Origin of the sequence: Streptomyces sp. NBC_01197, assembly GCF_036010505.1 — a bacterium.
Classification (GTDB): Bacteria; Actinomycetota; Actinomycetes; order Streptomycetales; family Streptomycetaceae; genus Streptomyces.
In genome coordinates this window covers 6456197-6569418 of the sequence record NZ_CP108569.1, presented here as the reverse complement: position 1 = coordinate 6569418, position 113222 = coordinate 6456197, and the positions used below count along the sequence as shown (strand labels likewise).

Genomic DNA, 113222 nt, shown 5'->3' with positions numbered 1-113222 from the left:
GAGCCCTTCTCCACGACGTACCGGGAGAGGCCGGCCGGGAGCGAGATCTTCACGATCTCCCAGTGGTCGGACGGTTTGCGTTCCACGACGGTGCCGGTGCCGTCCACATGGCCCTGTACGAGGTGTCCGCCGAGGCGGCCCCCGAGCGCCATGGGGCGTTCGAGGTTGACCCGGGTGCCGGTGGCGAGCGCGCCGAGGCTGGAGCGGTTGAGTGTCTCGGCCATGACATCGGCGGTGAACTCGCCACCGCCGGAGTCGACCACGGTGAGACAGACGCCGTTGACGGCGATGGAGTCGCCGTGCTTGGCGTCCTCGGTCACGACCGGTCCGCGCAGGCGGAAGCGGGAGGCGTCGCCGAGGTTCTCGACGGCGGTGACCTCGCCCAGTTCTTCGACGATTCCGGTGAACACGGCGCTCAGCGCTCCTTCGGGGTGGCGGTGATCCGCAGATCGGGGCCGATGCGGACGGTCTCGGTGACGTCGAGTCGCAACGCGTCGGTGATGGTGGTGATTCCGGCGTCGGCGAGGGCCGCGGGGCCCGCGCCGAGGAGGACGGGGGCGAGATAGCCGACGACCCGGTCGACGGCGCCGGCGGCGACGAAGGAGCCGGCCAGTGTCGGTCCCCCTTCGAGGAGTACGGAGCGGACACCGCGCGCGTACAGCTCGGCGAGCAGGGTGTCGACGGCGATACCCGCCCCGTCGTACGGCAGTTGCGCCACCTCGGCGCCGCCTGTTCCGGGGAGCGGGGGCGCGGCGACGCCCTGGCCGACGACGACCAGCGTCGGCGCCGCTCCGTCCAGGACCCGGGCGGTGGGGGTGAGGGAGCGGGCATGGGTGTCCAGGACCACCCGCAGCGGCTGGGTGGCGCCCTCGATACCGCGGACGGCGAGGTGCGGGTCGTCGGTGCGCAGGGTTCCCGAGCCGACGAGGACCGCGTCGGACTCGGCGCGCAGCCGGTGGACGTCGGCGCGGGACTCGGCCGATGTGATCCAGCGGCTCGTCCGGTCGGCGGCCGCGATACGGCCGTCGAGCGTCGCCGCGTACTTCCAGGTCACATGGGGGCGGCCGAGGCGCACCGCGGTGAGCCAGGCGGCGTTGCCCGCTTCGGCCTCGCCGGCGAGCAGACCCCCCGTCACCGTGACGCCGGCCGCGCGCAGAGTGTCGGCGCCGCCGGTGGCCTGCGGGTTGGGGTCGCCGACCGCGTACACCACGCGGGCGACACCGGCGTCGATGAGCGCCCGGGCGCAGGGGCCGGTGCGGCCGGTGTGGTTGCAGGGTTCGAGCGTGACGTACGCGGTGCCGCCGCGCGCCCGGCCGCCTGCCGCCGCGAGTGCGTTGACCTCGGCGTGCGGGCCGCCGGCCCGCTGGTGGAAGCCTTCGCCCGCCGGCTCGCCCGCCGCGTCGAGGATGACGCACCCGACGACGGGGTTGGGGCTGGTGGATCCGAGTCCGCGTGCTGCGAGCGCGATGGCTCGGCGCATGGCGTCGGCCGCCTGCGGCGACGGAACGGCTGCGGTGGCCACCGGGTCCTCCTGCCTCTTCGGGCACGGACTCCGGGGCCTGTCGATGACGACAGAGAGCGGGACCACACAGGAACGCCGGGGCCGGGGGACGGTTGTGTCGGGACGACAAACCACCGGTTACGGCGTACCAATACGGCCCGCCGCGCACTGCCTCCCATCCGGACTTTCACCGTCGGTCCAGGAATCACACCTGGTCAACCGCCCACTGGATGCGGACGGGTCGCGGACTATAACCGCCGGTTCGGAATTACACCGACCCCGGAGTGCGCTGCTGCTGGTACAGGGCAAGTCTGCCACGTCCGGCCGTCGGCCATGCGGGCCACCTCATGTGGCCTGGCTCACAGAAGCTGCGACCAGCCGGTCACCGTCCGTGCCGGGCGGCACAGTTCAGCCGCCGAACAGATCGTCCTGCGCCGCGTCCCGCGCGGTCAGCAGTGCGCCGTGCAGCACTGCCGCGCCGCCGAGCGTCCCCGCGCGCACTTCGGTACGCAGTGGGGACAGGGCGGCCAGATGCCGTTCCACCCGGGCCGCGAGGTCCGCGCCTCCAGCGTGGCCGATCTCGCCGCCCAGCACCACACAGCCAGGGTCGACCACGGCGACGACGGCTGCGGCGCCGAGGGCGATATATCCGGCCAGCGCCTCCAGAAAGTCCTCGCCGCGCCGGCCCGCCGACGGGGCGGCCCGTACGGCGGCGGCGGCCGCGGGTTCCCGTGGCTCCGGCACCGCCGTGACGGCGTGCCGCTCGGCGAGCGCGCAGACCGCGGCGCTGCCGGCCAGTCCGTGGAACCCGTCGCCGCAGTCGGTGGCCGACGGGAGCCCCTTGCCGGGCACCGGGAGGAAGCCGATCTCCCCCGCGCCGCCCGACGCGCCCCGGCGCAGCTTCCCTTCGAGGACGAGGGCGGCGCCGACACCGTGGCCGAGCCAGAGCATGACGAAGGTGCCGAGCCCGCGGGCCGCGCCGCTCCGCTGCTCGGCGAGGGCGGCGAGATTGGTCTCGTTCTCGACCAGGACCGTGGCGGGCAGCCGCTCCTGGAGCGCGCCGACCAGGCTGCGGTGCCAAGCGGGCAGGCCGCGTGCGCTGCGGAGTTCGCCGGTGGCCGGGTCGATGAGGCCCGGAGCGCCGATGCCGACGCTGTGCAGTCGGGCGGCGCCTGCCTGCCGCACGGTTCGCTCCAGCAGGGCGGCCGCCTCCTCCACTGCGTCAGCGGGGCCGGGTCCCGCGCCGTCGCCGACGGGCAGCGCGGCCTCGGCGAGCACTGCGCCGAGCAGGTCGGTGACGACCACGGCGACGCTTCCGGTCCGTACGTCGAGAGCCGCGAGGTGCGCCCGGTCGGCCACGATTCCGTACAGCCGGGCGTTCGGACCGCGCCGCTCCGCGCCCGTCTCGCCGACGACGCAGATCAGCCCGGCCGCCTGCAGCCGCTCCACGAGGTCGGCGACGCTCGGCCGGGAGAGCCCGGTGAGCGTCTTGAGCTGCCCGGCCGTCAGGGGGCCCTCTTCCTGGAGCAGACCGAGGGCGATGCGGTCGTTGACGGCCCGTGCGGTGATCGAGGAGGCGGGCATGGCCGGGATCCTTCCAGATCTATTTATCAGGCAGGTTGCCTGATAGTTTACGTCCCGGTCCGCACGCAGCGGTGCGCGGGGGCCGCATCAGGGGTACGGGACAGCGACACGACGCTCGGGGAGGGCGCATGACCGGCGAGGCGGGCTTCAGCCTGCGCAGAGTAAAGCGGGGGCGGTACGCCCTGGCCGCCGTGTTCTGCGTGCATGGCGCGGTGACCGGCAGCTTCGCGACCCGCGTCCCCTGGATCCAGGAGCACGCCGGGTTGAGCGCGGGCCAGCTCGGCCTCGCGCTGGCCTTTCCCGCGATCGGATCGTCGCTGCTGATGCCGGTCTCGGGTGCGGTCACCCACCGGTTCGGGGCCCGCAACGCGCTGCGCGGACTGCTCGTGCTGTGGACGCTGGCACTGGCGCTGCCCGCGTTCGCTCCGAACCTGGTCACGCTCTGCGCCGTGCTCTTCTTCTACGGCGCCGCCGCGGGCATGGCGGACGTGGCGATGAACGCGCTGGGGGTCGAGACGGAGAACCGGCTCGGCCGGTCCATCATGTCCGGGCTGCACGGCATGTGGAGCGCAGGCGCCCTGATCGGGTCGGCAGCGGGCACACTCGCCGCCCATCTGGGCAGCGATGCCCGGCTCCACCACTGCGTCGCCGCCGCGGCCCTCACCGTACTGGGGCTCGCCGCCTGCCAGGGGGTACTCGACCTGCGGAGCACGGCGCACGACACCGCGCCGCCGCGCTTCGCGCTGCCGCCCAGGACCGCGCTGGTCATCGGTGCTGTCGGCTTCTGTGCGGTCTTCGCGGAGGGCGCGAGCCTCGACTGGTCGGCGGTCTTCCTGCGGGACACGTTGGGCACATCGGCGGGCGTCGCCGCCGGATCCACCACCGCCTTCTCGCTCACCATGGCGGTGGCCAGACTCGCCGGGGACCGGGTGGTCGACCGCTTCGGCGCGGTACGTACGGTGCGCTCGGGCGGGGTCCTGGCCACGCTGGGCGGGCTGCTGGTGGTACTGGCTCCCAGTCCCTGGGCTGCGATGGGCGGTTTCGCGCTGATCGGGCTCGGAGTCGCGGTGGTCGTCCCGCTGGCCTTCGCGGCGGCCGGGCGGAGCGGCCCCAGGCCCAGCCAGGCCATCGCAGGCGTCGCCACCGTCACGTACACCTCGGGGCTCATCGCGCCGTCGGCGATCGGCGGGATCGCCGACGCGACCTCACTGGTGGGCTCCTTCATCCTGGTGACGGTGCTGGCGTTCGGCCTGGTGCTGGCCGCGGGTGTGCTGCGCTCGGCGAACCGGGTGGTGGCGGCGGGGGCGGCCGGGGCGGAACAGGGGGCCCGCGACCCCGGCGCCGCGGGCCCGGCCTGATCCGGACGAACGGCCCGTACCGAATCCGCCCATGAGGTCAGCCGTGCAATCAACTCATCGGTCTGCCCGGTGGGTTCAGCCCGCGATCGAGTCCAGCTGTTCGGCGGCGGGCCGCAGTGCCCACAGGTCGCCGCCGGGCGGGGTCTGGAGCTGCGGGAGCGCGGCCCTCGCCCTGGTGTCACCGGCGTCGGCCGCCGCGTGCACGATGTCGCTCGCCGCGTACCGCTGGAAGTCCAGCTCGGGGTACGGCCAGCCGGACGCCCCGGTGGCCGCGGGGAGCAGCAGATCGACCGCCTTGAACAGGGTCTGCCCCTGCGGCCCCCGGTAGTGCCAGAGGTCCGCTCCGACGTGCTGCCCGATGGCCGCGAGCCGTGTGTAGGCCACCAGGTCGAAGGTCGAGTAGTGCCAGCTGCGGGTCCGCGCGAGTTCCTGCGGCTGGGTTCCGTCGGCCGCGATCTGGGCGTCGATCCGCTTGTGCCGGGCGTCCAGGACGGTCCTGCGGGCCAGCGCCCGGTCGCCGGTGGCCAGGGCGAGCCCGGCGACCTGCATGTCCATGAAGGTGCCGTGGTTGTTCTCGGCCGCCGACTCCTCCTTGCCGAAGTCCGAGCCGGTGAGCCAGCCGAGGAAGTCCTTGTTCCAGCTGCTCATCCCGGTCCGGTCGCCGGCGGTCCAGCCCGGGGCGCCGGTGTCGAGGACCGCGATGGCGTCGAGGACGCTGGTGTACTGCTGGGAGAAGTCGATGATGCCGATGGCACGGCCGTCGTACTTGCAGGGGATGAACTGCCCGTGGTCGAGGTCCGGGTTCATCCGGGTCGCCGGGTCGACGAACCAGGTGCGCAGGATCTCGGCGGCGTGCTCGGCGTACGCCTTACGGCCGGTGTAGTACCAGGCGAGGCTGAGGCTGGTGACGGAGTTGAAGACCTTGCCGAGGTCGGGCCGGTCGGTGCCGGTGTCGACCTCGGGGTTGCGCTCGCCGTCGCGCTGGACGTACGGGCAGCCCCACGGGTTGTCGGCGGTCTTGGGCTGGGACGGCCACCAGTACGGGGCCTGGCTCAGATAGTCGTGCGGGTCGCCGCCGGGTGCGGGCTTCGTCTTGTCGGTCACCGTCCACGGCCCCTGACCGAGCCAGCTGTCCGCTGTCGCGGTCAGCTCCCTGACCGGTTTCCGGAGCGCCGGGTCGCCGTGGTCGAGGCGGATCCGGGCCTGCTGGAGCCGCCGGCCGTCCATCACTGCGGTCCTGGGGACCTTCGGTGCCGGGCTGGAATGAGAGGCCGCGGCCGATGAGGCGGCCGGGACGAGCACGGCCGCCAGCGTGACCGCGGCGGTGATCAGGGCGCCCAGGCGCCTTCGGGGCCTTCGGCCGGCGGTGACACCCGCGTCGGACAGTTCCATCAAAACTCCCCTCACACGTCACGTATATGAACAGCGTTCATGAACGAAACCGTCGTGAGCGTAGAGGCGCCCGTCCCGTGTGGCAATGCCCGGGACAGACAAGGCTCCGGGCCGACATGGCCCGGGGCCGACAAGGCGGACCGGAGCCGCTTTCCCGGCGGTAAAGGGAGGTCCGGGGTCCGGATTAACATTGCTCTGGCCATTTCTGCCGCGAAGTGCACGATCAGCTGCCAGGCGAGACAGAGAATCAGCAGAGAACTGAACGAATTGGAGCGATTCATGGGCGGCCTGGGCGTGCGCTGGACCTTGCACGGGGACGGGAAGACCCCCGCTCCAGGGGCGGTCGTACGGCCCGACGAACGGCTGACCTGGCCGCGCACCGCCGGACTCGGCGCACAGCACGTCGTGGCGATGTTCGGTGCGTCGTTCGTGGCGCCCGTCCTGATGGGGCTCGACCCGAACCTCGCGATCATGATGTCCGGTGTCGCGACCATGATCTTCCTGCTCGCCACCCGCGGCCGGGTCCCCAGCTATCTGGGCTGTTCGCTCTCTTTCGTGGGCGTCGCGGCGACCATCCGCGCCACCGGAGGCAGCAGCGCCACCGTCACCGGCGCGGTGTTCGTCGTCGGTGCGGTCCTCTTCGCGGCGGGTCTCGCCGTCCAGCGGTTCGGCGCGCGGATCATCCATGCCGCGATGCCGCCGGTGGTCACCGGTGCGGTCGTCATGCTGATCGGCTTCAACCTGGCGCCGGTGACCGCGTCCACGTACTGGCCGCAGGACCAGTGGACCGCGCTCCTGGTGATGCTCTTCACCGGCCTCGCCGTCGTCTGCCTGCGCGGCTTCTGGTCCCGGATCGCGATCTTCCTGGGGCTGGTCTTCGGATACGGCCTCTCCTGGCTGTCCGACCAGGTCTTCGGGAGGATCCACTCGGTCGACTCGGCCGGAAAGGTCACCGACCACTGGCGTCTCGACCTCTCCGGTGTTGGCCACGCGGACTGGGTCGGGCTGCCGTCCTTCCACGCCCCGAGTTTCCAGTGGTCGGCGATCCTCGTCGCGCTGCCCGTCATCATCGCGCTGATCGCCGAGAACGCCGGGCACGTCAAGGCCGTCGGAGAGATGACCGGCTCGAACCTGGACGGCAAGCTGGGCACCGCCATCGCCGCCGACGGTGTCGCCTCCATGCTCTCCACCGGTCTGGGCGGTCCCCCCAACACCACGTACTCCGAGAACATCGGCGTGATGGCCGCGACCCGTGTGTACTCCACCGCCGCGTACTGGGCGGCCGCCTGCTTCGCGCTGCTCTTCGGCCTGTGCCCCAAGTTCGGCGCCGTGGTGGCCGCTATCCCCGGCGGTGTGCTCGGGGGGATCACCGTGATCCTCTACGGGATGATCGGACTGCTCGGCGCGCAGATCTGGATCAACGGCAAGGTGGATCTGCGCAATCCGCTGAATCTCGTGCCGGCGGCCGCGGGCATCATCATCGGTGTCGGCGGCGTCTCACTGAAGATCACGAACAACTTCCAGCTCAGCGGGATCGCGCTCGGCACCATCGTGGTCATCACCGGTTACCACGCGCTGCGGGCCATGGCACCGCCGCACCTCAAGTCGCAGACGCCGCTGCTTGACTCGGGCACCTCCTCGTACGAGCGGACGGAGGGCGGCACGGGGCCGGAGCACGGCAACGACGCCTAGAGCTTTCCGGCTTCGCCCGTTCTGAGGAAGTACGGGCGTGATGCCGCCGTCCGGAGGCCCGCTGCTGCCAGGCTGCCCCCATGACACAGACGGAACAGCGCGCGGCCCGGCCCGTCCCGGCCCGGCGGTCGGTCGACGGTGTGACGGCCAGGATGCGGGCCCTGCGCTCGTCGTGGCCGGCCACGGACGGGGTGGCGGTCTTCAACAACATCTATCTGACCGTCACCGAAGAGGTCGGACAGCGCATCGGGGGACAGCAGTTCCCCGATCCGCGCCGCGCCACGACGCTCGACGTGGTGTTCGCGGAGCGCTATCTGGCCGCGGTCGACGCGGTGGGTGGCGGGCACAGGCCGCCCGCCTGCTGGCGGCCGCTCTTCCAGTACCGCCACCACCCCGGCGTACGGCCGCTGCAGTTCGCGCTCGCGGGCATCAACGCGCACATCGGCCACGATCTGGCGCTCGCCGTCATCGAGGCCTGCCGTCTCCTCGGCTGCGAACCCGGCGCGCTGGAAGGGGACTTCAACCGGGTCGGCGAGATCCTCGAACGGCTGGAGGAGCGGATCCGCGAGGAGCTGATGCCGGGACCGGACCTCCTGGAGATCATCGACCCGCTCACCCATCTGATCGGCTCGTGGAGCCTGGAGCGCGCCCGCGACGCCGCATGGTCGGCCGCCCTGATTCTGTGGAGCCTGCGGGAACTACCAGTGCTCGCCGAGGAGTTCAGAAAGGGGACGGACGCGAGTGCCGGCCTGGTCGGCCGGTATCTGCTCACTCCCCTGCGCTGACCTGACCGGCAGCGCCGGCTCTCCCGACGAAGGAGCACACCCATGGCGATTCCGCTCGGTCTCGGCCTTCCTCAGATGAAGCAGTACGCCATCGGACGTGATGTCCCGGCGGTGGCTCGCGCGGCCGAGGAGACCGGTTTCGAATCGCTGTGGGTCTTCGAGCGGATCCTCTTCCCGGAGCCCGCGACCCAGGGTCTTTACGGCATCCCGGGGCTGCCCTGGCCCGAGCAGTACCGCTCGGTGGCCGATCCCCTGGTGACCCTGACACTGGCCGCCGCGGCGACCGGCCGGGCGCGGCTGGGCACCAGTGTGCTGGTGGCGCCGCTGCATGTGCCCTTCCAGCTGGCCCGCTCCCTCGCCTCGCTCGACGCGGCGAGCGGCGGCCGGGTCGTGGCCGGGATCGGGACGGGCTGGTCGACCGACGAGTACGCGGCGGCGGCCGTGGCCCCGTTCGCGAAGCGAGGCGCGTTCCTGGACGAACTGCTCGATGTGTTCGAAGCGGTGTGGGGCCCCGATCCGGTGGCGTACGAAGGGGAGTTCACCACCATCGCGCCCGCCGTGGTCGGCCCCAAACCGGCCCGCCCGATCCCGGTCCGGCTGCCGGCCGGCGGCCCGCGCGCGATCCGGCGTCTTGTCGACCGGGCGGACGGCTGGATGCCGGTCGCCCTCGGGCCCGGCGCCCTGGCCGATGAGTGGCGGAAGATCCAGGACCTGGCGGGCGAACGGGGCCGCGAGCGGCCGCTGACCGCGACGGTCCGGGTCAACGCGACGCACAGCGTGAAGCCGTACGAGGGCGGGGACCGCAAGCCGTTCCGGGGCAGCACCGCGCAGATCGTCGAGGACCTGGCGGCCCACGCGGAGACCGGGGTGGCCACCGAGTTCCTGCTCGACCTCCAGAGCACGATGCGTGACGCGCATGAACTGACCGACGTGGCCGCCGAGGTGTACGCGGCGGCCCGCGCGGCCGGCATCTGACCGGGCCGACCTGGCGGACGGGGCGCGGCCTCCCCCGGAACCCCCGGGGAGGGGCTCAGGGGGAGGCCGGCGGGGAGAGCAGGGGCGCTCTCCCCGAGGGCTCAGTCCTCGGGCAGTTCGACCGGCGCGATCTCGTCGTACAGGTCGCCGGGCCCTGGGTTGGCCGCGTCGGTCGTACCGCCGAAGTGATGCATGACGCCCCAGACCGCGTTGAGCGCGGTCTGCACGGCGCCCTCGGCCCAGCCGGCCGTCCAGGAGATGTCGTCGCCCGCGAGGAACAGCCCGCGCCGGTCCTCGGGCAGCCGGTCCTGCATGAAGTGGGTGAACAGCCGCCGCTGGTAGCGGTAGTGGCCGGGCAGGTTGGCCTTGAACGCGCCCATGAAGTAGGGCTCGTCCTCCCAGGAGACGGTGACCGGGTTGCCGATGATGTGCCGGCGGATGTCCACCTTCGGGTAGATCTCCCCGAGCGACTTCAGCATGACCTCCATCCGCTCGTGCGCGGAGAGCGGCAGCCACTTGAGGCTGTCGTCGCACCAGGTGTACGAGAGGCAGATCGTGGCGGGCCGGTCCGGCCCGTCGTCCAGCAGGTAGGTGCCACGCGTCATCCGGTCGGTGAGCGTCATCGACATGGTGTCGCGGCCGGTCGGGTTCCCGTTGTCGTCCAGGGCCTCGTCGAGCCAGAAGGGCCGGTCCACCGGGACGAACAGCTTGGACGACTCCATGTAGTGGGTGCGCTCCATCGCCGTCCAGTGGTCGATGGGGAAGAGCGCGTCGTCGCAGTCGATCTTGGAGAGCAGCATCCAGGACTGTGCAGTGAAGACCGCGGCCGGGTAGGTGCGTATGTCGCCGGACGCGTCGGTGACGGTGATGCGGTTACCCGCCGTGCGGTGCAGCCGGGTCACCGCCGGGCGGGGCTCCCCGCCGTGCAGCGACGCGAGCGAGGTGCCGGACGGCCAGTGGACGGTCTTCTGCGGTTCGCGGTCCCAGAGCCGCAGCGGCAGCTGCTGCGAGCCCCCGACGATCCCGCGGTGGTGGTCGTCCGCCTCGGTGTAGACGACCCGGAGGATCTCCAGGATGGAGTTGGGGAAGTCGGTGTCCCAGCCGCCCGTCCCGAAGCCGACCTGGCCGAAGATCTCGCGGTGCCGGAACGAGGAGAACGCCTCGGACCCGCAGAGGAAACCGTAGAACGTCTGGTCGTCCAGCTGTTCGACGAGCCGCGCCCAGATCTCCCGGATCCGCGGTACGTCGCGCTCGCGCAGGGCCCGGTTCATGTCGGAGAAGTCCGCGCCCTCCTCCAGGCAGGCGTTCCAGGCGTGCATCACATCGCGGTAGACCTGCGGAAGGTCGTCCACGGATGTGGCGTAGTGCGACTCGCCCTTGAGGTCGACCACCGTCGAAGGGGTGCCGGGGGCCAGCGGGTTGGGGAAGGTCTTCGTCTCGAGGCCCACCAGGTCGATGTAGTGCTGGAGCGCCGTGGAGGACGGAGGGAAGCGCATGGCCCCCAGTTCCGCGGTGAGCGAGGGGTCGCAGCCGTCGAAGCCCACGGTGCGCAGCCGTCCGCCGATCTGGTCGGCCTCGTACACCACCGGCTTGAGGCCCATCTTCATCAGCTCATACGCGGTGATGATCCCCGAGAGCCCGCCACCGATGACGGCGACCTCGGTGCCGTGCGCCGTGGCGGGTATCTGGCCGAGGCCCGCCGGGTGCGCGAGGAAGTCGTCGTAGGCGTAGGGGAAATCCGGTCCGAACATGGTGATCGGCGGCTGGCCGTCGGCGTGCTGAACGGCGGTGTTGGGCACCGTGGACGTCATGGGGTACGGGCTCCTTGCACGGAAAAGAGTGGCGGAAGCGGCTGAAGTGGCCGAAGTTCTGAAGTGCTGGTGCAGGGGGCGGCCCGGGCGGGCTCAGACCAGCGAGCGGTAGAGGTCCGGGCGGCGGTCGCGGAGATACGGGTTGTTCTCGCGCGAGGCGCGCAGCAGCGCGGGGTCCGCGTCGCCGGTGATCAGCTCCGTGCCGCGTCCGGCACGGGCGCGGACGGTCCCGTCAGGGCCTGCCAGACAGCTGAGGCCGACGAACTCGAAGTCGCCCTCGGGGCCGGTGCGGTTGACGTACGCGATGTACAGCTGGTTCTCGAAGGCGCGGACCGGCACCAGGGACTCGGCGACGAACTGGAAGGGGTGCATCTGGGCGGTGGGGACCAGGAGCAGATCGGTACCGGCGAGTGCGTGCGCCCGGACGTTCTCCGGGAACTCCACGTCGTAGCAGATCATGATGCCGATCCGGAGTCCGGCCAGCTCCGCCTGGACGACGGGGGTGTCTCCCGGCGTGAACCACTTCTGCTCGAAGCAGCCGAAGAGGTGGGTCTTGCGGTAGTTGGCCAGCGAGTGACCATCGGCGCCGATGAGCTGGGCCGCGTTGTGGATCCGCTCTCCATTGCGTTCGGGGTAGCCGTAGAGCACCGCGATCCCGTGGCGTACCGCGGTGTCCGAGACGGCCCGCGCGCTCGCACCGTCGGCGGGCTCGGCCAGCCGGGGCACGTCGTCACCGATCGCGTATCCGGTGAGGAAGAGTTCGGGGCAGACCAGCAGTCCGGCGCCGGAGGCCGCGGCGCGGTCCGCTGCCTCGTCCAGCGCGGTGAGGTTCCCCGCGACGTCGCCGGGGCGGCCGGAACTCTGGAGCAGGGCGGTGCGCAGCGGCGGCATGGCAGACCTCGGACGGTAAAGGAAGGGGATTGTGGGGACAGACCGACGGTACGTTCAGCAGCTCCGAACGGACAAGGCGCGTCCATTGCGCATCGCCGCACGATTCGTTGCGTCTCGGTGCCCGCTGATGGCGATCCGTTGCGTGCCCCGCGAGACGGGCCTCCGGCGGAGCCGGGACGGCGCACGGCGGCGTCCCGGCCGTCCGTCACCGGGGACAGCCAGCGGGGCACCAGGTCAGGGCTCCGCGGCGCACTCGATTCCGCTGCGGGCGAACCCGGAGCCCGGAGGTGATGGACTGGCAAAGACGGGGTAAGCGAGCGGGAGGACTGAGGAGCCGCCCGTGGTTGTCATGGATTCGCCGTTGGCAGACAGTGCCACGGCCCGCGATGCCGCCAGCCGATTTCTGTCCCAGAACTGCCCCTGGGCCGATGTCGACGCTGTGCTGCTCGTGATCAGCGAACTCGTCGCCAACGCGGCACGTCACACCGCGGGCTGGTGGCACCTGAGGCTGAGCGCCGAGCCCGGCGTGCTGACGGTGGAGATGGACGACGACAGCCCGGAGCACCCCGTCGCCCGTGAGCCCGACTTCACGGGAGGCGGCGGGTTCGGGTGGCACATGGTGCTGCGGCTGGCCGGGCGGGTCGAGATCAGCCCGCGCCCATCCGGCAAGACGGTCCGGGCGATCTGGTCGCATCCGGCGGCCGGGCCCGCGGCTGTCTGAGACAACCCGCGGGTGGCGGGACGGCATGGGGCTCCCTCTCCCCCGGCTCCTGGTGGTCACTCCGGGCCGGGCAGCTCCGTCCGCAGCTGTGCGGTGATCCGCGGAGGGGGACACCGGGCCACGAGGAATACGAGAGGACGCGGCGGAGCGCGGAAACGCCGGAGCCGGCCCCCGGGCGTACGGGGGGCGGCTCCGGTGTCGGTACGGTCAGCCCCAGCTGGCGTGCAGCGGCTTGCCCTCGGCGTATCCGGCGGCGCTCTGCACCCCGACGATCGCCTTCTCGGCGAACTCGTCCAGGGTGTTGGCACCGGCGTAGGTGCAGGAGGAGCGGACGCCCGCGATGATCGAGTCGATCAGGTCCTCGACGCCCGGGCGGGCCGGGTCGAGAAACATCCGCGAGGTGGAGATGCCCTCCTCGAACAGGCCCTTGCGGGCGCGGTCGTAGGCCGACTCCTCGCTCGTACGGTTGCGGACGGCGCGGGCCGACGCCATCCCGAACGACTCCTTGTACCAGCGGCCGTCGGCAGCCTGCTGGATGTCACCCGGGGACTCGTACGTCCCGGCGAACCAGGAGCCGATCATGACGTTCGACGCACCGGCGGCCAGCGCCATCGCCACATCACGCGGGTGCCTGACCCCGCCGTCGGCCCAGACGTGCTTGCCGAACTTCCGCGCCTCCGTGGCGCATTCGAGTACGGCGGAGAACTGCGGGCGGCCCACGCCGGTCATCATCCGGGTGGTGCACATGGCGCCGGGGCCCACACCGACCTTGATGATGTCGGCGCCGGCCTCGATGAGATCGCGTACGCCCTCGGCGGCCACGATGTTGCCCGCGACGATCGGCACCCGCGGGTCGAGTGCCCGGACCGCCCTGACCGCGGCGATCATCGACTCCTGGTGGCCGTGCGCGGTGTCCACGACGATCGTGTCGGCACCGGCGTCGAGCAGCTGCTTGGCCTTGCCCGCGACATCGCCGTTGATGCCGACGGCGGCGGCGATGCGCAGCCTGCCGTGTGCGTCGACGGCCGGGCTGTAGAGGGTGGCGCGCAGCGCGCCCCGACGGGTCAGGATGCCGACCAGCCTGCCGTCCGTGTCGACGGCGGGGGCGTAGCGGCGGTTGGCGCCGTCGAGCCGGTTGAACGCCTCACGCGGGTCGATGTCCGCGTCGAGGAGCACCAGGTCCTTGGACGACATGACTTCGGACAGCTGGGTGAAGCGGTCGACGCCCGCCAGGTCCTCGTCGGTCACGACACCGACCGGCCGGCTGTCCTCGTCCACCACGACACCCGCGTTGTGGGCGCGCTTGGGCAGCAGGGACAGCGCGTCGGCGACGGTCTGCGTCGGGGCGAGCACGATGGGCGTGTCCAGCACGAGGTGGCGCGTCTTCACCCAGGAGATGACCTCGGTGACGACCTCGATCGGAATGTCCTGCGGGATGACGACCAGGCCGCCGCGCCGGGCGACGGTCTCGGCCATCCGGCGGCCGGCGATGGCCGTCATGTTCGCGACGACGAGCGGGATGGTGGTGCCGGTGCCGTCGGGGGCGGACAGATCGACGCCCTGACGGGATCCGACAGCGGAATGGCTCGGCACCATGAACACATCGTCGTACGTCAGGTCGTACGGCGGCTTCAGATCATTGAGGAAACGCATACTAACTCTCTCACCTGCGGTTATACAGAATGGGCGGGCGGGAAGTCAGCGCCGTCCGGCACAGGATCAGGCTGCGGCTCCTAGGCCATCATCGCCGATGGGACCCTGGCTGGCGAATGCGCGCCCCCTCTTCTGTGGCTTCCACCAGGGACAGGGCGGGGCGGCTCGTATGTTCGGCCGAACCGGCCGGGGGGTGCGCCACCGCGGGGCTCGGAGGGGTCCGTCCGGTCAGCCCCGGTCCTCAAGCACCTCTCGCGCGGCACGCGCGCCGGAGGCGAGGGCGCCCTGCACGGACCCCGTGGCGCGGTGGTCCCCGCACACATGGCGCCCGGGGGACACCCGCGTCGTGCGGCTCAGCGGCCACGGCGCGGTCATGGCGGGGAGAGCGCCCTCCACCGTGTACGGGGCGAGGAGTTCCCAGGACGAGGTGTCGGTGCGGTACACCTCGTCGAGCACGGCGCGCAGCCTCTCCTCCTCCCCCGGTCCGCCGGGGCCGAGGACCGATGTGGCGACCAGGGAGCGGTCGGCCGGGGCGTAGGTGGGCGCGACCTCGCTCGGTACGCAGGTGTTGAGGAAGCGCCGCGCGCTGTCGACCAGCAGGGTCGGCTCGTGCAGCGGCGGCTGCGGGGCCGCGTGGTAGTAGGTCGTGACGGTACGGGTGTCCGGTACGACGAGGCCGGGCAGCAGCCGGGCCGCCGCGCCGGGCCCGGTCGCGACCACCACACAGGGAGCGTGCAGCTCGGTGCCGTCAGGCAGCTCGACTCCCTCGTCCGTGAGCGCCCGCACGGGGGTGCCGGGGCTCAGTACCCCCGGCGGCAGCGCGCCCGCGAGCTGAGCCGGCACGGCGCCGATCCCGGCCGCGGGCAGGCACTGAGTGCCCCGGAGCATGCTGCGCCAGAGCAGATGGAAGAAGCGCGACGAGGTTTCGAGGCTGTCCTCCAGGAAGACACCCGACAGGAAGGGCCGGAAGAACGCGTCGATGAGTCGCTCGGAGATCCCCGCGTCGGCGAGCGCCGTGCGGGTCGTACGGTCCGCCGAGCGCTTCACCGCGCTGACCGGGCCGAACAGATCGCGCGCGGAGAGCAGCCCGAGCGCCAGGAGGTCGCGGCGGCCCGCGACCGGCCGCAGCGACAGCAGGTCCACCGCCACGCCCGGCCGCCGGGTCGGGTCGCTGAACCGAAGCCGCCCCGACGGCGTGTGCACCAGGGCTCCTGGCGTGAAGGGGCGCAGTCGCAGTCCCCGGAGCCACATGCGCTGTTTGACCTGGGGGTACGAGGTGTTGAAGACCTGGAAGCCCCGGTCGAGGAGGAATCCCTCGTGCCGGTCCGTGCGCATTCTGCCGCCGGGCGTGTCCGATGCCTCCAGCAGGCTCACGGACAGACCCTCCCGGCACAGATCAGCGGCGCAGGCGAGGCCGGCAAGTCCGGCGCCGATCACGATGACATCGCGGCGCCGGCCCGGGTGGTCCGTCATGGGGTGGCAACCCTTCACTCGTCCGGACTTCAGTACACGTCCTCGGGGCGTATTTCTCTCCCCGGTGGCGGTGGGACGTCGGCCGGGGGCGCCCGGCGATGACAGCCTGCGGGCCGCCGGGGCCGGGCCCCGGGAGAAGCAGGAACAGTGGGAGGAGCCGAACCAGTAGAGGATGGAAGCAGCGCAGAAGCCATGAAAGCGACAGGATGCGGAGGCTTCCATGAGCGACGGTGAAGCGGCACCCGCCCCGGGCTCACCCGCACTGCACTGCCTGGTCACCGGGGCGACCGGCTACATCGGTGGCCGACTGGTGCCCGAACTGCTCGACGCCGGCCACCGCGTCCGCTGTCTGGCCAGGAACCCGGACAGACTGCGGGACCACCCCTGGGCCGGACGGGCGGAAGCCGTACGGGGCGATGTCACCGATGCCGCGTCGGTGGCCGCGTCCATGCGGGGCATCGACGTGGCGTACTACCTGGTGCACGCGCTGAACACCGGCTCCGGCTTCGAGGAGACGGACCGCAGCGCGGCCAGGATCTTCGGCGAGCAGGCCCGGGCCGCCGGGGTCCGGCGCATCGTCTATCTGGGCGGCCTCACCCCCGACGGCGTACCGGAGCAGGATCTCTCACCGCATCTGCGCTCGCGGGCCGAGGTCGGCCGGATCCTCATCAGGTCGGGGGTGCCGACCACCGTGCTGCGCGCCGCCGTCATCATCGGCTCCGGGTCCGCGTCCTTCGAGATGCTGCGGTATCTCACCGAGCGGCTGCCGGTCATGGTCACGCCGAGCTGGGTCAGCACCCGGATCCAGCCGATCGCCGTCCGCGACGTGCTGCGGTATCTGGTCGGCAGCGCCCTCATGCCGGGCGATGTGCACCGTTCCTTCGACATCGGGGGCCCCGACATCATGACGTACCGCGACATGATGTGCCGGTTCGCCTCGGTCGCCGGTCTCCCGAACCGGCTCATCCTGCCGGTGCCGATGCTGTCGCCCCGCCTGTCCAGCCACTGGATCGGCCTGGTCACCCCGGTGCCGCGCTCGCTCGCCCGGCCGCTCGCCGAGTCGCTGCGCTACGAAGTCGTGTGCCGCGAACACGACATCGCGCGGTATGTGCCGGACCGTCCCGGAGTGCCGTTCAGCTTCGACCAGGCGCTCCGGCTGGCGCTCCAGCGGGTCCAGGACGCCCAGGTCACCACCCGCTGGTCGTCCGCCTCGCTGCCCGGCGCCCCGAGCGATCCGCTGCCCACCGACCCCGGCTGGGCGGGCGGCAGCCTCTACACGGACCGGCGCCAACTCACCATGGACGCACCCCCGGAAGCGCTCTGGCGGATCGTCGAGGGCGTCGGTGGCGACAACGGCTGGTACTCCTTCCCGCTCGCCTGGGCCGTCCGCGGCTGGCTGGACCGGCTGGCCGGCGGGGTAGGTCTGCGCCGCGGACGAAGGGACGCCCAGCGGCTCAGGGTCGGCGACTCGCTCGACTTCTGGCGGGTCGAGGCGATCGAGCCGGGCCGGCTGCTGCGGCTGCGGGCCGAGATGCGGCTGCCCGGGCTCGCCTGGCTGGAGATGTCCGTGGACCAGGACGGCCGGGGGCGCACCCGCTACCGGCAGCGCGCCCTCTTCCACCCCCGGGGACTGCTCGGACACGCGTACTGGTGGAGTGTCGCGCCCTTCCATGCCGTCGTCTTCGGAGGAATGGCCCGCAATATCGCCGGGGCGGCCGACCGCGCGAGCTGGCCGGCCCCCGATGAACCCCGGACGAGCCCGGGCCGGCCGGGACGGATTCCCCCCGACGAGGAGTGACACATGAGCGTGTCGGTCGCCCTGTTCACCGCCAACCTCCGGCTGCATGACAATCCGCCGCTGCGCGCGGCCCTCGCGTCGGCGGACGAGGTGGTGCCGCTGTTCGTCCGCGACCGGGTCATCGAGTCGGCGGGCTTCGCCACGCCCAACCGGCAGGCGTTCCTGGCCGACTGCCTGGCCGGCCTCGACGCGGGGCTGCGGAAGCGCGGCGGCCGGCTCGTCGTACGGTCGGGCGACGTCACCACTGAGGTCTGCCGGGCGGCCGCGGAGACGGGCGCCGCCGAAGTGCATATGGCGGCCGGGGTCAGCGCCTACGAGCAGCACAGGGAGGACCGGCTGCGCGCGGCGCTGGAGGCGGACGGCAGGCGGCTGCACGTCCACGACGCGGTGATCACGGCGGTGCCGCCGGGTGCGGTCACCCCCGCCTCCTCGGACCACTTCGCGGTGTTCACCCCGTACTTCAAACGCTGGTCGGAGGAGCGGCTGCGCACCGTCCAGGGCGCGCCGCGCACGGTACGGGTGCCCGGGGCCGCCCTGTCCGACCGGCTGCCGTCGCGCACGGACGTGTCCGGGGTCTCGGAAGGACTCGCCGTCGGCGGCGAGCGCGAGGGCCGCGCCCGCTGGTCGGCCTGGCAGCGGAACGGGCTCGCCGGGTACGAGGACCACCATGACGACCTGGCGGGCGATCTGACGTCCCGGCTCTCGCCGCATCTGCACTTCGGCACCCTCTCCCCCGTCGAGCTGGTGCACGGCGCCTCGCGGAGGGGCGGTGCGGGCGCCGACGCCTTCGTACGGCAGCTGTGCTGGCGGGACTTCCACCACCAGGTGCTGGCCGCGCGCCCGGCGGCCGCTCGCGCCGACTACCGCTCGCAGCACGACCATTGGCGTACCGAGCGGTCCGCCGCGCGGGAGATCACCGCCTGGAAGGAGGGGCGCACCGGATATCCGGTGGTCGACGCCGCCATGCGGCAGCTGCGGCACGAGGGCTGGATGCACAACCGGGGGCGGCTGCTCACCGCGAGTTTCCTCGCCAAGACGCTGTACGTGGACTGGCGGGTCGGCGCCCGGTACTTCCTGGAGCTGCTGGTGGACGGCGATGTCGCCAACAACCAGCTCAACTGGCAGTGGGTGGCGGGCACCGGCACGGACAGCAGGCCGAACCGGGTGTTCAACCCGGTGACCCAGGGCAAGCGGTACGACCCGCAGGGGGATTACGTCCGCCGCTGGGTCCCCGAGCTGGCCGGTCTCGCGGGGCCGGCCGTGCACGCACCGTGGAAGCTCCGGGGGCCCGAACGCGCCGCGTACGACTATCCCGGGCCCCTGCTCGCACTCTCCGACGGCCTGGCCCGCTTCAAGCGGGCCCGCGGCCGGGCCTGACGGGAGTTCACCGCGGTTCACCGGCTTCGGCGGCCACCGCCCCCGTTCCGGGCGTACGGGGTCAGGCCCCGTCGGGGTCCGCGCGGTCCAGCGCCGGGCGCGGTCCGGGTCCGCTCTCCGTCAGCAGGAAGTCGGCGGCCGCCGTGTCGGTGACCAGACTGGTGACGAGGCCCGACTTGAGGACGGCCCCGATCGCCGCCGCCTTGCGCTGGCCGCCCGCGATGGCCACGACCTCGGGGATCCGGCGCAGCCGGTCGGCCTCGACGGTGATGCACCGCTCGCCCAGGTCACGCCCGACCCGCCGCCCCTCGGCGTCGAAGAGGTGCGCGGACATCTCGGCGGCGGCCCCGAGCGAGGCGTAGTGCGCCCGCTCGGCGTCGCTGAGCATGTCGTGGACCGTTGAGATCCCCGGCTCCCAGGAGCCGATGGACACCGCGGCCACGGTCACCTTGTCGAAGTACTCGAAGGCGCGCGCGATGCCGGTCTGGTTGCGCAGCGCGGCGGCCGTGGCCGGGTCCGGCAGCAGCATCGGGGCGTAGATGGGGTGCGCCTCCCCCCCGGAGACCTGGGCGGCGCGCCGTACAGCCTCGACGGAGCCGCGCTCGGCGGTCCCCGCGTCGTACACACCGGTCAGCTGGACCACCGTGCACGGCGGGAGTGAATTGAGCGCCGCCGCCATGTGGATGGTGGAGCGCCCCCAGGCGAGGCCCAGCACATCGCCCTCGGTGACCAGCTCGCCGAGCAGATCGGCGGCGACCTCACCCAGGTTCTCCGGGTCGGGGGCGTCGTCGGCCGCGTCCGCCGGGGACTCGACGACGACCGCGTGGCGCAGCCCGTACCGGGCGCGAAGCGCGTCGGAGCGTTCCGCGTCCAGCTCCGCGGGAACCCGGATCTCGATCCGTACGAGGTCGCGCTCCAGCGCCGTCTCCAGGACCCGGGCGACCTTGAACCGGCTGACGCCGAACTCCTCGGCGATCTGGATCTTGGACTTTCCCTCCAGGTAGAAGCGACGGGCCATGGCCGCCGCCTGCACCAGCTCCGCGGGTCCCATCCGCAGGGCTGATCTGCCCGCCGACATTGCAGACACCGCGATCTCCTCACTACTGCTGTTCGCTCCCGGACCCGCCATCCTGTCAGACGCGGCCCAACTTGATCAGCCCCGAAAGGCCGCGTTCATCTCCTGGCCGCTCAGTGACCGCAGGCCCATCCCGCCGCCGCCGTCGTCTCCTGCGCCTGGTGGCGGAGCATCCGGACCGCCGCCGCCGGGTCGTCGGCGCCGTACACCGCGGAGCCCGCGACGAAGACGTCCGCGCCGGCCTCCGCGCACCGCTCGATGGTGGACGCGGAGACCCCGCCGTCGACCTGGAGCCAGAGTTCGAGTCCGTGCTTGGAGATCAGCTCACGGGTGCGGCGGATCTTCGGCAGCATGATGTCCAGGAATGACTGGCCGCCGAAGCCCGGCTCCACCGTCATGATCAGCAGCATGTCGAGCTCCGGGAGCAGGTCCTCGTAGGGCTCGATGGGCGTTGCGGGCTTCAGCGCCATGGAGGCACGTGCGCCCTTGGCCCTGATCTCGCGCGCGAGCCGTACGGGGGCGGCGGCGGCCTCCACGTGGAAGGTGACGGAGCCCGCGCCCGCCTCGACGTACTGCGGCGCCCAGCGGTCCGCGTCCTCGATCATGAGGTGGCAGTCCAGCGGCGTCTCCGTGGCCCGGCTGAGCGCTTCCACCACGGGGACCCCGAGGGTCAGATTGGGGACGAAGTGGTTGTCCATCACGTCGACGTGGAGCCAGTCGGCGCCTTCGACGGCCTTCGCCTCCTCCGCGAGTCGGGAGAAGTCGGCGGACAGGATGCTGGGGTTGATCTGCACGGCCATGCCCCAAGCCTGCCATGCCCCGGCGCAGTTGCCCGCCACGGCGGGGACCGGAGCGGGCCAGGGATCCGTACACACCTCGCAAACCTCGCATTCACCGGTGCCCACGGCGGTCCGGAGCTCCGCCCGGGCCGCCGCGGGCACCCTCAGGCGGTGCGCCGCAGCAGTGCGAGGTACATCGCGTCGGTGCCGTGCAGGTGCGGCCACAGCTGTACGTCGGGGCCGTCGCCCACCGCCGCGACCCCCGGCATCAGCGGCCTGACGTCGATCCACTCGGCCTCGACGGGCTGTCCGCCGCGGCCCTTCAGGACGTCCTCGACCACGATCCGCGTCTCGGCGAGGTGCGGTGAGCAGGTCGCGTATCCGACGACACCGCCGACCCGTACCGCGCTCAGCGCCTCGCGCAGCAGCCCGCGCTGCAGCGGAGCGAATCCCTCCAGGTCCTCGGGGCGCCGCCGCCACCGGGCCTCGGGCCTGCGCCGCAGCGCGCCGAGTCCGGTGCAGGGCACGTCCATCAGGACCCGGTCGAAGGAGCCGGGCAGCCAGGGCGGCCTGGTGCCGTCGGCGGCGATCACCTGGTACGGGCCCGGGTTGCCCGCGAGCGTCCGTTCGACGAGCCGGGCCCGGTGCGGCTGCTTCTCGGCGGCGAGCAGCGTGGCCCCGCGCCGCGCGGCGAGCGCGGCCAGCAGGGCGGCCTTGCCGCCGGGGCCCGCGCAGCCGTCGAGCCAGCGCTCGTCGCGGCCCTCCAGCGGTGCGTTCGCCAGGGCGGCGGCGACGAGCTGGCTGCCTTCGTCCTGGACCCCCGCGCGCCCGTCGCGCACCGCTTCGATCGCCCCGGGCTCGCCGCCCTCGGCGAGCCGGACGGCGTACGGCGACCAGCGGCCGGGCAGCGCGGAGTCCTCGCCGACGGTCTCGATCAGCTCGTCGGTGGTGGAACGGCCCGGCCGGGCGACCAGGGTCACCTCGGGGCGTTCGTTGTCCGCTTCGAGAAGGTCCTCGATCCCGGCGCGGCCGCCGCCCAGCGAGTCCCACAGCGCGGAGACGATCCAGCGGGGGTGCGAGTGCACCACGGCGAGATGGGCCTCGGCGTCCTCGTCGTAGGCCGGGGCGACCCGCTCGAGCCAGCCGTCGAGGTCGTCGGCCGCGACCTTGCGCAGCACGGCGTTGACGAACTTGGCCCGCCCGTCGCCGAGAACGACCCGGGCCAGTTCCACGCTCGCCGAGACCGCGGCGTGGGTGGGGATACGGGTACCGAGCAGCTGGTGCGCGCCGAGTGCCAGCACATCGAGCACCGGCGGATCGACCTGCCGCAGCGGGCGGTCGATACAGGCCGAGATGACCGCGTCGTACGTGCCCTGCCTGCGCAGCGTCCCGTACACCAGCTCGGTGGCGAGCGCCGCGTCCCGCGCGTCGAAGTCAGGCTTCTCGCGGGCCTTCTTCAGCAGGGGCGGCAGCACGAGGTTGGCGTACGCGTCCCGGTCGTCGACCGCCCGCAGCACTTCGAAGGCGAGGAGCCGCACCGGGTCCTTCTGCGGGCGGCGGTAGGGCTTCGAGTGCTGTTTCGGCTGCTGCCGTCCCGGTTGCTGCGCGGGACGGCGGCGGGGCTGATCGGTCACGTGAAAGGTGCTCCGCTGAAGGTGAGGGGGACGAACCCTCTCAGCGTACGTCCGGCGCGGCGTGCCGTTCACCCGGGCGCTCCCTCGTACGGGACAGGCAACGCCCCGCGGGTCACCTCACGCCGTACGCGTGCTACTCGCCGAGCAGTTCGCCGGCGACGATCCGCACACCGCGCGCCCAGTCGGCCGCGCGCATCGGCTTCTTGCCCTGGGGCTGGACCCAGAGCAGCTCCACGGCGTGCGAGCCGGTGCCCGCGTGCACGCTGTTCTTGGCGACGGCCAGTTCGCCGGGGGCCAGGTCCGTGCGATCGGTGACCGGCGCGAGGGAGACCAGTTTGAGCCGCTCGTCCCGGAAGACGGTCCAGGCACCCGGCGCGGGCGTGCAGCCGCGCACCAGGCGGTCAACCCTCATCGCGGGGGCGGACCAGTCCACCCTTGCGTTCTCGACGGTGATCTTCGGTGCGAGCGAGACCCCTTCGGCCGGCTGCGGCACCGCGTGCAGAGTGCCGTCCTCGATCCCGTCCATGGTCGCCACCATCAGACCCGATCCCGCGAAGGCCAGCCGGGTGAGCAGGTCGCCGCTGGTGTCGGTGGGGCGCACCTCCTCGGTGAGCACCCCGTAGACCGGACCCGAGTCGAGCCCCTCCTCGATCAGGAAGGTCGACGCACCGGTCACCTCGTCGCCCGCGATGATCGAGTGCTGCACGGGCGCAGCACCGCGCCAGGCCGGCAGCAGCGAGAAATGCAGGTTGACCCAGCCACGCACCGGCACGTCGAGGGCGGTCTTGGGCAACAGCGCCCCGTACGCCACGACCGGGCAGCAGTCGGGGCCGATCTCCCGCAGCCGTGCCAGGAAGTCCTCGTCCCGCGGCCTGGCCGGCTTCAGTACCTCGATGCCGGCCTCCTCGGCGCGCTGCGCGACCGGGCTCGCCACCAGCCTGCGGCCGCGCCCGGCGGGAGCGTCTGGGCGGGTCACCACCGCGGCCACCTCGTGCCGGCCGGATGCGATCAGGGCGTCCAGGGCGGGGACGGCGACCTCGGGGGTGCCTGCGAAGACGAGTTTCACTGGATGCCTCTCGGACCGACTGCGCACGACTACGACACGACTACGAGCAGCGCACCAGTCTACGGGCCCGTTCCGAGGGGGCGTACGCACCGCCGTGCGCCCCTCGCATATGCCCATACGCCCCCGCAGCGTGACCAGAACAGCAGATGGAGCGTTGGTCAAGAGAGATTGACCGAAGTGAAGTGGGCCGTATGCGCGGCCCGATCCTTTTCAACGCCGGTTCGAGAGGCTTGTTCATGGCCGACCACGCAACCCACGACGCCCAAGCGCGGGCCAGCCTGCACCTGTTGGTCAGAGACATCGAGCGGGTCCGCCGACAAGTGGACGCACTGCGCACCCTCACCGCTCAGCTGGGCAATGTCTACCGTCCGCGCCGCTCAGGCCCTTCCACGGGCTTCGTCGTCTACGGCAGGGCTCCCGCCCCCACCGTCCGCCTGGCCCAGGAACTCCGGGACAGCGTCGAGACCCTGGTGACAGCCGCGGTGGACTTCGACCGATCGCTGGGCTTCTCGTGGGACGCGGTGGGCTCTGCGCTCGGCGTCACCAAGCAGGCGGTGCACCGCAGATACGGCACCCGGCGGGCTTCGGCGGCCGCGGCTGTCGCCGCCGCGGCGAACGACGAGCCGGAGAGCTCCGCCACCGAGGAGGACAGCCGGCCGGCCACCCCGCCGCACGCTCTGCCGGGGTCACCGGCCCTGCCGTCGGTGCCCGCCGCACGCTCGATGCCTCCCCAGCCGACGGCGGGCGGCCACTCGCTGCGCGATGAGGCCCGCCCTAGTGCCTTCCCGGGGCCGCGCAACGGCTGACCCCGGGCGCCGCGTACCGGAAAGCTCGCCGCTGCCCGCCCCACATCAACTGCCCCTCGCGCCGGACCGCGCCGGGGGCAGTCGCGCGTCCGGAGCACGGAGTGCCTTTCCAGCAGGGCGCAGCCCAACCGGCAAGCCCCGGCGGGCCGTTCGGCGTCAGCCGATGTCCGGCGGGTCGACCCTGATCCGAACCGGATCGCCGCCCCGCGTCAGTCGCGCCGCCTGCGCCGTCCGCAGCGCCGATGCAAGTGCCGCTCCACTCCCCGGCGGCACCCGGACCAGCGCACGCTCCCAGCTCTCGCCCGGTGGCGGATCGCCGGGTCTGCGGGGCCTGTTGGGGTCGGTGGGAACGACAGGCACGGGTCCCAGTACCTCGGCGTCCTGCGGCAGCCTGACCGCTTCGAGGAACTCCTCCAGCGTCTGCGCCCGCCCTGACACCGCGGCCATCCGCGAGACCGGCGGGAAGCCCAGCTCGGCCCGGTCGGCCAGCTCACGCACCGCGTGCCCGGCCGGGTCCCAGCGGACCAGCGCCTGGACGGGGCGCAGGGTCGGCTCGGCGACGACCACCACCGTGCCGCCCTCGCTCTGGCCCCGTACCAGTGCGGCCGCGTCGATCCAGCGGCGCAGCGCCTCCTCGCCCGCGCGCAGGTCGGGCCGGGCGAGCATCGCCCAGCCGTCGAGCAGCAGCGCCGCCGCGTAACCGCCTTCGGCGACCGGTTCGGCGCCCGGCGTGCTCACCACGAGAGCGGGCCGCCCGTCCACGGTGTCCAGCACCTGATCGCGTCCCGACGTCCGTACGGGCACGGCCGGGAACGCCCGGCCCAGCTCCTCGGCTGTCCGCCGCGCGCCGACGACCTGCGCGCGCAGTCTCGTATGGCCGCACTCCAGGCAGTGCCAGCCGGTCGCGTCGCGTCCGCACCAGCCGCAGGTCAGCGCGCGTTCGTCGGGTGCTTCCAGGGGACCCGAGCAGTGCGCGCACCGCGCGGGCGTACGGCAGCGCTCGCAGGAGAGCCTCGGCACATAGCCTCTGCGCGGCACCTGGACCAGTACCGGGCCGCTCTTGAGGCCGTCCCGCACGGCCTGCCAGGCGAGGCTGGGCAGCCTGGCCGCCCTGGCCCCTTCGTCCCGCGCCAGATCGAGGTCGCCCACGGTCCGTACGAGAGGAGCGGCGGCCCGCACCTGCTCACGGTCCGCGACGAGCGGGGCGGCCCAGCCGGTCTCGACGAGCTGGGCGGCCTCCACCGTGCAGCTCGTACTGCCCAGCAGGAAGGCGCACTTGTCGTGTGCGGCGCGGAGCAGCAGGACCTCGCGGGCATGCGGCAGCGGTGCGTGCGGTTCGCTGTGGCTGTCGTCCCCGTCCTCCCAGATGACGGCCAGGCCGAGATCCTGGACGGGCGCGAACATCGCGGCCCGGGTGCCGACCACGGCCCGCACGGCGCCGCGCCGCACCGCGAGCCACTGCCGGTACCGCTTCTCGGGCCCGGCGTCAGCGGTGAGCAGCGCGTGGTGTCCCGGGCCGAGAACCGCGGTGAGCGCGCCGTCCACCCGGGCCGCCGCGCGCCCGTCGGGCACCACGACGAGCGCGCCCCGCCCCGAGGACAGCGCGGCGGCGACGGCGAGCGCCAGCTCCCGCGGCCAGTGCGGGCCCGGCAGCGCGGTCCACACGGCCCGCGGCGCCCCGCCCGATGCCAGTGCCCGCAGAAAGCCCGGTCCCTGTCCGTACCGGGCCCAGGTGCCGGGCTCCGGTGCGGGGGGCGGTTCCAGCGGCTCGGGGGACGGCTTTCCCTCGGCCCGCGCGTTCCGCGGCGGCACGGCCAGTTGCAGTACGTCGGCGAGGCTGCCCGCGTACCGGTCGGCGACCGCCCGCGCGAGCCCGAGCAGTCCGGGGCTGAGGACGGGCTCGGGCGACACCACCCCGGCCAGTGCCGCGAGCGGTCCCGAGTAGTCCGTGTCGGCCCGGCGCTCGACCACGAATCCGTCGATCAGCCCGCCGCCCTCACGGCGGCCCTCCCGGACATTGCGGCTGCCGGCGCCGAAGCGGACCCGCACCCGCACGCCCGGCTGTGCCGCCTCGTCGAGCTCTTCCGGTACGGCGTAGTCGAAGAACTGGTCGAGGTGGAGCACGCCCTTGTTCACCACGACCCGCGCCACGGGCAGCTCCTTGGCGAGAGCGGCCCCGCGCCAGGTGCGCGGCTTGGCCCTGGGCACCTTCGTGCGCCGTACGGTCTCCCGGATGAGGGCAAGCTGCTCGGGGCCCCCGTCGGCCGGGGTGCCGGGCTGCTCGTCGTCGCTGCTCACAGCCAAATTCCTACCAGACCCCACTGACATCGGGTCTGCCGGTCGACGGCTGCGAAGCGGGCACCCGAGGGCCACCGCGATGATCGGGCGGGGCGGCCCGGGTCAGTGTCCGGGCGCTGTGTCCAGCGCCAGCGCGGCGTACGTCGCCAGCCAGTGGTCGGAATTGAATTCGCCGGACGAGACGGCCGGGAGCCCCACCGCCAGATGGGCCGCGACCGACTCCTCCACGGCCTCGCGCGCCGGTCCCGCGGGCAGCGCGGCCGCGACGGCGCGCAGCCCCGCCGCCCGGCTCAGGGTGAGGCCGAGCAGATGCCCGATCTGCGGATCGGCGTAGTCCGAGACCACCGGCGGGGTGAGCAGGGAGCACGGGTCGCCGCTGGTGAGCGCCGGTACGAAACCGGCGAGCCAGCCGGGGAAGTCCGCGGCCGGCAGGACCCGCAGCATCGCGTGCGCCTCGGTCAGCGCGGGCGAGAGGAAGTCCTGACCGGAGGGTTCCCAGTGCAGCGGCGCGTCGTGGTCCCCGGCGAACCAGTCGGTCAGCCGGCCGGCCGCCGCGTCCAGCACCGGACGGGCAAGACCGGCCCTCTCGCCCGCGTCCAGGACGAGCCCGAGTCCGAAGGCGCTGTTGTTGTGCACTCCGTGCCGGACCGGGTACGTCGCCTTGGCCAGCCAGGACCGGAGCAGGTCGCCGACGGCGTCCACGGCGGGGGCGAGCGCATCGGCCCACCGGTCGCCCGCCGCGCCGCCCAGCGCCCGGCATTCGGCGGCGAGCGCCACCAGCCAGGCCCAGCCGTAGGGGCGCTCGAACGACGGGCGGCGGCGCAGGTAGGCGGCCTCGACGGCAATGTTGGCGGGGGTCAGATGAGTGTCCAGGACCTCGGTGATCCGGATCGCGAGGTTCGCGGGCAGCGCGTCAGCGCCGCTCCGGTCCCCGCCGGGCGCGGCCGGGCCGAAGCGGCGCAGCAGCCGGACGAGCAGCCAGTGCATGTGCACGGTGGAGTGCCAGTCGTAGGACCCGTAGAACGCGGGGTGCAGTTCGCGCGGCGCGACGATCTCCTCGGGGCCGGCGTACAGATGGGCCGGGGCGTTCGGGTACTCGCGCACCACGTTGTGGAGCGCCAGCTCCGCGAACGGACGCGCGTACTCACGTGGCAGCACGGAGGCGGCCGGGACCGGCGGGGTGGGGGGCATGACGGTACTCCGTAGGTTGTCGGGTGGCCCGGGAGGGCTCGGGCGGGGTAGCAGAACGCCGGGCGGTCATAACGCGGCGCGGTCTTCAGAGGGCACGGTCTTCAGAAGGCGCGGTCTTCAGAAGGCAGCACGGTCAGAAGGCGAACAGCGCGAGAACCGCGATGTTGCAGACCAGCAGCGCCGCTGCCGTGGGCAGTTGGGCCTTGATGGGGCCGTACTGGTCGTCCAGTTCCAGCAGCGCGGCCGGGACCAGGTTGAAGTTGGCGGCCATGGGCGTGACGAGGGTGCCGCAGAACCCGCACAGCATTCCGATGGCGAGGATTGCCGGGATACTGCCGTGCATCTGCTGGATCAGGACGGGCCAGCCGACCGCGGCCGTCATGACGGGGAAGGCCGCGAAGGCGTTGCCCATGACGATCGTGAACAGGACCATGCCGCAGCAGTAGACGAGCACCGCGACGAAACGCTGGCCGTCCGGGAGGATCGCCTCGGTGATCCGGCCGACCTGGTCGCCGACGCCCGCCGTCTGGAAGATGGACCCGAGCACCGCGAGCAGCTGCGGCAGCACCAGGGCCCACCCCATGGATTCGAGCATGTTGCGCCCGGCGTGCAGCGGGACCGTGATGCGGCGTTCACGCAGGACGACCATGCCGACCACCAGCGCGGCGATCGCGCCGATGCCGAGGCCCAGGATCGTCTCGTAACCCGGCTGCAGGACCGGTTCGCCGCCGATCTTCACCTTCTTCAGCAGCGTCGCGCAGAGCATCGCGACGACCGGGATGGTGAGGGCCGGCAGAAACAGCTTGTTGCCGAACCGGGCGGCCGACGCGGCCCGCTCCTCGCGGGGCGGGGTGTGCGGTGTGCCCTTGCCGGTCAGGCCGAAGCCGCCGAGAACGATCAGCACCAGGACGGCGGCGCCGAGCGGCTCCGCGGGAAGCGATTTGTCGACCACACCGGTCGAGTAGAAGAAGGAGGCGCCCAGCAGGCCCCAGAAGGACGCCGAGCCGAGGCGCTTCGGGTTGGTGCGGTCGCCGGCCATCTGCGCCGCCATCACCAGGAAGACCGCGCCGACCAGCCAGAAGAAGTATTCGGACTTGATCACTTGAGGTCCTCGGGGCGGCGGGCGGTATGGGCGGCGAGTTCGTTCTCGGCGGCGACGACGGCCAGTTCGCGTTCCAGCACGCGGTCCAGATGCAGCAGCCGCGCGCCATGGATGAGGAAGGCGCAGATCGCGGACGGGATCGCCCAGAGGGCGAGGCTGAGCGGTTCGAGGTGCTGGTTGTACGTCGAGTTGACGAAGCCGGTGATCAGCAGGATCGAGCCGATGGCTATGAAGCAGTCCTCGCCGAAGAACATACCGATGGTGTCGGCGCCCGAGGCGTGCGAGCGGATCTTCTCGCGGAGCCGCTTCGGCAGCGGTCCGCCCGCCCTGGTCTCGGCGGCGGCCTCGGCCATCGGGGCGATCAGCGGGCGCACGCTCTGCGCCGGACCGCCGATGCTGGTCAGTCCGACGGAGGCGGTCAGCTGGCGGATGAGCAGATACAGCGCGAGGAAGCGGCCGGTGGTCAGCGCGCCGAGTCGCCCGATGAGGTTGCGGGCCTGCTCCTGGAGGCCGTAGCGCTCCAGGAGGCCGATGACCGGGAGGGTGATGACGAAGACGGTCACGGAACGGGAGGAGGCAAAACTGTTGCCGAACGCGGCCAGCACTTCCTGCGGCGACATCTTGCCGAGCAGTCCGGTCACGATGCCGGCGGCGCCCACCACGAGGAGGGGATTGCGGCGCGTGGCGAATCCGAGGATCACCACAAGCACGCCGAGGAGAACGATCACGCGTCGGCCTTCTTCCGCGCATGGACCTGATGGCCCTGATCAGACGGGGATGCTGCGCGAGACCCTAGGCGATTGTTCAACAAACACACAAGAGGTGTTCGTCACCGAGCGCGGAGCGGACGGAGGGGCGAGCACGGGCAGCCCATGCACCCCGCGCCGCAGGCCCCGGCTCATCCGCCGGCGGCATCGCCCGGGCCGCGGCCACCGCGTCACCCGGGCCGGTCGGACTCATCGCCCGGGCCGGCCGGAGCCGCACTCACCCTCACTACGCCGCTCCCGGACGGCCGCTCCCGGACCACCGATCCCGGTCCGCTGCTCCCGGTCCGCAGCTCACGGCCCGCCGCTCACTCCGTGGCGAGGCGCATCGCGTAGGCCTCGGCGAGCTGGCGGCGGGAGTCCTCCAGATAGAAGCTCAGCATCCGTTCGGCGCCCGCCGCGTCGCCTGCGGCCAGCCGGTCGACGAGCTGCCTGTTCCGGGTGAGATAGGGCTCGTGGAAGCGCCGCGGGTCCGCCATCACATGGAAGGCGAGACGCAGTTCGGCGAGCACATTGCGCATCAGCTCGTTCACCCGGGGGCTCCCGGCGAGCGCCGCGAGCGCCTGGTGGAACCGGATGTTGGCGGTGGAGCAGGCCGCCCACTCGTCCACGGCCGCGGCCCGCTCCCCTGCGGCCACCGCGGCCTCCACGTCGTCCAGCCGGTATGGCGGCTCCCCCAGCGCCCGCAGCGCGGCGCACTCGACCAGCAGCCTGACCTGGTAGATGTCGACGAGGTCCTCGACCGCCAGGACACGGACGAAGACGCCCCGGTTCAGCCGGTGCTCCAGCAGCCGCTCGTGGGTGAGCAGCCGGAACGCCTCCCGCAGCGTGTTGCGGGACACCGCGAGCGCGGCACTGAGGCTCTCCTCGGACAGGCGGCTGCCGGGCGGGAAGTACCCCTCGGTGATCCGCTCCCGCAGGATCGCGGCCACCCGCTCCGCGGTGCCCGCCCCGGTGCCGGCCGGTGCGGGACTGCCCGCCGTCAGCCCCGAGAGGTCCGGAGAAGTCCGGCCCGCTGTCCCCGCCATGGTTCGGCCCCTGTCCATCAGTCGTTCGCCGCTCCGCTCCGCGCCGGGCAGCGCCGCCAAGTCAACCGCAGTCGCATGCCGGCGCCCAAGCCGGCCTCGGCCCGAGGCCGGGCCCGGCACCGGCCCCGCCCAAAGGACGAGCACCCTTGTCAGATTGTTCAACAATTAGTTAGCGTACGTGCGTGATGGATCTCAACGCGGACCTCGGCGAAGGCTTCGGCCGCTGGCAGCTCACCGATGACGAGGCCCTGCTCTCCTGTGTGACGAGCGCCAACGTCGCCTGTGGATTCCACGCGGGCGACGCCGCCGTGATGCGCCGGGTGTGCGATACGGCCGCCGCACGCGGGGTTCGTATCGGCGCCCACGTCTCGTACCGGGATCTAGCCGGTTTCGGCCGCCGCTCCATGGATGTGCCGGCCGGCGAACTGGCCGCCGAGGTCGCCTATCAGATCGGCGCGCTGCGGGTCTTCGCGGAGGCCGCAGGGCCGGGTGTCTCGTACGTCAAACCGCACGGCGCCCTCTACAACCGCGCCGTCCATGATGAGGAGCAGGCCGCGGCGGTCGTCGAAGGTATCCGCCTCGCGGGCGGCGGCCTCGCGGTCCTCGGCCTGCCGGGCTCACGGCTGCTCAGCTCCGCCCGGGCCGCGGGCCTGCCCGCCGTCGAGGAGGCGTTCGCAGACCGCGCGTACACCCCGCGGGGCACCCTCGTGCCACGCCGCGAACCCGGCGCGGTGGTCGAGGACGCCGGGACGGTCGTGCGCCGGTCCGTCGGGATGGCTGTCGACGGTACGGTCACCGCCGTCGACGGCACCCAGGTGCCGGTCGGCGCTCGCTCCCTGTGCGTGCACGGCGACACCCCCGGCGCGGCCGGTGTCGCCCGCCGGATCCGGGCGGCGCTCGAAGAAGCCGGTGTACCGGTCCTGGCGTTCGCGTGAAGGGAACGACGGGCACCGAAGTGGCAACGACCGAGTCACCCGCCCGAACCGCCACCGAGGCAGCCGGGACCGCAGCGACCACGATCAGGACGACCGGCACCGACAGCATCCAGGTGCTGCCCGCGGGGCGACACGGTCTGCTCGTGGAGCTCCCCACCGGGTCTGCCGCCGAGGCGTTCCACGCCGAACTGCTGCGCCGTCGCGCCCTCGGCGGCCTCCCCGCCGTACGCGAGATCGTTCCGGGCGCCCGGACCGTCCTGCTCGACGGCATCGCCGACGGTTCGCCCGGCGCCCCCGAGCGCCTGGCCCGGGCTCTCGTCTCCTGGCGGATACCGCCGCTGCCGCGCGACGCCGGCCCGGCCGTCGAGGTCCCCGTCGTGTACGACGGCCCCGACCTCGCCGATGTGGCCGCCGTGTGGGGCGTCGAACCCGGCGACGTGGCCGGGATCCACAGCGGCATCGAATTCCGGGTCGCCTTCTCGGGCTTCGCTCCCGGTTTCGGCTACCTGACCGGTCTCCCCGGACACTTGCGGGTGCCCCGCCGGGCCACTCCGCGCACCCGGGTCCCCGCCGGATCGCTGGCGCTGGCCGGTCCGTACACCGGCGTGTACCCGCGTGCGTCGCCGGGCGGCTGGCAGCTCATCGGCCGGACACCCGACCCGGACTGCCTCTGGAACCAGGACCGCGACCCCGCCGCACTGCTGACACCGGGCACCCGGGTCCGTTTCGTGGCGCCCCCGGACCGCCACCGCGCTGCCGGAACACGTACGGAGGAGACGGCCCGGTGACGAGGATGACAGCGATGCCGGGGACGCCTGCGATAGCGATACCAGTGACGCAGGCCGTTCTCCAGGTGGTCCGTGCGGGCGCGCTGACGACGGTGCAGGACAGCGGTCGCACCGGGTATGCCCATCTCGGCGTCCCGCGAGCGGGCGCCCTGGACGCCCCGGCCCGGCAGCTGGCCAACCGGCTGACCGGCAATCCGGCGGACGCCGCCGTACTGGAGACCACTCTCACCGGCTGCGCGGTCCGCCCGACCCGGGCGGTGACCGCGGTCGTCGGGGGCGCGCCCTGCCGGGTGACGGTGGGCGGGCGGCCGGCACCATGGGGCGCCCCGTTCGTGGTGCCCGCAGGTGCCGTGCTCGACGCGCATCCGGCGCAGCACGGGGTCCGCAGCTATCTGGCCTTCGCCGGCGGCCTGTGCCCCGAGCCCGTACTGGGCAGCCGCTCGGCCGACCTGCTCTCGGGTCTCGGCCCGGCCCCCCTGCGCGACGGCGACGCCCTCCCGCTCGGCACACCGCGGGACCACGGCACGGCCCCTGGCGCGGACACCGCCCCATGGCCCGGCATCCCCACTTCCCTGGTGCTGCCGGTGCGGCCCGGACCCCGCCACGACTGGTTCACACCGGCCGCCCTGCGCACTCTGGCGACGGCCCGATACCGGGTGTCGCCGCACAGCAACCGCATCGGCCTGCGCACCGACGGCCCCGCCCTGGAACGGTCCCGGCTCGGCGAACTTCCCAGCGAGGGCGTCGTCCTGGGCGCGGTCCAGGTTCCGCCGGACGGCCGCCCGGTGGTCTTCCTCAACGACCACCCGACGACCGGCGGCTACCCGGTGATCGGCGTCGTCCCGGAACCGTCCCTGTCCGCAGCCGCCCAGGCAGCACCCGGAACGGAACTCCGCTTCACCCTGATCCGCTGAGCCGGGTCCGCACTCCGCGCGTTCGCTCCGGTGGCTGAAATCGCCTTCTCGACATGGCTGGCCGTTTCCGGTTCCCTCCGGCGCCAGGCAACGGCCTGAGGACGGGGCACGGTGAGCGAATCGACGTCCACCCGCATCGGGAGCAGCGGTTCGGTCCACTCGGTGTCCGGTCCCCAGACCAACAACTACTACGCGGGCCCACCGCCGAAGGAGGCCCAGGGGAAGGTCACCGCGCAAGGTCGCCGAGGACGAACCGAGGTGGCTGCGCGGGACACCGCCGGAGTCGCTCCCCTTCTGATCCGGTTCTGATCCTCCTCGTCCGGCCGGTTCCGGGAAACAACACGCCACTGCCCGGCCCCTCCGATCGGAGAAGCCGGGCAGTGGTGTGCCAGGAACGAGCGGGCCCTACAGCCCCGCGGCCTTGCGCAGTGCGTCCACGCGGTCGGTGCGCTCCCAGGTGAAGTCCGGCAGCTCGCGGCCGAAGTGGCCGTACGCGGCGGTCTCGGCGTAGATCGGACGCAGCAGGTCCAGATCGCGGATGATCGCGGCCGGGCGCAGGTCGAAGACCTCCGAGATGGCGTGCTCGATCTTCTCGACGTCGGTGGCCGCGGTCCCGAAGGTCTCGACGAACAGGCCCACCGGCTCGGCCTTGCCGATCGCGTACGCGACCTGGACCTCACAGCGGGTGGCGAGGCCCGCGGCCACCACGTTCTTGGCGACCCAGCGCATCGCGTACGCCGCCGAGCGGTCCACCTTCGACGGGTCCTTGCCCGAGAAGGCGCCGCCGCCGTGCCGGGCCATGCCGCCGTACGTGTCGATGATGATCTTGCGGCCGGTCAGACCGGCGTCACCCATCGGCCCGCCGATCTCGAAGCGGCCGGTCGGGTTGACCAGCAGCCGGTAGCCCTCGGTGTCCAGCTTGATGCCGTCGTCGATCAGCTGGTTCAGCACGTGCTCGACGACGAACTCGCGGATGTCGGGGGCGAGCAGCGAGTCCAGGTCGATGTCGCTCGCGTGCTGCGAGGAGACCACGACCGTGTCGAGGCGGAGTGCCTTGTCGCCGTCGTACTCGATGGTGACCTGGGTCTTGCCGTCGGGACGCAGGTACGGGATGGTCCCGTTCTTGCGGACCTCGGAGAGACGGCGCGAGAGCCGGTGGGCCAGATGGATGGGCAGCGGCATCAGCTCGGGCGTCTCGTCGCACGCGTAGCCGAACATCAGGCCCTGGTCACCGGCACCCTGCTTGTCGAGGTCGTCGTCCTCGGTGCCGGCGGCGGCCACCCGCTTCTCGTACGCGGTGTCGACACCCTGCGCGATGTCGGGGGACTGCGCCCCGATGGACACCGACACACCACAGGAGGCACCGTCGAAGCCCTTCTTCGACGAGTCGTAACCGATCTCCAGGATCTTCTCGCGCACGAGCTGCGCGATCGGCGCGTACGCCTTCGTGGTGACCTCACCGGCCACATGCACCTGGCCCGTGGTGATCAGCGTCTCCACGGCCACACGGGAAGCGGGGTCCTCACGCAGAAGCGCATCGAGGATCGTGTCGCTGATCTGGTCAGCGATCTTGTCAGGGTGGCCCTCGGTGACAGATTCCGAGGTGAACAGACGACGGGACACAACGCTCCCTGGGGTTGCAGCGGCTGCTGGCTGATCATGGGTGGAGTGGGCCGGGGGCTGCGCCCGGCTCATTCCGTGACCAGTTTATCGGTCGCCTCCGGCCAACGGGGCACGCGTCTCGCTCCGTGGGAGCCGTGTGACCTGAGGCACTCCTCCGGCGGTACGGCCTTACGACCGCCGAAATGGGGTGGAAAGCGGCTACCACCGGCTTCCTCCGACCCGGTGGATGACACCAGATTTTCATCCGAAGCTCGATACCACCAGATCCCAGACGGTATCGGCAAGAGCTTCCTTGGAGCCGTACGGCACGGCGGTCTCGCCGCCTCCGGCCGCGAGGACGACCGCCTCGTTCCCCTCGGAGCCGAAGGTCTTGTGCTCCCCGACCTCGTTGACGACGAGCAGATCACAGCCCTTGCGCCGCAGCTTGTGCCGTCCGTTGGAGAGCACGTCGTCCGTCTCCGCCGCGAATCCGACCACGACCTGTCCGGGCGTGGCGCGCTCCGCGGAGATCTCGGCGAGGATGTCCGGATTGCGGACCAGCGCGATCGGAGCGGGCTCCTGGCCGTCGCGCTTCTTGATCTTGCCCTGGGCATAGGCCGCGGGCCGGAAGTCGGCCACCGCCGCCGCCATGACCACCGCGTCGGCGTCGGCCGCGGCCTTCAGGACCGCCTCTCGCAGCTGCACCGCCGTGCTCACGTGCACCACATCGGCCCCCCCTGGTGCGGGCAGCGCGGTGTTGGCCTCGATCAGCGTCACCCTGGCACCGCGTGCGACAGCCGTACGGGCCAGGGCGTACCCCTGTTTGCCCGATGAGCGGTTCCCCAGATAGCGGACCGGGTCGAGCGGTTCACGGGTGCCACCGGCGCTGACGACGACATGGCGGCCCGCGAGGTCCGGCTCCGCGCTCCCGCGGGTGAGCACCCGGCGGCAGGTCTCGAAGATCTCGCCGGGTTCAGGCAGCCTGCCCTTGCCGGTGTCCACGCCGGTGAGGCGCCCGACAGCCGGCTCGATCACGACGGCTCCGCGGCGGCGCAGCGTCGCCACGTTCTCCTGGGTGGCCGGGTGCTCCCACATCTCGGTGTGCATCGCCGGGGCGAAGACCACCGGACACCGGGCGGTGAGGAGTGTGTTGGTGAGCAGGTCGTCGGCCAGCCCGTGGGCGGCCTTCGCGAGCAGGTCGGCGGTGGCGGGGGCGACCAGCACCAGATCCGCGCCCTGCCCGATGCGCACGTGCGGGACCTCGTGGACGTCGGACCAGACCTCGGTGGCCACCGGGTGGCCGGAGAGCGCCGACCATGTCGCGGCACCGACGAAGTGGAGGGCGGAACCGGTCGGCACGACCCGTACGTCGTGGCCGGACTCGGTCAGCCTGCGCAGTACCTCGCACACCTTGTACGCGGCGATGCCTCCGCTGACCCCCAGAACGACCTTCGGCTTCTCCGCCACGTCCACGTCTCCCCGGCTTCGCTCCGCATTCGGATTCGTACACCCCCATGCTGCATCACCGGCGGGGCGGCGCTCCGGGGGACCCCGGGAAACACTCCGGGCCCGGCAGCTGTGCTGCCGGGCCCGGAGTGAAAGAAATCACTGTCTGCGTTACTGCGCGGGGCCTTCGATGGCCTCGGAGGTCAGCAGACCCGCGTTGATCTCGCGGAGCGCGATCGAGAGGGGCTTCTCGTGGACGTGAGTGTCCACCAGCGGACCGACGTACTCCAGCAGGCCTTCGCCGAGCTGCGAGTAGTACGCGTTGATCTGGCGCGCGCGTTTGGCGGCGTAGATCACAAGGCTGTACTTGGAGTCGGTTGCCTCAAGGAGCTCATCAATCGGCGGGTTGATGATGCCCTCGGGCGTGGTGATGGAAGAGGACACTCTCTGCCTTCCGATGGAGTGAAAATCAAAGAACCTTGACCAAGGCTAGCAGCTCGCGGGCCACGTCCTCGACGGAGGTATTGACAAGAGTCGTATCGAACTCCGGCTCCGCGGCAAGTTCGATCTTCGCGGCCGTCAGCCTGCGTTCGATGACATCGGGCGGTTCGGTCCCGCGCCCGGTGAGCCGGCGGACCAGCTCGTCCCAGCTGGGCGGTGCCAGGAAGACCAGCTGGGCCTCGGGCATCGAGGCCCGTACGAGCCTGGCGCCCTGGAGATCGATCTCCAGGAGCACCGGCTCCCCCGCTTCCAGGCGGTCCAGGACGGCCCGGCGCGGGGTGCCGTACCGATTGCCCGCGAATTCGGCCCACTCGAGCAGCTCACCGTTGGCGACGAGCTTGTCGAACTCCTCGTCGTCCACGAAGAAGTAGTGGACGCCGTGGCGCTCACCGGGGCGCGGCTTGCGGGTCGTCGCCGACACCGAGAGCCAGACCTCGGGGTGAACCTTGCGCATATGGGCGACGACCGTGCTCTTGCCGACCCCGGAGGGGCCAGAGAGCACGGTCAACCGCGGATTGGGGTCCGGGGGTACGGGGGTCGTCCCCCGGGGTGTTGCAGCCATGCGGCGATTATTCCAGCTTCCCGGGGGTGCCCGGAACGTCAGGCAGCGCCGCCACCGAACTCGCGCTCCAAAGAGGCGATCTGATTGGAGCCGAGACCGCGCACTCGGCGGCTCTCGGAGATGCCGAGCCGCTCCATGATCTGCTTGGCGCGGACCTTGCCCACACCGGGCAGGGACTCAAGGAGAGCGGAGACCTTCATCTTCCCGATGACGCCGTTCTCCTGGCCCTGCTTGATGACCTCGTGCAGGGAGGCGCCGGAGTGCTTGAGTCGATTCTTGACCTCGGCCCGCTCCCGGCGAGCCGCGGCGGCCTTTTCGAGCGCGGCTGCGCGCTGTTCAGGGGTAAGGGGCGGAAGAGCCACGCCTACGTCACCTCGGATGTCGAACTGTCGGATACGGACCGGTGAGGAACCTGATCGCCCCACACCTGCGGAGCGACGAGCAAGAGAATTGCACGTCGGCTCTCGACGGAGACTAGCGGCCACGGCCGCTCCAGTCAGCGAGAACAGACGAAAAGTCCTGGTCAGCCTTTGCCTGACGGGATATTTAGGGCATAACACCCCGGTTTTCGGCCCGCCGACGCAGAACTGGCTGATTCTCGCCGCACCGCCCCGGGTTTCCGGCCCGGGATTTCCACCCCGGCCCGGGCGCGGACCTCGCTGACCGGCCGGACGCGCGCTATCCGGCGACCGCCGTACGCACTTCACCGGCGAAGCGGGCGGCCGAATCGCGCAGGGCCGCGATATCGGGCCCGTGGCGCAGGACTCCCCGGCTGACGCTCGGCACCACATTGCCGACCGCCGAACCGAACACCCGGGGCAGATCCGCGGGCGTCGCGCCCTGGGCGCCGATACCGGGGGCGAGCAGCGGGCCGTTGATGTCCAGGCGTACCCCCGGGTCGCCGAGCGTCGCGCCGACGACCGCACCGACCGAGCCGAGCGGGTCGGCGCCCTCGTTCTCGGCCGCCATGTGGTCGAGCATCACCCTGGCGAGCGGCCGGCCGTCGGGGGTCGTGGACCGCTGGACCTCGGCGCCCTCCGGGTTGGAGGTCAGCGCGAGGACGAAGACCCCCGCACCGCTGAGCACCGCCGCGTCCAGAGCCGGCCGCAGCGAGCCGAAGCCGAGGTACGGCGAGAGGGTCACCGCGTCCGAGAAGAGCGGCGAGTCCTGGTCCAGATAGGTCGCGGCATAGGCGCCCATGGTCGAGCCGATGTCGCCGCGCTTGGCGTCCATGAGCACCAGGGCCCCGGCCGAACGAGCCTCGGCGACGGCCGTCTCCAGGACGGCGATGCCACGCGAGCCGAACCGCTCGAAGAACGCGGACTGCGGTTTGAGCACCGCGACCCGGTCGGCCAGCGCCTCCACGACCGTACGCGTGAAGCGCTCCAGACCCGCGATATCGTCGCCGAGGCCCCAGGCGGTCAGCAGGGAGGCATGCGGGTCGATGCCGACGCAGAGCGGCCCGCGGGTGTCCATCGCCCGGCGCAGCCTGGTGCCGAACGGTTCGAGTGGCTGCTGAGGCGTCATCGGGTGACCTTCCGGGTGTCGGCGCCGACGGCTTCGGCGAGAGTGGCGTACGGGCTGCTGCGCAGCCGGGCCGCGAGCCCCTTGTGCACCGCGCGGGCCCAGAACGGGCCCTCGTAGATGAAGGCGCTGTACCCCTGGACCAGCGTGGCCCCTGCCAGGATCCGCTGCCAGGCGTCCTCGGCGGTCTCGATGCCGCCGACCCCGATCAGGGTGAGTTCGCCGCCCACGCGCGCGTGCAGACGGCGCAGGACCTCCAGGGAGCGTTCCTTGAGCGGTGCGCCCGAGAGGCCGCCGGTCTCGCCCGTGAGCGCGGGGGCGGACCGCAGGCCGAGGCCTTCGCGGGCGATGGTGGTGTTGGTGGCGATGATGCCGTCCAGGCCCAGTTCGACCGCCAGGTCGGCGACGGCGTCCACGTCCTCGTCGGCCAGGTCGGGGGCGATCTTCACCAGCAGCGGGACCCGCCGGTCCGTGACGGTGCGGTCGGCCGCCTCGCGCACGGCGGTCAGCAGCGGGCGCAGCGCTTCGGTGGCCTGGAGGTTGCGCAGGCCCGGGGTGTTCGGCGACGACACGTTGACGACCAGGTAGTCGGCGTGGCGGGCCAGCCGTTCGGTCGACGTGACGTAGTCGCCGGTGGCTTCCTCCTCGGGGACGACCTTCGTCTTGCCGATGTTGACGCCGACGGTGGTCCTGAAGACCGGGTTGCGGGCCGCCAGACGGGCCGCGACGGCCGCGGAGCCCTCGTTGTTGAAGCCCATGCGGTTGATGAGCGCGCGGTCCGCCACCAGGCGGAAGAGCCGCTTCCTGGGGTTGCCGGGCTGGGGCTGCGCGGTGACCGTGCCGATCTCGACGTGGTCGAAGCCGAGCATCGTCATGCCGTCGATGGCGACCGCGTTCTTGTCGAAGCCGGCGGCGAGGCCGAAGGGTCCGTGCATCCGCAGGCCGAAGGCCTCCGTACGCAGCTCCCGGTGGCGGGGGGCGAGCGCGGCGGCCGCGAACGTGCGCAGCACCGGGATCCGCGCCGCGGTGCGGATCCAGCGGAAGGCCAGATGGTGGGCGGCCTCGGGGTCCATCCGCTTGAAGACCAGGTCGAAGAAGAGTTTGTACATCCGGCTTTCCTCATGACGAGCCCCCGGGCGGGAACTCATGGACGGGGGCTCATGAAGAGGGGGACACCGTTTCCGGTGTCCCCCTCGTGGGCTGCTAGACCTCGCGTGCGGCGGTCAGATGGCGTGCGTGTTCCTGGAGGGAACGGACGCCGACGTCGCCGCCGTTGAGCGCATCGATGCCCTGGACAGCCGCGGCCAGCGCCTGGACCGTGGTGAGGCAGGGCACCGAGCGGGCCACGGCCGCGGTGCGGATCTCGTAGCCGTCGAGCCGGCCGCCGGTGCCGTACGGGGTGTTGACGATGAGGTCGACCTCGCCGTCGTGGATGAGCTGGACGATGGTCCGCTCACCGGCCGGGCCCTCGCCCTCGCTGAGCTTGCGGACCACGGTCGCGTTGATGCCGTTGCGGCGCAGCACCTCGGCGGTGCCCGAGGTGGCGAGCAGCTCGAAGCCGTGCGCGACCAGCTCACGGGCCGGGAAGATCATCGAGCGCTTGTCCCGGTTGGCGACCGAGATGAACGCGCGGCCCTTGGTGGGCAGCGGCCCGTACGCCCCGGCCTGCGACTTCGCGTACGCGGTGCCGAAGACCGAGTCGATGCCCATGACCTCGCCGGTGGAGCGCATCTCCGGGCCGAGGACGGTGTCGACGCCGCGTCCGTGCATGTCGCGGAAGCGCGACCACGGCATCACGGCCTCCTTGACGGAGATCGGCGCGTCCTGCGGCAGGGTGCCGCCGTCGCCGGCCGCCGGGAGCATGCCCTCGGCGCGCAGCTCGGCGACGGTCGCGCCGAGCGAGATGCGGGCCGCGGCCTTGGCCAGCGGGACCGCGGTGGCCTTCGAGGTGAAGGGCACCGTACGGGAGGCGCGCGGGTTGGCCTCCAGGACGTAGAGGATGTCGCCGGCCAGCGCGAACTGGATGTTGATCAGTCCGCGGACGCCGACGCCCTTGGCGATGGCCTCGGTGGAGATGCGCAGCCGCTTGATGTCGAAGCCGCCGAGGGTGATCGGGGGCAGCGCGCAGGCGGAGTCGCCGGAGTGGATCCCGGCCTCCTCGATGTGCTCCATGACGCCGCCGAGGTAGAGCTCGGTGCCGTCGTAGAGCGCGTCGACGTCGATCTCGATCGCGTCGTCGAGGAAGCGGTCGACCAGCACCGGGCGGGTGGGGCTGATCTCGGTGGACTCCTCGATGTACGAGGAGAGGCGGGTCTCGTCGTACACGATCTCCATGCCGCGGCCGCCGAGCACGTACGAGGGGCGGACCAGGACCGGGTAGCCGATCTCGTCGGCGATGGCCTTGGCCTCGTCGAAGGTGGTGGCGGTGCCGTGCTTGGGGGCGGGCAGTCCGGCCTCGGCGAGGACGCGGCCGAACGCGCCGCGGTCCTCGGCGGCGTGGATCGCCTCGGGGGGTGTGCCGACGACCGGCACGCCGTTGTCCTTGAGCGCCTGCGCCAGGCCCAGCGGGGTCTGGCCGCCGAGCTGGACGATGACACCGGCGACGGGCCCGGCCAGCGTCTCCGCGTGCACGATCTCCAGTACGTCCTCCAGGGTGAGCGGCTCGAAGTAGAGCCGGTCGGAGGTGTCGTAGTCGGTGGAGACCGTCTCCGGGTTGCAGTTGACCATCACCGTCTCGTAGCCCGCGTCGCTGAGCGCGAAGGAGGCGTGGACGCAGGAGTAGTCGAACTCGATGCCCTGCCCGATGCGGTTGGGACCTGAGCCGAGGATGATCACGGCGGGCTTCTCGCGCGGTGCGACCTCGCTCTCCTCGTCGTACGAGGAGTAGAAGTACGGGGTCTTCGCGGCGAACTCGGCGGCGCACGTGTCGACCGTCTTGTAGACCGGGCGTACCCCCAGCGCGTGCCGCACCTCGCGGACGACGTCCTCGCGCAGGTCACGGATCCCGGCGATCTGGGCGTCCGAGAACCCGTGGCGCTTGGCGTCGGCGAGCAGCTGGGGGTCCAGCTTCTCGGCGGCGGCGAGCTCGTTGGCGTGCTCCAGGATCAGGAAGAGCTGGTCGACGAACCACGGGTCGATCTTCGTCGCCTCGAAGACCTCGTCCGGGGTGGCGCCGGCCCGCATGGCCTGCATGACCGTGTTGATCCGGCCGTCGGTGGGGACCTTGGCCGTCTCCAGGAGCTCGGCCTTGTCGCCGGGGTCGCCCACGAAGGTGAACTGCGAGCCCTTCTTCTCCAACGAGCGCAGCGCCTTGTTGAGCGCCTCGGAGAAGTTGCGGCCGATCGCCATGGCCTCGCCCACCGACTTCATAGTGGTGGTGAGGGTGGCGTCGGCTGCCGGGAACTTCTCGAAGGCGAACCGCGGCACCTTCACGACGACGTAGTCGAGCGTCGGCTCGAAGGACGCCGGCGTCTTCTCCGTGATGTCGTTGGGGATCTCATCCAGCGTGTAGCCGACGGCGAGCCGGGCCGCGATCTTCGCGATCGGGAAGCCGGTCGCCTTGGATGCCAGCGCGGACGAACGCGAGACCCTAGGGTTCATCTCGATGACGATGATCCGGCCGTCTTCGGGGTTGACGGCGAACTGGATGTTGCAGCCACCGGTGTCGACACCTACCTCGCGGATGATCGCGATACCGATGTCCCGCAGCCGCTGGTACTCGCGGTCGGTGAGCGTCATCGCCGGGGCGACGGTGATCGAGTCGCCGGTGTGCACGCCCATCGGGTCGAAGTTCTCGATGGAGCAGACGACCACGACGTTGTCGTGCTTGTCGCGCATCAGCTCCAGCTCGTACTCCTTCCAGCCGAGGATGGACTCCTCCAGGAGCACCTCGGTGGTCGGCGAGAGCGTCAGGCCCTGTCCGGCGATCCGGCGCAGCTCCTCCTCGTTGTGCGCGAAGCCGGAACCGGCGCCGCCCATGGTGAAGGAGGGGCGGACGACGACCGGGTAGCCGCCGAGCTCGTCGACGCCGTTGATGACGTCGTCCATCGAGTGGCAGATGACCGAGCGGGCCGACTCACCGTGCCCGATCTTCGCCCGCACGGCCTCGACGACGCCCTTGAAGAGGTCGCGGTCCTCCCCCTTGTTGATCGCCTCGACGTTGGCGCCGATCAGCTCGACGCCGTACTTCTCCAGGACACCTTGCTCGTGCATGGAGATCGCGGTGTTGAGCGCGGTCTGCCCGCCGAGGGTCGGCAGCAGGGCGTCGGGGCGCTCCTTGGCGATGATCTTCTCGACGAACTCCGGGGTGATCGGCTCGACATAGGTGGCGTCGGCGATCTCCGGGTCGGTCATGATCGTGGCCGGGTTGGAGTTGACCAGGATGACCCGCAGGCCCTCGGACTTGAGCACCCGGCAGGCCTGGGTGCCGGAGTAGTCGAACTCGGCGGCCTGACCGATGACGATCGGCCCGGACCCGATGACCAGGACGGACTGGATATCGGTGCGCTTAGGCACGCTGGCCCTCCATCTGGGCTGTGTTCATCAGAGACGTGAAGCGGTCGAAGAGGTACGCGGCGTCGTGCGGGCCTGCGGCTGCTTCGGGGTGGTACTGGACGCTGAAGGCCGGCTGGTCGAGCAGCTGGAGTCCTTCGACCACGTTGTCGTTGAGGCAGACGTGGGAGACCTCGGCGCGGCCGTAGGGCGTGTCGGAGACCTGGTCGAGGGGCGCGTCGACGGCGAAGCCGTGGTTGTGCGCGGTGACCTCGACCTTGCCGGTCGTACGGTCCTGCACCGGCTGGTTGATGCCGCGGTGGCCGTACTTGAGCTTGTATGTGCCGAAGCCCAGCGAGCGTCCGAGCAGCTGGTTGCCGAAGCAGATGCCGAAGAGCGGGGTCTTCCGCTCCAGGACGGCCTTGATGACGGTCAGGTCCGCGGTGGCGGGGTCGCCGGGGCCGTTGGAGAGGAACACTCCGTCGGGGTCGATCGCGTACACGTCGTCGGCGGTGGCGGTGGCGGGCAGGACGTGCACCTCGATGCCGCGCTCGGCCAACCGGTGCGGGGTCATGCCCTTGATGCCGAGGTCGATGGCGGCGACGGTGAACTTCTTCTCGCCGACGGCCGGGACCACGTACGTCTCGGTGGTGGCGACCTCGGCGGAGAGGTCGGCGCCGTTCATCTCGGGCGCCTGCCGGACCTTGGCGAGGAGCATGCCCTCGTCCGAGAGGGCGTTGCCGGAGAAGATGCCGACACGCATGGCGCCGCGCTCGCGCAGATGCCGGGTGAGGGCCCGGGTGTCGATGCCGCTGATGCCGACGATGCCCTGCTTCACCAGCTCGTCGTCGAGGGAGCGGCGTGAGCGCCAGTTCGACGGGATACGGGCGGGGTCGCGTACGACGTAACCGGCGACCCAGATCTTCGCGGACTCGTCGTCCTCGTCGTTGACGCCGGTGTTGCCCACGTGCGGGGCGGTCATCACGACGACCTGGCGGTGGTACGAGGGGTCGGTGAGGGTTTCCTGGTAACCGGTCATCCCGGTGTTGAAGACCGCTTCACCGAAGGTCTCCCCGGTGGCCCCGTAGGAGCGGCCGCGGAAGATCCGGCCGTCCTCCAGGACGAGTACGGCGGGGGACGCCGCTGTCCTCTCCGAGGCGTTCCCCGGGCTGGAGATCGTCATCGTGCGGTGCCTTCCGTCGTGATCGGGTGGTGCGTGGTACTCGTGGTGCTGTCAGCGGTAGCGGTGGCGCCCGCCGGGTGGCTCACGGCGTTGACGGCCTCGACCCAGGCGGCCTGTTCCGCTGCCCGGTCCGAGCGGAAACCGGAGTCGATCAGCTTGTCGCCGTGCTCCCAGGTGATGATCAGCATGCCGCCCTCGGTGAGGACCTTGCCCGCGATGCCCTTGTCGAGCCGGGCCTCGCGGAGCCGCGCGGCCGGGATGAAGAAGTCGCTCGCCCCGGGGCGTACGACCTCCACGCCCTCGTCCGTGAGCGTCACCTCGGCCTTGCTGCGGGTGCCCAGGCCGTGCGCGACGATCCGGTCGAGCCACTGCCCGGCCGTGGTCGAGCCGTGGTACCGGCCGCTCATCTCCAGTCTGGCCGTACCCGGTACGTCCGGCGCGCTGGGCAGCTCAGGGAGGTCGCTCTGGAGCGTCCCCCGCCATTTCCAGCCCTCGCGCATCAGCCAGTAGACGAGCGCGACGAGGAGCAGCAGGCCGACGATCCAGCCGATGCGGCCCGACCAGTCGGTGACGTCAGCCGACTTCTGCTCCGCCGCCAGCTGAAGATGTGCGAGGTGAAGATTGATGAGAGGTGTCACGCCAGCTTCCCGTCCACGACCGTTGCCCTGCCCCGCAGGAAGGTGTGGGTGACGCGTCCCGGCAGCTCACGGCCCTCGTACGGGGTGTTGCGGCTGCGGGAGGCGAAGCCCGCGGGGTCCACCTCACCACGGTAAGCCGCGTCGACCAGCGTGAGGTTCGCGGGCTCACCGGCGGCGATCGGCCGGCCGTGGCCCGTCAGGCGGCCGATGGCGGCGGGCCGGAAGGACATCCGGTCGGCGACGGTCTCCCAGTCGACGAGACCGGTGTCGACCATCGTCTGCTGGACGACGGAGAGGGCGGTCTCCAGGCCCACCATCCCCATGGCGGCCGCGGCCCACTCGCAGTCCTTGTCCTCGTGCGGGTGCGGGGCGTGGTCGGTGGCGACGCAGTCGATCGTGCCGTCGGCGAGCGCCTCGCGCAGAGCCATCACATCGGACTCGGTGCGCAGCGGCGGGTTGACCTTGTAGACGGGGTTGTACGTACGGACCAGCTCGTCGGTGAGGAGGAGGTGGTGCGGGGTCACCTCGGCGGTGACGTTCCAGCCCTTGGACTTGGCCCAGCGGACGATCTCCACGGAACCGGCTGTCGACAGGTGGCAGATGTGCACCCGGGAGCCGACGTGGGCGGCGAGCAGCACATCGCGGGCGATGATCGACTCCTCGGCGACGGCGGGCCAGCCGCCGAGCCCCAGTTCGGAGGAGACGACGCCCTCGTTCATCTGGGCACCCTCGGTGAGCCGGGGCTCCTGGGCGTGCTGGGCCACGACACCGTCGAAGGCCTTCACGTACTCCAGGGCGCGGCGCATGATCACGGCGTCGTCCACGCACTTGCCGTCGTCGGAGAAGACGCGGACCGCTGCGGCCGATTCGTGCATCGCGCCGAGTTCGGCGAGCTGCTTGCCGGCCAGTCCGACGGTGACGGCGCCGATGGGCTGCACGTCGCAGTAGCCGGACTCCTTGCCCAGGCGCCAGACCTGCTCCACCACGCCGGCGGTGTCCGCGACGGGGAAGGTGTTCGCCATGGCGTGGACGGCGGTGAATCCGCCGGCGGCGGCGGCCTTGGTACCGGTGAGCACGGTCTCGGAGTCCTCACGGCCCGGCTCGCGCAGATGGGTGTGCAGGTCGACCAGGCCGGGCAGCAGGATCCGGCCGTCCGCCTCGATGACATCGACGCCGTCGGCGGAGAGGCCGGAGCCCACCGCTGCGACGGTCTCGCCGTCGATCAGGACGTCCTGCGGCCGGCCGCCGAGCACCTTCGCACCACGGATCAGGGTCTTGCTCATGATTACTTGCTCTCCTCGGTACGGGAAGTCGTGGCGGGCTCTGAGCCGCCCAGCAGCAGGTAGAGGACGGCCATCCGGATCGAGACGCCGTTGGCGACCTGCTCGACGGCGGTGCAGCGGTCCGAGTCGGCGACGTCGGCGGTGATCTCCATCCCGCGGTTCATCGGTCCGGGGTGCATCACGATGGAGTCGCCGGGCATCCGCGCCATCCGGTCGCCGTCCAGGCCGTAGCGGCGCGAGTACTCGCGTTCGGTGGGGAAGAAGGCCGCGTTCATCCGCTCGCGCTGTACGCGCAGCATCATGACGGCGTCGGAGTCGGGGAGCACCCGGTCGAGGTCGTACGAGACCTCACAGGGCCAGTGCTCGACGCCGATGGGTACCAGGGTGGGCGGCGCGACCAGCGTCACCCGGGCGCCGAGGGTGTGCAGCAGATGGACGTTGGACCGGGCGACCCTGCTGTGCAGCACGTCACCGACGATGGTGATGCGGCGGCCTTCGAGGTCGCGCCCTGTGCCGGTGTCGGCCCCGACCAGCCTGCGGCGCATGGTGAACGCGTCGAGGAGCGCCTGGGTGGGGTGCTCGTGGGTGCCGTCGCCCGCGTTGACGACCGCGCCGTCGATCCAGCCCGATGTGGCGAGCCGGTACGGGGCCCCGGATGAGCCGTGCCGGATGACGACTGCGTCGGCGCCCATCGCCTCCAGGGTCAGCGCGGTGTCCTTGAGTGACTCGCCCTTGGAGACCGACGAGCCCTTCGCGGAGAAGTTGATGACGTCGGCGGAGAGGCGCTTGGCGGCGGCCTCGAAGGAGATACGGGTCCGGGTCGAGTCCTCGAAGAAGAGGTTGACGACGGTCCGGCCGCGCAGGGTCGGAAGCTTCTTGACCGGCCGGTCGGCGACCCGGGCCATCTCCTCGGCGGTGTCGAGGATCAGGACGGCGTCGTCGCGGGTGAGATCGGCGGCCGAGATGAGGTGGCGCTTCATCTGGGTGTTCTCCATGTTTTCGCGGGGAGGGCGCGCAGGATTCGGGGATGTGACGGGCGGGCGGGCACAGCTCCGCGGCCCGGGTCGCGGGCCGTACGGGACGAGGAGCTAACGGCCGCCGGCCGGGGCGGTCCGCTCGGTACCGAGCAGGACCGTGTCGCGGCCGTCCTCCTCGGCGAGCTGGACCTTGACCGTCTCCCGCAGCGACGTGGGGAGGTTCTTGCCGACGTAGTCCGCGCGGATGGGGAGTTCACGGTGGCCGCGGTCGACGAGGACGGCGAGCTGCACGGCGCGCGGGCGGCCGATGTCGCCCAGGGCGTCCAGCGCGGCGCGGATCGTACGGCCGGAGAAGAGCACGTCGTCGACGAGGACCACCAGGCGTCCGTCGACGCCGTCCGCGGGGATGTCCGTACGGGCCAGCGCGCGGGCGGGCCGCATCCGCAGGTCGTCGCGGTACATGGTGATGTCCAGGGAGCCGACCGGGACCGTGCGGCCGGTGATCTCTTCGAGCTTGGCCGCGAGCCTGCGGGCCAGGAACACACCGCGGGTCGGGATGCCGAGGAGCACGACGTCTTCGGCGCCCTTGGCGCGTTCGACAATCTCGTGAGCGATACGGGTCAGTACCCGTGCGATGTCCGGGGCCTCCAGGACGGGGCGCGCGCCGGAACCACCGCTGTCGGGGGAGCCAGTGCCTGAGCCGGAACGGGTTGAGCCGACACTGGCTGAACCTGCACTGGCTGAACTTGCACTGCTGGTGTCCATATGAAAACGGACCTCCTTCTCCGCCTCACGGGACGGACCTTAAAGGACGTCGAAATTACAACAGCCACCGTACCAGGGGCGCACCGGGCGTTCCAGCCCAGGTCCGGGCCGGTCCGGACCATTCGGCTTGACGCATCCAAGTAACGCTGCGTAACCTCACAGTGAGTTACCAGCCGCGCGGCGTAGCCGCAGTGCATCTCAGCGTCCGGGGAGCCATATGTCCAGCGAATACGCAAAACAGCTCGGGGCCAAGCTCCGTGCCATCCGCACCCAGCAGGGCCTTTCCCTCCACGGTGTCGAGGAGAAGTCCCAGGGCCGGTGGAAGGCCGTAGTGGTCGGTTCGTACGAGCGTGGTGACCGCGCCGTGACCGTCCAGCGCCTCGCCGAGCTGGCGGACTTCTACGGGGTTCCGGTGCAGGAGCTGCTGCCGGGCACCACACCGGGCGGAGCGGCCGAGCCGCCGCCGAAGCTCGTCCTGGACCTGGAGCGCCTCGCCCACGTCCCGCCGGAGAAGGCCGGGCCGCTCCAGCGTTACGCGGCCACGATCCAGAGCCAGCGCGGCGACTACAACGGCAAGGTGCTGTCGATCCGCCAGGACGACCTGCGCACACTCGCCGTCATCTACGACCAGTCCCCCTCGGTCCTCACCGAGCAGCTGATCAGCTGGGGTGTGCTGGACGCGGACGCCCGTCGCGCGGTCGCGCACGACGAGGGCTGAGCCTCTCGCGGATCGTTCAACAGAAGAAACGTCTCGTCCGAAGGGCGGCCCCGCATATGCCGGTGGCCGCCCTTCGGGTTTCCGGCTCCCGGGGCGGCCGGCCCGGATGCCGGTGGCCGCCCTTCGGGTTTCCGGCTCCCGGGGCGGCCGGCCCGCCGTCAGCCCCGCAGCCGGTCCCCGCCGTCAGCCGCCCGTGGGCCGGTAGAGCCGGCCGACGAGTTCGGGCAGCAGCCGTTCGGCGAGCTTCGGCGGCAGCGCCTGGAGCACCGCGAGGACGGGCGCCATCCGCCCGGGCAGCTCCCCCCGCTCCCCCACCCCGGCGAAGTCGACCGCGAGCGCCGCCTCATCGGGGGTGAGGGTCTCCGGGTCGAGTGCCGAGGCAGCGGCGAGCACCGCAGGATCGGCAGCGGCGGGCCCGGTGACCGCGGCCGCGGCGACCGCCTCGGTCAGCGCGCCGAGCAGCTTCCGTACGGTCTCCTCCCCCGCCATCGCCGCCGTCACGGTGAGATGCAGACTGGCCGGTGAGCCCGCGAAGGCGGGCTGCGGCTGTACGTACCAGCCCAGGCCGCGCATCTCGTCCGCCACCACGAACGGGTCGATGCCCGGCCCGTCGGCGGCGACCGCGAGCAGCGAGGAGTCCGGGCTGCCCAGGACCCGGAGCCCGTCGATGCCGCCGATGCCCGCGATGAGCCCCGTCACCGCCTGGTGGACGCGCAGCGAAAGCGCCGTGTACCCGTCGGTACCGATCCGCTCCAGCACCGCCCACGCGGCAGCCAGCGGCCCGGCGGGTTTGGTGCCCTGCAGGGTGGCGTTGACCACCGGGTAGCCGGGCCACGAAGCGTGCGCGAACCAGCCGTGCCTGCGGAGTTCGGCGTCCCTGAACAGCAGGACCGACGCGCCCTTGGCCGTATATCCGTACTTGTGCAGGTCGACCGAGAGCGAAGTGACACCGGGCACGGAGAGGTCGAACTGCGGCAGCGCCGGCGCATCGGCGGAGAGCCGCAGATGCCCCAGGTACCAGCCGCCGATGCAGGCGTCGACGTGGCAGAGCACGCCGTGCCGGGCCGCCTCGGCGGCGGCTTCCGCGACCGGGTCGATCACCCCATGGGCGTACGAGGGTGCGGAGACCACCACGAGTGCGGTGCGGCCGGTGAGAGCGGCCGCGAGATCGGTGGCGCGCACCCGGTAGGTCAGCGGGTCCACCGGGACCACCACGGTCCTGAGCCCGAAGAGCGCGGCGGCCTTGTGGAAGGCAGCGTGCGCGGTCTCGGGCAGCACCAGTTCGGGCTCGGTGACACCACGGGTGCGCAGCGCGTGTTCGCGCGCGGTGAGGACGGCGAGCAGGCAGCTCTCCGTACCGCCGCTGGTGAAGGTGCCGGCGGTCTTCGGACCGCCGCCGAGCAGCCGGGCGGTGCGCGCCACGATGTCGTTCTCCAGGGAGACCACACTGGGGAAGGCCGTCATGTCGAGGCCGTTGACGCCCGCGAACGCGGCGGCCGCCGCGTTGGCCAGCTCCTCGATGCCCGGCAGGCCCGAGTCGTAGACGTACGCCATGGTGCGTCCGCCCCTGACGGGCAGATCGGCCGCGCGCAGGGCGCCGAGCCGGTCGAGGACGCGCCGGTCGGCGGGCGTGTACGCCCCGGCCCCCGCGGGGCCTGGATCTCTGGACTGTTCACCGGGATCAGCCATGCGCGCAACCTAGGGCACGGCCCGCGGAACGCACCAGGCCCGGAGCAGAAGATTGTTCATCTTCCGCTCCGGGCCTGGATGAGCAGGTTCCGTGACGGGGCCTCAGTCGCGGCGCAGGCTCGGCTTGAGGTCCTTGAACCGGCCGAGCAGACCGTTGATGAAGGCCGGCGACTCGTCGGTGGAGAACTCCTTGGCGAGCTGCACCGCCTCGTCCATCACGACGGCGTCCGGCGTCCCGTCGACCCACACCAGCTCATGGGCGCTGAGCCTGATGATGTTGCGGTCGACGACCGGCATCCGGTCGAGGGTCCAGCCCACCGCGTAGGTGGCGATGAGTTCGTCGATACGGTCCGCGTGCTCCGCGTACCCCTCGACGAGCTCCATCGTGTACTCACTGACCGGTGGCTGCCGGTCGTCGGTCCGGGCGTGACGGATCCAGTCCGCGAGGACCGTCTGCACGGACGCCCCGCGCTGGTCGGCCTCGAAGAGGATCTGGAAGGCGCGCTTGCGCGCCGTGTTCCGGGCAGCCACGGTTAGCTGTTCACCCGGCCGAGATAATCACCGGATCGGGTGTCGACCTTGATCTTCTCGCCGGTCGTGATGAAGAGCGGGACACCGATCTCGTAACCGGTCTCCAGGGTGGCGGGCTTGGTGCCACCGGTGGAACGGTCGCCCTGGACACCCGGGTCGGTGTGCTGGATCGTCAGCTCGACCGCGGCCGGGAGCTCGACGTAGAGCACCTCGCCCTCGTACTGGGCAACGGAGGCGGTGAAGCCCTCGATGAGGAAGTTGGCCGCGTCACCGACCGACTTGCGGTCGACCATCAGCTGGTCGTAGGTGTCCATGTCCATGAACACGAAGTACTCGCCGTCCATGTACGAGAACTGCATGTCGCGCCGGTCAATGGTGGCCGTCTCGACCTTCACACCGGCGTTGAACGTCTTGTCGACGACCTTGCCGGAAAGCACGTTCTTGAGCTTGGTGCGCACAAAAGCCGGGCCCTTGCCGGGCTTGACGTGCTGGAACTCGACGACGGACCAGAGCTGGCCCCCGTCGAGCTTGAGCACCAGGCCGTTCTTGAGGTCGTTCGTGGAAGCCACGGTTGAGGTTCTCCTGGACTGCAGCGTGTGTGGGACCGCGGGTGCACGCCACTAGAGGGCGAGCAGCTCCTTGGTCGTAATGGTGAGTAGCTCGGGTCCGCCGTCCGCCTCAGGGCGTACGACGAGCGTGTCATCGATCCGGACTCCGCCCCGGCCAGGGAGGTGGACCCCCGGTTCGACGGTGACCGGCACGCAAGCGTCCAGTTTACCCATGGCCGCAGGTGCCAGCTGCGGGTCCTCGTCGATTTCGAGCCCGACACCGTGTCCGGTCGACGGGCCGAGGGTCCCGCCGTGGCCCGCGGCCTCCAGCACATGGCGTGCGGCGAGGTCCACGTCCCGGCACGCCGCACCGGGCACGAGGGCCTCCCGACCTGCCCGTTGTGCCGCGAAGACCAGGTCGTACAGCTCGATCTGCCAGTCCGCGGGCGCCGTCCCGATGACGAATGTCCGGCCGATCTCACATCGGTATCCGCGGTACACCGCCCCGAGCCGGACGGAGAGCAGATCGCCCTCCTCGACCCGGCGGTCGGACGGGCGGTGGCCGCTCAGTCCGGCATTGGGCCCGGTGGCCACCGAGGTCGGCAGGGACGGTCCTGCGGCTCCGTGGTCGACCAGGCGGCGCTCCAGCTCCAGGGCGAGATGACGCTCGGTGCGCCCGACGAGGATCGATTCGAGCAGCTCGCCCAGGGCCTGGTCGGTGATCTCCCCGGCGGTGCGCAGACAGCGGATCTCGTCCTCGTCCTTGATGATCCGCTGCTGCTCGACGGCGCGGGCCAGGTCGGCGAGGCGCAGCCGCGGCGCCACCGAGTGCAGGGCCCGGTGCCGGGCGACGGTCAGATGGTGCTCCTCCACCGCCAGTGTCACGGCGCCCACCGAGCTGAGCCGGCCGGCGGCGGCCACCGCCGGGTCGCCGCCCGGCGCCGGCAGCACCGTGAGCCGCAGATGCTCGTCGGGGCGGCCGTCCTCCTGGTCAGCGGGGGGCCCGTCGGGGCAGAGGAGCTCATCGCCTTCCGGGCCGAGCAGCAGAACCGCGCCCGCCGGGGCCGCACCGGCGAGATACCGGACGTTGGCCGGCCGGGAGACCAGGGCTGCGCCGCTGCCCGCTGCCAGGCACCGGTCACGCAGCCTTGCCCGGCGGACCGCAAACACCTCTGCCATGGTCCTGAGCCTAGGAGCGGCAGCGGCATCCGGCTGGTTCAGCGCGTCCGACCGGGGAGCTTCACCAGTTCGGAGGGGAGGCGATGGAGCGGGCGAGTACGTCGTCGAGCACCTGGGCGGTGGTGGCCACGTCGTAGCCCGAGTTGTCGATGATCGGCAGCCCCGAGCCGTACCAGCCGGCCATCCGGCCGTGGATCCGGGCGACTTCCTCGTCGCTGAGGCGGCGGTTGCCGCTGCGGGCCGCGTTGCGCTCCAGGACGACCTCCAGGCCCGGCAGCAGCACGACGGGCAGCAGCCCGGGGCCGACGTGGCGCTTCCAGCCGCCGAGACCGACGACCGGCCGGTCGGGAAAGACCGCGTCGTCCAGGATGCAGGAGATGCCGTTGGCCAGGAAGTTGCGCGCGGCGAAGCCGCAGGTGCGGCGGGCCAGCCGGTACTGGGCCTCGGAGTGGTCGTTCCAGCCGGTCTGCGGGTCGGCGAAACCGGAACAGACCCACTCGCGTACGTCGTCGAGGCTGATGTGCGACGTGGGCATCCGGCGGCTCCGCGCCCAGTGCCGGGCGACGGTGGTCTTGCCCGCGCCCGCCGGTCCTATGAGGAGGACGGCGAGCGTCGTGTTGCCGGTGTCGGCCGGGGCGCTGGCGACGGGCGGCGCCGGCAGCGGGACCGGGCCACCGGGTGGCAGCTGGATGTGGCCGGTCGTCTCCATGGACGGCGGCGCGGGCGGCAGGTGGGGCGGCGGCGCGGGCGGGGCCGCCGGCTGGTCGGGTGCCACCCAGCCCGGGGCCCGACCGGGGTGCTGGGCGCTCTGGCCCCAGCCCGCGGCGCCCGGAGGGGGCGGCGGCAGCGGAGCTCCCACAGGGTGCTGCATCCGGTGCCACTCCGTCTCGCTCAGCCGACTGTCTGCCGTACCGAACGGTACCCTCCCCGGCCGGCCCGGTGTGAACGGCCGGGGAGGGCCACCGGGCGGTGTCAGCCGGTGAGTTCCCCGGCCAGCGCCCGCAGGGCGAGGCGGTAGGAGCCGATCCCGAAGCCCGCGACGGTGCCGCTGGCGACCGCGGCGATCACGGAGTTGTGACGGAACTCCTCACGGGCGTACGGATTCGAGATGTGCACCTCGATGAGCGGGGCGGTGCGCTGGGCCGCCGCGTCCCGCATCGCGTACGAGTAGTGCGTGAACGCACCGGGGTTGATCACGACGGGGAGCGCGCCGTCGGCTGCCTCGTGCAGCCAGCGGATCATCTCGCCCTCGTCGTTGGTCTCCCGCACCTCGACGTCGAGACCGAGCTCCTTGCCCAGCAGGGTGCAGGCCTCGACGAGCCCCGCGTACGACGTCGCGCCGTAGACGTCGGGCTCGCGGGAGCCCAGGCGGCCCAGGTTGGGGCCGTTGAGCACGAGGACGCGGGCGCTCACGCGGAGACCTCCCCGAACGCGGCGAGCAGGACGGCCGGGTCCGGGCCCTCCAGGACCGTCGGCTTGGCGAGTCCGTCGAGGACGATGAAGCGCAGGACGTTGCCCCGGGACTTTTTGTCGACCTTCATCGTCTCCAGGAGCTTGGGCCACTGGTCGCCCCGGTAGGTCAGCGGCAGCCCCACGGAGGCGAGTACGGCGCTGTGCCGGTCGGCGGTCGCGTCGTCCAGGCGGCCCGCGAGACGGCCGAGTTCGGCGGCGAACACCATGCCGACCGAGACCGCGGCGCCGTGCCGCCACTTGTAGCGCTCGTTCTTCTCGATGGCGTGGGCGAGCGTGTGGCCGTAGTTGAGGATCTCCCGCAGGCCCGACTCCCTGAGGTCGTTCGACACGACCTCGGCCTTGACCCGGATGGACCGCTCGATCAGCTCGGCGGTGTGCGGTCCGGCCGGCGTACGGGCACCCTCCGGATCGGACTCCACGAGGTCGAGGATGGCCGGGTCGGCGATGAAGCCGGCCTTGATGATCTCGGCCATCCCGGACACGTAGTCGTTGACCGGGAGCGAGTCCAGCGCCGCGAGGTCGCAGAGCACCCCGGCGGGCGGGTGGAAGGCGCCCACCAGATTCTTGCCCTCGGCGGTGTTGATGCCGGTCTTGCCGCCGACGGCCGCGTCCACCATGCCGAGCACGGTGGTGGGAACGGCGATCCAGCGCACCCCGCGCAGCCAGCTCGCGGCGACGAATCCGGCCACGTCGGTGGTCGCGCCGCCGCCGACGCCGACGATGACATCGGTACGGGTGAACCCGCTCTGGCCCAGCGCCTTCCAGCAGTAGGCGGCGACCTCGACGGTCTTGGCCTCCTCCGCGTTGGGCAGCTGGACCGCGATGGCCTCGTACCCCTGGTCGGCGAGGTCCTGGCGGACCGCCTCGCCGGTCTCGGCCAGCGCCTCGGGGTGCAGTACGGCGACCCGCCTGGCTTGCTCGCCGATCAGCGCGGGCAGCTCGGCAAGGAGCTGACGGCCGACCAGCACCTCGTACGGATCGTGGCCGTCCGTGCCGCCGACCTGGATACGGATGGGGGCGTCCTGCGTCATACGGTCTTCTCCTGGCCGGGGGGCGGGGTGGTGTCCCCTGCGGGGAGCCGGAGCTCCAGGGCGTCGAGGACCGCCTCGGCGACCTCTTCGGGGATCCGGCCGTCGGTGGGGACGACGGCACGGGCGACTTCGGTGTACAGGGGCCGCCGCGCGTCCATCAGCTCACGCCACTGGCGGCGCGGGTTGACGGCGAGCAGCGGGCGCGCGGTGTTGAGCCCGACCCGCTTGACCGCCTCGTCGACGTCCATCGAGAGGTAGACGACCGGGCGGCCGGCCAGGAGTTCACGGGTGGCCGGGTCGAGGATCGCGCCGCCGCCGAGCGACAGTACACCGGTGTGCCCGGTCACCGCCTCGCGCACCGCGGCGCGTTCAAGGGCGCGGAAGTGGTCCTCGCCGTCGTCGACGAAGATGTCCGCGATGGTGCGGCCCTCGGCCGCCACGATGTCGGCGTCGGTGTCCCGGTAGCCCGCGCCGAGCCGCTCGGCGAGCAGTTCGCCGACGGTGGACTTGCCGACGCCCATCGGGCCGACGAGGACGACCAGCGGCCCGCTCATCGGATCTGGAGGTTGTCGAGGAAGGAGCGGACATTCCGGCGGGTCTCGCCGACGCTGTCGCCGCCGAACTTCTCCGCGACCGCGTCCGCCAGGACCAGCGCGACCATGGCCTCGGCGACGATCCCGGCGGCAGGCACCGCGCAGACGTCCGAGCGCTGGTGGTGCGCGGCGGCGACCTCGCCGGTGGCCACGTCGATGGTGGCGAGTGCGCGGGGGACGGTCGCGATCGGCTTCATCGCGGCCCGGACGCGCAGCAGTTCACCGGTGGACATACCGCCCTCGGTGCCACCGGAGCGGCCCGATGTGCGGCGTACGCCCTCCGCGGTCGGCACGATCTCGTCGTGGGCCTTGGAGCCCGGCACCCGGGCCAGGTCGAAGCCGTCGCCGACCTCGACGCCCTTGATGGCCTGGATGCCCATCAGGGCGGCGGCGAGCCTGGCGTCGAGCCTGCGGTCCCAGTGCACATGCGAACCGAGGCCGACCGGTACGCCGTAGGCGAGCACCTCGACCACACCGCCGAGGGTGTCGCCGTCCTTGTGGGCCTGGTCGATCTCGGCGACCATCGCCTCCGACGCGTCCGCGTCCAGGCAGCGCACCGGGTCCTCGTCCAGCCGCGCCTCGTCGGCGGGGACCGGGACGACGCCGTACGGCGCCTTCGCCCCGGCCAGCTCCACGACGTGCGAGACGAGCTCGATGCCGGTCGTCTCCTTCAGGTAGGAGCGGGCCACCGTGCCGAGCGCGACGCGGGCCGCCGTCTCACGGGCGCTGGCGCGCTCCAGGATCGGCCGGGCCTCGTCCAGCGCGTACTTCTGCATACCCGCGAGGTCCGCGTGACCGGGACGGGGGCGGGTCAGCGGGGCGTTGCGGGCCAGCTGGGCCAGCTCGTCGGGGTCGACCGGGTCGGCCGACATGACCTTCTCCCACTTGGGCCACTCGGTGTTGCCGACCATGACGGCCACCGGGCCGCCCATGGTCAGCCCGTGCCGGACCCCGCCGAGGAAGGTGACCTCGTCCTTCTCGAACTTCATCCGGGCGCCGCGGCCGTATCCGAGCCGCCGCCGGGCGAGCGCGTCCGCCACCATGTCCGTGGTGACCGGAACGCCGGCGGGAAGCCCCTCCAGCGTCGCCACCAGTGCGGGTCCGTGCGACTCCCCCGCGGTCAGCCAACGCAACCTGCTCAACGGTGCTCCTCATGCTCGCGCCTCGATCTGCGACGGCGCGACCGGGTGCGCGGCCCTGGCCCGCCTGACCCGATCCTCCCACGGCCGGGCCCGCCGCCCGTCATGGGTCCAGCTGGCGGACGTCCCCGGAGAGCCGGCCCCGGGGCGGGCCGTGCAGGCCGGTCAGCGGCAGGGCGGGGCGGTGCTGCTGCGTACCACCAGACGCGTCGCCAGATCCACCCGGGTGGTGGCGGGCCGCTCGCCCCGGCCGAGGTCGATCACCAGCCGGGCCGCCGTCTCGGCCATCTCAAGCAGCGGCTGACGCACGGTGGTGAGCGGTGGCCCCACCCATCGGGTGATCGGCAGATCGTCGAAGCCGACGACGCTGAGGTCGTCCGGGATGCGCAGCCCCCTCTCGCGGGCGGCTTCGAAGACGCCGAGCGCCTGAAGGTCGTTCCCGGTGAAGACGGCGGTAGGCGGGTCCGGGAGGCGCAGCAGGTCCAGACCGGCGGTGTAGCCGGCCTCGTGGTGGAAGTCGCCCTCCCTCACGAGCGCGGGGTCCACCGGGAGGCCCGCGGTCTCCAGTGCGGCGCGGTATCCGTCCAGTCGCGCCCGGCTGCACATCATGCTGGCCGGGCCGCCGATGACACCGATCCGCCGATGGCCCAGTTCCACCAGGTGCCGGGTGGCCGCGAGTCCCCCCTGCCAGTTGGTGGTGCCGACCGACGGGACGTCGTCGCCCGGGTCACCGGCCGGGTCGACGACGACGAAGGGGATGTCGCGGCTGGTCAGCTGGGCGCGCTGGGCGGCGTTGAGATCCGAGAGGACCAGGATCACCCCGACGGGCCTGCGGGCCAGCACTCCGTCCAGCCAGGTCTGACCCGGGGTCAGCCGGCCCGCGCTCTCGGAGAGGACCAGGCTGAGCCCGTCCTCCCTGGCGACGTTCTCCACTCCCCTGATGACCTCCATCGCCCAGGCACTCTCGAGCTCGTGGAAGACCAGGTCGATGAGCCGGGACTGCTGCGAGACCCCCCGCCTGCGCCGGTAGCCGTGCTGGAGCAGCAGTTCCTCGACCCGGGTGCGGGTCCCGGCGGCCACGTCGGCGCGCCCGTTCAGGACTTTCGAAACTGTCGGAGCCGAGACCCCGGCGGCGCGGGCGATATCCGACAGTGTGGCGGCACCTTCCGGCTGATCTCCGGCAGGCGCCTTCCGCTGTGAGGACGGGACGTTCGCAGGGCTCATGCATGGATCGTAGCCCTCGATCCAGCCCGCACCGGTCCCGGTGCACCGATCGGGAAACCTTCTGCGCAGCCTCTTGACGAGCCCGAAACCCACTCGTACGGTTCCGCCAACATTCGCTGAACATTCCGAAACATTCGACAGAGGTGCGGTCATGGGGTCGGGCATTCTCAGCAGCGGTACACGTACTGCCAGATGGGCCGCGGCAGGGGCCGCGATGGTGATGGCCGGGATCCTGGCCGGCTGCGGTTCGGGCAACGGCGGGGGCGGTTCCATCACCGCCTACGTCTATGGCGACGACGAGGTGAAGGTGCAGCAGGCGGCCGTTGCGAAGTTCAACAAGACGTCCGACGTCAAGGTGAAGCTGGTTTCGGTCCCCGGCACCGACTACGTCAACAAGCTCCGCAGCGCGATGGGCTCTCCCAGTGCTCCGGACGTCTTCTTCAACTGGGGCGGCGGCTCCATCAAGCCGTATGTCGACGCCGGCCAGCTGGTCGACCTCACCTCGACCGTGAAGAGCGACGCCACGCTGAAGAACGGCTTCCTTCCGCCGATCATGACCGCTGGCGGTCTCGGCGGAAAGGTCTACGGGGTGCCGATGCGCGGTATGCAGCCCGTGATTCTCTTCTACAACAAGAAGCTCTTCGCCGAGAACAGCCTCCAGGCACCCAGGACCTGGGAGGACCTGCAGAAGGACGTCACCACCTTCAAGTCCAGGGGCATCACCCCCTTCGCGCTGGGCGGCTCCGACAAATGGCCCGAGCTGATGTGGATGGAGTACCTGCTGGACCGGATCGGCGGCCCCGGGGTCTTCAAGAAGATCCAGGCCGGTGACTCGGCCGGCTGGAGCGACCCCGCGGTGCTCAAGGCGGCCAGTACGGTCCGGCAGCTCGTCGACAGTGGCGCCTTCGGCTCCAACTTCAACTCGGTCGACTACGGCAACGGCGGCGCCCCCACCCTCCTCAACAAGGGCAAGGCTGCCATGCACCTGATGGGCTCGTGGGAGTACTCGACCCAGCTCGGCAAGGCCCCGGAGTTCGCCAGGAAGGACCTGGCCTGGACCACCTTCCCGACCGTGGCCGGCGGCGTGGGTGACGTGAACGACGTGGTGGGCAATCCCACCAACTACTGGTCGGTCAACGCCAGGACGAAGCACAAGGACGCGGCGATCAAGTTCCTCAAGGCCATGGCGGCGGAGTCGTACGCCAAGTCCCTGATCGCCGACGGGGAGGTCCCCACCACGTCCAACGCCGCATCCCTGTTCAGCTCGTCGCCCAACCCGAAGTTCTCCAAGTACCAGTACGACATGGTGCAGAAGGCCCCGAGTTTCACTCTCTCGTGGGATCAGGCACTTGAGCCCCAGATCGCCACCCCGCTGCTCACCGAAGTCAGCAAGCTCTTCGCCGGGAAGTCCACCCCTGAGCAGTTCGTCTCCGCGATGAAGGCCGTCAAGTAACGATGTCCACCACTCCGCTCGCCACGAAGCCCGCTCAGGACGCGAAAGCGGCCCGGCCCGTCAAGCGCGGAGGCGGCCGGGCGGCCGGCAGCAATGTCGGCCGCCCGCACGTCGGCTGGGCGCTCCCCGGTCTGCTCTTCTTCGCCGTCTTCGCGATCGCCCCGCTGGCGCTCGCCGTTTATCTGTCCTTCTGCAAGTGGAACGGCCTGAACTCGCCCACGTCGGCCGGACTGGCCAACTGGACGCGGCTCTTCAAGGACCACGACTTCGGCCAGGCGGCCTGGCTGAGTCTGCTGCTCACCACGATCAGCTGGGCCTTCCAGACCCCGGTCGCCCTGCTGCTGGGGGTCTGGGCGGCCGGACGCCGGCGCGGCCGCGCCTTGCTCTCGGCGATCTTCTTCATCCCGCTGCTGCTGTCCACCACCGCCATCGCGATGCTCTTCCATGCCCTGCTGGACCCCAACTTCGGCGTGATCAAGGAAATCGGGCCCTGGATCGGAGTCGACCCGAATGTGATGGGCACCTCCACCGGTGCCCTGCTGGTGGTGGCGTTCGTCGGCGGCTGGCAGTTCATGCCGTTCCACACCCTGATCTACCAGGGGGGCGCGCGGCAGATTCCCGAAGTCCTCTACCAGGCGGCGTCCCTCGACGGCGCGGGGATGCTCCGGCAGTTCTTCCACGTCACGCTGCCCCAGCTGCGGCACACAGTGACCACCTCGTCGGTGCTGATGATCGTGGGTTCGCTGACCTACTTCGACACCGTGCTGATCATGACCAAGGGCGGTCCGGGCACCGACACCACGATCCTGCCCTACCTGATGTACCGCACCGGCTTCCAGACGTACGACCTCGGCTACGCCGCCGCCATCGCCACCGCCCTGGTCGTGGTGGCCACCAGTCTTTCGCTGGTCCTGGTCCGCTTCAGCGGCTTCGGAACCATGCGCTCAACCCGGGAAGGTATGTAACGCGATGTCGTCCGACACCCGCGCCGCGGCGCCCGCTGCGGCTCCCCTGCCTCCGGGTCCGGCCGCCGGCACGCCACGACGGGGCCGGCCCCTGCGCAGAGCGAACCCACTGGCCGGTCTCGGTTCGCTGGTCTGGCTCGTCGTCGTGCTGGTCCCGCTCTACACGCTGGTCTCCGCGTCACTGATGCATCAGGACGTGGCCCTCGACGGCGACCCGCTGGCCTTCCCCTCCCGTCCCACACTGGACAACTACGTCACGGTGCTGCACAGCGGCTTCCTCACACTGCTCGGCAACACCGCGATCGTCGCCGTTTCCACGGTGGCCATCGTGCTGGTGCTCTCCGTTCCGGTGGCCTATGTCGCGGTACGCACCCGGAATCGCTGGTCGTCGCTGGCGTTCAGGAGCTTCCTGCTCGGGGTGGCGATCCCGGCTCAGGCAGTGATCGTTCCGCTGTACCTGCTGATCGGGAAGATGGGCCTCTACGACACCCTGCCCGCGATCATCCTGCCCACCGCCGCCTTCGCGATGCCGGTATCGGTGCTGGTGCTCAGCGGCACGATGCGGGATGTCTCCGAAGAGCTGTACGAGGCGATGTCCCTCGACGGCGCGTCCCCACTGCGGATGCTGCTCCAGCTGGCAGTGCCGCTCTCCAGGGCCGGCATCAGCACGGTGGCGATCTACTCCGCGCTGCAGGCCTGGAACGGCTTCCTCTTCCCGCTGATCCTCACCCAGTCCGAGGGCAACAGGGTACTGACGCTGGGCCTGTTCAACTTCATGTCCCAGTTCGGCGTGAACATCCCCGCTGTGCTGGCGGCGATCGTCCTCTCCGTGGTGCCGATCTTCGCGGTCTATCTGGTGGCCCGGCGCGCCCTGGTGAACGGCCTGATGGGGGTGGGCGGCAAATAGGGCCGAGCACAGCACCACCGCATCACCGCCACTTCGGAGAGGAACCCTGCACGATGGCATCCCACCCCGTTCCGCAAGCCCCGCGCGCCGCTGCGACCCCCGCAGCCACCAGCATCGGCGGAAGCCCTGCCGTCGGAAGCCGCGCCGTTGCGGCTCCGGCAGCCGATGGCCCGGCTGCCGGAGCACCCTGGCGCGACCCGTCCCGCCCGTCCGATGAGCGGGTAGCCGATCTCATCGCCCGGATGAGCCTGGAGGAGAAGACCGCACAGCTCTACGGTGTCTGGGTGGGCGCCGACTCCGAAGGCGGCGGGGTCGCACCCCATCAGAACGAAATGGTGGGCCCGGTCGACTGGGAGAACCTGATCACCCGGGGGCTCGGACAGCTCACCCGGCCCTTCGGCACCGCCCCGGTGGACGCCGGTGTCGGTGCGGTCTCGCTGGCCCGCGCCCAGCAACGTATCGCGGGGGCGGGGCGGTTCGGAATACCCGCACTGGCCCACGAGGAGTGCCTGGCCGGCTTCACCGCCTTCGGCGCGACCGCCTACCCGGTGCCGCTTGCCTGGGGCGCCGCCTGGGATCCGGAGCTGGTCACCGAGATGGCCCACCGGATCGGCGGCGACATGCGGTCCGTCGGTGTCCACCAGGGTCTGGCGCCTGTTCTGGACGTGGTCCGTGATCTGCGCTGGGGCCGGGTCGAAGAGACCATCGGCGAGGACCCCTATCTGGTCGCCACCGTCGCCTCCGCCTACGTCAGGGGACTGGAGTCCGCCGGCATCGTCGCCACCCTCAAGCACTTCGCCGGGTACTCCGCATCGGCGGGCGCCCGTAACCTCGCCCCGGTGCGGGCCGGCGCCCGCGAACTGGCCGACGTGATCCTGCCGCCCTTCGAGATGGCCGTGCGGGAAGGCGGCGCCCGCTCGGTGATGAGCTCCTACTCCGAGATCGACGGTGTGCCCGCCGCAGCCGACCCCGCCCTGCTCACAGGCCTGCTCCGGGACACCTGGGGTTTCAACGGCACCGTCGTCGCCGACTACTTCGGCATCGGCTTCCTGGAAACGCTGCACAAGGTCGCCGCCGACAGCGCCGATGCCGGCCGGGTGGCCCTGGCAGCCGGTGTCGACGTGGAACTGCCCACGGTCCGTTCCTACGGCGACGCCCTGATCGCCGCCGTCCGCTCGGGCGCGGCGGCGGAGGAATTCGTCGACCGGGCGCTGACCCGGGTGCTGCTGCAGAAGTGCGAGCTCGGCCTGCTCGACCCCGACTGGTCGCCGCTGCCCGCCGCCCTCCCCCATGGCGACGCCCCCGAGCAGGCGCGCGGCACCATCGACCTCGACCCCGCCGAGAACAGAGCCCTGGCCCGGCTGCTGGCCGAGCGGTCCTGCGTCCTGCTCTCCAACCCCTCGGGCGCGCTGCCGTTGCGCGCCGACGCCCGGATCGCCGTGGTCGGCCCCCGCGCGGACGACCCTTTCGCGATGCTCGGCTGCTACTCCTTCCCCAGCCATGTCGGCGTCTCCCACCCGGACGTGCCGCTGGGCATCGCCATTCCGACCCTGCTGGAGTCGCTCGGCACGGAACTCCCGGGCGCCCGGCTGTCCTTCGCCCCCGGCTGCGACGTGGACGGCGACGACACCTCCGGCATCCTGGCCGCGGTGGAGCTGGCCCGGGACGCGGAGATATGCGTGGCGGTACTCGGTGACCGTGCCGGGCTCTTCGGACGCGGCACCTCCGGCGAAGGCTGCGACGCCGCAGACCTCCGCCTGCCGGGCGTCCAGGGCGAACTGCTCGACGCGTTGCTGGCCACCGGAACCCCGGTGGTGCTGGTGCTGCTGACGGGCCGTCCGTACGCGCTGGGCCGCTGGGACGGCGGGCCGGCCGCCGTCGTCCAGGCCTTCTTCCCCGGCGAGGAGGGCGGGCCGGCACTGTCCGGAGTGCTCTCGGGACGGGTCAATCCATCGGGCCGGCTGCCCGTGGGGGTGCCGTACGGGCCGGGTGGCCAGCCATGGACGTATCTGCAGCCGCCCCTGGGGCTGGCGGGCGGGGTCAGCAGCCTCGACCCGACGCCGCTGTACGCCTTCGGCCACGGCCTCTCGTACACCACTTTCGCCTGGGGCCCGCCCGGGCCGATACCGGCCGAGCTGCCCACCGACGGCTCCGCGGACATCGAACTCGCCGTTCGCAACACCGGAGTGCGCGACGGAACCGAGGTGGTGCAGCTCTATCTGCACGACCCGGTCGCCCAGACCACCCGTCCCGACGTACGGCTCATCGGCTACGCCAGAGTGCCGCTGGCCGCGGGGGAGGCACGGCGCGTACGGTTCCGCTTCGACGCCGACCTGACGTCCTTCACCGGCGCGGACGGTCGACGGGTCGTCGAGCCGGGCGATCTGGAGCTGCGTTTCGCGACCTCCAGCGCGGCCACCGACATCCGGCAGACCGTGCCACTGCGTCTCACCGGCCCCGAGCGCACCGTCGACCACCGGCGCCGGCTGGTCTGCGACACCTCGGTCGCGCCCCCGGCGGACGGCGTCTGACCCTCCCGCCCGATTCCGGGGCTCCAGGCATCAGAGAAACTTGCGGGGATGATCTCGAAATTTATGATCCGATCGTCCGCAGGCCAGTCCGGGCCTGTCTCCGCTCGCCGACGACGCCACCCCATCGGGCCGCTGCCGCCAGGTGCCCAAGTTGTTGATCAACGACCACAACAGGCGCGGGTGTGTCAACGCGAGGAGCACCACCCGGCCGGGTGCGCATGTGCTGAAATCCTGGATGGTGGACCCGAGCGTGGTCCTGCAGAACTGGTGGTGGACACCGGCGGTCCCAGCCCCAGCTATCCGGGGCTGGGTCCGCCGGAAAGCCTCAGACTGCACTGAGCCGGCAGGCAGCCGAGGAGAGACGATGCGACTGGAGTCCGACGGTGGAGCCGCCATCACGGTGCGGGGCGGTCCCGAGGGGGTGCGGCTCACCGCAGCGCCGACGGCCACGGACGGGGAACGGGTCCTGAGGTGCACCCCCGCCCGGGCACGCGAGCTCGCGGCCGCCCTGGTGCGCGCCGCCGACGAGGCGGAGCGGGCCGAGCCGGCCGAGCCGGTCACCGTCGAAGCGAGAGAACTGCGCCGGGGCGATGTGAGGGCCGGTGACCGGTCGATGACGGTGGAGCGCGTCAGGCCGGCGGGCACCACCACTCAGGTGACCTGGCGGTCGGACACCGGCCGTACCTGGACCCAGGACTACACCGCCGGCACGGCCATCGGGCTCAGGCGCCGCGGCTGATCGGGGGCAGCCGCTCTCAGCGTGCTCCGAGCGCCCGTTCCCCTGCTTCCCGCATTGCGGACAGGGGGGCGGGCGCCCGCCCTGTCATCTGTTCCACCTGCAGCACCGCCTGGTGCACGAGCAGATCGAGGCCCCCGACGACGGCCCCGCCGTGTGCCGCCCAGGCTGTGGCGACCGGGGTCGGCCACGGGTCGTAGAGGACGTCGAACAGCGTGCCCGGCGCATCGGGAACCGCCGCGGCGAGCGCATCGGGAACCGCCGCGGCGAGCGCGTCGGTGGTGCCGGCCGGGGTGGTCGCGATGACCAGCGGCGCGTCGAACGCCCGGGCGGCCTCCGCCCAGTCGGCCGTGCGCACGTCGACGCCGAGCCGCTCGCCCCAGCCGCGCATCTCCTGGGCGCGGATGGCGCTGCGTACGTAGGCGGTGACCGGGCCCGTACAGACGAGGGAGAGGGCCGCGAGCGCGGACGAGGCGGTGGCGCCCGCGCCGAGTACAGCGGCGGATTCGACCTTCTCGACCCCCCGCTCACGCATCGCGGCGATCATCCCCGGGATGTCGGTGTTGTCGCCCACCCGGCGCCCGTCGGCGGTGAACACCACCGTGTTGACCGCTTCGACGGATGCTGCCGTCACGGTCACCTCGTCGAGCAGCGGGATGACCGCCCGCTTGAGCGGCATGGTCAGCGAGAGCCCCGCCCAGGACGCGTCCAGCCCGTCGACGAACGCCGGGAGGGCCGCCTCGTCCACCTCGAAACGGTCGTACGACCAGTGGCCGAGGCCGAGTTCCCGGTACGCGGCGCGGTGCAGCACCGGGGAGAGCGAGTGCGCGATCGGCGAGCCCAGAACGGCCGCCCTGCGGGCCTCAGCCATTGCCCTGTTTGGCATCGAACTGCGTCTTCAACTTCATGAACTCCGCATACGTCTTGGCGAATTCGGTTTGGTGCCCGTCGATCGAAACAAAGAAGTAGTAGCCGTCCTTCGTCGGATTCAGGGCCGCCGCCATGGCGTCCTTGCCCGGATTCCCAATGGGCCCGGGGGGAAGCCCTCTCTGCTTATAGGTGTTGTACGGGTCCGTGTTCTTGTTGATCTCGGCCGAGCCAATATTGATCTTGCTCTGGCCCTTGAGATAGTTGTACGTGGAGTCGAACTGCAGCCGCTGATTGGTGTTCTGGAGATTGCTGGGCTTCAGCCGGTTGTAAATGACCTCGGCCATCCGCCGGAAGTCGTCATTCGTCTTCCCCTCGGCCTGGAGCATGCTCGCCACGGTGACGACCTGGAACGGATCCTTGAGCTGCAGCCGCTTCGCCGCGGCTGCGAGTCCCTCGTCGCCGTACGCCTTGTCCGCCTGGCCGACCATCTTCTTGAGGAGGTCCTCCGGCTTCATCCCCTTGGCGATCGGGTAGCTCGCCGGCGCGAGGAAGCCCTCCAGCGGATCCTTGAGGTTCTTGTGCCCCTTGGCCCAGCTCGGCAGACCCAGCTTGCCGGACTCCGACCTGGCGATGCCGGCGGTGGTCCCGGCCTTCAGTTCGAGCCGTTTGTCGATGGCCGCGTACACGGTGGCGTTCCGCCAGCCCGGCGGGATGATGAGCTGGCTCAGGCTGTTCGGGTCCACCATCGCGGTGACCGCGTTCGCCGCGGACATCTGCTGGTTGAGGCTGTACACACCGGCCTGGAGCGCCCGGCCCTTCGGGTTCTTCCCGGCCGCGGTGACGAACGCCTGGACGCTCTTGACGACGCCCTTCTCCTTCAGCAGCCGGCCGATCCCCCCGACGCCCGTGCCCGGCGGTACCTCGACCTGGACCGGCGAACTGCCGACGCCGGTGTAGTCCGGCGGCGGTGCGTAGCGGGACTGGTAGTAGCTGTAACCCACATAGCCCACGCCGCCGAGGCCGCCGATCAGGACCAGTGAGACCACGAAGCAGGCGCAGCCGTTGCGGCGCTTGGGCTTTCCGGTCCTGCCCCGGCGGTCCCGGGTGCCGTCGCGTGTCTCGGCTGGGTCGTCGTCGTAGTCGTCGTCATCGCCGCCGCCGACCGGACCGTCGGCGCCGGTGAAGAAAGGATGCGTCTCGGTCCCGGCCTCCGCGGGGGGCTCCTGCCGCCATTCGTCCCGGTGTCCGGGCGGCCGCGGCGGCGGATAGGCGTCGGGCGTCCGGTAGAAGTCGGGGTTCTCCCCGTTGTGGTGCACCGGCTGTCCGCCGTACGGCATGTGCGGGTCCGCCCCGTACGCCACACCGCCCTGCGCTGCGCCCTCCCAGCCGCCGTCCTGCTGCGGCTGGGCCTGCTGCGGGTACGCGTCCTGCTGGTACGGGGTCTGCCCGTACTGTTGCTGGTACTGCGTCTGCTGATCGGGGCTCTGCTGGTGCGGTGCCTGCTGGTGCGGTGCCTGCTGGTACTGCTGCGCGTCCGAACTCTGCGCGTACTGCTGCTGGTTCGGGTCCCGCGGGTACTGCTGCTGGTCCGTGCCGTACTGCACCTGGCCCTGGTCCTGGCCGTACGGGGCACTGTCGTACTGGCCCTGGCCCGCGCCGTGCTGCTGCGGGTCCTGCGGATACTGCCCCTGCTGCTGCGGGTACTGCTGCTGGTACGGGTCCTGCGGCTGGCTGTACACCGGGTTGCCGTACTGGTCGTACTGCTGCGCCTGGGTGTACTGCTGCGCCTGGCCGTCGTACGGCGTCTGACCGGAGGCGTCCTGCTGACCTCCCCACCCCTGGTCCCCGTACAACGGGTCCTCGGGATGCCACGGTTCGGAGCCTGCGCCCCGGCCATACTCAGTCATCGGTCCCCTAGAGCCGCGAGGCCTCCGGACGGTCCGCCTCTTGTGCCGTGCGGCAGCTGTTCGAAAACCGCCGCATGGCGCGGAACGTTACCGTAACCCGGTCAGACAACCACTTCGACGCCCTCACCTGGAGCAACGCCTGACGCCCGTTCGGACTCCAGCGCATTCTGCAGGATGACAACAGCCGCAGCCTGGTCGATGACAGAACGACCCTTTCTGGACTTTACGCCTGAGGCCCGCAAACTCTGACTCGCCGTTACTGTGGTCATCCTCTCGTCGATCAATCGCACCGGAATGGGTGCAATACCACGAGCGAGTTCCTGGGCGAATCCACGGACCTTGGCGGCCGCCGGGCCCTCTCCCCCATTCAGGGAACGGGGAAGGCCGACCACGACCTCAATCGGTTCGTACTCGGCGATCAATTGCCTCAACCGCCGGTGGGCGGCCGGGACATCACGTCCCGGCACGGTCTCCACCGGTGTGGCGAGGACGCCGTCGGGGTCGCACGAGGCGACCCCGATCCGGGCGTCCCCGACATCGATCGCAAGCCGGCGGCCGCGTCGCATCAGGCCGTCTCTCCGACCATGCGCTCGACGGCGGCCACGGCATCGCCGATGGCGTCCGGGTTCTGTCCGCCGCCCTGGGCGACGTCCGGCTTGCCGCCGCCGCCACCACCGAGGGTCTTGGCAGCCGTACGGACCAGCTCACCGGCCTTGAGACCGCGGCCCCTTGCGGCCTCGTTGGTGGCGATGACCGTCAGCGGGCGGCCGTTGGCCGTGGTGAAGAGGGCCACCACGGCGGGGCGGTCGCCCTGGATGCGGCCCCGTACGTCGAGAACGAGCCTGCGCAGGTCGTCGGCGCCCGTGCCGTCGGGAACCTGACCGGTCACCACGGCGACACCGTGTACGTCCTTGGCTCCTGCGGCGAGACCGGCGGCGGCCTGGAGGACCTTCTCCGCGCGGAACTTCTCGATCTCCTTCTCGGCGTCCTTGAGCTTCGAGAGCATCCCGGAGATCTTCTCGGGCAGCTCGTCGGAGCGGCCCTTGACCAGCTCCTGGAGCTGGGCGACGACCGTGTGCTCCCTGGCCAGGAAGTTGTACGCGTCGACTCCGACCAGGGCCTCGATCCGGCGCACGCCGGAGCCGATCGAGGACTCGCCGAGCAGCTTCACCAGTCCCAGCTGGGCGGTGTTGCGGACATGCGTCCCGCCGCACAGCTCCTTGGAGAAGTCCCCGATGGTGACGACACGGACGCGCTCGCCGTACTTCTCGCCGAACTCGGCGATGGCGCCCTGCTTCCTGGCCTCGCCGATGGACATGACCTCGGCGTGGACGTCGAGTTCATGGGCGAGGACGTCGTTGATCTTCTGCTCGACGTCGGTGAGGACCGTGCCGGGAACGGCGTTGGGCGAACCGAAGTCGAAGCGGAAGCGGCCGGGCGAGTTCTCCGAGCCGGCCTGGGCGGCCGTCGGGCCGAGGGCGTCGCGCAGCGCCTGGTGGGTGAGGTGGGTGGCGCTGTGGGCTCGGGCGATGGCCCGGCGGCGGCGCTGGTCGATGGCGGCGTAGGCGGCGGCGCCGACCGTCACCTCGCCCACCTGGACCGAGCCCTTGTGCACGGAGACCCCGGGGACCGGCTGCTGGACGTCGCGGACCTCCACCACAGCGCCCGAGTCGAGCCTGATCCGGCCGGTGTCGGCGAGCTGGCCGCCACCCTCGGCGTAGAACGGGGTCCGGTCGAGGACGATCTCGACCTCGTCGCCCTCGGTGGCGGCGGGCGAGGGCACCCCGTCGACGAGCAGTCCGACGATGGTCGACTCGCCTTCGGTTGAGGTGTATCCGGTGAACTCGGTGGCGCCCGAGCCGTCGGCGACGGCGCGGTAGGCGGAGAGGTCCGCGTGGCCGGTCTTCTTGGACCTGGCGTCGGCCTTGGCCCGCTCGCGCTGTTCCTTCATCAGCCGCCGGAAGCCGGCCTCGTCCACAGAGACGCCCTGTTCGGCGGCCATCTCCAGGGTGAGGTCGATCGGGAAGCCCCAGGTGTCGTGGAGCAGGAACGCCTTGTCACCGGCGAGGACCCGGCCGCCGGCGGCCTTGGTCTCGCTGACGGCGCTGTCGAGGATGTTGGTGCCGGCCTTCAGCGTCTTGACGAAGGCGGCCTCCTCGGCGAGGGCGACGGTCTCGATGCGCTTGCGGTCGGTGATGAGCTCCGGGTACTGGCGGCCCATCGTGTTGATCACGACGTCGGCCAGTTCGGCGACGACCGGCCCGGTGGCGCCCAGCAGCCGCATGTTGCGGATGGCCCGGCGCATGATGCGGCGCAGGACGTAGCCGCGGCCCTCGTTGCCGGGGGTCACACCGTCGCCAATGAGCATTACGGACGTACGCATGTGGTCGGTGACGACCCGCAGCGAGACGTCCGAGCTCTCGGCCTGGCCGTACCCGACGCCGGTCAGCTCGGTGGCCTTGTCGATGACGACCTGCGAGGTGTCGATCTCGTACAGGTTCGGCACTTCCTGGAGGATCATCGCCAGGCGTTCGAGGCCCAGGCCGGTGTCGATGTTCCTGGACGGCAGGTCGCCGAGGATCGGGAAGTCCTCCTTCCCGTCTCCGGCGCCGCGCTCGTACTGCATGAAGACCAGGTTCCAGATCTCCACGTAGCGCTCGTCGTTGACGGCGGGGCCGCCCTCGACGCCGAACTCCGGGCCGCGGTCGTAGTTGATCTCGGAGCACGGTCCGCAGGGGCCGGGGACGCCCATGGACCAGAAGTTGTCCTTCTTGCCCAGCCGCTGGATGCGCTCGGCCGGGACGCCGATCTTCTCGCGCCAGATCTGCTCGGCCTCGTCGTCGTCCAGGTAGACCGTGATCCAGAGCCGCTCGGGTTCAAGCCCGTAACCGCCGTCCGCCACGGAGCTGGTGAGCAGCTCCCAGGCGTACTGGATGGCGCCTTCCTTGAAGTAGTCGCCGAAGGAGAAGTTGCCGCACATCTGGAAGAACGTGCCGTGCCGGGTGGTCTTGCCGACCTCTTCGATGTCCGGTGTACGCACGCACTTCTGCACGCTGGTGGCGCGCGGGGCGGGCGGCTTGGCCTCGCCGAGGAAGTACGGCTTGAACGGGACCATGCCCGCGGGCACAAGCAGCAGAGTCGGGTCGTCCGCGATGAGCGACGCCGAAGGGACGACGGTGTGCCCGCGCTCCTCGAAGAAGCTCAGCCAGCGGCGGCGAATTTCAGCCGACTCCATCAGTGGTCCTCATTCCGGTTGTGCGAGTGCTTGGTGTATTCGATGGCGGCGAGACGTCGCCGCGCGGGAAGCTCGGCCGGTCCGGGCTGCGCGTCGATGCCGAGCGCCTCGCCCAGTTCCGCCTCGCGCTGGACCATTCCGGCCCGCACGTCGACGGCGAAGTCCTTCAGCCGGTGGCCCGCGTCGACGGCCTTGCTCGCCGCCTGCGCCGCGAGGCTCTCCGGGCTCAGCTGCTTGATCTTGCGGTTGACCTTGGTAGTGGCCCACACACCGGCTGCGGCGCCGGTGGCGAACCAGAACGTACGGCGGAACATTGCAGCGTCAGCCCTTCCGCTTCCTGCGCCGTGGGGCCGGCACCGTGCGGCCGACGATCACCGGGCGGCGACTCTTCGGCGCCGCTTCGCCCTTGCGCCCGAGGGCCCGGCGGACGCCGTAGCCGAAGGCCGCGACCTTCACCAGCGGTCCGCCGAAGGTCGACGCGACGGTCGTGGAGAGCGCCGACGCGTTGGAGGTGACCTCCTGCACATCGGTCGCGATGGCGTCGACCCGCTCCAGCTGGGTCTGTGCCGACCGGACGGCCGTGGAGGCGCCGGCGAGCAGGGGCACGGCCTGCTCCGTCACCTCCGCCACCAGCTTGGTGGTCGTCCTGAGCGTCTGGGCCAGTCTCACCAGCACCACGGCGAGGAAGGAGACCAGGATCGCCCAGAAGACGGCCACCAGGATGCCGGCCACCTCTCCACCGGACACGTTGCACCGCTCTCTGGTCGTCGGAAGTCACGTCGTTGGTCACGTCGATTACGGATTCCGAGCCTATCGCGCCGGAACTCCGCCCCTGTACCGGATATCCGCTGGGCGCGCCGGGAGTTCCCGTATCGGATTGTACGTAGTGCTCGCCTCCGCGTACTCTCCGTGTTCTATGCGAAGCGACTCGACCGGCCATCGGACCGCCCCCGGCAGCCTTCCGGCAGAGCTCAGCCGGTTCGTGGGGCGCAGGGCCGAAGCCGCCGAGCTGGCGAGACTCATCGGCTCCTCCCGGCTGGTCACGGTGGTCGGAGTCGGCGGCATGGGCAAGACACGGCTGGCGACGCGGGTGGCGGGAACTCTGCAGGAACGGTTCTGCGACGGGGTGTGGCTGGCCGAGCTGTCCGCCCTGCGCGACCCGGAGCTGATCGAGCACACCCTGGTCGAGGCCCTGCGGCTGACCGACCACACGAGCAGACCGCCGCGCGAGGTGCTGGCCCGCCATCTCGCCGGGCGGGAGCTGCTGTTGGTGGTCGACGGCTTCGACTTCCTGGTCGACGCGTGCGCCGGACTGCTTCTCACCCTGCTGCGCGGAGCGCCGGGGCTGCGGGTGATCGCGGTCGGCAGGCGGCCCCTGGAGATCGATGGCGAGCTGACCCTCCCGCTGGGGCCGATGCGGGACCGGGACGCCGTACGGCTCTTCACCGACCGTGTCTCGGCGGCCCGGCCCGGATTCCGGTTCGCCCGGGGCGACGCCGCACAGGTGGCGGAGGTGTGCCGGCGGCTGGACGGGATCCCGCTCGCGCTGGAGCTGGCGGCGGGGCGGATGCGGGCCCTCTCGGTCGAGCAGCTGCTGGCCAGGCTCGACGACCGGTTCCGGTTACTGACCGGGGGCGGCAGGGGGGTGCTGCCGCGCCACCGGACGCTACGCACGGCGATCGGCTGGAGCCATGAACTGTGCACCCCGGAGCAGCGGTTGCTCTGGGCGCGGCTCTCCGTGTTCCCCGGGCAGTTCGACCTGGAGGCGGCCGAGTACATCTGCGGCGGCCCGGAACTGCCGTCCGACACCATCCTGGAGGTGCTGGGCGAACTGCTGGCACAGTCCGTGCTGGTCCGGGAGGACACCCCGGCGGGCGTCCGCTACCGGATGCTCGGCACGATCCGGGATTACGGGGCGCAGTGGCTGGCCGCGACCGGGGACACCGAGCGGCTCGGGCGGCGCCACCGCGACTGGTTCCTGGGGCTGGCCACCTGGTGCGAGCTGGACTGGTTCAGCCCCCGGCAGGCCGGGATCGCGGTCCGGGTGGAGAGTGAACTGCCCAACCTGCGGGGCGCGTTGGAGTTCTCACTCGAACACTCCGGGGACGTGCATCTGGCGCAGTACCTGGCAGGGACGCTCTGGTTCTACTGGGCGGGCTGCGGGCGTCTCGCCGAGGGCCGGCACTGGCTGGAGCATGCACTGGAGGCGGAGGGCGGGCACGACGGCGCACGGCTCAAGTCGCTCTGGGTCCTGGGGTACGTGGCGGTGCTCCAGGGCGACTCGGTGGCCGCGGTGGCCGCCCTCCACGAGTGCCACGAGGCGGCACAGCACACCGGTGACCCGGTGGCGGCCGCGTACGCGCTGCACAGGACCGGCTGTCTGGCACTGGTCACCGATGACATGCCGCGCGCGGAGGAACTGCTGCGCGAGGCGATCGGGCAGTACCGGGAGCTCGGCGAACTCAACAGCAACGTCCTGATGGGGCAGGTCGAGCTGGCGATGGCGGTGTGCTTCCGCGGCCGGCTCGCCGAGGCGGTCGCCATCTGCCAGGACGTCGTGGCGGTCTGCGAGGACCACGGCGAGCGCTGGGCGCGGGCCTACGCGCTGTACGTACTGGCCTTCGAGGCCTGGTCCGACGGCCGGGCGGCGAGCTCTCGCGAGCTGCTGTCCGAGAGCCTCACCACCAGCCACGCCTTCCATGACCAGCTCGGCACGGTGCTCGCCCTGGAGCTGATGGCACTGCTCGCCCTGGAGTGCGGCGAGGCCACGGAGGCCGCGCTGCTGCAGGGCGCGGCCGGCCGGCTCTGGTCATCGGTGGGGCTGCCGCTCTTCGGCTCGGCGTACTACAGCGCACCGCATCAGCGGTGCGAGGAAGGGGCCCGCCGCAAGCTGGGGCCCGAGGTCTACGAGAGTTTCCTGGCGCGGGGTGCGCAGCTGAGCCGGGACGCCGCGGTGGCGCGAGCGCTGCACGGCCCGGCGGCACGCGAAGACCCGCCGCCCCCTGCTCCGCAAGGAGCGAGGGGACGACGGGCCGAAGCGGTGAAGCGCGAGGTACGTCCGGATCAGCGGGCGTAGTACTCGACGACCAGCTGCTCGTCGCAGATGACCGGGATTTCCTTGCGGTTCGGGTCGCGGTCCAGGCGGAAGGCCAGGGCCTTCAGGTTCACCTGGAGGTAGCGCGGGGTCTCGCCCTCGGTGTCGTAGCCACCCTCACGGGCAACCTGGAAGGGGACCTTCTCGCGGCTGCGCTCGCGGACCATCACGACGTCGTCGGGACGGACGCGGAACGACGGCTTGTCGACCTTGCCGCCGTTGACCTGGATGTGACCGTGGACGACCATCTGACGGGCCTGGTAGATGGTGCGGGCGATGCCCGAACGCAGGACCAGGGCGTCGAGACGGCGCTCGAGCTCGACGACCAGCGCCTCGCCCGTCTTGCCTTCGGCCTTCTTGGCGCGGTCGTAGGCGCGCGCCATCTGGCGCTCGCTGATGTCGTACTGGGCGCGCAGACGCTGCTTCTCCAGCAGACGGACCTTGTAGTCCGAGTTCTGCTTGCGGCCACGGCCGTGCTCGCCCGGCGGGTACGGACGGGCCTCGAAGTACTTGACAGCCTTCGGCGTCAGCGCGATACCGAGCGCGCGTGACTTCTTGACCTTGGGACGCGACTGGTTAGGCACGTTCTCCAGACCTCCATGGTTGGTTTGACTCACCTTGCTCAAGGAGATCGCGTGTCTCGCCCGGGGAACAACCAGTCACATCACGGACAGCACAAAGAAGGCCGACGCTCTGGGCGTCGACGCGACGGAGGTCCGATCAGATCGTGGTCAGCCGCGTCCCAGCGGACTTGAAACCGCCCGGATGCCGTCAGCAGCCGAGCGCACACGAACTCTCGTACAGAGTACCTGCTCCGCGGTACTGCTGACGACCAGGACCGAAGCCGCCGCCGGGGCACCCGGCCGACGTCGTCACTGGCGGCCGTCCACGCCTTCGCCCGACAGCCGCTCCCGTACCTTCTCGACCACGTCTGCGTACCGCGCCTCGGCGCCGTACCGGGTGGGCTCGTAGTAGCGCTTGCCCCGAACGGAGTCCGGGGCGTACTGCTGGGCGGCGATGGCGCCCGGGACGTCGTGCGGATAGACGTAGCCCTGGGCGTGGCCGAGCTTGGCCGCACCCTTGTAGTGCCCGTCGCGCAGATGTGCCGGAACCGGCCCGACGAGGCCCGCGCGCACATCGGCGCGGGCGGCGGAGATCGCTGTCGTCGCCGCGTTCGACTTGGGGGCCAGCGCCAGCGCGATCGTGGCGTGGCTGAGGGTGAGCGCGGCCTCGGGGAAGCCGATCAGCGCGACCGCCTGGGCGGCGGCGACCGCGGTGGGCAGCGCGGTGGGGTCCGCCAGTCCGATGTCCTCACTGGCGGAGATCATCAGCCGTCTGGCGATGAACCTCGGATCCTCCCCCGCCTCGATCATGCGGGCCAGATAGTGCAGGGCGGCGTCCACATCGGAGCCGCGGATCGACTTGATCAGGGCGCTCGCCACGTCGTAGTGCTGGTCGCCGTCACGGTCGTACGCCACCGCTGCACGGTCGACCGTCTCCTCCAGCGTCCCGAGTGTGATCTCCGGCTCGGACTTGGCCATGGCCGCGCCGGCCGCCGCTTCGAGCGCGGTGAGGGCGCGACGGGCGTCGCCGCCGGAGATCCGCAGCAGATGCGCCTCGGCCTCGGGCGCCAGCGTGACGGCGCCGCCGAGCCCGCGCTCCTCGGTGAGTGCCCGGTGCAGCAGCGACCGCAGGTCGTCGTCGGTGAGCGATTCGAGGGTGAGCAGCAGGGACCTGGAGAGCAGCGGCGAGATGATCGAGAAGTACGGGTTCTCGGTCGTCGCGGCGACCAGCGTGACCCAGCGGTTCTCGACCGCGGGGAGCAGTGAGTCCTGCTGGGCCTTGCTGAAGCGGTGGATCTCGTCGAGGAAGAGGACGGTCTCCTTGCCGTATCCTCCCGAGGCTCTGCGCGCGCCGTCGATGACGGCGCGGACTTCCTTGACGCCCGCCGTGATGGCGGAGAGCTCGACGAACCGCTTCCGGGTGGCCTGACTCACGACGTAGGCGAGGGTCGTCTTGCCGATGCCCGGCGGCCCCCAGAGCAGCACGGACGAGGGACCGGCAGGCCCGCCGCCGGACTCGCCGACGAGCCGTCGCAGTGGTGAGCCCTGCTTCAGAAGGTGCTGCTGGCCCACCACTTCGTCCAGGGTGCGCGGACGCATCCGTACAGCCAGGGGGCTGCTGGACGGGTCCTTCTCCTGGCGCTCTTCGGCCGCGGCGGTGAACAGATCGGGTTCCACGTAGAAAACCCTATGTCACTCCACTGACAACGCCGCCGGGTCGCGGCCGGGACCGGCCCGCCCGGGGCCGGCCTCCGCGGGGTCAGTGCCGGGTCGGTGCGGAGTCAGTGCGCCCCGGTCCAGAAGTCCCACCAGCGGGTGAGGATCAGCATGCCGATGATCCCGATGTGCACGACCGGCAGCACCCAGGTGAACTCGCCGAAGAAGCTCCGCAGCCAGCCGGGGGCGGGCAGCAGGCCGTGCCGGATGTTGTGCGATGTGACGTACCAGAAGAGGGTGACCGTGCCCACCCAGGCCAGGCAGCACCAGAGGCAGAGCGAGTTGATGTTGTACAGGGACTGGTACTGGAGCCAGGTGACGAAGCCGACGCCGAAGAGGCAGCCCGCGTTGAACGTCAGCCAGTACCAGCGGCTGTAACGGCCGCCCGCGATCAGGCTCATGCCGACGCCGATCACGACCGCGTAGGTGGCAAGGCCCAGCATCGGGTTGGGGAAGCCGAAGACCGAGGCCTGCGCGCTCTTCATCACGTTGCCGCAGGACACCACCGGGTTGAGGCTGCAGCCGGGGGTGAAGTTCGGGTTCTTCAGGAGCTTGAACTCGTCGAGGGTGATGACCCATGCCGCGAGTAGCCCGGCGGCGCCGGTGATCACCAGAAGCCAGCCGAAGGCACGGCTCGCGCCGGTCTTCCCGTCCTGCTGCTGCGCGGACACGTCGTCAACCACTGTCGTCGTCATCATGCCGATCCATCGCTCCTGTGGCCTGTGGGCAGGCTCATTGTGCCGCACCGCGCGGGGTTCGCACTGTTCGATGGAGATAAGGAAGTGCCGACGCCCGCGCCGGGCGGCCCGCCCACCGGGAGGCTCTCCGGCCGGGTGGCGGGCCCGGCCGGAGAGCGCGGTCGGCACCCGGTATACGGCGTCGCCATTCCGGCGGACCCGCTGCGACCTGGGCATTCGATCCGAGGAGGTGTCCGGGAGCGCGGGTGCGGGAGGGCCGTCGGGAGGCCGGCGCGACCAGGCGGCCGCAGGCCGTCGCGCCCGCGGCGCGGCCGGAGCCGTCCGGCGGGCGGCCTGTCCGGGCGCCGTGAACCGTACCCGGCGATCATGTGTCGCAATTGCCCGACGGGACGTATGGGCACACGCCGGGTTGACGCGCCCGCCCCTTTTGTCCCGAATAGGCAGGATTTTTGTGGCGGTCCTGCGTCTGCGGCCCGGGCGGAGAGTCTCCGCCCGGGCCGCAGGGTGTGCCGGGTTCAGCAGTGGGGTTTCAGCCGAGCCGCTTGCGGACCTCTTCGACGAGGGCGTCGAGCCGCACCGCGCTCTGCTCCCCCGACTCCATGTCCTTGAGCTGGACGACGCCCTCGGCGAGATCCCGCTCACCCGCGACCACGGTGAAGCGGGCCCCGCTGCGGTTGGCGCTCTTCATCGCACCCTTGAGACCGCGCCCGCCGAACGCGAAGTCGGTGGCGACGCCCGCCCTGCGCAGCTCGGTGACCACCCCGAAGAGCACCCGCCGGGCCTCCTCGCCGAGCGGCACCGCGAACACGCTGGTCGTGGCGGGCAGTTCGAGCTCGACGCCCTCCGCCTCCAGCGCCAGCACCGTCCGGTCCACGCCGAGCGCCCAGCCCACCGAGGGCAGCGCGGGACCGCCGATCATCTCGGAGAGCCCGTCGTAGCGGCCACCGCCGCCCACCGCGGACTGCGAGCCGAGTCCGTCGTGGACGAACTCGAAGGTGGTGCGGGTGTAGTAGTCGAGGCCGCGTACCAGCTTCACATCGTCCTCGTACGCGACGCCCGCGGCGGTCAGCAGGGCGCGGACCTCCTCGTGGTACGCCTTGCACGCCTCGCACAGATAGTCCCGCAGCATCGGCGCACCGGTCAGCTGCTTCTGTACGTCGGCCCGCTTGTCGTCGAGCACCCGCAGCGGGTTGATCTCGGCCCGCCGCCGGGTGTCCTCGTCCAGGTCGAGCCCGCGCAGGAAGCCCTGGAGCGCGTCGCGGTAGAGCGGGCGGCACTCGCGGTCCCCGAGCGAGTTGAGCAGGATGCGGAACTGGCGCAGGCCGAGCGAGCGGTAGGCCTGGTCGGCGAGGATGATCATCTCGGCGTCGAGCGCGGGGTCCTCGGTGCCGATCGCCTCGGCGCCCACCTGCGAGAAGTGGCGGTAGCGGCCCTTCTGCGGGCGCTCGTAGCGGTAGTACGAGCCGGAGTACCAGAGCTTGACCGGCAGGTTCCCGGCCTTGTGGAGGTTGGCCTCCAGCGCGGCACGCAGTACGGAAGCGGTGCCCTCGGGGCGCAGCGCGAGCCGGTCGCCGCCGCGCGTCTCGAAGACGTACATCTCCTTGGAGACGATGTCGGTGGATTCGCCGACTCCGCGCGAGAAGAGCTCGACGTTCTCGAAGCCGGGCGTCTCGATGTACTCGTAGCCGGAGTTCCGCAGCGGGGCGGCGAGCGCCGCCCGTACCGCGAGGAACTTCGCGGACGAGGGCGGCAGAAGGTCGTACGTGCCCTTGGGGGCCTGGAAAGTACTCACGGAAAAGTCGTCACATTCCTCGTCGGGGAGCGGCCAGGCCCCGCAGATACGGGTTGGTGGCGCGCTCGCGGCCGATGGTCGTCTGCTCGTTGTGACCGGGCAGCACCACGGTCGAGTCGTCGAGCGGCAGGCACACGCGGGCCAGCGACTCAAGGATCTCGGCGTGATCGCCACCGGGCATGTCGGTGCGGCCGATGGAGCCGGCGAAGAGCAGGTCGCCCGAGAAGAGAATCTGCGGAATGTCCGCCGCCCCGGGCATCCTGAACGTCACCGACCCCTTGGTATGGCCGGGCGCGTGCGAGACGGCGAACTCCAGGCCGGCGAGGGTCAGTTCGCTCCCGTCGGCCAGCTCCTTGACGTCGTCCGGTTCACCGACGGTCAGTTCGCCCATCAGCGGCATCCCGATGGAACGGCCGATGCCCTTCTCCGGGTCGCTCATCATGAAGCGGTCGGCGGGGTGGATCCACGCCGGGACGTCATGCGCTCCGCACACCGGGACGACCGATGCCACATGGTCGATGTGGCCATGGGTGAGAACGACCGCCACTGGCTTGAGCCGATGCTTCCTGAGCGCGTCCTCGACTCCCTGGGCCGCCTGGTGGCCCGGGTCGATGATCACGCACTCCTCACCGGCGGCGGGGGCGACCAGATAGCAGTTGGTCCCCCAGGCCCCGGCGGGGAACCCGGCAATGAGCACGATCGTCCTTAAATGTCGGTCCAGCGGGAGAATGCAGCAGCTGAGAGCCTACCGGCGCCGCTCACCGCACAGCGAACCCATATACGGTACGGCCTAGCCCGGACAGGTAGCGGACACCTGCGAATCACGCATGCATACGGACGAGGGAGAACACCCGGTGGTCAACAGCGATCAGCGGCGGCGGCAGCTCGCCAGGGACAAGTTCGAGCGGCAGCAGGAACGCCGCATCACCGCCCGGCGCAACGCACGGCGCCGCAACGCGGTGATCGCGTCGGCGGTCGCCGTGGTGGTCGTGGCGGGCGGTATCGCGTGGGGGGCCGGGGCCTTCAAGAGCGACGACGGCAAGGCCTCCCCCGCCAAGGCCGCGGACCCGTCGCCGTCGGCGAGCAGCACGGGGCCGCCCGAGCCCGCGATGAAGATCGACAAGAAGGCGAAGTACACCTTCGCCCTCAAGACGAACCAGGGTGCGGTCTCCCTGGTCATGGATGCCGCGAAGACCCCGCACACCGTGAACTCCTTCAAGTCGCTCGCGGACAAGGGCTTCTTCGACAAGACCAAGTGCCACCGCCTCACCACCAGCGGTATCTACGTGCTCCAGTGCGGCGACCCCAAGGGTGACGGCTCGGGCGGGCCCGGCTACACCATCCCGGACGAGAACCTGACCGCGCTCGGCAAGGCGGGCAGCGACGGTACGGTGACCTACCCGGCCGGCACGGTGGCGATGGCCAACACGGGCCAGCCGCACACCGGCGGCAGCCAGTTCTTCCTCGTGTACAAGGACAGCAAACTGCCCCCGACCTACACCCCGTTCGGGACGATGGACACGGCGGGGCTGAAGACGGTGAAGGCGGTGGCCAAGGCCGGAGTGACCGGCGGGAGCCAGGACGGGGCGCCCAAGAAGGCCGTCACCATCTCGAAGGCCACCGTCACCAAGGACTGAGCCGGGGGCCTCCCCGAACCACGGGGAAACGGGGGAACCAGGGAACGGGGACAGGGGATATGGGGATATTCGGATGGACCGGATGCGGACAGCCGCCCCGCCGTTCGCCTATGTTGGCGGTGTGCGGGGCGCAAGCAGCCCGGCCGAAGAAACTGTGGACGATGCCCGGGGGCCCACAAGTCTCCGCAGGCATCATGTGGATGGAGGCGCTGTGAGCAGCGACCCGTGGGGCCGTGTCGACGAGACCGGCACCGTATACGTGCGTACGGCCGACGGCGAGAAGGTCGTCGGCTCTTGGCAGGCAGGCTCTCCCGAGGAGGCCCTGGCCTACTTCGAGCGCAAGTACGAGGGCCTGGTCGTCGAGATCGGCCTCCTCGAACGCCGGGTGAAGACCACCGATCTGTCGGCCAAGGACGCCCAGACCGCGATCGACCACCTGCGCGGGCAGGTCGAAGAGCACCACGCCGTCGGCGACCTGGACGCTCTGCGGGTGCGGCTGGACGGGCTGGTCTCGACGGTCGAGGCACGCCGTGAGGAGCGCAAGGTCCATAAGGCCAGGCAGACCGACGAGGCGAAGCACGCCAAGGAAGCCCTGGTCGTGGAGGCCGAGGAGCTCGCACAGAGCGACCAGTGGCGCTCCGCGGGTGAGCGGCTGCGGGCGCTGGTGGACACCTGGAAGGGCCTTCCCCGGCTCGACCGGAAGTCCGACGACGAGCTGTGGCACCGCTTCTCGCACGCCAGGTCGGCGTTCTCCAAGCGGCGCAAGGCGCACTTCGCCTCGCTCGACGCCCAGCGTGAGGACGCCCGCAAGGCCAAGGAGAAGCTGGTCGCCGAGGCTGAGTCGCTCTCCGGGTCGACCGACTGGGGTGCGACGGCGGCCCGTTACCGCGATCTGATGACCGAGTGGAAGGCAGCGGGCCGCGCCCAGCGCGAGTCCGAGGACGACCTGTGGAACCGCTTCCGCGGCGCCCAGGACGTCTTCTTCGCCGCCCGCAGCGAGGTCTTCGCCGAGCGGGACGCCGAGCAGTCCGAGAACCTCAAGCTGAAGGAGGAGCTCGCGGTCGAGGCCGAGAAGCTGCTCCCGGTACGGGATCTCAAGTCGGCCAGGTCCGCGTTCCGGGCGCTGAACGAGCGCTGGGAGGCCATCGGCCACGTACCGCGTGACGCCCGGCCGAAGGTGGAGGGCCGGATGCACACGGTGGAGCGGGCGCTCCAGGAGGCCGAGGAGACCGAATGGCGGCGCACCAACCCTGAGGCGCGTGCCCGGGCCGCGGGCCTGACGGGACAGCTGCAGGACGCGGTCGACAAGCTGCGCAAGCAGATCGACACCGCGCGTGCGGCAGGCAACAACGCCAGGGCGGACAAGCTCGCCCGTGAGCTGGAGGGGCGGCAGGCACTGCTCGACCAGGCGATGAAGGGCCTGGAGGAGTTCGGCGGCTGAGAAGCCGGAAGCAGCCGGTCTCCCGGACATGGCGAAGGGCCTTCCGCCCGGCGGGAGGCCCTTCGCCATGTCGTGGTGTGGTGGCTCCGGTGTCAGGGCCTGCGTGCCGATGTCACCCGGTAGACGTCGTAGACGCCCTCCACGCCACGTACCGCCTTCAGGACGTGCCCGAGGTGCTTCGGATCGCCCATCTCGAAGGTGAAGCGTGAGGTGGCCACCCGGTCGCGGGAGGTCTGGACTGCCGCCGACAGGATGTTGACGTGCTGATCGGAGAGGACGCGGGTGACGTCCGAGAGCAGCCGGGAGCGGTCCAGGGCCTCGACCTGGATGGCGACCAGGAAGACCGAGGACTGGGTGGGCGCCCACTCGACTTCGAGGATCCGCTCGGGCTGCTGCGAAAGCGAGTCCACGTTGACGCAGTCCGCGCGGTGCACCGAGACCCCGCTCCCCCGGGTGACGAACCCGATGATGGGGTCGCCGGGGACGGGTGTGCAGCACCGGGCGAGCTTCACCCAGACGTCGTCGACGCCCTTGACGACCACACCGGGGTCCGCGTTTGCGCGCCGCTTGCTGCGGCCGTGCGACGGCGGTGTGCTCTCGGCGATGTCCTCGTTGGCCGCTTCCTCGCCACCGAGGGCCTGCACCAGTTTCTGTACGACGCCCTGCGCGGCGACATGGCCCTCGCCGATCGCCGCGTACAGCGAGGAGATGTCCGGGTAGCGCATCTCGTGCGCCAGCGTGACCAGCGAGTCACCGGTGAGGATGCGCTGGATCGGCAGGTTCTGCTTGCGCATGGCCCGCGCGATGGCGTCCTTGCCCTGCTCGATCGCCTCCTCGCGGCGCTCCTTGGAGAACCAGGCGCGGATCTTGTTGCGGGCCCGGGGCGACTTGACGAAGCCCAGCCAGTCCCTGGAGGGTCCGGCGCCCGCGGCCTTGGAGGTGAAGACCTCGACCAGGTCGCCGTTGTCGAGGGTTGATTCGAGCGGGACGAGCCGCCCGTTGACCCGTGCCCCTATGGTCCGGTCGCCGACCTCCGTGTGGACGGCGTACGCGAAGTCGACCGGGGTCGCGCCGGCGGGCAGCGCGATCACGTCGCCCTTCGGCGTGAACACGAAGACCTCGTTGCGCGAAAGGTCGAAGCGCAGCGACTCCAGGAACTCGCTGGGGTCCTCGGTCTCCTTCTGCCAGTCGAGCAGCTGCCGCAGCCAGGCCATGTCGTTGACGGTGTCCTGACGGGAGCCCTTGCCGGGGCTCTTCGGCACGTCGGTGCGCACCTTGGATGCGCCCGCGACGGCCTCCTGCTTGTACTTCCAGTGCGCGGCGATGCCGTACTCGGCCCGGCGGTGCATGTCGAACGTACGGATCTGGAGCTCGACGGGCTTGCCGCTGGGACCGATCACCGTGGTGTGCAGCGACTGGTACATGTTGAACTTGGGCATCGCGATGTAGTCCTTGAACCGCCCCGGGACCGGGTTCCACCGGGCGTGGACGGTGCCGAGCGCCGCGTAGCAGTCGCGGACGGTGTCGACAAGGATGCGGATGCCCACCAGGTCGTAGATCTCCGCGAAGTCACGGCCGCGCACGATCATCTTCTGGTAGACGCTGTAGTAGTGCTTGGGACGCCCGGTGACGGTGGCCTTGATGCGGGCGGCGCGCAGATCCGACTGGACCTCGTCGGTCACTATGGCGAGGTACTCGTCGCGCTTGGGCGCCCGCTCGGCGACCAGCCGCACGATCTCGTCGTACATCTTCGGGTAGAGGATCGCGAAGGCGAGATCCTCCAGCTCCCACTTGATGGTGTTCATGCCCAGGCGGTGGGCGAGCGGCGCGTAGATCTCCAGGGTCTCGCGGGCCTTCTTCTCCTGCTTCTCCCGCTTGAGATACCGCATGGTGCGCATGTTGTGCAGCCGGTCGGCCAGCTTGATGACCAGGACGCGCGGGTCCTTGGCCATGGCGACGACCATCTTGCGTACGGTCTCGGCTTGCGCGGCCTCACCGAACTTGACCTTGTCCAGCTTGGTGACGCCGTCCACGAGGAGGGCGACCTGGTCGCCGAAGTCGCGGCGCAGGGTGTCCAGGCCGTACTCGGTGTCCTCGACGGTGTCGTGCAGCAGCCCCGCCATCAGGGTTGCCGGGTCCATGCCCAGCTCGGCGAGGATCGTGGTGACGGCTAGCGGGTGCGTGATGTACGGGTCGCCGCTCTTGCGCTTCTGCCCGCGGTGCCAGCGCTCGGCCACCTGGTAGGCGCGCTCGATCTGCCGCAGCGTCGCGGACTCGATCTTCGGGTCGTTGCCGCGCACGGCCCGCAGCAGCGGTTCCAGTACCGGGTTGTACGGCGAGGAGCGCTGCACGCCCAGCCGGGCGAGCCTGGCCCTGACCCGGTTGGACGAGCCGCCGGAGCGCGCTACCGGGCTCTGCGGGGCGGGGCGCGCGGTGGCGCCCTGCACGGCCGGTCCCGGCGCGGGCGCCTGGGATGCGGGCTTGGGCGTGGAGAGGGGCGCGGCGCCGCCGGGGCGCACCACCGGAGCCGAGGGCTTCGGCTGCCCGGCAGGCGGCTTCTCGGGCGTCGCTGGGGCCGCCGCGGCCTTCTGGTCCTGCTTCTCGGGCTGTGCGGCGGCTGCGGGCCGGTCCTCGTCTGGCAAGGGCACTCCTCTGGGGGTTCCCCCGGACGGAGCCTGGGGGAGGGTCCGGGTCCCCGTGTCAGGTCCGGAAGCCCATGGTAACGATCCCGGGCGATCCGCTCGCCCCGGGCCGGTGCCGGCACCGTACGCGAGAGGCGGGCCGCCCGGGATTCCGGGGGCCCGCCTCAGCGGTACGGCGTACGGATCAGACCGTGATCAGGGCATCCAGCGGGGCGCCGTGCAGCGCGGGCTCCAGCCGGGCACGCCCGTCGAGGAAGCTCAGCTCCATCAGTACGGCCACGCCGATGACCTGCGCACCGGCCCGCCGGATCAGGCCGAGCGAGGCCTCGGCGGTGCCGCCGGTGGCGAGCACGTCGTCGATGACCATGACGCGGTCGTCGGCGCTGAGATCCTCGGCGTGCACCTCGATCTCGGCGCTGCCGTACTCCAGATCGTACGTCTGGGAGAGCGTCGCACCCGGCAGCTTCCCGGCCTTGCGGACCGGGATGAAGCCGATTCCGGCGCGGACCGCGACCGGTGCGGCCAGGATGAAGCCGCGCGCCTCCAGGCCGACGATCTTCGTGGCTCCGTGCCGCACGCAGAGTTCCGCGAGGGCGTCGGTCAGCGCCGTGAAGGCCTCCGGGTCCGCGAGGAGCGGGGTGATGTCCTTGAACACCACGCCCGGCTGCGGATAGTCCTGCACATCCCTGATCCTGCTCAGCAGCAGGTCCTGGGTGCTCCGGGTGGCGGTCATCGGCGCTTCCCCTGGGTGCGACCGCGGCCCCGCGGGGCAGGAGCACGCCGGCTGCCGGCCACGGCGCCGGCCGGGGCCGGGGCGCCCGGGACACCGTCCTCCGGCTGGAGGGTGTCGTCGTCCGTGTCGGACGGCTCGCCCTTCGCAGCGGCGGCCGCCCGCTTGGCGAGCACCCGCTTCTTGAGGGCCTTCATCGCGGGGTCGCGTTCCTTGAGGTCGGCGACGAGCGGGGTGGCGATGAAGATCGAGGAGTACGCTCCGGCCGCGAGACCCACGAACAGCGCGAGCGAGATGTCGTTCAGCATGCCGGCGCCGAGGAAACCGCCGCCGATGAAGAGCAGGCCCGCCACCGGGAGCAGCGCGACGACCGTGGTGTTGATGGAACGCACCAGGGTGCCGTTGAGGCTGCGGTTGGCGATCTCGCTGTAGGTGAAGCGGGTCTGCTTCTTGAGGTCCTTCGACGCTTCCTTGAGACCGTCGAAGACCACCACGGTGTCGTAGAGCGAGTAACCGAGGATGGTCAGCAGACCGATCACCGTGCCCTCGGTGACCTCGAAGCCGACGAGCGCGTAGATCCCGACCGTGATCGTGAGGTCGTGGATCAGGGCGACCAGGGCGGCGAGGGCCATCCGCCACTCGAAGGCGATGGCCAGATAGACCACCACCAGGATCATGAAGATCGCCAGGCCTTCCCAGGCCTTGTTGGCGATCGTCGCGCCCCAGCTGGGACCGACCACGTCGGCGGCGATCTTGTCGATCGGGAGGTTCAGGTCCTTGGCCAGCGAGCCGTGGATCTTGTCGGCCGTGGCGGTGTCGATCCCGGAGACCTGGATCCGCATGCCCCCGTTGCCGAGCTTCTGGACGGACGCGTCATGTCCGGAGAGCTGCTCCGCCACGCCCTGGGCGCGCGTCACGGAGACGCTGCTGCTCTGGGTGGTGGTGAAGACCGCGCCGCCCTGGAACTCGATGCCCAGGTTCAGACCGCGCACCGCGAGGCCGACGATGGCCGTGATGGTGATCAGGATCGAGATGCCGTACCAGATCTTGCGCTTGGCCACGAAGTCGTAGCCGACCTCGCCGCGGTACAGCCGGGCGCCCATGCTGCCGAGTCGCGACATCTCACGCCTCCTTCGGGTCGGTGGGAGCGGAGGAGACGGTGGAGGCACCGCGCGAGCGGCGGAGCGGCGGTTTGGCGCCGAGTCGCTTCGGGTCGAGTCCGGACCACGGGTGGCCGCTGGAGAAGAACTTCTTCCGGGCCAGCAGCGTCATGACCGGCTTGGTGAAGAGGAAGACCACGACGACGTCGAGCAGCGTGGTCAGACCCAGCGTGAACGCGAAGCCCTGCACCTTGCCGACCGTCACGATGTACAGCACGGCCGCGGCCAGGAACGACACGAAGTCCGAGACCAGGATGGTGCGCCGGGCGCGCGGCCAGGCACGCTCGACGGCGGGCCGCAGCGTACGGCCCTCGCGGATCTCGTCACGGATGCGTTCGAAGTAGACGATGAACGAGTCCGCGGTGATACCGATCGCAACGATCGCACCACACACCGCGGGCAGGTTGAGTGCGAAGCCGATGCCCTTGCCGAGCAGCGACATCAGTGAGTACGTGAGGATCGCGGAGACCAGGAGGCTGAGGATCGCGATGAACGACAGGCCGCGGTAGTAGGCCACCAGGTAGATGATGACCAGCGCGAGGCCGATCGCACCGGCGATGAGGCCCGCCTGGAGCTGCTCGCCGCCGAGCGCCGCGGTCACGGTGGTGACCGTCTCCTCCTTGAAGGAGAGCGGGAGCGCGCCGTAGGACAGCACGTTGCCGAGGTCCTCGGCCGACTGCTGGGTGAAGCTGCCGGAGATCTGGGCGCTGCCGCTGAGCGTCTGGCTCACGCTGGGGGCCGAGACGACTGCGCCGTCCAGCGCGATGGCGAACTGGTTCTGCGGGGACTGCTGCTTCGAGAGCTTGCTGGTGATCGCCTGGAACTTCTTCGAGCCCTTGCTCGTGAAGTCCATCTGGACGATCCACTGGCCCTGCTGCTGGTCGATGACGGCCTTGGCGCCGGAGACATCGGTGCCGTCCACGGCGGCGGCGTCGAGGATGTACTTCGCGTCACCGGACTGGCTGCACGCCACGGTCGGGTCGCTGGGCTTGACGTTGTCGCCGCCGGCCTTGGCGCGGCCGGCCTTGGTGGAGCAGTCGAGCGCGGCGAACTTCTTCTCCAGCTTGGCGGCGGCCGCGGAGTCGGCGGTCGACGGGGTGGGGCTGGACTGCGGAGGCGTCGACGGGTTGGGCGTGGGGCCGGACTTCAGCGCGTCGGTGACCGCACGGCCCTGGGGGGACGAGGTGGACTTCTTCGAGGACGAGGACGACTTGTCGGTGGCCTTGGACTTCGACGAGGCGCTCGGGGAGGGCGTGGTGGAAGGCTTGCCGGCGGGCGTGGGCTTGCCCGCTGCGACCGTCACCACAGGGCGGAAGTACAGCTGGGCGGTGGTACCGACCTGCTGCCTGGCCTGCTTCTCGTTCGTCCCCTTGGGGATGTTGACGAGAATCTGGTCCTTGCCCTGCGTCTGAACCTCGGCCTCGGAGACCCCGAGTCCATTGACACGGCGCTCGATGATGCTGACCGCGGTGTCCATGTTCTTCTGGTTGATCGCGTTGGGCTTGCCCGGCTGGGGCTTGGCCTGGAGCGTGATGCTCGTACCGCCCGCGAGGTCGATGCCGAGACGCGGCGTGACCTGTTTCGCCCAGAACATCCCGCCGACGAGCGCAACCATGGCGATCAGGATCAGGGCCAGGGACCGCCCGGGCTTGCCCTGGGACCCCGTCTGCCTTCGGCCCTTGTTCGGTGCTGCCACCTTGTCGATTCTCCCTGTCCTACCGCCCGCGCCGGGTATGCGCTGTGAGCGGCCACGAAGTGATGTGGGGGACCTGCTCCGCTGTAGCAGTGCACGGCCTCGGGGACCGGCGGTACTGCCGTCTGGCAGCACCGGCGGTCCCCGGATGTGCTACTTCGCTTCGCCCTCGCCGTCGTTCTTCTTCTCGGCCTTGTCGGCCTTGTCCTCGGACGTGGCCTCGGCCTGGTCGGCGTCCTCGGCGTCGTCGGAGGAGGCGGCGTCGGCGTCCGGGACGTCGTGCTTGCCCAGGTCGACCTTGGCGGCCTCGTCGAGCTCGGTCAGCGAGGAGGCGTCGTCGGGAACGATGGCGGTCTCGCCGTGGACGATGCGGTTGTACTCCGCGTCGTCGAGGACCGCGCCGATCGCGTTCTTGCCGTAGACGGCGTGGACGCCGGGCGCGATCTCCAGGAGGACCGAGTCCTCGTTGATCTCCTTGACGGTGGCGTACATGCCCCCGATCGTCCGGACGCCGGTGCCGGGCTGCATCTCATTGCGCATCGTCGCAGCCGCCTGCTGCTTGCGCTTGGCGGACCGGGTCATCAGGAACATGGCCCCGATGAGCACGATGAAGGGGAGGAGGGTCACGAGACTCACGGGAGGGAACTTCCTTCGCACGACCGCGCTGGTCGCGGCCTGATCTTCGGGGGCGGGGCATGCCGTCCGGGAAGGGCGGCATCGGCGGAGTCTAGGCGAGTCCGCATCAATGGAACAACGCCCAGCATGGCACCGGGGTTCCGCCGCGTGTACTCCCGCGCCTTCTCACGCCCCGAACAGACCCGCTTGTCCCTTTCCCGCAGCGCCTCCCACACCACCCTGCGGAGGTACGAGCCCCAGGTGCGCCCAGGCGGCGGGGGTGGCCACCCGGCCGCGCGGGGTACGGGCCAGCAAGCCCTCACGTACCAGGAACGGCTCGGCGACCTCCTCGACCGTCTCTCGCTCCTCACCCACCGCCACGGCGAGTGTGGAGAGTCCCACGGGACCGCCCCCGAACAGCTTGAGCAGGGCCTGGAGCACCGCACGGTCCAGCCGGTCGAGTCCGCGGGCGTCAACCTCGTACACCGCGAGCGCCGTACGGGCGATCTCCCGGGTGATCACCCCGTCGGCCTCCACCTGGGCGTAGTCGCGGACCCGGCGCAGCAGCCGGTTGGCGATCCGGGGGGTGCCGCGGGAGCGTCCGGCGATCTCCCCGGCGCCGTCCTCGCCGATCTCGACGTCGAGCAGCCGGGCCGAGCGGTGGATGACGCGCTCCAGCTCGGCCGGTTCGTAGAACTCCATGTGCCCGGTGAAGCCGAAGCGGTCGCGCAGCGGCGGCGGCAGCAGGCCCGCCCGGGTGGTCGCGCCGACCAGGGTGAAGGGCGGCAGCTCCAGCGGGATGGCGGTGGCGCCCGGCCCCTTGCCGACGACGACGTCGACCCGGAAGTCCTCCATCGCCATGTAGAGCATTTCCTCGGCGGGCCTGGACATGCGGTGGATCTCGTCGAGGAAGAGGACCTCGCCCTCCTGGAGGGACGAGAGGATCGCGGCCAGATCCCCGGCGTGCTGGATCGCGGGACCTGACGTGATCCGGATGGGAGCGCCCATCTCGGCCGCGATGATCATCGAGAGAGTGGTCTTGCCGAGGCCCGGGGCGCCGGAGAGCAGCACATGGTCGGCGGTGGCGCCGCGCTGCCTGGCCGCCCGCAGGACCAGGTCGAGCTGGAGTCTGACCTTCTCCTGGCCAACGAACTCGTCCAGGTCCTTCGGGCGCAGTGCGGCTTCGACAGCCTGGTCCTCACCGTCGGCGTCGGCTCCCACCAGGCGCTCTTCGGTGTCGGGGGCGGTGTCGTCCCACTCGTTCTGAGGAGGCAGCATGGCGGGTCTCTCGATCAGCGGGCGCGGTTGAGGGTCTGCAGGGCGGCCTTGAGGAGCGCGCCGACGTTGGGCTCGGCGGCGGCCTCGGCCTGCGGGGTTACAGCGGCGACGGCCTCCTCCGCGTCCCGCGGTGCGTAGCCGAGGCCGACCAGCGCGGAGTGCAGCTGCTCGCTCCACGGTGCGGGTCCGGACGCGGTGCGCTGAGCCGCGAGGTGCGCGCCGCCGGTGCCGAGTGGGGCTCCGAGCCGGTCCTTGAGCTCCAGGAGGAGCTTCTGGGCGCCCTTCTTGCCGATGCCCGGTACGGCGGTGAGCGATTTCTCGTCACCGCTGGAGACGGCGAGCCGCAGGGCGTCCGGCGAGTGCACGGCGAGCATGGCCTGGGCGAGCCGGGGGCCGACGCCGCTCGCGGTCTGGAGCAGTTCGAAGGTCTGGCGTTCGTCGTCGTCGGCGAAGCCGTAGAGCGTGAGGGAGTCCTCCCGTACGACGAGGGAGGTGGCGAGCTTGGCCTGCTGGCCGATGCGCAGGGCGGAGAGCGTGTCGGGTGCGCACTGGACCGACATGCCGATCCCGCCGACCTCGATGACGGCGGTGGTCGGGGCCAGGGCGGCCACCGGTCCGGAGACGAAGGCGATCATGCGGTACGGCCTTTCAGCGTGCGGTGGGCGGCGACGGCCTGCTGGAGCCTGTTCTGGGCGGGAGCGCGCCAGATGTGGCAGATGGCGAGTGCCAGGGCGTCGGCCGCGTCCGCCGGGCGGGGTGGTGCGTCCAGCCGCAGCAGCCGGGTCACCATCGCCCCGACCTGGGCCTTGTCGGCCCTGCCGCTGCCGGAGACGGCAGCCTTGACCTCGCTGGGGGTGTGCAGGGCTACGGGGATGCCGCGGCGGGACGCGCAGAGCATCGCGACGGCGCTGGCCTGTGCGGTGCCCATCACCGTCCTGACGTTGTGCTGGCTGAACACCCGCTCGACGGCGACGACTTCGGGCCGGTGCTGGTCCAGCCACGCCTCGATGCCGCGCTCGATGGCGACAAGACGCTGCCCCAGCTCCGCGTCGGCCGGCGTCCGGACGACCCCGACCCCGAGCATGGTCAGCGACCGGCCGGCCACGCCCTCGACGACGCCGACGCCGCAGCGCGTCAGCCCCGGGTCCACCCCCAGTACCCGCACGGTGCCCCCTCCCTCATGCCTGCTGCCTGTCCGGTGCCTGGCTGAACGGATGGCGCCGTTCGACCATGTGTTCCTGCGTTGTCGCAGGCTATCGGGTGGCACCGACAACACGGGGAACACGGACGGGCCGACGGGGTGTGTCCCCCGGCGGCCCGTCCGTACGTACCCGTGGTGCTGAGCGCCCGTCAGGCGTCGATCTTCTCCATGACCTCGTCCGAGACGTCGAAGTTGGCGAAGACGTTCTGCACGTCGTCGCTGTCCTCCAGCGCGTCGATCAGCTTGAAGATCTTGCGGGCGCCCTCTTCGTCCAGCTCGACCTGCATGGTCGGCATGAAGTTGGCCTCGGCCGAGTCGTAGTCGATGCCCGCGTCCTGGAGCGCGGTGCGGACCGCGACCATGTCGGTGGCCTCGGAGAGCACCTCGAAGGACTCGCCCAGGTCGTTGACCTCCTCGGCGCCGGCGTCGAGCACCGCGCCCAGGATGTCGTCCTCGGTGAGTCCACTCTTGGGGACGACCACGACGCCCTTGCGGTTGAACAGGTACGACACGGAGCCCGGGTCGGCCATGTTGCCGCCGTTGCGGGTCATCGCGACGCGCACGTCGGAAGCGGCACGGTTGCGGTTGTCGGTGAGGCACTCGATGAGCACCGCGACACCGTTCGGTCCGTAGCCCTCGTACATGATCGTCTCGTAGTCGGCGCCACCGGCTTCGAGACCGGCACCACGCTTGACCGCGGAGTCGATGTTCTTGTTCGGCACCGAGCTCTTCTTGGCCTTCTGGATGGCGTCGAAGAGGGTCGGATTGCCGGACACGTCGGCACCGCCCGTGCGGGCCGCAACCTCGATGTTCTTGATCATCTTCGCGAAGAGCTTGCCGCGCTTGGCGTCAACCACGGCCTTCTTGTGCTTCGTCGTAGCCCATTTAGAGTGGCCGGACATCTGCCTGTCTCCTTCGCGTAACCATTTCCTGGACGAACGCCAGAGATCCTACCGGGCCCCGGTCACCGGGCGTCGCGCACCATGTCCGCGAAGTACCGGTGCACACGGTGGTCCCCGGTCAGCTCCGGGTGGAACGACGTGGCCAGGACGCGGCCCTGGCGCACCGCGACGATATGGCCGCCGTGCTCCGCGAGGACCTGGACCCCGGCGCCCACCGACTCGACCCAGGGCGCCCGGATGAAGACACCCTCGACGGGGCCGCCGGGGATCCCGGGGATGTCGACGGCCGCCTCGAAGGACTCGTTCTGGCGTCCGAAGGCGTTGCGCCGGACGATCATCTCGATCCCGCCGAACGTCTCCTGGCCCGACCGGGGGTCGAGGATCTTGTCGGCGAGCATGATCATTCCGGCGCACGTCCCGTATACCGGCAGCCCGGCCGCGATGCGCTCGCGCAGCGGCCCCAGCATCCCGAACAGGGTGGCCAGTTTGGACATCGTGGTGGACTCGCCGCCCGGGATGACCAGGCCGTCGAGCTCGTCCAGCTCCTCGGGACGCCGGACCGGACCGGCCTGGGCGCCTGCGGCACCCAGCGCGGCCAGGTGCTCCCGCACGTCGCCCTGGAGAGCGAGGACGCCGATGACGGGAGTGCCCATCACCAGCCCCGGTTCGCGTAACGCTCGGACTCGGGAAGGGTGTCGCAGTTGATGCCGACCATGGCCTCGCCCAGGTTGCGGGAGGCGTCCGCGATGATCTTCGGGTCGTCGAAGAACGTGGTGGCCCTGACGATGGCGGCGGCGCGCTTGGCCGGGTCGCCGGACTTGAAGATGCCGGAGCCGACGAAGACACCCTCGGCGCCGAGCTGGCGCATCAGCGCCGCGTCGGCGGGGGTCGCGACACCGCCTGCCGAGAAGAGGACGACGGGCAGCTTGCCGAGCCCGGCGACCTCCTTGACCAGCTCGTACGGGGCACGCAGGTCCTTGGCCGCCGCGTAGAGCTCGTTGTTGTCGTAGCCGCGCAGCCGGGCGATCTCGTTCTTGATCTGGCGCAGGTGACGGACGGCCTCGACGACGTTGCCGGTACCGGCCTCACCCTTGGAGCGGATCATGGCCGCGCCCTCGGCGATCCTGCGCAGGGCCTCGCCCAGGTTGGTGGCGCCGCAGACGAACGGCGTCGTGAAGGCGAACTTGTCGCTGTGGTTGACCTCGTCGGCCGGGGTCAGCACCTCGGACTCGTCGATGTAGTCGACGCCGAGCGACTGCAGTACCTGGGCCTCGACGAAGTGGCCGATACGCGACTTGGCCATGACCGGGATGGAGACGGCCGCGATGATCTCTTCGATCATGTTCGGGTCGGACATCCGGGCCACTCCGCCGTCCTTGCGGATGTCGGCGGGGACCCGCTCCAGCGCCATGACGGCCACGGCGCCCGCGTCCTCGGCGATCTTCGCCTGCTCGGCGTCGACCACATCCATGATCACGCCGCCCTTGAGCTGCTCGGCCATGCCGCGCTTGACGCGCGCGGTGCCGGTCGCCGGGGTCTCGGCGGGGGAAGTGGTGGGGTGCGTACTGGACACGGGCTACCTCGCTCGGGGAAGAGAGTTCTTGCTGCACCACGAGATAACTCCTGTGAACCAGTCCACTGCAAGGGCCAATGAGCAGCCGGTGGATCGTTCTCGAAGCCCCGCTGGAGAATCAGGTACCCGGCCGGTCGGCCAGCGCCACCGGTGGCTCGTCGTCCATCTCGAACGCCAGCGGGAACGGCGCGTGTCCCGCGAGCCGGAACCAGCGGACCTTGCGGTGCGTGCGCAGGGCGCGGGCGGCCCGTACCGCGTCGTTGTGGAAGCGCCTGGCCATCGGCACCCGCCGTACGGCCGCGGCCAGCTCGTCGGCCGCCTCCTCGCCGCCCGGCGCCGCCCGTACGGCCCCGACCTGTGCCGTCTCGCCGAAGACGGCCCGCAGCGCCTGGCTGAGCTCGCTCTCGGCCACCTCCCGCTGCTCCTCGTCGGACTGCCGGGCCGCGTGCGCCGCCTCGTACAAAACCATCGATGCAGCGGGGTCGAGGACGCCGGACGTGGCCAGTTCCTGGGTGACCGAAGCGCGGCGCAGCAGCTGGGCGTCGAGGGCGGCGCGGGCTGCGTCGATCCGCGCGTGCAGCCGGTCGAGCCGGCCGGCGGTCCAGCTCAGGTACAGGCCGACCGCGACGAACGCGAGGACGATCCAGATGATCAGGGATACGGTCACGGGCCGAAAGGCTACCGTTCCGGCGTGGCCGGACGCCCGCCACGGCGGTCGCTGTGGACTGCTCCCGGATCGCCGCACATGGCCACCAGCCGACCTGATGGCCCGTCAGCCAGCCTTCCCCGGCGCCCTGTCAGTCCCTGGCCAGACCGAACCGGGCCCGCAGGCTGACCCGTTCGTCGGTGTCGACCGAAGCGGCGCCGTCGGTCACCGTCTCGTACACCGCCAGGATGTCCGCGCCGACCGTCGACCAGTCGAAGCGGCGCACATGCGCGCTGCCCCGGCGCCGCAGTCCCTCCCGGCGGTCGCTGTCGCCGAGCAGCCGCACGGCCGAGGCGGCCAGGGCGTCCGCGTCCTCGTTGGCGAAGAGCTCGCCCGCCGCGCCCTGGTCCAGGACCTGGGCGAACGCGTCGAGGTCACTCGCGAGCACCGGCGCACCGGCCGACATCGCCTCGACGAGGATGATCCCGAAACTCTCACCGCCGGTGTTCGGCGCGACATAGACGTCGACGCTGCGCAGCAGCCGTGCCTTGTCCTCGTCGCTGACCATGCCGAGGAACTCGACCCGCTGCCGCATCTCCTTCGGCAGGGTGGCGACCGCTTCCTTCTCGTCACCGCGCCCCGCGACCAGCAGCCGGACGTCCGGGCACTCGGCGAGGATCTTCGGCAGCGCCCGCATCAGCACGGGCAGACCCTTGCGCGGCTCGTCGATCCGCCCGATGAACCCGATGGTTCCCCCCGCCCGTCTCCCGCCACCGCCCTCAACCGAGCTGCGTGCTCCTACGCCCTGCCACTCCGGCCTGGGCTCGGCGCGCTCGAAGAACCCGACGTCCACGCCGTTGGGGATGACCACCGCGTCGCCGCCCAGGTGCTCGACCAGGGTCCTGCGCGCGTACTCGCTCACCGCGATCCGGGCCGAGATCTTCTCCAGCGCGGGCTGCAGGATCGGGTACGCGGCGATCATCGCCCGTGAACGCGGGTTGGACGTGTGGAAGGTCGCCACGATCGGCCCCTGCGCCGCCCAGCAGGTGAGCAGCCCCAGCGACGGCGAGGTGGGCTCATGGATGTGGATCACGTCGAAGGTGCCGTCGTGCAGCCAGCGCCGGACCCGGGCCGCCGACAGGAAGCCGAAGTTCAGCCGGGCGACCGAGCCGTTGTACGGGACGGGGACGGCCCGGCCCGCGGAGACCACGTACGGCGGCAGCGGGGTCTCGTCATCGGACGGGGCCAGCACCGACACCTGGTGGCCGAGGCCGATCAGATGCTGCGCGAGGTCCCTGATGTGGAACTGGACCCCGCCCGGGACGTCCCAGGAGTACGGGCAGACGATGCCGATCTTCACGAAGGCTCCTGACGGCGCTCCAGGTCGGCGAGCCAGAGGCGCTGGAGCATGTGCCAGTCCTCCGGGTGCTCGGCGATTCCGGTGGCGAAGGCGTCGGCGAGCGCCTGCGCCATCACCGAGGTCTTCTCGGGACGCGTACCCGAAGGGGGTACGTCCACGGGCGGATGGACACGGCCGCGCATCACCGGCGAGCCGTCGTACCAGAGCGTGACGGGCAGCAGCAGCGCTCCGGTCTGCTGGGCGAGCAGCGCGGGCCCCGCGGGAATCCGGGTCGCCTCGCCGAAGAACTGGACCTCGACGCCCGAAGCGGAGAGGTCCCGGTCGGCGACCAGGCAGACCAGACCGCCGTCCCGCAGCCGCCTGGCCAGCGTGCCGAAGGCGGAACCTCCGGTGTGCGGCAGGACCTCCATGCCCAGGCCCTCGCGGTAGGCGACGAACCGGTCGTAGAGGGTCTCGGGCTTGAGCCGCTCGGCGACCGTGGTGAACGGCACCCCGAGCTTCGTGGTGACCCAGGCGCCCGCGAGGTCGTAGTTGCCCATGTGCGGGAGGGCGAGTATGACGCCCTTCCCGGTGGCCAGGCCGTCCGTCAGATGGTGGAGGTCTTCGGGGTCGAACCCGTCGCGGACCCGGTCGGCGCTCCACGCCGGCAGCCGGAAGGACTCCATCCAGTACCGCATGTACGAGCGCATCCCGGCCCGGGACAGCTCGGCGAGCCGGGCGGGACCGGCGCCGGGCACCACCCGGGCCAGATTGGACTCCAGCCGCAGCACGCTCTTGCCGCGCCGCTTCCAGACCGAGTCCGCGATACGCCTGCCGAGGCCGGTGGCGACCGGTTCGGGCAGCTTCTTGACCGCGCCCCAGCCGAGTCCGTACAGGGCGTCCGTCAGCCGCTCCCTCATACCGTCTCGCCGCCGTGCGCGGAGGCTTCGGCGGCTGCCGCGGCGTCGGCCTCCGCGGACTCCCTGCGTACGGTGACCACCCGCTGCACCAGGGTGATCAGGCTGCCCACCGCCACGATCCACAGCGCGACCGGCAGCAGGATCTGGATCCCGGGCACCCCGAACTTGTGCAGCCCGGCGAATCCGGCGGCGACGAGCGAGATGACCAGCCGCTCGGCCCGCTCGATCAGCCCGTTCACCGCGACCGGAAGCCCGATCGACTCGCCGCGGGCCTTGGTGTACGAGACCACCTGGCCGCTCGCGAGGCAGAAGAGGGTGACCGCGCACATCAGGTTGTTGTCACCGGTGCCCGCGTACCAGAGGGCGAGCCCGGAGAAAATCGCCCCGTCCGCGACCCGGTCGAGGGTCGAGTCGAGGAAGGCCCCCCAGCGGCTCGAAATTCCGGCCTGGCGCGCCATGTTGCCGTCGACGAGGTCGGAGAAGACGAAGAGGGTGATGACGACCGTGCCCCAGAAGAACTCTCCCCTGGGGAAGAAGACCAGCGCACCCGCCATCACCCCGGCCGTGCCGGTCAGCGTCACCGCGTCGGGGCTGACCCCGATCCGGAGCAGAAACGAGGCGAACGGCGTGAGGACACGCGTAAAGAATGCACGCGCGTACTTGTTCAGCATGGCCTTCCCGGGGGTTGGTGGGCCGCGCGGCCCCACTGGCCACCCGGCGGGCCCATCGTAGCCAGGACCGCGGACCTCCACCGCCGGGCCCTGTCCCGGCGGCGGCGGAGCGGCAGCCGGGCAGCCGCCGGGGCCGCACGTATGGACGCGCCGCGGCCCGGGTGGAAAGCTCGAATGACCGCGGGCGTCACCGGTGCCGCCACGCTTCCTGGCTCTGTGGCCGCCCCGTTTCTCACCGTGCAACGTCCCTCATCACACGGGAGGCACACTCATGGGCGACAAGGCGAGCACACACCCCGGAGCCGCCGGCAGAGTCACGACGGCCGGCCGGCCCGCTTCCGTACGGAACGTGGTCCTGGTCGGCCACAGCGGATCCGGCAAGACCACACTGGTCGAGGCCCTGGCGCTGACCGCGGGGGCGGTCACCCGGGCCGGCCGGGTCGAGGACGGCCAGACCGTCTCGGACTACGACGAGATCGAACAGCGCAGGCAGCGGTCGGTACAGCTCTCGCTCGTCCCCGTCGAGTGGGACGGCATCAAGATCAATCTGCTCGACACACCCGGCTACGCCGATTTCGTCGGCGAGCTGCGGGCCGGTCTGCGCGCAGCGGACGCGGCCCTGTTCGTCGTGTCGGCGGCCCAGGACGCGGACAGCGTCGACGGCGCGACGCGCGCGGTCTGGGAGGAGTGCGCTGCCGTCGGGATGCCCCGGGCCATCGTGGTCACCCACCTGGACACGGCCCGTACCGGCTACGCGGAACTGACCCGGCTGTGCGGCCGCATCTTCGGCGGTGACGACCCCGACGCGGTGCTGCCCCTGTACCTCCCGCTGTACGGACCGCCGGGGCCGGACGGACACGCCCCGGTGACAGGTCTTGCCGGGCTGCTCACCCGGCGGCTGTCCGGCTACACGTCGGGAGAGCGTACGGAGAGCGAGCCCGGCGAGGCCGAGCTGCCGCCGATGGAGGAGGCCCGCAACCGGCTGATCGAGGGGATCATCGCCGAGAGCGAGGACGAGACCCTCATGGACCGCTATCTCGGCGGCGAGGAGATCGAGGTCGCAACGGTGATCGCGGACCTGGAGCGGGCGGTCGCCCGCGGGGTCTTCCACCCGGTGCTCGCCGCCGCCCCCGCGGTGGCCGGCGGACGGCAGGGGCTCGGCACCGTCGAGCTGCTCGAACTGATCACCCGCGGCTTTCCCGCACCGCCGGAGCGGGAGGCCCCGGCGGTCACCACCCCGCAGGGCGCCCCGCACGCGGCGGCCGGCTGCGACCCGTCCGGACCGCTGCTCGCCGAGGTGATCAAGACGGCATCCGACCCCTATGTGGGCCGGCTCTCGCTGGTCCGGGTCTTCTCCGGGACCCTGCGGCCCGACGAGACGGTTCATGTGTCCGGCCACAGCCAGGCGGGCCACGGCCGCGTCGGCCTGGACGGCGGCGACGACCGCGACATGGACGAACGGGTCGGCGCGCTCTCGGCACCCTTCGGACGGCGGCAGAGCCCGCTGCAGGAGTGCATCGCCGGAGACATCGCCTGCGTCGCGGGACTGAGCCGGGCGGAGACCGGTGACACGCTGTCCGGCAAGGACGACCCGCTGCTCATGGAGGCGTGGACGCTGCCGGATCCGCTGCTTCCGCTCGCCGTCGCCGCCCATGGCAAGGCGGACGAGGACAAGCTGTCGACGGGGCTCACCCGGCTGGTCACCGAGGATCCGACCATGCGTCTGGAGCAGAACCCGGACACTCACCAGCTGGTGCTCTGGTGTCTCGGCGAGGCGCAGCGGGACGTGGCGCTGGAGCGGCTGCAGGGCAGGTACGGGGTCCGGGTGGACGCCGAGCCGTACCGGGTGTCGCTGCGCGAGACGTTCGGCGGGCCGGCCGAGGGGCGCGGCAGGCATGTCAAACAGTCGGGCGGCCACGGCCAGTTCGCGATCTGCGCGATCGAGGTGGACCCGCTGCCCTCCGGATCGGGGATCGAGTTCGTCGACCGGGTCGTCGGCGGTTCGGTGCCCCGGCAGTTCATCCCGTCCGTCGAGAAGGGCGTACGCGCGCAGGCGGCCCGGGGCGTCTCGGCCGGGCACCCGCTCGTCGACGTCCGTATCACCCTCCGGGACGGCAAGGCCCACTCCGTGGACTCATCGGACGCGGCGTTCCAGACGGCAGGCGCGCTGGCCCTGCGGGAGGCGGCGGACCGGGCCCCGATCCATCTGCTTGAGCCCGTGGTCTCGGTCCGGGTCCTGGTGCCCGACGACTTCGTGGGTCCGGTGATGAGCGATCTCTCCGGACGGCGCGGCCGGGTGGTGGGCACCGAGCAGACGGTGCCGGGCCGCACCCTGGTCAGGGCCGAGGTCCCGGAGATCGAGATCGGGCGGTACGCCGTCGAACTGCGGTCGCTCTCGCACGGCACCGGGCAGTTCTCACGCTCGTACGTACGCCATGAGCCGATGCCCCAGCACGTGGCCGACCGGGTGCGCGAACAGGCGCACAGCGGTTCGTAGCGGGCCTGGCCACCGTCGTGCGGCCAGGCCCTGTCCGGAGCGGTATCCGGCCGCACACCACCCTGCGCCGGACAGCCTTCCGTTGGCCCGTGACGCGCGGGGAGCACCACGGATACGCTGAGGTCACGGCCCGGACGGAAGGCGCGGGGCGGCCCGGGTCCGGCGCAGCAGGTGTGCGGGGCACGGTAGTTGGGAACAGCCGCAGCAGCGGTTGGGTGCGGCGATGGGGGCAGCGGTGGCGAACGACGGATTCGATTTCATTCCCGGGGCACAGGTTCCGCTCCAGGGTTCGGCGGGCCAGACCGCCGCGACCCACGCCCTCGCGTCGGCGGCCTACCGGGACAGCCCGGTCGAGGACATACTCAAAGCCAACAGCGAGTGGCACAAGACAGCGGTGAAGAAGGGCAAGTTCTCGCTCTTCGAGCCGAATCTGGGCGAATCCTTCTCCCGTGCCGTCCAGGTGCGGATGCTCGGGGGCACCCGGAAGCCGCTCATCCAGTCCTTTGGGACCGAGCCGCAGACGGTGGTCGAACACTGCCTGGCGGCGACCCGCATCCGTAAGCAGCGCGACACCAGGCTGACCATCGTGATGGCCGTCTTCGGACTGGTGTTCCTCCCCGGGCTGCTGATCTGGCTCGGGGTCTTCCAGCTGCGGCGCACCCTGTCCGGGTCCCGGAACCGCAGCATGGGAGCCCTGGGGACCGCCCTGCTGGTGGCTTTCAGCGGGCTCATGGTGCTCTTCCTCGTCAAGCTGCCGTTCGGCGGCCTCGGCGCCCTGTATCTGCGGCTCATGTTCGTCGCGCCGATCATCGGCTGGGTGCTGGCCAAACGGATCTGCGAGAGGACGGCCGTCGATCTGCGGGCCCGCTGGGAGAGCCTGCTGTCCGGCGGGGGCATCGGGCCGAAGATCCCCGAGGCCGTACCGCGCAACCCCACCGAGACCGCGGCCGAGCAACTGCGCCAGTCCCTGGCCAAGCTGACGGCCGAGCAGCAGTCCAACTCGGTGTTCTACGCGGGCCCCAAGGGGATACTCGGCATGGGAACCCGCTGGGGCAGCTGGCAGCTCGCCGAGGAGCTGGTCCCTCGTGAGGCGGGCACCGAGATCCACGGCTTCCGCAGCTGGGACGTCATCCGGGCGATCCACGACCGGCTGCGGATGCTGGAGCGCGGCCCGCTGCACACCGGCGGCTTCCCCACCCCGTCCGTGAAGCACTGGATCGTGGCGCCCGTCGGTGAGAACGCGAGCGAGGTCAGCCGGCCCGACGGGGAGGACGTGGAAGCCTTCCAGATCAAGGGCCACGAGATACAGCGGATCTGCAACGAGCAGCAGTTCGGCAGCGGCAACCGCCACTATCTGGGCGTGCAGTTCACACTCTGGGACGGGCAGCTGGTGATCACCATGATGATCACCGTGACGGTGCTCCACGAGACGCTGCGGATCGAGGTCACCGGTCATGCGCTCGGCCCGGTGCACTCGCTCTTCACCACCAAACCGGCGGCCAAGACCAAGGAGGTCAACAAAGCGGTCAAGTTCTGGGAGACGCGGGAGGTGAACCTGCCGCTGGTGGAGACCCCCGAGGTGGTGCGGCTGGCCGCCCGGGCCCCGCTGACCTGGTTCCCGCCCCTCCTCGACTTCTGCGGCGGAAAGATCACGCTGCCCGAGCCGTTCGGGATGCGGCACGCCTGGGCCGACAAGCCCTGGCGGCACCGCTTCATGGCGGACGACGCGATGCGGGCGGCCACTCCGGTGCTGCGCGCCGTGCACCAGGCCGCGATGCGGGTGCTCGACGAGCACGGCGTGAACACCGACTCCTTCACCAACCGCTCGATGGTCCTCAGCGGCCTGGTCCAGGACCCGACACCGCGCCAGGCCGACGTCTACGACGCCTGACATCACGGCCCCCGGAAGCACAGAGCCCCGGCACCCGCCGGGGCTCTGTCACCTGTGCCTGGCCACGCCCTCGCAGCCGCGCACGGCCGGGGCTCAGACCGGCCAGGCCGCGGCCAGCATCGCGCGGGTGTCGGCCAGCAGCTGCGGCAGCACCTTGGTGTGCCCGACGACCGGCATGAAGTTGGTGTCACCGCCCCAGCGCGGCACCACGTGCTGGTGCAGATGCGCGGCGATGCCCGCCCCCGCCGACGCCCCCTGATTCATGCCGATGTTGAAGCCGTGCGCGCCGGAAGCCGTCCGCAGCGCCGTCATCGCCCGCTTGGTCAGCTCGGCCAGCTCGGCGGTCTCGGCCGCGTCCAGTTCCGTGTAGTCGGCGACATGGCGGAACGGCACGACCATGAGGTGGCCCCCGTTGTACGGGTAGAGGTTGAGCACCGCGTACACATGCCGGCCGCGCGCCACGACAAGGCCGTCCTCGTCCGACTTCGACGGGATCGAGCAGAACGGACAGTCGTCATCCGAGCCCGGCCCGCTCGGCTTGTTCTCCCCCTGGATGTACGCCATCCGGTGGGGGGTCCACAGGCGCTGGAACGCGTCCTGCGTCCCCACTCCGATCTGCTGCTCCGGCTCACTCGTCATGCTGTGCAGCATATGACTTCCCCCGTTCGCGACGTGTCGCCGGGGCGCGGGCGGCCGCCGTCGCGGCGATGCTGGGCCGATGGACGTCCTGAGCCCCGGCGAGCGGCTGCGCCACTGGGAGGAACGCACGGAGGTGCCGCTCTTCGCGGCCGCGCTGCTCTTCCTCGCCTGCTACGCGGTCCACGTACTGGCGCAGGGCCCCGATCCCCTGCTGCGGGACGTGGCGCTCGGAGCGGCCCTCGCGGTCTGGCTGGTCTTCGTAGTGGACTACGGGGTTCGGCTCGTCCTGAGCGGCCAGGGGCTGCGCTTCCCTCGTACGCACCGGATGGACACGCTGGTGGTGATTCTGCCGCTGCTGCGGCTGCTGCGGATGGTTCAGCTCTACAACGCCGTACAGCAGAGGCGGGCGCAGCCCCGGCTGGATCTGCACGCCCGGGTCATCGCGTACGCGGGCCTCTCGGCGCTGCTGCTCGCTTTCGCCGGCGCGCTCGCCGTCTACAGCTGCGAGCACGCGGCGCCCGGCGCCACCATCCGCACCTTCGGGGACGCGCTGTGGTGGGCCGCCGCCACGCTGTCGACGGTCGGCTACGGCGACGTGTCACCCGTGACACCGCTCGGACGGGTCATCGCGGTGGCCATGATGGCGTGCGGGATCGCCCTGCTGGGCGCCGTGACGGGCTCGTTCTCGTCGTGGCTGCTGCAGAGCTTCCGGCGGGACGACGAGAAGCCCCCGGAGAGCTGACTGACGCACAGCGTCAGCTGACTCTCGGGGGGCTCAACAGCCGGGCGGATCAGACCTGTACGCGGTCCGCGACAGCCTGCGCGATCTTGGCGATGGCCTCATCCACCGGGATGCCGTTCTCCTGTGATCCGTCGCGGTACCGGAAGGAGACGGCGCCGTTGGCCATGTCCTCGTCGCCCGCGATGATCATGAAGGGCACCTTGGCGCGCTGCTGGTTGCGGATCTTCTTCTGCATCCGGTCCGACGAGGCGTCCACCTCGACCCGCAGCCCCTGCTTGCGTGCCGTGGCGGCGAACTCCTGCAGGTACGGGATATGCGCGTCGCCGATCGGGATGCCGACCGCCTGGACGGGCGCCAGCCAGACCGGGAACGCACCCGCGTAGTGCTCGAGGAGCACCGCGAAGAAGCGCTCGATGGAACCGAACAGGGCGCGGTGGATCATGACCGGGCGCTGCTTGGTGCCGTCGGGTCCGGTGTACTCCAGGTCGAAGCGCTCCGGCAGGTTGAAGTCGAGCTGGACGGTCGACATCTGCCAGGTGCGCCCGATGGCGTCCTTGCACTGGACGGAGATCTTCGGCCCGTAGAACGCGGCGCCGCCCGGGTCCGGGACCAGCGGCAGGCCCTGCTTCTCGGCGACCTGGCGGAGCGTCTCGGTGGCCTCTTCCCAGACCTCGTCCGAGCCGACGAACTTCTCCGGGTCCTTGGTGGACAGCTCCAGGTAGAAGTCGGTCAGGCCGTAGTCGCGCAGCAGGTTCAGGACGAAGGTGAGCGTCCTGTCCAGCTCGTCCGCCATCTGCTCCTTGGTGCAGTAGATGTGCGCGTCGTCCTGGGTGAAGCCGCGCGAGCGGGTCAGGCCGTGCACGACGCCCGACTTCTCGTACCGGTACACCGTGCCGAACTCGAAGAGGCGCAACGGGAGTTCGCGGTACGAGCGGCCGCGCGCATCGAAGATCAGGTTGTGCATGGGGCAGTTCATCGGCTTGAGGTAGTAGTCCACCCCGTCGTCGAGCTGCATGGGCGGGTACATACCGTCCGCGTACCAGTCCAGGTGGCCGGACTTCTCGAAGAGCTTGCCCTTGGTGGCATGCGGCGAGTAGACGAACTCGTAGCCCTCCTCCTCGTGCCGCTTGCGCGAGTAGTCCTCCATGGCGCGGCGGATGATGCCGCCCTTGGGGTGGAAGACCGCGAGGCCGGGGCCGATCTCGTCAGGGAAAGAGAAGAGGTCCAGTTCGTTGCCGAGCTTGCGGTGGTCCCGCTTGGCGGCCTCCTCCAGGAACTCCAGGTGCGCCTTGAGCTCGTCCTTGGTGGGCCAGGCGGTGCCGTAGATGCGCTGCAGCATCGGGTTCTTCTCGCTGCCGCGCCAGTACGCGGCGGCGTTCCGCATCAGCTTGAAGGCGGGGATGAACCGGGTGGTGGGCAGGTGCGGGCCTCGGCAGAGGTCCTTCCAGCAGAGGTCGCCGGTCTTCGGGTCGAGGTTGTCGTAGATGGTCAGCTCGCCGCCGCCCACCTCGACGTCCGCCCCGTCGTCCGCCGACGCGGAGCCCTTGATCCCGATGAGCTCCAGCTTGTACGGCTCGGACGCCAGCTCGGCGCGGGCCTCGTCGTCGGTCACCACACGCCGCGAGAAGCGCTGCCCGCGCTTCTGGATCTCCTGCATCTTCTTCTCGATGGCCTTGAGATCCTCGGGGGTGAACGGCCGCTCGACGTCGAAGTCGTAGTAGAAGCCGTCCTTGACCGGCGGGCCGATGCCGAGCTTCGAGTCGGGGAAGAGCTCCTGCACGGCCTGTGCCATCACATGCGCGGTGGAGTGCCGCAGGATGTTGAGGCCGTCTTCGGAGGAGATCAGGACGGGCTCGACCTCGTCGCCGTCAGCCGGCAGGTAGGCCAGGTCCTTCAGCTCTCCGGCCACCCGGGCCGCGACGACGGTGCGCTCGCCGGGGAAGAGCTCGGCTGCCGTAGTGCCCGTCGTCACCACGCGCTCTTCCCGCTCGGAATCGCGTTGGATGACCACACGGACGTCTGACACCGGTCTCTCCTGACTCAGGGGGGTGCGCCTGCGGAGCGCGGCGCGCCTGAATCGTACCGAGCCCGGGGCGTGGTTTGCGAAACGGTTAAGCGTCCTCGCTCCCGTCGCCCTCCGCGCCCTGCGCCCGCTCCCCCGCACAGGCCTCCTCGAAGAAGTCGAGGTTCTCCTGGAGCGCCTTCATCAGCCGGTCCCGCTCCGCCTCGTCCACCTGGACGGGGACCACCCCTTCGGCGCCGGTGAGCCGGCGGAAGCCGCTGCGGCTCTCCAGCCTGCCCTGCACCCTGACCGGCAGCCCGACCAGATGCGCGTGGCCCGCGATCCGGTACGCCTCCTCGTCGAGCACCATCCGTACGTACGGGACCTCGGCGCCGGCCAGCACCCGCAGCCGCACCGTGCCGGGACCGCCGGGCGCCGAGCGGCGCATCCGTACGACCGCGCCCGTGACCCGGACCGGCAGGGAGGGTTCCGAGTACAGATAGCGGGCGCCGGCCGCCCGCAGCGCGGGAAGGTCGCCGGGCGAGAACCCGACCGGTTCCGGCCTGGCCGCGCACCCCTCGGGCACCCCGGCCGCCGGCGCCCAGGCCAGCGCGACCGAGAACCCTTCGGTGCCCCGTACGAGCGCGACGACCGCCTCGGTCAGCTCGCGGCTCACCCCGGCGCGCACGGCGGCGTCGAACGCGTCCATCCCGCCCGTCGCCCGCTGGTAGTCCACCGCCTCCCTGGCGGCGTGGAGCGCGTGGTGCAGCCGGATCACGGCGGGCCGGCCCGGCTCCACGGGGACGAAGGCGGTGAGTCCGCGCCCGTCCGGTGCCGGCCCCGCCAGCACGCCGTCAAGCGCGGCACCGGCCTGCCTGCGGTGGCGGGCTCCGTGGTACCCGGCGCTGCGGGCCGCGGCCAGGGCGCCCGCCGTGAGCATCTGGCGTGCGGCCGAACGCAGTTGCTCCTGGACGGCCCAGGGCGCCACCCCGGCCAGGTCGTCCGCGGTCTCCCGCGACCAGCGGATCTCGTCGCTCGGGACGGCCAGCGCGACCAGCACCTCGCGGGCCGACGGCGCGGCGCAGCGGGTGAGCGCGGTGAGCGCCTCGGCCAGCAGGTCGTCGCTGTCGGGGAAGGAGCGGCTCTCGGGGACGAGGACGCTCGTACCCCGGCCGGCGGGACCGGGCGGCGTCCAGCGGGCATAGCGGCCGGCGGCTCCGCCGCGGCGGAGCCAGCCGTGCCGGCCGAGCAGTGCGCCGAGTACCGCGGGGTCGACGCGCGCGGGGTCGGGGCCCTCGCCGCCGTCCCGGACCCCCGGTCCTTCGTCCGGGTGGGAACGTACGGGTTCGTCGAGCGGGCGGTGCTGCATCAAGGTCTCCCTCCGGCCCCGACACGGGTCATGATCTCGCAGAGTGCTCGGTCGTCGAATATCCGCGAGGTCGGGATCCGCACGGTGGTCCTGTGCCGGCCCGTCACCGGGTGGCCTGCCAGGTTGGTCCAGTAACAGCAGTGCCGCAGATCGAGCCGGTCGTGACCGGCCCGCAGCCAGTCGTCCCGGGTCCGCGGCACGAGCATCACGACGAGGATCTTGTGCACCGAGACCGGCGTACGGGCGAGCTTCACGAGATGGGCGTTGTCGAGCGTGAAGGAGAAGGCCGCGCCGGGCGGATCCGGGGCGATCTGGTAGGTGCATTTCAGCTGCACCTTGATCGTCACTTCGTCGTCCACGGTGTGGTCCGGAGCTCCGTGGCTCACATGCCAGTCGATCCCGTTGTCCGGGAAGGGCTGGGACAGCGAACATCCCGAAGCGGCCGCGACCGCGTGCAGATATCCCACCTGAAAGGTCTCCATACAGGCGGTGGTGGCGAGCGAACCGCGCAGCAGCGCGAGCCGCTCGGGCACCAGGGGGCCCCGTTCGGGCTGCGTGAGCGCCATGGCTGTGGTGTGCCTTCCGGACTGTGCCGATACCGGGCCGGTCCATTTCCGGCGACGAGCCGTCAATGTCCGCGCCCGTCACCTGTGTTGTCTCCGGTCGGCGTATGTCGCAAACAGCCGGGTATCACCGAATCGGGCGGATGTCGCACGCCATCTGCCAAGTGAGTGCGAGGAGTTGGGACATGCCGTGCTGGTTCGAAGGACCCCTGGCAGCTTTTGACACCGAGACGACGGGCGTGGACGTCGAGGACGACCGCATCGTGTCCGCCGCACTGGTCGTGCAGGACACCGCGGGAGGGCGGCCGCGCACCACCCGCTGGCTGGTGAATCCGGGCATCCCGGTGCCCGCGGGCGCCACCGAGATCCATGGTCTGACCGATCTCCATCTGCAGCGCAACGGCCGCTGGCCGTCGCCCGTGGTGGCGGAGATAGCCAGGGCGCTGGCCGAGCAGTGTGCGGCGGGCCGTCCACTGGTGGTCATGAACGCACCCTTCGATCTGACCCTGCTCGACCGGGAGTTGAGACGCCACCGCGCCTCGTCGCTCGGCCGGTACCTCGGGGAGTCGCCGCTGCGGGTGCTGGACCCGCGCGTCCTGGACAAACACCTGGACCGCTACCGCAAGGGCCACCGCACGCTGACGGATCTCTGCGAGCAGTACGAGGTACGACTGGACGGCGCCCATGACGCGGCCGCGGACGCACTGGCCTCACTGGAGCTCGTACGGGCGATAGGGCGCCGGTTCGCGGGGCGGCTGGAGCGGCTGACACCCGGTGAGCTGCACACGCTGCAGACGACCTGGCACGCGGCGCAGGCGCGCGGACTGCAGGCCTGGTTCGCCCGGCAGGGCACACCGGAGGCCGTGGATCCGTCGTGGCCGCTGCGGACCGAACTGTCCGTGGTGGCCTGACCGTCGGCACGGAAAAGAACCGGCATACGGCATGTGCGGCAAACAGAAAGGCCGGTCCGCGGTGGCGGACCGGCCTGACCCGGTGGGCGATACTGGGTTCGAACCAGTGACCTCTTCGGTGTGAACGAAGCGCTCTCCCACTGAGCTAATCGCCCGGGAACGGACTGAACCATACAGGGCCCGCCGGTCCTGGTTCAAACTCTTACGGCGGGGGCGGAACCGGCCGTCACTGTGGAACGCCGATGGCCCGGAGGCTGGAAAGCCTCCGGGCCATCGGAACCGGACGGTGGGCGATACTGGGTTCGAACCAGTGACCTCTTCGGTGTGAACGAAGCGCTCTCCCACTGAGCTAATCGCCCGGGCGCAGGGAAAACATTACCGCATGGCCCGGGCCGTTCCGGACCACCCCGGAGCCACTCGTGGATCTTGGATCACTCGTGGATCTTCCACGGCATCACGAGCCCGAACCGCCCGACGTAGATCGCGAGCAGCACGGCCACGATCACCAGCCCGGCCGTGAACAGGATCAGATTCCGGCGCCGGGCCCGGGGGTCGAGTGCCTTGCGCGCCGCTTCGGCCACCTTCCGCCTGGTCCAGCGGAGCACCAGCTGCGCCCAGACGAACTCGGTCGCCCAGACCGCCATGCCACCGAAGATCACCAGCCAGCCGGGCCCCGGCAGCGGCAGCATGACGACGCCCGCGGCCACCACGGTGAGGCCCGCGAGGAAGACGCCCGCCTGCCAGCTCAGACGCAGCGCCCTGGACTTCCTGACGAAGGCCGGGGCCCGGGACCCGGGTACGCGCCCCGAGGACGCGTCCGCGCCGCTCACGCCCGTCCCGCCGCCCGGGGATGCCACCGCGGCACCTCCACTCCGTCCGTCACTCTCCGTATTCATGCACTCCAACCTACTGGACCGGCCGGCCCGGGAGCCGTCACGCGGAGCGTCACCCGTTTGCCGTAACCGTACAAACTCATACTCCGCCGTACAGGCGACCTTAAGAGCCACAAATCGGTCAGAGGGGTTTACAACGGCACCGTAGGTGGCATGTCGATTTCGCCGACGTGCGAATCCCCGAGCGCACACTGAGCGAAAGGCCCTGGCGCTTATGAACACCACGGTCAGCTGCGAGCTGCACCTGCGCCTCGTTGTGTCGAGCGAGTCATCACTGCCTGTACCCGCGGGCCTGCGGTATGACACGGCCGATCCGTATGCCGTGCATGCCACCTTCCACACCGGAGCCGAGGAGACCGTGGAGTGGGTTTTCGCCCGCGATCTCCTCGCAGAGGGTCTGCACAGGCCCACCGGCACCGGCGACGTCCGAGTCTGGCCGTCGCGCAGTCACGGCCAGGGCGTGGTCTGTATCGCCCTGAGCTCCCCGGAAGGAGAAGCGCTGCTCGAAGCCCCTGCGAGGGCTCTGGAGTCGTTCCTCAAGCGGACCGACGCCGCCGTGCCACCCGGTACGGAACACCGTCACTTCGACCTCGACACCGAGCTCTCGCACATTCTGGCCGAAAGCTGAGCCAGGCCGCGAGAGGCCCGGCGCCGTCCGACTCGGGGCGACGGCACCGCGCAGACAACGACATACGCCAGAAGCCGGGCGCCGTCCCCGCGGAATCCACCGCGGGGACGGCGCCCCGGTGCGTCCGGGAGGGGAGCGGCTAGAGTCGGCGAGCATCGGCGGGCGCCGGCCCGTCGCAGGCCAGGGAGTGCATCGTGCTGATCCCCCACGACACCCGGATCGCCCTCAACGTGGTGGTCGGTCTGGTGAACACCACGCCGGAGGGTTCGGACGCCGACCCGCTCGCCGACATCGAGGGGCTGTACGCCTTCGTGCGCGACTACGACGTGAGCGGCGTGGGGAAGCTCGGCGAGGACGACCGGCAGGCCGTGATCGGGGTACGCCGGCAGTTCGCCGAGGTGTTCGCCGCCCCGGGGTCCCGCGCAGCGGCGGCGCTCGTCAACCGGCTCGTCGCGTCCGCGGGCACGACTCCGCAGCTCACCGACCACGACGGTTACGACTGGCATGTGCACTACTTCGCCCCCGGCGCCTCGGTCGCCGACCACCTGGCGGCCGACGGCGGGATGGCGCTCGCCTTCATCGTCGTCGCGGGCGAGCAGGAGCGGCTGCGCCGCTGCGAGGCACCGGACTGCGGACACGCCTTCGTCGATCTCTCGCGCAACCGCTCCCGCCGGTACTGCGACAGCCGCACCTGCGGCAACCGCCTGCATGTCGCCGCCTACCGCGCCAGACGGAAGGCGGCCGCGGGCTGACGTCGGCCCTCACAGCAGGAACAGGTCGTGCACGGCCGCCATGAGCAGCAGACAGCAGATCACCCCGAGGAAGATCATCAGGGGCGGCTGGGAGAGCGCGAAGAGGCAGCCACGCGGCTCGGGGGCAGGGGTGGGGACGGCGACATCGTCCCGGCAGGTATCCGGCATCTCGGGCCGATGATGACGCAGTGGAGCCGTTTTCGCCGGTCAACACGCATATGGCGGTGGCCGGTCCGCTGGATCCCGTGACAGCCCGTCCGGCTGTCCGTGCGCCGGCCGGACGTCAGTGCGGCGGAATGCTGGACGCCCGGACGACGAGCTCGGGCTGGAGCATGACACCGCGGTGCAGATGCTCTGCGTCGCCCGCGTACCCGGCCTCCTCCAGGAGGAGTTCGGCCGCCATCCGCCCCATCAGCACCGCCGGCTGACGTACCGAGGTCAGCGGTACGGCGGCCGCCGCCGCGAACTCGATGTCGTCGTAGCCGACGATGGCCATGTCCTGCGGCACCTTGACGCCCGCGGCGTACAGCGACTGGAGCACGCCGAGCGCCAGCAGGTCGTTCACGCAGAAGACGGCGGTCGGCCGTGGCACAAGACCGACCAGACGGGCGCCGGCGTCCCGGCCCGCCGCCACGTCGAGCCGGCCCGTGGAGATCTCCACGAGGGCCTCGGGCGGCAGTCCTGCCTCCTGGAGCGCGGCCAGCGCGCCCTTCCTGCGGTCCTGGATCTGGCGCAGTTCCGGCGGCCCGGTGACGAACGCGATCGACCGGTGCCCCGCGGCGACGAGATGGCCCACGGCCAGGGCGCCGCCCTGGACATCGTCGACCGAAACCGCGCAGGAGGCAGCGCCGGACGCCACCCGGTCGACCAGGACGGAGGGGATACCGTGCCGGCCGAAGTCCTCCAGGCTCTTCCCGGTGGGGTCGGCCGGGGTGACCAGCACGCCCAGCACCCGCTGCTCGGCGAAGAGCGAGAGGTAGGCGGCTTCCTCCGCCGCGCTCTGGTCGCTGTTGCAGACCATGACTCCGAGCCCGGCACTGCGGGCGGCCCGTTCGGCCCCGCGGGCGATGTCCACGAAGAAGGGGTTGCCCATGTCGAGCACGAGCAGCGCCACGATCCGGCTGCTGCCGGCCCTCAGCTGTCTGGCCGACTCGCTCCGTACATAGCCGAGTTCAGCGATGGCCGCCTGCACCCGGGCGCGGGTCTCCGGCGAGACGGAGGCCGGCCGGTTGATGACGTTGGACACGGTGCCGACCGAGACGCCCGCACGTCCGGCCACGTCCTTGATGCCTGCCACGTCTGTCCCACCTGCTGTAACTGGCTGTGCCCGGGCCGGCCCCGGGTGATCTCCGGCTGCCCGCGCGGAGTGCCCTCATCGTACGGTCGCGCCCCATCCGGGCGGGACCGGCGGGCCCGTCCCGTACCCGGCCTGGTCAGGTGCCGTGGTCCTGCGGTCAGATGCCGTGCTTCTTGAGGATCTCCTCGATGTCGGAGAAGTCCTCGGTGGGTGCGGCGGTCTTGGGTGCGGGGGCCTTGGGCGCGGTCTCCTCGGCCTGCGGCGCGGGCCGCGCGGCGGCCCGCTGCTGCGCTCCGGCACGGCCCGGCAGCGAGGGCGCCGGGGCCGCGGGAGCGACCGCGTCCGCCTCGGCCGCCCTGGCGGCCGCCCTGCGTTCCTTGCGGGTGCCGCCGGAGCGGCGCTCGACAGCCCTGGTGGTCATGAACAGCAGCCAGGCGACCGCGAGCATCGCGAAGCCGAGCCAGACCGACGGCTTGAACACGATGTCGGCCACCCAGCCGACGACCCCCGTCAGCACCAGTCCCACCGGGACCAGCGAGTACGCCAAAATGCGGGTCGCCGACAGAAATCGCTTGCGGTACGCAGTGATCGCGGCGATGCCCAGCCCCGCCGCGGACACCGCGGAACAGACGGTCTCGGCAATCATCCGGTCTCCTCCAGCCATGGGTTCGCTTCCCTCCATCCTGCACCGGAGTGGGGCGCGCGGGCCACGTCCCGGTCCGACTTCAGGGACATCTCGGGGGCGGATCCTCCTCAGGTCCCGGTTGGGCCGTACCGCGTACGGCTGGGAGACTGGCGCCATGAGTGACTCCTCCCCCTCCCGCCGCGTCGTCCTGGACGTCTGGTGCGAGCTCCAGTGCCCCGACTGCCACAGCGCCCTGGACGACGTACGCGCGCTGCGGGCCCGCTACGGCGACCGTCTCGACCTGCGGCTGCGCCACTTTCCGCTGGAGAAGCACCGGCACGCCTACGCGGCGGCCCAGGCGGCGGAGGAGGCGTTCGAGCAGGGGCAGGGCTGGCCGTACACGGAGGCCGTGCTCGCCCGCACCGGGGAGCTGGCCTCCCGGGGCGAGCCGGTCCTGCTGGAGGCGGCCGGTGAACTCGGCCTGGACACCGATGAGTTCGACACGGTGCTGATCGACGGCCGGCACATGCTGACCGTCGACGCCGACCATGCCGAGGGCAAGGCGATCGGCGTCACCGGCACCCCGACCTATGTCATCGGCGGCGAACGGCTGGACGGCGGCAATAGCCAGAAAGGTCTGCGCGAGCGGATCGAGGAGATCGCCGACCGGCTGCTCGCCGCCGGAGCCTGATCCGTCTTCCGCCGGAAGTGCGGCCATCGCGGAGCCTCCTCCCCTCGCGGGAAGGGTCGAAGGTCAGAGCAGCGGCTTGGTGGAGAAGCGAACGGACTCCCGGTAGCCGAGTGACGCGTAGAGCCGGACCGCCGGAGTGTTCGCCGCGAACACGTTCAGCTTGATCAGCCGCGTCCCGGCCGCCAGCGCCTCGCGCTCGGCGAGCAGCATCAGCGAACGGCCGTGGCCCCGCCCGCGGTGCTCCTCGGCGACCTCGACGTCGAAGACGAAGGCGCCGCGGCGGCCGGGGTCCAGTTCGGTCTCGGCGATCCAGACGTAC

At 71.1% G+C, this 113222-nt stretch carries 103 protein-coding genes, 2 tRNA genes and 1 riboswitch (2 of these 106 running past the window's edge); of the genes, 28 read left to right on the top strand and 77 right to left on the bottom strand.

Features of this window, described 5'->3' with window-relative positions; translation table 11 throughout:
- From OG452_RS30220 to OG452_RS30210, 3 genes are all read right to left on the bottom strand, one after another.
- Window positions 1-410, bottom strand: partial view of a riboflavin synthase gene (locus tag OG452_RS30220; RefSeq protein WP_327298716.1) — the 5' portion only. It extends 214 nt beyond the left edge of the window; 410 of the gene's 624 nt are visible here — the first part of the coding sequence; it begins with the start codon at window positions 408-410; its stop codon lies beyond the left edge, outside the window.
- Between the two features lie 5 nt (window positions 411-415).
- Entirely contained in the window at window positions 416-1480 is a 1065-nt protein-coding gene (ribD, locus tag OG452_RS30215; RefSeq protein ID WP_327299834.1) for a bifunctional diaminohydroxyphosphoribosylaminopyrimidine deaminase/5-amino-6-(5-phosphoribosylamino)uracil reductase RibD, read from the bottom strand.
- Window positions 1481-1662: 182 nt separating this feature from the next.
- A riboswitch (FMN riboswitch) is annotated at window positions 1663-1793 on the bottom strand.
- 116 nt (window positions 1794-1909) lie between these two features.
- Window positions 1910-3085, bottom strand: coding sequence for an ROK family transcriptional regulator (locus OG452_RS30210; protein ID WP_327298715.1), 1176 nt, complete (start codon window positions 3083-3085; stop codon window positions 1910-1912).
- Window positions 3086-3213: 128 nt separating this feature from the next.
- Between OG452_RS30210 and OG452_RS30205 the strand changes: the two genes are divergently transcribed.
- A complete protein-coding gene (locus OG452_RS30205) occupies window positions 3214-4443 on the top strand; it encodes an MFS transporter (RefSeq protein WP_327298714.1) in 1230 nt (409 codons plus the stop codon).
- A 75-nt stretch (window positions 4444-4518) separates the two neighbouring features.
- Here OG452_RS30205 and OG452_RS30200 read toward each other — a convergent pair whose 3' ends face one another.
- Window positions 4519-5835, bottom strand: coding sequence for an alginate lyase family protein (locus OG452_RS30200; RefSeq protein WP_327298713.1), 1317 nt, complete (start codon window positions 5833-5835; stop codon window positions 4519-4521).
- A 279-nt stretch (window positions 5836-6114) separates the two neighbouring features.
- Here OG452_RS30200 and OG452_RS30195 point away from each other — a divergent pair, with 279 nt between their 5' ends.
- The 3 genes from OG452_RS30195 (at window position 6115) to OG452_RS30185 (ending at window position 9287) form a co-directional block, all read left to right on the top strand.
- Complete coding sequence (locus tag OG452_RS30195; protein ID WP_327298712.1) at window positions 6115-7527, top strand: uracil-xanthine permease family protein; 1413 nt, start codon at window positions 6115-6117, stop codon at window positions 7525-7527.
- Between the two features lie 80 nt (window positions 7528-7607).
- Window positions 7608-8312, top strand: coding sequence for a DUF5995 family protein (locus OG452_RS30190; RefSeq protein WP_327298711.1), 705 nt, complete (start codon window positions 7608-7610; stop codon window positions 8310-8312).
- A 42-nt stretch (window positions 8313-8354) separates the two neighbouring features.
- The gene (locus OG452_RS30185; protein WP_327298710.1) at window positions 8355-9287 is read left to right on the top strand and encodes a TIGR03619 family F420-dependent LLM class oxidoreductase; all 933 of its coding nucleotides are present in this window, start codon (window positions 8355-8357) and stop codon (window positions 9285-9287) included.
- 101 nt (window positions 9288-9388) lie between these two features.
- Here OG452_RS30185 and OG452_RS30180 read toward each other — a convergent pair whose 3' ends face one another.
- Window positions 9389-11098, bottom strand: coding sequence for a flavin monoamine oxidase family protein (locus tag OG452_RS30180; RefSeq protein WP_327298709.1), 1710 nt, complete (start codon window positions 11096-11098; stop codon window positions 9389-9391).
- 93 nt (window positions 11099-11191) lie between these two features.
- Window positions 11192-11989 (bottom strand): carbon-nitrogen hydrolase family protein, encoded by a 798-nt coding sequence (locus OG452_RS30175; protein ID WP_327298708.1) that lies wholly within the window; start codon window positions 11987-11989, stop codon window positions 11192-11194.
- 361 nt (window positions 11990-12350) lie between these two features.
- Between OG452_RS30175 and OG452_RS30170 the strand changes: the two genes are divergently transcribed.
- Window positions 12351-12710, top strand: coding sequence for an ATP-binding protein (locus OG452_RS30170; protein ID WP_327298707.1), 360 nt, complete (start codon window positions 12351-12353; stop codon window positions 12708-12710).
- A gap of 207 nt (window positions 12711-12917) precedes the next feature.
- On the opposite strand, the gene OG452_RS30165 is transcribed toward OG452_RS30170, so the two are convergent.
- Window positions 12918-14363: a GuaB1 family IMP dehydrogenase-related protein gene (locus OG452_RS30165; protein ID WP_327298706.1), complete on the bottom strand. Its 1446-nt coding sequence runs from the start codon at window positions 14361-14363 to the stop codon at window positions 12918-12920.
- Between the two features lie 228 nt (window positions 14364-14591).
- Window positions 14592-15836 (bottom strand): NAD(P)/FAD-dependent oxidoreductase, encoded by a 1245-nt coding sequence (locus OG452_RS30160; RefSeq protein WP_327298705.1) that lies wholly within the window; start codon window positions 15834-15836, stop codon window positions 14592-14594.
- A 220-nt stretch (window positions 15837-16056) separates the two neighbouring features.
- Here OG452_RS30160 and OG452_RS30155 point away from each other — a divergent pair, with 220 nt between their 5' ends.
- On the top strand, window positions 16057-17634 hold the full coding sequence (locus OG452_RS30155; RefSeq protein WP_327298704.1) for an SDR family oxidoreductase: 1578 nt from the start codon (window positions 16057-16059) through the stop codon (window positions 17632-17634).
- A 3-nt stretch (window positions 17635-17637) separates the two neighbouring features.
- A complete protein-coding gene (locus tag OG452_RS30150; RefSeq protein ID WP_327298703.1) occupies window positions 17638-19011 on the top strand; it encodes a cryptochrome/photolyase family protein in 1374 nt (457 codons plus the stop codon).
- A 61-nt stretch (window positions 19012-19072) separates the two neighbouring features.
- Here the strand turns inward: OG452_RS30150 and OG452_RS30145 are convergent, their stop codons facing one another.
- From OG452_RS30145 to fmt, 4 genes are all read right to left on the bottom strand, one after another.
- The gene (locus OG452_RS30145) at window positions 19073-20089 is read right to left on the bottom strand and encodes a sugar-binding transcriptional regulator (protein WP_327299833.1); all 1017 of its coding nucleotides are present in this window, start codon (window positions 20087-20089) and stop codon (window positions 19073-19075) included.
- Between the two features lie 110 nt (window positions 20090-20199).
- Window positions 20200-20886 carry a ribulose-phosphate 3-epimerase gene (rpe, locus tag OG452_RS30140; RefSeq protein WP_327298702.1) on the bottom strand — a complete coding sequence of 229 codons (687 nt, stop codon included), beginning with the start codon at window positions 20884-20886 and terminating at the stop codon, window positions 20200-20202.
- A gap of 143 nt (window positions 20887-21029) precedes the next feature.
- Complete coding sequence (locus OG452_RS30135; protein ID WP_405560123.1) at window positions 21030-22499, bottom strand: RsmB/NOP family class I SAM-dependent RNA methyltransferase; 1470 nt, start codon at window positions 22497-22499, stop codon at window positions 21030-21032.
- A gap of 133 nt (window positions 22500-22632) precedes the next feature.
- A complete protein-coding gene (fmt, locus tag OG452_RS30130) occupies window positions 22633-23565 on the bottom strand; it encodes a methionyl-tRNA formyltransferase (RefSeq protein WP_327298701.1) in 933 nt (310 codons plus the stop codon).
- 236 nt (window positions 23566-23801) lie between these two features.
- Between fmt and OG452_RS30125 the strand changes: the two genes are divergently transcribed.
- On the top strand, window positions 23802-24371 hold the full coding sequence (locus OG452_RS30125; protein WP_327298700.1) for a hypothetical protein: 570 nt from the start codon (window positions 23802-23804) through the stop codon (window positions 24369-24371).
- Between the two features lie 156 nt (window positions 24372-24527).
- Here OG452_RS30125 and OG452_RS30120 read toward each other — a convergent pair whose 3' ends face one another.
- The 5 genes from OG452_RS30120 to OG452_RS30100 form a co-directional block, all read right to left on the bottom strand.
- Window positions 24528-26699 carry a primosomal protein N' gene (locus OG452_RS30120; RefSeq protein WP_405560126.1) on the bottom strand — a complete coding sequence of 724 codons (2172 nt, stop codon included), beginning with the start codon at window positions 26697-26699 and terminating at the stop codon, window positions 24528-24530.
- A 72-nt stretch (window positions 26700-26771) separates the two neighbouring features.
- A complete protein-coding gene (locus tag OG452_RS30115) occupies window positions 26772-27860 on the bottom strand; it encodes a DUF2891 domain-containing protein (protein ID WP_327298698.1) in 1089 nt (362 codons plus the stop codon).
- 133 nt (window positions 27861-27993) lie between these two features.
- On the bottom strand, window positions 27994-28962 hold the full coding sequence (locus OG452_RS30110) for a DUF979 domain-containing protein (protein ID WP_327298697.1): 969 nt from the start codon (window positions 28960-28962) through the stop codon (window positions 27994-27996).
- A complete protein-coding gene (locus OG452_RS30105) occupies window positions 28959-29690 on the bottom strand; it encodes a DUF969 domain-containing protein (RefSeq protein ID WP_327298696.1) in 732 nt (243 codons plus the stop codon). Before OG452_RS30105 ends, OG452_RS30110 begins: the two co-directional genes overlap by 4 nt.
- A gap of 344 nt (window positions 29691-30034) precedes the next feature.
- A complete protein-coding gene (locus tag OG452_RS30100; protein ID WP_327298695.1) occupies window positions 30035-30754 on the bottom strand; it encodes a GntR family transcriptional regulator in 720 nt (239 codons plus the stop codon).
- A gap of 185 nt (window positions 30755-30939) precedes the next feature.
- Between OG452_RS30100 and OG452_RS30095 the strand changes: the two genes are divergently transcribed.
- The 4 genes from OG452_RS30095 (at window position 30940) to OG452_RS30080 (ending at window position 33700) form a co-directional block, all read left to right on the top strand.
- On the top strand, window positions 30940-31689 hold the full coding sequence (locus OG452_RS30095; protein ID WP_327299831.1) for a LamB/YcsF family protein: 750 nt from the start codon (window positions 30940-30942) through the stop codon (window positions 31687-31689).
- Window positions 31690-31802: 113 nt separating this feature from the next.
- Entirely contained in the window at window positions 31803-32477 is a 675-nt protein-coding gene (locus tag OG452_RS30090) for a 5-oxoprolinase subunit B family protein (protein ID WP_327299830.1), read from the top strand.
- A 5-nt stretch (window positions 32478-32482) separates the two neighbouring features.
- A complete protein-coding gene (locus tag OG452_RS30085) occupies window positions 32483-33391 on the top strand; it encodes a biotin-dependent carboxyltransferase family protein (RefSeq protein ID WP_442810171.1) in 909 nt (302 codons plus the stop codon).
- Window positions 33392-33502: 111 nt separating this feature from the next.
- Window positions 33503-33700 carry a hypothetical protein gene (locus tag OG452_RS30080; protein WP_327298694.1) on the top strand — a complete coding sequence of 66 codons (198 nt, stop codon included), beginning with the start codon at window positions 33503-33505 and terminating at the stop codon, window positions 33698-33700.
- Between the two features lie 96 nt (window positions 33701-33796).
- Here OG452_RS30080 and metK read toward each other — a convergent pair whose 3' ends face one another.
- From metK to pyrR, 13 genes are all read right to left on the bottom strand, one after another.
- Window positions 33797-35014, bottom strand: coding sequence for a methionine adenosyltransferase (metK, locus tag OG452_RS30075; protein ID WP_327298693.1), 1218 nt, complete (start codon window positions 35012-35014; stop codon window positions 33797-33799).
- Between the two features lie 240 nt (window positions 35015-35254).
- Window positions 35255-36460, bottom strand: a complete 1206-nt coding sequence (gene coaBC, locus OG452_RS30070) for a bifunctional phosphopantothenoylcysteine decarboxylase/phosphopantothenate--cysteine ligase CoaBC (protein ID WP_327298692.1) — start codon at window positions 36458-36460, stop codon at window positions 35255-35257.
- Between the two features lie 150 nt (window positions 36461-36610).
- A complete protein-coding gene (gene rpoZ / locus OG452_RS30065) occupies window positions 36611-36883 on the bottom strand; it encodes a DNA-directed RNA polymerase subunit omega (protein ID WP_003970369.1) in 273 nt (90 codons plus the stop codon).
- A gap of 25 nt (window positions 36884-36908) precedes the next feature.
- A complete protein-coding gene (gene gmk / locus OG452_RS30060) occupies window positions 36909-37502 on the bottom strand; it encodes a guanylate kinase (protein ID WP_327298691.1) in 594 nt (197 codons plus the stop codon).
- Window positions 37503-37540: 38 nt separating this feature from the next.
- Window positions 37541-37864: an integration host factor gene (locus tag OG452_RS30055; protein WP_266858973.1), complete on the bottom strand. Its 324-nt coding sequence runs from the start codon at window positions 37862-37864 to the stop codon at window positions 37541-37543.
- 316 nt (window positions 37865-38180) lie between these two features.
- On the bottom strand, window positions 38181-39029 hold the full coding sequence (pyrF, locus tag OG452_RS30050) for an orotidine-5'-phosphate decarboxylase (protein ID WP_327298690.1): 849 nt from the start codon (window positions 39027-39029) through the stop codon (window positions 38181-38183).
- Window positions 39026-40135, bottom strand: coding sequence for a quinone-dependent dihydroorotate dehydrogenase (locus OG452_RS30045; RefSeq protein WP_327298689.1), 1110 nt, complete (start codon window positions 40133-40135; stop codon window positions 39026-39028). Before OG452_RS30045 ends, pyrF begins: the two co-directional genes overlap by 4 nt.
- 94 nt (window positions 40136-40229) lie before the next feature.
- Entirely contained in the window at window positions 40230-43541 is a 3312-nt protein-coding gene (carB, locus tag OG452_RS30040; RefSeq protein ID WP_327298688.1) for a carbamoyl-phosphate synthase large subunit, read from the bottom strand.
- Window positions 43534-44700 (bottom strand): glutamine-hydrolyzing carbamoyl-phosphate synthase small subunit, encoded by a 1167-nt coding sequence (gene carA / locus OG452_RS30035; RefSeq protein WP_327298687.1) that lies wholly within the window; start codon window positions 44698-44700, stop codon window positions 43534-43536. The genes carB and carA overlap by 8 nt, the downstream gene beginning before the upstream one ends.
- The gene (locus OG452_RS30030) at window positions 44697-45338 is read right to left on the bottom strand and encodes a PH-like domain-containing protein (RefSeq protein WP_327298686.1); all 642 of its coding nucleotides are present in this window, start codon (window positions 45336-45338) and stop codon (window positions 44697-44699) included. Before OG452_RS30030 ends, carA begins: the two co-directional genes overlap by 4 nt.
- The gene (locus OG452_RS30025) at window positions 45335-46621 is read right to left on the bottom strand and encodes a dihydroorotase (RefSeq protein WP_327298685.1); all 1287 of its coding nucleotides are present in this window, start codon (window positions 46619-46621) and stop codon (window positions 45335-45337) included. The genes OG452_RS30030 and OG452_RS30025 overlap by 4 nt, the downstream gene beginning before the upstream one ends.
- 2 nt (window positions 46622-46623) lie before the next feature.
- A complete protein-coding gene (locus OG452_RS30020) occupies window positions 46624-47601 on the bottom strand; it encodes an aspartate carbamoyltransferase catalytic subunit (protein WP_327298684.1) in 978 nt (325 codons plus the stop codon).
- A gap of 108 nt (window positions 47602-47709) precedes the next feature.
- Window positions 47710-48363, bottom strand: a complete 654-nt coding sequence (pyrR, locus tag OG452_RS30015) for a bifunctional pyr operon transcriptional regulator/uracil phosphoribosyltransferase PyrR (protein WP_327298683.1) — start codon at window positions 48361-48363, stop codon at window positions 47710-47712.
- Between the two features lie 217 nt (window positions 48364-48580).
- Between pyrR and bldD the strand changes: the two genes are divergently transcribed.
- Window positions 48581-49081 carry a transcriptional regulator BldD gene (gene bldD, locus OG452_RS30010; protein ID WP_014157378.1) on the top strand — a complete coding sequence of 167 codons (501 nt, stop codon included), beginning with the start codon at window positions 48581-48583 and terminating at the stop codon, window positions 49079-49081.
- A 183-nt stretch (window positions 49082-49264) separates the two neighbouring features.
- Here the strand turns inward: bldD and OG452_RS30005 are convergent, their stop codons facing one another.
- From OG452_RS30005 to OG452_RS29960, 10 genes are all read right to left on the bottom strand, one after another.
- A complete protein-coding gene (locus OG452_RS30005) occupies window positions 49265-50770 on the bottom strand; it encodes a pyridoxal phosphate-dependent decarboxylase family protein (RefSeq protein WP_327298682.1) in 1506 nt (501 codons plus the stop codon).
- A 102-nt stretch (window positions 50771-50872) separates the two neighbouring features.
- Entirely contained in the window at window positions 50873-51301 is a 429-nt protein-coding gene (gene nusB, locus OG452_RS30000) for a transcription antitermination factor NusB (protein WP_327298681.1), read from the bottom strand.
- A 2-nt stretch (window positions 51302-51303) separates the two neighbouring features.
- Entirely contained in the window at window positions 51304-51870 is a 567-nt protein-coding gene (efp, locus tag OG452_RS29995) for an elongation factor P (RefSeq protein WP_164264558.1), read from the bottom strand.
- A 51-nt stretch (window positions 51871-51921) separates the two neighbouring features.
- Window positions 51922-53028: an aminopeptidase P family protein gene (locus tag OG452_RS29990; protein ID WP_327298680.1), complete on the bottom strand. Its 1107-nt coding sequence runs from the start codon at window positions 53026-53028 to the stop codon at window positions 51922-51924.
- A gap of 61 nt (window positions 53029-53089) precedes the next feature.
- A complete protein-coding gene (locus OG452_RS29985; protein ID WP_327298679.1) occupies window positions 53090-53899 on the bottom strand; it encodes an AAA family ATPase in 810 nt (269 codons plus the stop codon).
- A 101-nt stretch (window positions 53900-54000) separates the two neighbouring features.
- Complete coding sequence (gene aroQ / locus OG452_RS29980) at window positions 54001-54441, bottom strand: type II 3-dehydroquinate dehydratase (RefSeq protein ID WP_327298678.1); 441 nt, start codon at window positions 54439-54441, stop codon at window positions 54001-54003.
- Window positions 54438-55532: a 3-dehydroquinate synthase gene (aroB, locus tag OG452_RS29975; protein WP_327298677.1), complete on the bottom strand. Its 1095-nt coding sequence runs from the start codon at window positions 55530-55532 to the stop codon at window positions 54438-54440. The genes aroQ and aroB overlap by 4 nt, the downstream gene beginning before the upstream one ends.
- Window positions 55529-56086: a shikimate kinase gene (locus OG452_RS29970; protein WP_327298676.1), complete on the bottom strand. Its 558-nt coding sequence runs from the start codon at window positions 56084-56086 to the stop codon at window positions 55529-55531. The genes aroB and OG452_RS29970 overlap by 4 nt, the downstream gene beginning before the upstream one ends.
- Window positions 56083-57267, bottom strand: coding sequence for a chorismate synthase (gene aroC / locus OG452_RS29965; RefSeq protein ID WP_327298675.1), 1185 nt, complete (start codon window positions 57265-57267; stop codon window positions 56083-56085). Before aroC ends, OG452_RS29970 begins: the two co-directional genes overlap by 4 nt.
- Before the next feature lie 162 nt (window positions 57268-57429).
- Window positions 57430-58488: a LacI family DNA-binding transcriptional regulator gene (locus tag OG452_RS29960; RefSeq protein ID WP_327298674.1), complete on the bottom strand. Its 1059-nt coding sequence runs from the start codon at window positions 58486-58488 to the stop codon at window positions 57430-57432.
- Between the two features lie 214 nt (window positions 58489-58702).
- On the opposite strand from OG452_RS29960, the gene OG452_RS29955 reads away from it, so the two are divergent.
- From OG452_RS29955 to OG452_RS29935, 5 genes are all read left to right on the top strand, one after another.
- Window positions 58703-59941, top strand: a complete 1239-nt coding sequence (locus OG452_RS29955) for an extracellular solute-binding protein (protein WP_327299828.1) — start codon at window positions 58703-58705, stop codon at window positions 59939-59941.
- A 2-nt stretch (window positions 59942-59943) separates the two neighbouring features.
- Complete coding sequence (locus OG452_RS29950) at window positions 59944-60906, top strand: carbohydrate ABC transporter permease (protein ID WP_327298673.1); 963 nt, start codon at window positions 59944-59946, stop codon at window positions 60904-60906.
- Between the two features lie 4 nt (window positions 60907-60910).
- Window positions 60911-61813, top strand: a complete 903-nt coding sequence (locus tag OG452_RS29945; protein ID WP_327298672.1) for a carbohydrate ABC transporter permease — start codon at window positions 60911-60913, stop codon at window positions 61811-61813.
- Between the two features lie 53 nt (window positions 61814-61866).
- The gene (locus OG452_RS29940) at window positions 61867-64344 is read left to right on the top strand and encodes a glycoside hydrolase family 3 N-terminal domain-containing protein (protein ID WP_327298671.1); all 2478 of its coding nucleotides are present in this window, start codon (window positions 61867-61869) and stop codon (window positions 64342-64344) included.
- 364 nt (window positions 64345-64708) lie between these two features.
- Window positions 64709-65083 (top strand): hypothetical protein, encoded by a 375-nt coding sequence (locus OG452_RS29935; RefSeq protein WP_327298670.1) that lies wholly within the window; start codon window positions 64709-64711, stop codon window positions 65081-65083.
- 16 nt (window positions 65084-65099) lie between these two features.
- On the opposite strand, the gene OG452_RS29930 is transcribed toward OG452_RS29935, so the two are convergent.
- The 6 genes from OG452_RS29930 to OG452_RS29905 form a co-directional block, all read right to left on the bottom strand.
- On the bottom strand, window positions 65100-65951 hold the full coding sequence (locus tag OG452_RS29930; protein ID WP_327298669.1) for a shikimate dehydrogenase: 852 nt from the start codon (window positions 65949-65951) through the stop codon (window positions 65100-65102).
- Window positions 65944-67857, bottom strand: a complete 1914-nt coding sequence (mltG, locus tag OG452_RS29925; RefSeq protein WP_327298668.1) for an endolytic transglycosylase MltG — start codon at window positions 67855-67857, stop codon at window positions 65944-65946. Before mltG ends, OG452_RS29930 begins: the two co-directional genes overlap by 8 nt.
- A 101-nt stretch (window positions 67858-67958) precedes the next feature.
- Window positions 67959-68423 (bottom strand): Holliday junction resolvase RuvX, encoded by a 465-nt coding sequence (ruvX, locus tag OG452_RS29920; protein WP_327298667.1) that lies wholly within the window; start codon window positions 68421-68423, stop codon window positions 67959-67961.
- Window positions 68423-71092, bottom strand: coding sequence for an alanine--tRNA ligase (alaS, locus tag OG452_RS29915; RefSeq protein ID WP_327298666.1), 2670 nt, complete (start codon window positions 71090-71092; stop codon window positions 68423-68425). Before alaS ends, ruvX begins: the two co-directional genes overlap by 1 nt.
- Window positions 71092-71406 (bottom strand): DUF6167 family protein, encoded by a 315-nt coding sequence (locus OG452_RS29910; RefSeq protein WP_327298665.1) that lies wholly within the window; start codon window positions 71404-71406, stop codon window positions 71092-71094. Before OG452_RS29910 ends, alaS begins: the two co-directional genes overlap by 1 nt.
- 7 nt (window positions 71407-71413) lie before the next feature.
- Window positions 71414-71839 (bottom strand): DUF948 domain-containing protein, encoded by a 426-nt coding sequence (locus OG452_RS29905; RefSeq protein ID WP_327298664.1) that lies wholly within the window; start codon window positions 71837-71839, stop codon window positions 71414-71416.
- Between the two features lie 169 nt (window positions 71840-72008).
- Between OG452_RS29905 and OG452_RS29900 the strand changes: the two genes are divergently transcribed.
- A complete protein-coding gene (locus tag OG452_RS29900; protein ID WP_327298663.1) occupies window positions 72009-74168 on the top strand; it encodes an ATP-binding protein in 2160 nt (719 codons plus the stop codon).
- On the opposite strand, the gene rpsD is transcribed toward OG452_RS29900, so the two are convergent.
- The 5 genes from rpsD to OG452_RS29875 all read right to left on the bottom strand — a co-directional run bounded on the left by rpsD (window position 74156) and on the right by OG452_RS29875 (window position 79652).
- Window positions 74156-74770 (bottom strand): 30S ribosomal protein S4, encoded by a 615-nt coding sequence (rpsD, locus tag OG452_RS29895; RefSeq protein WP_164265384.1) that lies wholly within the window; start codon window positions 74768-74770, stop codon window positions 74156-74158. The genes OG452_RS29900 and rpsD overlap by 13 nt on opposite strands.
- Window positions 74771-75058: 288 nt before the next feature.
- Window positions 75059-76426: a replication-associated recombination protein A gene (locus tag OG452_RS29890; RefSeq protein WP_327298662.1), complete on the bottom strand. Its 1368-nt coding sequence runs from the start codon at window positions 76424-76426 to the stop codon at window positions 75059-75061.
- Window positions 76427-76530: 104 nt separating this feature from the next.
- Window positions 76531-77163, bottom strand: coding sequence for a vitamin K epoxide reductase family protein (locus OG452_RS29885; protein ID WP_405560171.1), 633 nt, complete (start codon window positions 77161-77163; stop codon window positions 76531-76533).
- Between the two features lie 529 nt (window positions 77164-77692).
- A complete protein-coding gene (gene hisS, locus OG452_RS29880; RefSeq protein WP_327298660.1) occupies window positions 77693-78955 on the bottom strand; it encodes a histidine--tRNA ligase in 1263 nt (420 codons plus the stop codon).
- Window positions 78956-78965: 10 nt separating this feature from the next.
- Complete coding sequence (locus OG452_RS29875) at window positions 78966-79652, bottom strand: MBL fold metallo-hydrolase (protein ID WP_327298659.1); 687 nt, start codon at window positions 79650-79652, stop codon at window positions 78966-78968.
- Between the two features lie 157 nt (window positions 79653-79809).
- Here OG452_RS29875 and OG452_RS29870 point away from each other — a divergent pair, with 157 nt between their 5' ends.
- Together OG452_RS29870 and OG452_RS29865 are read left to right on the top strand one after the other, a co-directional pair.
- Window positions 79810-80592: a peptidylprolyl isomerase gene (locus OG452_RS29870; RefSeq protein ID WP_327299827.1), complete on the top strand. Its 783-nt coding sequence runs from the start codon at window positions 79810-79812 to the stop codon at window positions 80590-80592.
- A gap of 211 nt (window positions 80593-80803) precedes the next feature.
- Complete coding sequence (locus OG452_RS29865) at window positions 80804-82033, top strand: DUF349 domain-containing protein (protein ID WP_327298658.1); 1230 nt, start codon at window positions 80804-80806, stop codon at window positions 82031-82033.
- A gap of 92 nt (window positions 82034-82125) precedes the next feature.
- On the opposite strand, the gene OG452_RS29860 is transcribed toward OG452_RS29865, so the two are convergent.
- The 15 genes from OG452_RS29860 to pgsA form a co-directional block, all read right to left on the bottom strand.
- Window positions 82126-84675, bottom strand: coding sequence for a RelA/SpoT family protein (locus tag OG452_RS29860; RefSeq protein ID WP_327298657.1), 2550 nt, complete (start codon window positions 84673-84675; stop codon window positions 82126-82128).
- A gap of 184 nt (window positions 84676-84859) precedes the next feature.
- Window positions 84860-85408 carry an adenine phosphoribosyltransferase gene (locus OG452_RS29855; RefSeq protein ID WP_327298656.1) on the bottom strand — a complete coding sequence of 183 codons (549 nt, stop codon included), beginning with the start codon at window positions 85406-85408 and terminating at the stop codon, window positions 84860-84862.
- Window positions 85405-86526, bottom strand: coding sequence for a protein translocase subunit SecF (secF, locus tag OG452_RS29850; protein WP_327298655.1), 1122 nt, complete (start codon window positions 86524-86526; stop codon window positions 85405-85407). Before secF ends, OG452_RS29855 begins: the two co-directional genes overlap by 4 nt.
- Window position 86527: 1 nt before the next feature.
- Window positions 86528-88261 carry a protein translocase subunit SecD gene (secD, locus tag OG452_RS29845; protein ID WP_327298654.1) on the bottom strand — a complete coding sequence of 578 codons (1734 nt, stop codon included), beginning with the start codon at window positions 88259-88261 and terminating at the stop codon, window positions 86528-86530.
- Window positions 88262-88411: 150 nt separating this feature from the next.
- Window positions 88412-88894 carry a preprotein translocase subunit YajC gene (yajC, locus tag OG452_RS29840; RefSeq protein ID WP_327298653.1) on the bottom strand — a complete coding sequence of 161 codons (483 nt, stop codon included), beginning with the start codon at window positions 88892-88894 and terminating at the stop codon, window positions 88412-88414.
- A gap of 165 nt (window positions 88895-89059) precedes the next feature.
- Entirely contained in the window at window positions 89060-90151 is a 1092-nt protein-coding gene (gene ruvB, locus OG452_RS29835; RefSeq protein WP_327298652.1) for a Holliday junction branch migration DNA helicase RuvB, read from the bottom strand.
- Window positions 90152-90165: 14 nt separating this feature from the next.
- Window positions 90166-90786 carry a Holliday junction branch migration protein RuvA gene (gene ruvA, locus OG452_RS29830; protein ID WP_327298651.1) on the bottom strand — a complete coding sequence of 207 codons (621 nt, stop codon included), beginning with the start codon at window positions 90784-90786 and terminating at the stop codon, window positions 90166-90168.
- Window positions 90783-91316, bottom strand: a complete 534-nt coding sequence (gene ruvC, locus OG452_RS29825) for a crossover junction endodeoxyribonuclease RuvC (RefSeq protein WP_327298650.1) — start codon at window positions 91314-91316, stop codon at window positions 90783-90785. Before ruvC ends, ruvA begins: the two co-directional genes overlap by 4 nt.
- A gap of 185 nt (window positions 91317-91501) precedes the next feature.
- Entirely contained in the window at window positions 91502-92254 is a 753-nt protein-coding gene (locus OG452_RS29820; RefSeq protein WP_327298649.1) for a YebC/PmpR family DNA-binding transcriptional regulator, read from the bottom strand.
- Window positions 92255-92316: 62 nt separating this feature from the next.
- Window positions 92317-92907, bottom strand: coding sequence for a pyridoxal 5'-phosphate synthase glutaminase subunit PdxT (gene pdxT / locus OG452_RS29815; RefSeq protein ID WP_327298648.1), 591 nt, complete (start codon window positions 92905-92907; stop codon window positions 92317-92319).
- Window positions 92907-93827 (bottom strand): pyridoxal 5'-phosphate synthase lyase subunit PdxS, encoded by a 921-nt coding sequence (pdxS, locus tag OG452_RS29810; protein ID WP_327298647.1) that lies wholly within the window; start codon window positions 93825-93827, stop codon window positions 92907-92909. Before pdxS ends, pdxT begins: the two co-directional genes overlap by 1 nt.
- Window positions 93828-93945: 118 nt before the next feature.
- A complete protein-coding gene (locus tag OG452_RS29805) occupies window positions 93946-94494 on the bottom strand; it encodes a hypothetical protein (protein ID WP_327298646.1) in 549 nt (182 codons plus the stop codon).
- Window positions 94495-94624: 130 nt separating this feature from the next.
- A complete protein-coding gene (locus tag OG452_RS29800) occupies window positions 94625-95833 on the bottom strand; it encodes a glycosyltransferase family 4 protein (protein ID WP_327298645.1) in 1209 nt (402 codons plus the stop codon).
- Complete coding sequence (locus tag OG452_RS29795) at window positions 95830-96732, bottom strand: phosphatidylinositol mannoside acyltransferase (RefSeq protein ID WP_327298644.1); 903 nt, start codon at window positions 96730-96732, stop codon at window positions 95830-95832. Before OG452_RS29795 ends, OG452_RS29800 begins: the two co-directional genes overlap by 4 nt.
- Window positions 96729-97403 (bottom strand): phosphatidylinositol phosphate synthase, encoded by a 675-nt coding sequence (gene pgsA / locus OG452_RS29790; protein ID WP_327298643.1) that lies wholly within the window; start codon window positions 97401-97403, stop codon window positions 96729-96731. The genes OG452_RS29795 and pgsA overlap by 4 nt, the downstream gene beginning before the upstream one ends.
- 271 nt (window positions 97404-97674) lie before the next feature.
- On the opposite strand from pgsA, the gene OG452_RS29785 reads away from it, so the two are divergent.
- Both OG452_RS29785 and OG452_RS29780 read left to right on the top strand, forming a co-directional pair.
- Window positions 97675-99900: an elongation factor G-like protein EF-G2 gene (locus OG452_RS29785; RefSeq protein WP_327298642.1), complete on the top strand. Its 2226-nt coding sequence runs from the start codon at window positions 97675-97677 to the stop codon at window positions 99898-99900.
- Window positions 99901-100123: 223 nt separating this feature from the next.
- On the top strand, window positions 100124-101791 hold the full coding sequence (locus OG452_RS29780) for a hypothetical protein (protein ID WP_327298641.1): 1668 nt from the start codon (window positions 100124-100126) through the stop codon (window positions 101789-101791).
- A 93-nt stretch (window positions 101792-101884) separates the two neighbouring features.
- Here OG452_RS29780 and OG452_RS29775 read toward each other — a convergent pair whose 3' ends face one another.
- Window positions 101885-102442, bottom strand: a complete 558-nt coding sequence (locus OG452_RS29775) for an HIT family protein (RefSeq protein WP_327298640.1) — start codon at window positions 102440-102442, stop codon at window positions 101885-101887.
- Window positions 102443-102509: 67 nt separating this feature from the next.
- Here OG452_RS29775 and OG452_RS29770 point away from each other — a divergent pair, with 67 nt between their 5' ends.
- On the top strand, window positions 102510-103172 hold the full coding sequence (locus tag OG452_RS29770; protein WP_327298639.1) for a potassium channel family protein: 663 nt from the start codon (window positions 102510-102512) through the stop codon (window positions 103170-103172).
- A 49-nt stretch (window positions 103173-103221) separates the two neighbouring features.
- On the opposite strand, the gene thrS is transcribed toward OG452_RS29770, so the two are convergent.
- The 3 genes from thrS to OG452_RS29755 form a co-directional block, all read right to left on the bottom strand.
- Window positions 103222-105198, bottom strand: coding sequence for a threonine--tRNA ligase (thrS, locus tag OG452_RS29765; protein WP_327298638.1), 1977 nt, complete (start codon window positions 105196-105198; stop codon window positions 103222-103224).
- A gap of 85 nt (window positions 105199-105283) precedes the next feature.
- Window positions 105284-106543: a hypothetical protein gene (locus tag OG452_RS29760; RefSeq protein ID WP_327298637.1), complete on the bottom strand. Its 1260-nt coding sequence runs from the start codon at window positions 106541-106543 to the stop codon at window positions 105284-105286.
- Window positions 106543-107109 carry a DUF4365 domain-containing protein gene (locus tag OG452_RS29755; RefSeq protein WP_327298636.1) on the bottom strand — a complete coding sequence of 189 codons (567 nt, stop codon included), beginning with the start codon at window positions 107107-107109 and terminating at the stop codon, window positions 106543-106545. The genes OG452_RS29760 and OG452_RS29755 overlap by 1 nt, the downstream gene beginning before the upstream one ends.
- A 182-nt stretch (window positions 107110-107291) precedes the next feature.
- Here OG452_RS29755 and OG452_RS29750 point away from each other — a divergent pair, with 182 nt between their 5' ends.
- Window positions 107292-108017 (top strand): 3'-5' exonuclease, encoded by a 726-nt coding sequence (locus OG452_RS29750; RefSeq protein ID WP_327298635.1) that lies wholly within the window; start codon window positions 107292-107294, stop codon window positions 108015-108017.
- Between the two features lie 83 nt (window positions 108018-108100).
- Here OG452_RS29750 and OG452_RS29745 read toward each other — a convergent pair.
- The 3 genes from OG452_RS29745 to OG452_RS29735 all read right to left on the bottom strand — a co-directional run bounded on the left by OG452_RS29745 (window position 108101) and on the right by OG452_RS29735 (window position 108913).
- Window positions 108101-108172, bottom strand: a tRNA-Val gene (locus OG452_RS29745).
- 132 nt (window positions 108173-108304) lie between these two features.
- Window positions 108305-108376, bottom strand: a tRNA-Val gene (locus OG452_RS29740).
- A 72-nt stretch (window positions 108377-108448) separates the two neighbouring features.
- Window positions 108449-108913: a TIGR02611 family protein gene (locus OG452_RS29735; protein WP_327298634.1), complete on the bottom strand. Its 465-nt coding sequence runs from the start codon at window positions 108911-108913 to the stop codon at window positions 108449-108451.
- Between the two features lie 211 nt (window positions 108914-109124).
- Here OG452_RS29735 and OG452_RS29730 point away from each other — a divergent pair, with 211 nt between their 5' ends.
- Both OG452_RS29730 and OG452_RS29725 read left to right on the top strand, forming a co-directional pair.
- Window positions 109125-109538: an SsgA family sporulation/cell division regulator gene (locus OG452_RS29730; RefSeq protein ID WP_003959770.1), complete on the top strand. Its 414-nt coding sequence runs from the start codon at window positions 109125-109127 to the stop codon at window positions 109536-109538.
- A gap of 194 nt (window positions 109539-109732) precedes the next feature.
- Complete coding sequence (locus OG452_RS29725; RefSeq protein WP_327298633.1) at window positions 109733-110290, top strand: CGNR zinc finger domain-containing protein; 558 nt, start codon at window positions 109733-109735, stop codon at window positions 110288-110290.
- Between the two features lie 9 nt (window positions 110291-110299).
- Here OG452_RS29725 and OG452_RS29720 read toward each other — a convergent pair whose 3' ends face one another.
- From OG452_RS29720 to OG452_RS29710, 3 genes are all read right to left on the bottom strand, one after another.
- Complete coding sequence (locus OG452_RS29720; protein ID WP_266858889.1) at window positions 110300-110458, bottom strand: hypothetical protein; 159 nt, start codon at window positions 110456-110458, stop codon at window positions 110300-110302.
- A gap of 115 nt (window positions 110459-110573) precedes the next feature.
- Complete coding sequence (locus OG452_RS29715) at window positions 110574-111587, bottom strand: LacI family DNA-binding transcriptional regulator (RefSeq protein ID WP_327298632.1); 1014 nt, start codon at window positions 111585-111587, stop codon at window positions 110574-110576.
- Window positions 111588-111744: 157 nt separating this feature from the next.
- Window positions 111745-112233: a hypothetical protein gene (locus tag OG452_RS29710; protein ID WP_327298631.1), complete on the bottom strand. Its 489-nt coding sequence runs from the start codon at window positions 112231-112233 to the stop codon at window positions 111745-111747.
- A 154-nt stretch (window positions 112234-112387) separates the two neighbouring features.
- Here OG452_RS29710 and OG452_RS29705 point away from each other — a divergent pair, with 154 nt between their 5' ends.
- Window positions 112388-112903, top strand: a complete 516-nt coding sequence (locus OG452_RS29705) for a DsbA family protein (RefSeq protein WP_327298630.1) — start codon at window positions 112388-112390, stop codon at window positions 112901-112903.
- Between the two features lie 63 nt (window positions 112904-112966).
- Here the strand turns inward: OG452_RS29705 and OG452_RS29700 are convergent, their stop codons facing one another.
- Window positions 112967-113222, bottom strand: partial view of a GNAT family N-acetyltransferase gene (locus OG452_RS29700; RefSeq protein ID WP_327298629.1) — the final stretch only. The gene runs 584 nt beyond the window's last position; the window shows 256 of its 840 coding nt (coding positions 585-840); its start codon lies off the right edge, out of view — the gene reads right to left on this strand; its stop codon occupies window positions 112967-112969.

What these genes read in the sequence shown, in the direction of transcription:
- ribD (WP_327299834.1), bottom strand. Translation starts at nt 1,480, where the DNA reads ATGCGCCGAGCCATCGCGCTCGCAGCACGCGGACTCGGATCCACCAGC.
- OG452_RS30210 (WP_327298715.1), bottom strand. Translation starts at nt 3,085, where the DNA reads ATGCCCGCCTCCTCGATCACCGCACGGGCCGTCAACGACCGCATCGCC.
- OG452_RS30205 (WP_327298714.1), top strand. Translation starts at nt 3,214, where the DNA reads ATGACCGGCGAGGCGGGCTTCAGCCTGCGCAGAGTAAAGCGGGGGCGG.
- OG452_RS30200 (WP_327298713.1), bottom strand. Translation starts at nt 5,835, where the DNA reads ATGGAACTGTCCGACGCGGGTGTCACCGCCGGCCGAAGGCCCCGAAGG.
- OG452_RS30195 (WP_327298712.1), top strand. Translation starts at nt 6,115, where the DNA reads ATGGGCGGCCTGGGCGTGCGCTGGACCTTGCACGGGGACGGGAAGACC.
- OG452_RS30190 (WP_327298711.1), top strand. Translation starts at nt 7,608, where the DNA reads ATGACACAGACGGAACAGCGCGCGGCCCGGCCCGTCCCGGCCCGGCGG.
- OG452_RS30185 (WP_327298710.1), top strand. Translation starts at nt 8,355, where the DNA reads ATGGCGATTCCGCTCGGTCTCGGCCTTCCTCAGATGAAGCAGTACGCC.
- OG452_RS30180 (WP_327298709.1), bottom strand. Translation starts at nt 11,098, where the DNA reads ATGACGTCCACGGTGCCCAACACCGCCGTTCAGCACGCCGACGGCCAG.
- OG452_RS30175 (WP_327298708.1), bottom strand. Translation starts at nt 11,989, where the DNA reads ATGCCGCCGCTGCGCACCGCCCTGCTCCAGAGTTCCGGCCGCCCCGGC.
- OG452_RS30165 (WP_327298706.1), bottom strand. Translation starts at nt 14,363, where the DNA reads ATGCGTTTCCTCAATGATCTGAAGCCGCCGTACGACCTGACGTACGAC.
- OG452_RS30160 (WP_327298705.1), bottom strand. Translation starts at nt 15,836, where the DNA reads ATGACGGACCACCCGGGCCGGCGCCGCGATGTCATCGTGATCGGCGCC.
- OG452_RS30155 (WP_327298704.1), top strand. Translation starts at nt 16,057, where the DNA reads ATGAGCGACGGTGAAGCGGCACCCGCCCCGGGCTCACCCGCACTGCAC.
- OG452_RS30150 (WP_327298703.1), top strand. Translation starts at nt 17,638, where the DNA reads ATGAGCGTGTCGGTCGCCCTGTTCACCGCCAACCTCCGGCTGCATGAC.
- OG452_RS30145 (WP_327299833.1), bottom strand. Translation starts at nt 20,089, where the DNA reads ATGTCGGCGGGCAGATCAGCCCTGCGGATGGGACCCGCGGAGCTGGTG.
- rpe (WP_327298702.1), bottom strand. Translation starts at nt 20,886, where the DNA reads ATGGCCGTGCAGATCAACCCCAGCATCCTGTCCGCCGACTTCTCCCGA.
- OG452_RS30125 (WP_327298700.1), top strand. Translation starts at nt 23,802, where the DNA reads ATGGCCGACCACGCAACCCACGACGCCCAAGCGCGGGCCAGCCTGCAC.
- OG452_RS30120 (WP_405560126.1), bottom strand. Translation starts at nt 26,699, where the DNA reads ATGTCAGTGGGGTCTGGTAGGAATTTGGCTGTGAGCAGCGACGACGAG.
- OG452_RS30115 (WP_327298698.1), bottom strand. Translation starts at nt 27,860, where the DNA reads ATGCCCCCCACCCCGCCGGTCCCGGCCGCCTCCGTGCTGCCACGTGAG.
- OG452_RS30100 (WP_327298695.1), bottom strand. Translation starts at nt 30,754, where the DNA reads ATGGCGGGGACAGCGGGCCGGACTTCTCCGGACCTCTCGGGGCTGACG.
- OG452_RS30095 (WP_327299831.1), top strand. Translation starts at nt 30,940, where the DNA reads ATGGATCTCAACGCGGACCTCGGCGAAGGCTTCGGCCGCTGGCAGCTC.
- OG452_RS30085 (WP_442810171.1), top strand. Translation starts at nt 32,483, where the DNA reads ATGACAGCGATGCCGGGGACGCCTGCGATAGCGATACCAGTGACGCAG.
- gmk (WP_327298691.1), bottom strand. Translation starts at nt 37,502, where the DNA reads ATGGCTGCAACACCCCGGGGGACGACCCCCGTACCCCCGGACCCCAAT.
- pyrF (WP_327298690.1), bottom strand. Translation starts at nt 39,029, where the DNA reads ATGACGCCTCAGCAGCCACTCGAACCGTTCGGCACCAGGCTGCGCCGG.
- OG452_RS30045 (WP_327298689.1), bottom strand. Translation starts at nt 40,135, where the DNA reads ATGTACAAACTCTTCTTCGACCTGGTCTTCAAGCGGATGGACCCCGAG.
- carA (WP_327298687.1), bottom strand. Translation starts at nt 44,700, where the DNA reads ATGACGATCTCCAGCCCGGGGAACGCCTCGGAGAGGACAGCGGCGTCC.
- OG452_RS30025 (WP_327298685.1), bottom strand. Translation starts at nt 46,621, where the DNA reads ATGAGCAAGACCCTGATCCGTGGTGCGAAGGTGCTCGGCGGCCGGCCG.
- OG452_RS30020 (WP_327298684.1), bottom strand. Translation starts at nt 47,601, where the DNA reads ATGAAGCGCCACCTCATCTCGGCCGCCGATCTCACCCGCGACGACGCC.
- pyrR (WP_327298683.1), bottom strand. Translation starts at nt 48,363, where the DNA reads ATGGACACCAGCAGTGCAAGTTCAGCCAGTGCAGGTTCAGCCAGTGTC.
- bldD (WP_014157378.1), top strand. Translation starts at nt 48,581, where the DNA reads ATGTCCAGCGAATACGCAAAACAGCTCGGGGCCAAGCTCCGTGCCATC.
- OG452_RS30005 (WP_327298682.1), bottom strand. Translation starts at nt 50,770, where the DNA reads ATGGCTGATCCCGGTGAACAGTCCAGAGATCCAGGCCCCGCGGGGGCC.
- OG452_RS29990 (WP_327298680.1), bottom strand. Translation starts at nt 53,028, where the DNA reads ATGGCAGAGGTGTTTGCGGTCCGCCGGGCAAGGCTGCGTGACCGGTGC.
- OG452_RS29985 (WP_327298679.1), bottom strand. Translation starts at nt 53,899, where the DNA reads ATGCAGCACCCTGTGGGAGCTCCGCTGCCGCCGCCCCCTCCGGGCGCC.
- aroB (WP_327298677.1), bottom strand. Translation starts at nt 55,532, where the DNA reads ATGACGCAGGACGCCCCCATCCGTATCCAGGTCGGCGGCACGGACGGC.
- OG452_RS29970 (WP_327298676.1), bottom strand. Translation starts at nt 56,086, where the DNA reads ATGAGCGGGCCGCTGGTCGTCCTCGTCGGCCCGATGGGCGTCGGCAAG.
- OG452_RS29960 (WP_327298674.1), bottom strand. Translation starts at nt 58,488, where the DNA reads ATGAGCCCTGCGAACGTCCCGTCCTCACAGCGGAAGGCGCCTGCCGGA.
- OG452_RS29955 (WP_327299828.1), top strand. Translation starts at nt 58,703, where the DNA reads ATGGTGATGGCCGGGATCCTGGCCGGCTGCGGTTCGGGCAACGGCGGG.
- OG452_RS29950 (WP_327298673.1), top strand. Translation starts at nt 59,944, where the DNA reads ATGTCCACCACTCCGCTCGCCACGAAGCCCGCTCAGGACGCGAAAGCG.
- OG452_RS29945 (WP_327298672.1), top strand. Translation starts at nt 60,911, where the DNA reads ATGTCGTCCGACACCCGCGCCGCGGCGCCCGCTGCGGCTCCCCTGCCT.
- OG452_RS29940 (WP_327298671.1), top strand. Translation starts at nt 61,867, where the DNA reads ATGGCATCCCACCCCGTTCCGCAAGCCCCGCGCGCCGCTGCGACCCCC.
- OG452_RS29935 (WP_327298670.1), top strand. Translation starts at nt 64,709, where the DNA reads ATGCGACTGGAGTCCGACGGTGGAGCCGCCATCACGGTGCGGGGCGGT.
- OG452_RS29930 (WP_327298669.1), bottom strand. Translation starts at nt 65,951, where the DNA reads ATGGCTGAGGCCCGCAGGGCGGCCGTTCTGGGCTCGCCGATCGCGCAC.
- mltG (WP_327298668.1), bottom strand. Translation starts at nt 67,857, where the DNA reads ATGACTGAGTATGGCCGGGGCGCAGGCTCCGAACCGTGGCATCCCGAG.
- ruvX (WP_327298667.1), bottom strand. Translation starts at nt 68,423, where the DNA reads ATGCGACGCGGCCGCCGGCTTGCGATCGATGTCGGGGACGCCCGGATC.
- alaS (WP_327298666.1), bottom strand. Translation starts at nt 71,092, where the DNA reads ATGGAGTCGGCTGAAATTCGCCGCCGCTGGCTGAGCTTCTTCGAGGAG.
- OG452_RS29910 (WP_327298665.1), bottom strand. Translation starts at nt 71,406, where the DNA reads ATGTTCCGCCGTACGTTCTGGTTCGCCACCGGCGCCGCAGCCGGTGTG.
- OG452_RS29900 (WP_327298663.1), top strand. Translation starts at nt 72,009, where the DNA reads ATGCGAAGCGACTCGACCGGCCATCGGACCGCCCCCGGCAGCCTTCCG.
- OG452_RS29885 (WP_405560171.1), bottom strand. Translation starts at nt 77,163, where the DNA reads ATGATGACGACGACAGTGGTTGACGACGTGTCCGCGCAGCAGCAGGAC.
- OG452_RS29855 (WP_327298656.1), bottom strand. Translation starts at nt 85,408, where the DNA reads ATGACCGCCACCCGGAGCACCCAGGACCTGCTGCTGAGCAGGATCAGG.
- secF (WP_327298655.1), bottom strand. Translation starts at nt 86,526, where the DNA reads ATGTCGCGACTCGGCAGCATGGGCGCCCGGCTGTACCGCGGCGAGGTC.
- ruvB (WP_327298652.1), bottom strand. Translation starts at nt 90,151, where the DNA reads ATGCTGCCTCCTCAGAACGAGTGGGACGACACCGCCCCCGACACCGAA.
- ruvA (WP_327298651.1), bottom strand. Translation starts at nt 90,786, where the DNA reads ATGATCGCCTTCGTCTCCGGACCGGTGGCCGCCCTGGCCCCGACCACC.
- OG452_RS29820 (WP_327298649.1), bottom strand. Translation starts at nt 92,254, where the DNA reads ATGTCCGGCCACTCTAAATGGGCTACGACGAAGCACAAGAAGGCCGTG.
- pdxT (WP_327298648.1), bottom strand. Translation starts at nt 92,907, where the DNA reads ATGGGCACTCCCGTCATCGGCGTCCTCGCTCTCCAGGGCGACGTGCGG.
- OG452_RS29795 (WP_327298644.1), bottom strand. Translation starts at nt 96,732, where the DNA reads ATGAGGGAGCGGCTGACGGACGCCCTGTACGGACTCGGCTGGGGCGCG.
- pgsA (WP_327298643.1), bottom strand. Translation starts at nt 97,403, where the DNA reads ATGCTGAACAAGTACGCGCGTGCATTCTTTACGCGTGTCCTCACGCCG.
- OG452_RS29785 (WP_327298642.1), top strand. Translation starts at nt 97,675, where the DNA reads ATGGGCGACAAGGCGAGCACACACCCCGGAGCCGCCGGCAGAGTCACG.
- OG452_RS29780 (WP_327298641.1), top strand. Translation starts at nt 100,124, where the DNA reads ATGGGGGCAGCGGTGGCGAACGACGGATTCGATTTCATTCCCGGGGCA.
- OG452_RS29775 (WP_327298640.1), bottom strand. Translation starts at nt 102,442, where the DNA reads ATGCTGCACAGCATGACGAGTGAGCCGGAGCAGCAGATCGGAGTGGGG.
- OG452_RS29770 (WP_327298639.1), top strand. Translation starts at nt 102,510, where the DNA reads ATGGACGTCCTGAGCCCCGGCGAGCGGCTGCGCCACTGGGAGGAACGC.
- OG452_RS29760 (WP_327298637.1), bottom strand. Translation starts at nt 106,543, where the DNA reads ATGCAGCACCGCCCGCTCGACGAACCCGTACGTTCCCACCCGGACGAA.
- OG452_RS29755 (WP_327298636.1), bottom strand. Translation starts at nt 107,109, where the DNA reads ATGGCGCTCACGCAGCCCGAACGGGGCCCCCTGGTGCCCGAGCGGCTC.
- OG452_RS29750 (WP_327298635.1), top strand. Translation starts at nt 107,292, where the DNA reads ATGCCGTGCTGGTTCGAAGGACCCCTGGCAGCTTTTGACACCGAGACG.
- OG452_RS29735 (WP_327298634.1), bottom strand. Translation starts at nt 108,913, where the DNA reads ATGAATACGGAGAGTGACGGACGGAGTGGAGGTGCCGCGGTGGCATCC.
- OG452_RS29730 (WP_003959770.1), top strand. Translation starts at nt 109,125, where the DNA reads ATGAACACCACGGTCAGCTGCGAGCTGCACCTGCGCCTCGTTGTGTCG.
- OG452_RS29720 (WP_266858889.1), bottom strand. Translation starts at nt 110,458, where the DNA reads ATGCCGGATACCTGCCGGGACGATGTCGCCGTCCCCACCCCTGCCCCC.
- OG452_RS29710 (WP_327298631.1), bottom strand. Translation starts at nt 112,233, where the DNA reads ATGATTGCCGAGACCGTCTGTTCCGCGGTGTCCGCGGCGGGGCTGGGC.
- OG452_RS29705 (WP_327298630.1), top strand. Translation starts at nt 112,388, where the DNA reads ATGAGTGACTCCTCCCCCTCCCGCCGCGTCGTCCTGGACGTCTGGTGC.